The 115,343-nt window shown below is 54.3% G+C and carries 106 protein-coding genes and 1 tRNA gene (1 of these 107 only partly in view); 57 read left to right on the top strand and 50 right to left on the bottom strand.

Annotated features, from left to right (window positions below):
• Nucleotides 1-2,154: the 5' portion of a transglycosylase domain-containing protein gene (locus HS100_08330; protein MBE7433911.1), read on the bottom strand. The gene continues 378 nt to the left of window position 1, outside the view; the window shows 2,154 of its 2,532 coding nt (coding positions 1-2,154); the start codon lies at nucleotides 2,152-2,154; its stop codon lies off the left edge, out of view.
• Between the two features lie 234 nt (nucleotides 2,155-2,388).
• On the opposite strand from HS100_08330, the gene rbsK reads away from it, so the two are divergent.
• From rbsK to HS100_08295, 7 genes are all read left to right on the top strand, one after another.
• Nucleotides 2,389-3,306 (top strand): ribokinase, encoded by a 918-nt coding sequence (gene rbsK / locus HS100_08325; GenBank protein MBE7433910.1) that lies wholly within the window; start codon nucleotides 2,389-2,391, stop codon nucleotides 3,304-3,306.
• A gap of 72 nt (nucleotides 3,307-3,378) precedes the next feature.
• Nucleotides 3,379-4,347, top strand: a complete 969-nt coding sequence (locus HS100_08320; protein ID MBE7433909.1) for a nucleoside hydrolase — start codon at nucleotides 3,379-3,381, stop codon at nucleotides 4,345-4,347.
• 59 nt (nucleotides 4,348-4,406) lie between these two features.
• Complete coding sequence (locus HS100_08315) at nucleotides 4,407-5,354, top strand: nucleoside hydrolase (GenBank protein MBE7433908.1); 948 nt, start codon at nucleotides 4,407-4,409, stop codon at nucleotides 5,352-5,354.
• Nucleotides 5,355-5,420: 66 nt separating this feature from the next.
• On the top strand, nucleotides 5,421-6,110 hold the full coding sequence (locus tag HS100_08310) for an ECF transporter S component (GenBank protein MBE7433907.1): 690 nt from the start codon (nucleotides 5,421-5,423) through the stop codon (nucleotides 6,108-6,110).
• 330 nt (nucleotides 6,111-6,440) lie between these two features.
• Nucleotides 6,441-7,220 carry an energy-coupling factor transporter transmembrane protein EcfT gene (locus tag HS100_08305; GenBank protein ID MBE7433906.1) on the top strand — a complete coding sequence of 260 codons (780 nt, stop codon included), beginning with the start codon at nucleotides 6,441-6,443 and terminating at the stop codon, nucleotides 7,218-7,220.
• A complete protein-coding gene (locus tag HS100_08300; GenBank protein MBE7433905.1) occupies nucleotides 7,208-8,044 on the top strand; it encodes an ABC transporter ATP-binding protein in 837 nt (278 codons plus the stop codon). The genes HS100_08305 and HS100_08300 overlap by 13 nt, the downstream gene beginning before the upstream one ends.
• A gap of 73 nt (nucleotides 8,045-8,117) precedes the next feature.
• A complete protein-coding gene (locus HS100_08295) occupies nucleotides 8,118-8,918 on the top strand; it encodes an ABC transporter ATP-binding protein (GenBank protein MBE7433904.1) in 801 nt (266 codons plus the stop codon).
• A gap of 7 nt (nucleotides 8,919-8,925) precedes the next feature.
• On the opposite strand, the gene HS100_08290 is transcribed toward HS100_08295, so the two are convergent.
• From HS100_08290 to HS100_08260, 7 genes are all read right to left on the bottom strand, one after another.
• A complete protein-coding gene (locus tag HS100_08290; GenBank protein ID MBE7433903.1) occupies nucleotides 8,926-9,324 on the bottom strand; it encodes a DNA-binding protein in 399 nt (132 codons plus the stop codon).
• Between the two features lie 3 nt (nucleotides 9,325-9,327).
• Nucleotides 9,328-9,888 (bottom strand): phosphatase PAP2 family protein, encoded by a 561-nt coding sequence (locus HS100_08285; GenBank protein MBE7433902.1) that lies wholly within the window; start codon nucleotides 9,886-9,888, stop codon nucleotides 9,328-9,330.
• Nucleotides 9,885-10,769: an NTP transferase domain-containing protein gene (locus tag HS100_08280; protein MBE7433901.1), complete on the bottom strand. Its 885-nt coding sequence runs from the start codon at nucleotides 10,767-10,769 to the stop codon at nucleotides 9,885-9,887. Before HS100_08280 ends, HS100_08285 begins: the two co-directional genes overlap by 4 nt.
• A gap of 20 nt (nucleotides 10,770-10,789) precedes the next feature.
• Entirely contained in the window at nucleotides 10,790-11,737 is a 948-nt protein-coding gene (locus HS100_08275) for a quinate 5-dehydrogenase (protein MBE7433900.1), read from the bottom strand.
• Nucleotides 11,738-11,782: 45 nt separating this feature from the next.
• Nucleotides 11,783-14,749 carry a PAS domain S-box protein gene (locus HS100_08270; GenBank protein MBE7433899.1) on the bottom strand — a complete coding sequence of 989 codons (2,967 nt, stop codon included), beginning with the start codon at nucleotides 14,747-14,749 and terminating at the stop codon, nucleotides 11,783-11,785.
• Between the two features lie 223 nt (nucleotides 14,750-14,972).
• Nucleotides 14,973-15,599 (bottom strand): fumarate hydratase C-terminal domain-containing protein, encoded by a 627-nt coding sequence (locus HS100_08265; GenBank protein MBE7433898.1) that lies wholly within the window; start codon nucleotides 15,597-15,599, stop codon nucleotides 14,973-14,975.
• A 49-nt stretch (nucleotides 15,600-15,648) separates the two neighbouring features.
• A complete protein-coding gene (locus tag HS100_08260; GenBank protein ID MBE7433897.1) occupies nucleotides 15,649-16,521 on the bottom strand; it encodes a fumarate hydratase in 873 nt (290 codons plus the stop codon).
• A gap of 111 nt (nucleotides 16,522-16,632) precedes the next feature.
• On the opposite strand from HS100_08260, the gene HS100_08255 reads away from it, so the two are divergent.
• Together HS100_08255 and HS100_08250 are read left to right on the top strand one after the other, a co-directional pair.
• Complete coding sequence (locus HS100_08255) at nucleotides 16,633-18,168, top strand: aspartate ammonia-lyase (protein ID MBE7433896.1); 1,536 nt, start codon at nucleotides 16,633-16,635, stop codon at nucleotides 18,166-18,168.
• A gap of 262 nt (nucleotides 18,169-18,430) precedes the next feature.
• A complete protein-coding gene (locus HS100_08250) occupies nucleotides 18,431-19,063 on the top strand; it encodes a hypothetical protein (GenBank protein MBE7433895.1) in 633 nt (210 codons plus the stop codon).
• A 146-nt stretch (nucleotides 19,064-19,209) separates the two neighbouring features.
• Here the strand turns inward: HS100_08250 and HS100_08245 are convergent, their stop codons facing one another.
• Nucleotides 19,210-20,220 (bottom strand): GNAT family N-acetyltransferase, encoded by a 1,011-nt coding sequence (locus tag HS100_08245; protein ID MBE7433894.1) that lies wholly within the window; start codon nucleotides 20,218-20,220, stop codon nucleotides 19,210-19,212.
• A gap of 52 nt (nucleotides 20,221-20,272) precedes the next feature.
• On the opposite strand from HS100_08245, the gene HS100_08240 reads away from it, so the two are divergent.
• The 3 genes from HS100_08240 to HS100_08230 all read left to right on the top strand — a co-directional run bounded on the left by HS100_08240 (nucleotide 20,273) and on the right by HS100_08230 (nucleotide 26,895).
• The gene (locus HS100_08240; GenBank protein MBE7433893.1) at nucleotides 20,273-22,663 is read left to right on the top strand and encodes a hypothetical protein; all 2,391 of its coding nucleotides are present in this window, start codon (nucleotides 20,273-20,275) and stop codon (nucleotides 22,661-22,663) included.
• A 16-nt stretch (nucleotides 22,664-22,679) separates the two neighbouring features.
• Nucleotides 22,680-23,663, top strand: a complete 984-nt coding sequence (locus tag HS100_08235) for a hypothetical protein (GenBank protein MBE7433892.1) — start codon at nucleotides 22,680-22,682, stop codon at nucleotides 23,661-23,663.
• A gap of 127 nt (nucleotides 23,664-23,790) precedes the next feature.
• On the top strand, nucleotides 23,791-26,895 hold the full coding sequence (locus tag HS100_08230; protein ID MBE7433891.1) for a diguanylate cyclase: 3,105 nt from the start codon (nucleotides 23,791-23,793) through the stop codon (nucleotides 26,893-26,895).
• On the opposite strand, the gene HS100_08225 is transcribed toward HS100_08230, so the two are convergent.
• The gene (locus tag HS100_08225) at nucleotides 26,896-27,615 is read right to left on the bottom strand and encodes a class I SAM-dependent methyltransferase (GenBank protein ID MBE7433890.1); all 720 of its coding nucleotides are present in this window, start codon (nucleotides 27,613-27,615) and stop codon (nucleotides 26,896-26,898) included.
• Between the two features lie 48 nt (nucleotides 27,616-27,663).
• On the opposite strand from HS100_08225, the gene HS100_08220 reads away from it, so the two are divergent.
• Genes HS100_08220 through era form a run of 4 tightly spaced genes read left to right on the top strand, consistent with a single transcriptional unit; the run spans nucleotide 27,664 to nucleotide 31,957 of the window.
• Nucleotides 27,664-28,428, top strand: coding sequence for a phosphoadenylyl-sulfate reductase (locus HS100_08220; GenBank protein ID MBE7433889.1), 765 nt, complete (start codon nucleotides 27,664-27,666; stop codon nucleotides 28,426-28,428).
• A 41-nt stretch (nucleotides 28,429-28,469) separates the two neighbouring features.
• Nucleotides 28,470-30,131 (top strand): tRNA uridine(34) 5-carboxymethylaminomethyl modification radical SAM/GNAT enzyme Elp3, encoded by a 1,662-nt coding sequence (locus HS100_08215; protein ID MBE7433888.1) that lies wholly within the window; start codon nucleotides 28,470-28,472, stop codon nucleotides 30,129-30,131.
• Between the two features lie 51 nt (nucleotides 30,132-30,182).
• Nucleotides 30,183-31,061, top strand: a complete 879-nt coding sequence (locus HS100_08210; protein ID MBE7433887.1) for a DMT family transporter — start codon at nucleotides 30,183-30,185, stop codon at nucleotides 31,059-31,061.
• Complete coding sequence (era, locus tag HS100_08205; GenBank protein MBE7433886.1) at nucleotides 31,058-31,957, top strand: GTPase Era; 900 nt, start codon at nucleotides 31,058-31,060, stop codon at nucleotides 31,955-31,957. The genes HS100_08210 and era overlap by 4 nt, the downstream gene beginning before the upstream one ends.
• A gap of 59 nt (nucleotides 31,958-32,016) precedes the next feature.
• Here the strand turns inward: era and HS100_08200 are convergent, their stop codons facing one another.
• The 3 genes from HS100_08200 to HS100_08190 form a co-directional block, all read right to left on the bottom strand.
• Nucleotides 32,017-33,270: a hypothetical protein gene (locus tag HS100_08200; GenBank protein MBE7433885.1), complete on the bottom strand. Its 1,254-nt coding sequence runs from the start codon at nucleotides 33,268-33,270 to the stop codon at nucleotides 32,017-32,019.
• 43 nt (nucleotides 33,271-33,313) lie between these two features.
• The gene (panB, locus tag HS100_08195) at nucleotides 33,314-34,171 is read right to left on the bottom strand and encodes a 3-methyl-2-oxobutanoate hydroxymethyltransferase (GenBank protein MBE7433884.1); all 858 of its coding nucleotides are present in this window, start codon (nucleotides 34,169-34,171) and stop codon (nucleotides 33,314-33,316) included.
• 369 nt (nucleotides 34,172-34,540) lie between these two features.
• A complete protein-coding gene (locus tag HS100_08190; GenBank protein ID MBE7433883.1) occupies nucleotides 34,541-35,425 on the bottom strand; it encodes a YitT family protein in 885 nt (294 codons plus the stop codon).
• A 72-nt stretch (nucleotides 35,426-35,497) separates the two neighbouring features.
• Between HS100_08190 and HS100_08185 the strand changes: the two genes are divergently transcribed.
• The 10 genes from HS100_08185 to nrfD all read left to right on the top strand — a co-directional run bounded on the left by HS100_08185 (nucleotide 35,498) and on the right by nrfD (nucleotide 46,199).
• The gene (locus HS100_08185; protein MBE7433882.1) at nucleotides 35,498-36,499 is read left to right on the top strand and encodes a flippase-like domain-containing protein; all 1,002 of its coding nucleotides are present in this window, start codon (nucleotides 35,498-35,500) and stop codon (nucleotides 36,497-36,499) included.
• Nucleotides 36,500-36,551: 52 nt separating this feature from the next.
• Complete coding sequence (locus tag HS100_08180; GenBank protein ID MBE7433881.1) at nucleotides 36,552-37,169, top strand: response regulator transcription factor; 618 nt, start codon at nucleotides 36,552-36,554, stop codon at nucleotides 37,167-37,169.
• Between the two features lie 16 nt (nucleotides 37,170-37,185).
• Nucleotides 37,186-38,466, top strand: a complete 1,281-nt coding sequence (locus HS100_08175) for an NAD(P)/FAD-dependent oxidoreductase (GenBank protein MBE7433880.1) — start codon at nucleotides 37,186-37,188, stop codon at nucleotides 38,464-38,466.
• Nucleotides 38,467-38,618: 152 nt separating this feature from the next.
• Entirely contained in the window at nucleotides 38,619-40,412 is a 1,794-nt protein-coding gene (locus tag HS100_08170; GenBank protein MBE7433879.1) for a peptide ABC transporter substrate-binding protein, read from the top strand.
• Nucleotides 40,413-40,528: 116 nt separating this feature from the next.
• Nucleotides 40,529-41,488 carry an ABC transporter permease gene (locus HS100_08165; protein ID MBE7433878.1) on the top strand — a complete coding sequence of 320 codons (960 nt, stop codon included), beginning with the start codon at nucleotides 40,529-40,531 and terminating at the stop codon, nucleotides 41,486-41,488.
• 13 nt (nucleotides 41,489-41,501) lie between these two features.
• Nucleotides 41,502-42,461, top strand: coding sequence for an ABC transporter permease (locus HS100_08160; protein ID MBE7433877.1), 960 nt, complete (start codon nucleotides 41,502-41,504; stop codon nucleotides 42,459-42,461).
• Between the two features lie 373 nt (nucleotides 42,462-42,834).
• A complete protein-coding gene (locus HS100_08155) occupies nucleotides 42,835-43,179 on the top strand; it encodes a hypothetical protein (protein MBE7433876.1) in 345 nt (114 codons plus the stop codon).
• Between the two features lie 15 nt (nucleotides 43,180-43,194).
• Nucleotides 43,195-44,172 (top strand): ammonia-forming cytochrome c nitrite reductase subunit c552, encoded by a 978-nt coding sequence (locus HS100_08150; protein ID MBE7433875.1) that lies wholly within the window; start codon nucleotides 43,195-43,197, stop codon nucleotides 44,170-44,172.
• On the top strand, nucleotides 44,159-44,932 hold the full coding sequence (locus tag HS100_08145) for a 4Fe-4S dicluster domain-containing protein (protein ID MBE7433874.1): 774 nt from the start codon (nucleotides 44,159-44,161) through the stop codon (nucleotides 44,930-44,932). The genes HS100_08150 and HS100_08145 overlap by 14 nt, the downstream gene beginning before the upstream one ends.
• A gap of 1 nt (nucleotide 44,933) precedes the next feature.
• Nucleotides 44,934-46,199 carry a polysulfide reductase NrfD gene (gene nrfD / locus HS100_08140; GenBank protein ID MBE7433873.1) on the top strand — a complete coding sequence of 422 codons (1,266 nt, stop codon included), beginning with the start codon at nucleotides 44,934-44,936 and terminating at the stop codon, nucleotides 46,197-46,199.
• Between the two features lie 69 nt (nucleotides 46,200-46,268).
• On the opposite strand, the gene HS100_08135 is transcribed toward nrfD, so the two are convergent.
• The 5 genes from HS100_08135 to HS100_08115 form a co-directional block, all read right to left on the bottom strand.
• The gene (locus HS100_08135) at nucleotides 46,269-47,963 is read right to left on the bottom strand and encodes a NapC/NirT family cytochrome c (protein MBE7433872.1); all 1,695 of its coding nucleotides are present in this window, start codon (nucleotides 47,961-47,963) and stop codon (nucleotides 46,269-46,271) included.
• A gap of 81 nt (nucleotides 47,964-48,044) precedes the next feature.
• Nucleotides 48,045-48,896 carry a cytochrome b/b6 domain-containing protein gene (locus HS100_08130; GenBank protein MBE7433871.1) on the bottom strand — a complete coding sequence of 284 codons (852 nt, stop codon included), beginning with the start codon at nucleotides 48,894-48,896 and terminating at the stop codon, nucleotides 48,045-48,047.
• Complete coding sequence (locus HS100_08125) at nucleotides 48,893-50,065, bottom strand: cytochrome c3 family protein (GenBank protein MBE7433870.1); 1,173 nt, start codon at nucleotides 50,063-50,065, stop codon at nucleotides 48,893-48,895. The genes HS100_08130 and HS100_08125 overlap by 4 nt, the downstream gene beginning before the upstream one ends.
• 197 nt (nucleotides 50,066-50,262) lie before the next feature.
• A complete protein-coding gene (locus HS100_08120) occupies nucleotides 50,263-52,470 on the bottom strand; it encodes a hypothetical protein (GenBank protein MBE7433869.1) in 2,208 nt (735 codons plus the stop codon).
• 219 nt (nucleotides 52,471-52,689) lie between these two features.
• Nucleotides 52,690-53,070 carry a zinc ribbon domain-containing protein gene (locus HS100_08115; protein ID MBE7433868.1) on the bottom strand — a complete coding sequence of 127 codons (381 nt, stop codon included), beginning with the start codon at nucleotides 53,068-53,070 and terminating at the stop codon, nucleotides 52,690-52,692.
• A 93-nt stretch (nucleotides 53,071-53,163) separates the two neighbouring features.
• On the opposite strand from HS100_08115, the gene HS100_08110 reads away from it, so the two are divergent.
• On the top strand, nucleotides 53,164-53,778 hold the full coding sequence (locus HS100_08110) for a guanylate kinase (protein ID MBE7433867.1): 615 nt from the start codon (nucleotides 53,164-53,166) through the stop codon (nucleotides 53,776-53,778).
• A complete protein-coding gene (locus HS100_08105) occupies nucleotides 53,775-54,569 on the top strand; it encodes a rhomboid family intramembrane serine protease (GenBank protein ID MBE7433866.1) in 795 nt (264 codons plus the stop codon). Before HS100_08110 ends, HS100_08105 begins: the two co-directional genes overlap by 4 nt.
• 62 nt (nucleotides 54,570-54,631) lie before the next feature.
• On the opposite strand, the gene HS100_08100 is transcribed toward HS100_08105, so the two are convergent.
• The 5 genes from HS100_08100 to HS100_08080 form a co-directional block, all read right to left on the bottom strand.
• Complete coding sequence (locus tag HS100_08100) at nucleotides 54,632-55,282, bottom strand: response regulator transcription factor (protein MBE7433865.1); 651 nt, start codon at nucleotides 55,280-55,282, stop codon at nucleotides 54,632-54,634.
• Nucleotides 55,279-56,733, bottom strand: a complete 1,455-nt coding sequence (locus tag HS100_08095) for a sensor histidine kinase (protein ID MBE7433864.1) — start codon at nucleotides 56,731-56,733, stop codon at nucleotides 55,279-55,281. The genes HS100_08100 and HS100_08095 overlap by 4 nt, the downstream gene beginning before the upstream one ends.
• Before the next feature lie 49 nt (nucleotides 56,734-56,782).
• Entirely contained in the window at nucleotides 56,783-57,679 is an 897-nt protein-coding gene (locus tag HS100_08090; protein MBE7433863.1) for a zinc ribbon domain-containing protein, read from the bottom strand.
• Nucleotides 57,680-58,033: 354 nt separating this feature from the next.
• Entirely contained in the window at nucleotides 58,034-58,909 is an 876-nt protein-coding gene (locus HS100_08085; GenBank protein MBE7433862.1) for a DNA adenine methylase, read from the bottom strand.
• Nucleotides 58,909-60,036: a hypothetical protein gene (locus tag HS100_08080; protein MBE7433861.1), complete on the bottom strand. Its 1,128-nt coding sequence runs from the start codon at nucleotides 60,034-60,036 to the stop codon at nucleotides 58,909-58,911. The genes HS100_08085 and HS100_08080 overlap by 1 nt, the downstream gene beginning before the upstream one ends.
• A 137-nt stretch (nucleotides 60,037-60,173) precedes the next feature.
• On the opposite strand from HS100_08080, the gene HS100_08075 reads away from it, so the two are divergent.
• Together HS100_08075 and HS100_08070 are read left to right on the top strand one after the other, a co-directional pair.
• Complete coding sequence (locus HS100_08075) at nucleotides 60,174-61,028, top strand: EamA family transporter (GenBank protein MBE7433860.1); 855 nt, start codon at nucleotides 60,174-60,176, stop codon at nucleotides 61,026-61,028.
• Between the two features lie 311 nt (nucleotides 61,029-61,339).
• The gene (locus tag HS100_08070; GenBank protein ID MBE7433859.1) at nucleotides 61,340-62,575 is read left to right on the top strand and encodes a PLP-dependent aminotransferase family protein; all 1,236 of its coding nucleotides are present in this window, start codon (nucleotides 61,340-61,342) and stop codon (nucleotides 62,573-62,575) included.
• Between the two features lie 59 nt (nucleotides 62,576-62,634).
• Here HS100_08070 and HS100_08065 read toward each other — a convergent pair whose 3' ends face one another.
• Nucleotides 62,635-63,369 carry a PIG-L family deacetylase gene (locus HS100_08065; protein ID MBE7433858.1) on the bottom strand — a complete coding sequence of 245 codons (735 nt, stop codon included), beginning with the start codon at nucleotides 63,367-63,369 and terminating at the stop codon, nucleotides 62,635-62,637.
• A 59-nt stretch (nucleotides 63,370-63,428) separates the two neighbouring features.
• On the bottom strand, nucleotides 63,429-64,037 hold the full coding sequence (locus HS100_08060) for a GNAT family N-acetyltransferase (GenBank protein ID MBE7433857.1): 609 nt from the start codon (nucleotides 64,035-64,037) through the stop codon (nucleotides 63,429-63,431).
• A gap of 329 nt (nucleotides 64,038-64,366) precedes the next feature.
• Between HS100_08060 and HS100_08055 the strand changes: the two genes are divergently transcribed.
• From HS100_08055 to HS100_08045, 3 genes are all read left to right on the top strand, one after another.
• Complete coding sequence (locus HS100_08055; protein MBE7433856.1) at nucleotides 64,367-65,383, top strand: ABC transporter ATP-binding protein; 1,017 nt, start codon at nucleotides 64,367-64,369, stop codon at nucleotides 65,381-65,383.
• Nucleotides 65,367-66,215: an ABC transporter permease gene (locus HS100_08050; protein MBE7433855.1), complete on the top strand. Its 849-nt coding sequence runs from the start codon at nucleotides 65,367-65,369 to the stop codon at nucleotides 66,213-66,215. Before HS100_08055 ends, HS100_08050 begins: the two co-directional genes overlap by 17 nt.
• Before the next feature lie 88 nt (nucleotides 66,216-66,303).
• Complete coding sequence (locus HS100_08045; GenBank protein ID MBE7433854.1) at nucleotides 66,304-67,158, top strand: ABC transporter permease; 855 nt, start codon at nucleotides 66,304-66,306, stop codon at nucleotides 67,156-67,158.
• 72 nt (nucleotides 67,159-67,230) lie between these two features.
• Here the strand turns inward: HS100_08045 and HS100_08040 are convergent, their stop codons facing one another.
• Nucleotides 67,231-67,791, bottom strand: coding sequence for a hypothetical protein (locus HS100_08040; protein ID MBE7433853.1), 561 nt, complete (start codon nucleotides 67,789-67,791; stop codon nucleotides 67,231-67,233).
• A gap of 338 nt (nucleotides 67,792-68,129) precedes the next feature.
• Entirely contained in the window at nucleotides 68,130-68,687 is a 558-nt protein-coding gene (locus HS100_08035; GenBank protein ID MBE7433852.1) for a hypothetical protein, read from the bottom strand.
• A 229-nt stretch (nucleotides 68,688-68,916) separates the two neighbouring features.
• Between HS100_08035 and HS100_08030 the strand changes: the two genes are divergently transcribed.
• From HS100_08030 to HS100_07995, 8 genes are all read left to right on the top strand, one after another.
• Nucleotides 68,917-70,710 (top strand): PD40 domain-containing protein, encoded by a 1,794-nt coding sequence (locus HS100_08030; protein MBE7433851.1) that lies wholly within the window; start codon nucleotides 68,917-68,919, stop codon nucleotides 70,708-70,710.
• Between the two features lie 124 nt (nucleotides 70,711-70,834).
• A complete protein-coding gene (locus HS100_08025) occupies nucleotides 70,835-71,248 on the top strand; it encodes a cobalamin B12-binding domain-containing protein (GenBank protein MBE7433850.1) in 414 nt (137 codons plus the stop codon).
• A 54-nt stretch (nucleotides 71,249-71,302) separates the two neighbouring features.
• A complete protein-coding gene (gene meaB, locus HS100_08020) occupies nucleotides 71,303-72,307 on the top strand; it encodes a methylmalonyl Co-A mutase-associated GTPase MeaB (protein ID MBE7433849.1) in 1,005 nt (334 codons plus the stop codon).
• Complete coding sequence (locus HS100_08015; protein ID MBE7433848.1) at nucleotides 72,304-72,858, top strand: GNAT family N-acetyltransferase; 555 nt, start codon at nucleotides 72,304-72,306, stop codon at nucleotides 72,856-72,858. Before meaB ends, HS100_08015 begins: the two co-directional genes overlap by 4 nt.
• A gap of 5 nt (nucleotides 72,859-72,863) precedes the next feature.
• Nucleotides 72,864-73,853, top strand: a complete 990-nt coding sequence (locus HS100_08010) for a ribose-phosphate diphosphokinase (protein ID MBE7433847.1) — start codon at nucleotides 72,864-72,866, stop codon at nucleotides 73,851-73,853.
• 76 nt (nucleotides 73,854-73,929) lie between these two features.
• Nucleotides 73,930-74,751 carry a bifunctional DNA-formamidopyrimidine glycosylase/DNA-(apurinic or apyrimidinic site) lyase gene (gene mutM, locus HS100_08005; protein MBE7433846.1) on the top strand — a complete coding sequence of 274 codons (822 nt, stop codon included), beginning with the start codon at nucleotides 73,930-73,932 and terminating at the stop codon, nucleotides 74,749-74,751.
• Nucleotide 74,752: 1 nt separating this feature from the next.
• Nucleotides 74,753-75,529 carry a hypothetical protein gene (locus tag HS100_08000; GenBank protein ID MBE7433845.1) on the top strand — a complete coding sequence of 259 codons (777 nt, stop codon included), beginning with the start codon at nucleotides 74,753-74,755 and terminating at the stop codon, nucleotides 75,527-75,529.
• Nucleotides 75,530-75,862: 333 nt separating this feature from the next.
• Entirely contained in the window at nucleotides 75,863-76,531 is a 669-nt protein-coding gene (locus HS100_07995; protein ID MBE7433844.1) for a response regulator transcription factor, read from the top strand.
• Between the two features lie 10 nt (nucleotides 76,532-76,541).
• Here HS100_07995 and HS100_07990 read toward each other — a convergent pair whose 3' ends face one another.
• A complete protein-coding gene (locus HS100_07990) occupies nucleotides 76,542-76,820 on the bottom strand; it encodes a hypothetical protein (protein ID MBE7433843.1) in 279 nt (92 codons plus the stop codon).
• A 155-nt stretch (nucleotides 76,821-76,975) separates the two neighbouring features.
• Between HS100_07990 and HS100_07985 the strand changes: the two genes are divergently transcribed.
• Nucleotides 76,976-79,159 carry a hypothetical protein gene (locus HS100_07985; GenBank protein ID MBE7433842.1) on the top strand — a complete coding sequence of 728 codons (2,184 nt, stop codon included), beginning with the start codon at nucleotides 76,976-76,978 and terminating at the stop codon, nucleotides 79,157-79,159.
• Nucleotides 79,160-79,468: 309 nt separating this feature from the next.
• Here HS100_07985 and HS100_07980 read toward each other — a convergent pair whose 3' ends face one another.
• The 5 genes from HS100_07980 to HS100_07960 all read right to left on the bottom strand — a co-directional run bounded on the left by HS100_07980 (nucleotide 79,469) and on the right by HS100_07960 (nucleotide 84,871).
• The gene (locus HS100_07980; GenBank protein MBE7433841.1) at nucleotides 79,469-80,500 is read right to left on the bottom strand and encodes an HD-GYP domain-containing protein; all 1,032 of its coding nucleotides are present in this window, start codon (nucleotides 80,498-80,500) and stop codon (nucleotides 79,469-79,471) included.
• Between the two features lie 4 nt (nucleotides 80,501-80,504).
• Nucleotides 80,505-80,780, bottom strand: coding sequence for a hypothetical protein (locus HS100_07975; protein ID MBE7433840.1), 276 nt, complete (start codon nucleotides 80,778-80,780; stop codon nucleotides 80,505-80,507).
• Complete coding sequence (locus HS100_07970; GenBank protein MBE7433839.1) at nucleotides 80,777-81,361, bottom strand: DUF5317 domain-containing protein; 585 nt, start codon at nucleotides 81,359-81,361, stop codon at nucleotides 80,777-80,779. Before HS100_07970 ends, HS100_07975 begins: the two co-directional genes overlap by 4 nt.
• A complete protein-coding gene (locus HS100_07965) occupies nucleotides 81,361-81,504 on the bottom strand; it encodes a hypothetical protein (protein ID MBE7433838.1) in 144 nt (47 codons plus the stop codon). Before HS100_07965 ends, HS100_07970 begins: the two co-directional genes overlap by 1 nt.
• A gap of 148 nt (nucleotides 81,505-81,652) precedes the next feature.
• Entirely contained in the window at nucleotides 81,653-84,871 is a 3,219-nt protein-coding gene (locus HS100_07960; GenBank protein ID MBE7433837.1) for a tetratricopeptide repeat protein, read from the bottom strand.
• Nucleotides 84,872-84,986: 115 nt separating this feature from the next.
• Here HS100_07960 and HS100_07955 point away from each other — a divergent pair, with 115 nt between their 5' ends.
• The 3 genes from HS100_07955 to HS100_07945 all read left to right on the top strand — a co-directional run bounded on the left by HS100_07955 (nucleotide 84,987) and on the right by HS100_07945 (nucleotide 92,805).
• Entirely contained in the window at nucleotides 84,987-86,579 is a 1,593-nt protein-coding gene (locus HS100_07955) for a glycosyltransferase family 39 protein (protein MBE7433836.1), read from the top strand.
• 112 nt (nucleotides 86,580-86,691) lie between these two features.
• Nucleotides 86,692-90,711 (top strand): DNA polymerase III subunit alpha, encoded by a 4,020-nt coding sequence (locus HS100_07950; GenBank protein MBE7433835.1) that lies wholly within the window; start codon nucleotides 86,692-86,694, stop codon nucleotides 90,709-90,711.
• A gap of 117 nt (nucleotides 90,712-90,828) precedes the next feature.
• Nucleotides 90,829-92,805: a DUF2075 domain-containing protein gene (locus HS100_07945; protein ID MBE7433834.1), complete on the top strand. Its 1,977-nt coding sequence runs from the start codon at nucleotides 90,829-90,831 to the stop codon at nucleotides 92,803-92,805.
• A gap of 5 nt (nucleotides 92,806-92,810) precedes the next feature.
• Here HS100_07945 and HS100_07940 read toward each other — a convergent pair whose 3' ends face one another.
• Nucleotides 92,811-93,017, bottom strand: coding sequence for a hypothetical protein (locus HS100_07940; protein ID MBE7433833.1), 207 nt, complete (start codon nucleotides 93,015-93,017; stop codon nucleotides 92,811-92,813).
• A gap of 196 nt (nucleotides 93,018-93,213) precedes the next feature.
• Here HS100_07940 and HS100_07935 point away from each other — a divergent pair, with 196 nt between their 5' ends.
• The 3 genes from HS100_07935 to HS100_07925 all read left to right on the top strand — a co-directional run bounded on the left by HS100_07935 (nucleotide 93,214) and on the right by HS100_07925 (nucleotide 95,564).
• The gene (locus HS100_07935) at nucleotides 93,214-94,494 is read left to right on the top strand and encodes a 4Fe-4S dicluster domain-containing protein (protein MBE7433832.1); all 1,281 of its coding nucleotides are present in this window, start codon (nucleotides 93,214-93,216) and stop codon (nucleotides 94,492-94,494) included.
• A 121-nt stretch (nucleotides 94,495-94,615) separates the two neighbouring features.
• On the top strand, nucleotides 94,616-94,909 hold the full coding sequence (locus HS100_07930) for a hypothetical protein (GenBank protein MBE7433831.1): 294 nt from the start codon (nucleotides 94,616-94,618) through the stop codon (nucleotides 94,907-94,909).
• Complete coding sequence (locus HS100_07925) at nucleotides 94,902-95,564, top strand: nucleotidyl transferase AbiEii/AbiGii toxin family protein (protein MBE7433830.1); 663 nt, start codon at nucleotides 94,902-94,904, stop codon at nucleotides 95,562-95,564. Before HS100_07930 ends, HS100_07925 begins: the two co-directional genes overlap by 8 nt.
• A 14-nt stretch (nucleotides 95,565-95,578) precedes the next feature.
• On the opposite strand, the gene HS100_07920 is transcribed toward HS100_07925, so the two are convergent.
• Nucleotides 95,579-96,676 carry a site-specific DNA-methyltransferase gene (locus HS100_07920; GenBank protein MBE7433829.1) on the bottom strand — a complete coding sequence of 366 codons (1,098 nt, stop codon included), beginning with the start codon at nucleotides 96,674-96,676 and terminating at the stop codon, nucleotides 95,579-95,581.
• A 207-nt stretch (nucleotides 96,677-96,883) separates the two neighbouring features.
• Between HS100_07920 and HS100_07915 the strand changes: the two genes are divergently transcribed.
• Nucleotides 96,884-97,288: a DUF4332 domain-containing protein gene (locus tag HS100_07915; protein MBE7433828.1), complete on the top strand. Its 405-nt coding sequence runs from the start codon at nucleotides 96,884-96,886 to the stop codon at nucleotides 97,286-97,288.
• Nucleotides 97,289-97,341: 53 nt separating this feature from the next.
• Here the strand turns inward: HS100_07915 and HS100_07910 are convergent, their stop codons facing one another.
• The 6 genes from HS100_07910 to HS100_07885 all read right to left on the bottom strand — a co-directional run bounded on the left by HS100_07910 (nucleotide 97,342) and on the right by HS100_07885 (nucleotide 103,577).
• The gene (locus tag HS100_07910; protein MBE7433827.1) at nucleotides 97,342-98,163 is read right to left on the bottom strand and encodes a hypothetical protein; all 822 of its coding nucleotides are present in this window, start codon (nucleotides 98,161-98,163) and stop codon (nucleotides 97,342-97,344) included.
• A gap of 14 nt (nucleotides 98,164-98,177) precedes the next feature.
• Complete coding sequence (locus tag HS100_07905) at nucleotides 98,178-99,197, bottom strand: nitrogen fixation protein NifH (GenBank protein ID MBE7433826.1); 1,020 nt, start codon at nucleotides 99,195-99,197, stop codon at nucleotides 98,178-98,180.
• A gap of 117 nt (nucleotides 99,198-99,314) precedes the next feature.
• Entirely contained in the window at nucleotides 99,315-99,977 is a 663-nt protein-coding gene (locus tag HS100_07900; protein ID MBE7433825.1) for a cyclase family protein, read from the bottom strand.
• Nucleotides 99,974-100,165 (bottom strand): hypothetical protein, encoded by a 192-nt coding sequence (locus HS100_07895; protein MBE7433824.1) that lies wholly within the window; start codon nucleotides 100,163-100,165, stop codon nucleotides 99,974-99,976. Before HS100_07895 ends, HS100_07900 begins: the two co-directional genes overlap by 4 nt.
• A 121-nt stretch (nucleotides 100,166-100,286) precedes the next feature.
• The gene (locus HS100_07890; protein MBE7433823.1) at nucleotides 100,287-102,290 is read right to left on the bottom strand and encodes an ABC-F family ATP-binding cassette domain-containing protein; all 2,004 of its coding nucleotides are present in this window, start codon (nucleotides 102,288-102,290) and stop codon (nucleotides 100,287-100,289) included.
• A 267-nt stretch (nucleotides 102,291-102,557) separates the two neighbouring features.
• On the bottom strand, nucleotides 102,558-103,577 hold the full coding sequence (locus HS100_07885; protein MBE7433822.1) for a SpoIIE family protein phosphatase: 1,020 nt from the start codon (nucleotides 103,575-103,577) through the stop codon (nucleotides 102,558-102,560).
• Nucleotides 103,578-103,723: 146 nt separating this feature from the next.
• On the opposite strand from HS100_07885, the gene HS100_07880 reads away from it, so the two are divergent.
• The 6 genes from HS100_07880 to HS100_07855 all read left to right on the top strand — a co-directional run bounded on the left by HS100_07880 (nucleotide 103,724) and on the right by HS100_07855 (nucleotide 108,511).
• Complete coding sequence (locus tag HS100_07880; protein MBE7433821.1) at nucleotides 103,724-104,635, top strand: class D sortase; 912 nt, start codon at nucleotides 103,724-103,726, stop codon at nucleotides 104,633-104,635.
• Between the two features lie 10 nt (nucleotides 104,636-104,645).
• Nucleotides 104,646-104,819, top strand: coding sequence for a hypothetical protein (locus HS100_07875; GenBank protein MBE7433820.1), 174 nt, complete (start codon nucleotides 104,646-104,648; stop codon nucleotides 104,817-104,819).
• A 137-nt stretch (nucleotides 104,820-104,956) separates the two neighbouring features.
• Nucleotides 104,957-106,192 (top strand): class I SAM-dependent RNA methyltransferase, encoded by a 1,236-nt coding sequence (locus HS100_07870; GenBank protein ID MBE7433819.1) that lies wholly within the window; start codon nucleotides 104,957-104,959, stop codon nucleotides 106,190-106,192.
• A 1-nt stretch (nucleotide 106,193) separates the two neighbouring features.
• On the top strand, nucleotides 106,194-106,829 hold the full coding sequence (pxpB, locus tag HS100_07865) for a 5-oxoprolinase subunit PxpB (GenBank protein ID MBE7433818.1): 636 nt from the start codon (nucleotides 106,194-106,196) through the stop codon (nucleotides 106,827-106,829).
• Nucleotides 106,830-106,856: 27 nt separating this feature from the next.
• Entirely contained in the window at nucleotides 106,857-107,795 is a 939-nt protein-coding gene (locus HS100_07860; GenBank protein ID MBE7433817.1) for a biotin-dependent carboxyltransferase family protein, read from the top strand.
• An 11-nt stretch (nucleotides 107,796-107,806) separates the two neighbouring features.
• The gene (locus tag HS100_07855; protein ID MBE7433816.1) at nucleotides 107,807-108,511 is read left to right on the top strand and encodes a LamB/YcsF family protein; all 705 of its coding nucleotides are present in this window, start codon (nucleotides 107,807-107,809) and stop codon (nucleotides 108,509-108,511) included.
• 27 nt (nucleotides 108,512-108,538) lie between these two features.
• Here HS100_07855 and HS100_07850 read toward each other — a convergent pair whose 3' ends face one another.
• The 3 genes from HS100_07850 to HS100_07840 all read right to left on the bottom strand — a co-directional run bounded on the left by HS100_07850 (nucleotide 108,539) and on the right by HS100_07840 (nucleotide 111,209).
• Entirely contained in the window at nucleotides 108,539-109,774 is a 1,236-nt protein-coding gene (locus tag HS100_07850; protein MBE7433815.1) for a hypothetical protein, read from the bottom strand.
• Between the two features lie 83 nt (nucleotides 109,775-109,857).
• Complete coding sequence (folP, locus tag HS100_07845) at nucleotides 109,858-110,742, bottom strand: dihydropteroate synthase (protein ID MBE7433814.1); 885 nt, start codon at nucleotides 110,740-110,742, stop codon at nucleotides 109,858-109,860.
• Between the two features lie 44 nt (nucleotides 110,743-110,786).
• Complete coding sequence (locus HS100_07840) at nucleotides 110,787-111,209, bottom strand: hypothetical protein (GenBank protein ID MBE7433813.1); 423 nt, start codon at nucleotides 111,207-111,209, stop codon at nucleotides 110,787-110,789.
• 127 nt (nucleotides 111,210-111,336) lie between these two features.
• Here HS100_07840 and HS100_07835 point away from each other — a divergent pair.
• Nucleotides 111,337-111,410, top strand: a tRNA-Val gene (locus HS100_07835).
• A 146-nt stretch (nucleotides 111,411-111,556) separates the two neighbouring features.
• Here HS100_07835 and HS100_07830 read toward each other — a convergent pair.
• The 5 genes from HS100_07830 to HS100_07810 all read right to left on the bottom strand — a co-directional run bounded on the left by HS100_07830 (nucleotide 111,557) and on the right by HS100_07810 (nucleotide 113,664).
• Nucleotides 111,557-111,769 carry a DUF2283 domain-containing protein gene (locus HS100_07830; GenBank protein ID MBE7433812.1) on the bottom strand — a complete coding sequence of 71 codons (213 nt, stop codon included), beginning with the start codon at nucleotides 111,767-111,769 and terminating at the stop codon, nucleotides 111,557-111,559.
• On the bottom strand, nucleotides 111,766-112,152 hold the full coding sequence (locus tag HS100_07825; protein MBE7433811.1) for a HEPN domain-containing protein: 387 nt from the start codon (nucleotides 112,150-112,152) through the stop codon (nucleotides 111,766-111,768). The genes HS100_07830 and HS100_07825 overlap by 4 nt, the downstream gene beginning before the upstream one ends.
• Entirely contained in the window at nucleotides 112,149-112,487 is a 339-nt protein-coding gene (locus HS100_07820) for a nucleotidyltransferase domain-containing protein (GenBank protein MBE7433810.1), read from the bottom strand. Before HS100_07820 ends, HS100_07825 begins: the two co-directional genes overlap by 4 nt.
• A gap of 109 nt (nucleotides 112,488-112,596) precedes the next feature.
• The gene (locus HS100_07815; GenBank protein MBE7433809.1) at nucleotides 112,597-113,085 is read right to left on the bottom strand and encodes a hypothetical protein; all 489 of its coding nucleotides are present in this window, start codon (nucleotides 113,083-113,085) and stop codon (nucleotides 112,597-112,599) included.
• A gap of 99 nt (nucleotides 113,086-113,184) precedes the next feature.
• A complete protein-coding gene (locus HS100_07810) occupies nucleotides 113,185-113,664 on the bottom strand; it encodes a cupin domain-containing protein (GenBank protein ID MBE7433808.1) in 480 nt (159 codons plus the stop codon).
• A 72-nt stretch (nucleotides 113,665-113,736) separates the two neighbouring features.
• Here HS100_07810 and HS100_07805 point away from each other — a divergent pair, with 72 nt between their 5' ends.
• Nucleotides 113,737-114,228 (top strand): MarR family transcriptional regulator, encoded by a 492-nt coding sequence (locus HS100_07805; GenBank protein MBE7433807.1) that lies wholly within the window; start codon nucleotides 113,737-113,739, stop codon nucleotides 114,226-114,228.
• A gap of 48 nt (nucleotides 114,229-114,276) precedes the next feature.
• Here HS100_07805 and HS100_07800 read toward each other — a convergent pair whose 3' ends face one another.
• On the bottom strand, nucleotides 114,277-115,056 hold the full coding sequence (locus tag HS100_07800; protein MBE7433806.1) for a restriction endonuclease: 780 nt from the start codon (nucleotides 115,054-115,056) through the stop codon (nucleotides 114,277-114,279).
• Nucleotides 115,057-115,343: the final 287 nt, after the last annotated feature.

Below are 115,343 nucleotides of genomic sequence, written 5' to 3'. Positions count from 1 at the left end.
GATAATCATGTATACGCGTTTTTCGATCAACTCGGGCGGAGTGAACACTGTAGCAAGCAAACCCGTCTCGCGATTGATCGAAAACTCGCGGAACAATGTGTCGACTTGAGTCGGTTCGCTGCCGTTCAGGAAAACCTCAGTGACGAGGTTCGGACATTCACGAGTCGGCAGCATCCCCGATGGATCGCAAACGGTCATCGTTGAAATTCCCGGCGGCGGGCTCCAGCCGTCGTTCGGTTTGTTTTCAGAAGCGATCTGCATCAACACATTCCACAGCACAGCGGGGAATCGCGGCGTGATGATGTCATTCTCTCCGCGCACGCCTGTCCACACCGCGGCGGAAACATAAGGCGTGTACCCGATCATCCACGCATCTTTTCCGTCAATGGCCTGTCCCGGTTTCGCGCCAGCGGGGAAACCAAGCTCCAAAACATTCTGCCTGCCCCAGGTATTCAAACGCGCAGGCTCGTCGCTCAACACATCCGTCATCAAATACGCCATCGCGGGCGTCACCACGGTCTGCGCTTCAGGCAGAGACCAATCGAGCAGGACCCCACGATCCACGCCTTCCACGCGCAGAACCGTGACAGGTGAAAAATCATCGTTCACATATTGACCGAACTTAACGCCCTGAGTCCCAAACGCGCCGTACGCACTGGCAAGATCGAGCAGTGAAACTTCATTATTGATATCCAAACCGAAAGACGACGCGATATCCTCGACGTTCTCGATTCCCATTTGCGATTTCAACGCCTCGACTGGAACCTGATAATCGTTCGCCATTGCAATTCTCAATCGCATCGCGCCGTGATAAGCGCCGTCGAAATTCGGATTGATGTCTTCGGTTGGGATGTCCCACGTTAAAGAAGCTGGACTCAAGCCGCGGGTGAATCCCGTCAAATAGACAAACGCATCGAGTCCGGACCCTGGGTTGTGCGCGGCGATAAGGGGCGTTTCCTCGCCTTGAATTGTCTCTCCCACCATCGCCAATACCTGACCGGTCTTCGGATCAAGGATGACCGCGCTCGCGGATGAATCTGCAAACGTTGAATCCGGCGGCAGGGATGGGAGCAGTCGCGCTGCATCGCATTCCGCAGACGGCTCGGGCAAACCTGCAAGACGCGACGCATACAATTCCGTCACGCAAGCGGCATTTTTCTGCAAGTCGTAATCCAGCGTGGAGATGACGATCATGCCGCCGCGTTGAATCCGCTCGCGGGGAATCTGCGAATCGATTTGGGCGAGGAGAAGGTTCAAGAAGGCTGGGGCAATTCCGGGCGGAGTCTGACCCGTCCCCGAATGGGGGGGCGCGGGTTCGATGGCAGGCTTCTCCCCCAGCGCGGCAGAAGCCGATTCGGAGGAAATGAGTCCGAGGTCGCGCATCACATAAAGAATCTCCCGTCCGCGTTGGATCGCAACCAAAGGAGCGTCCTGCGGATTGAGCGCCGGGGTTTGGCTGGTCGCGGCAAGGATGGCCGACTCGGCGAGGGTGAGTTCATCGGCGGGTTTGCCAAAATAAAGTTGCGAAGCGGCGTCGATGCCGTAAGCGGTATTGCCGAAGTCTGCGCCGTTGAGATACCACTCCATGACCTGCGCGCGCCCGAAATGCGATGTGATCTGCACGGCAAGCAACCGCTCGCGGATTGCGCGTTTCAACGATGGCGGTTCATCGTAAAGCATGAGGTCGCTTACAAGTTTTTGCGCGATGGTCGGATGCAAATCGAAGTTATCGAGACCTTCGAGTGAATAGCCGGAGTGGGTTTCGAAACTTGGATCGGCGGCAACGATGATTGCATTGATTAAATCATTGGGGATGTGCTGCGCGTTTTGCTCGCTGACCGGGATATAACGGCGCGGGGATTCATTTGGAGAAAAGGTGGCGAGTAATTGCAAACCGGTTCGGTCGTAGATGCGCGTGGGTTGCAGGAGCAAACCGTCCGGCGGGTTGAGAAGGATCGGAAGAATTTGCGTGGAAGGCAGGTCGCGGGTCACGTCGGCATAGGCGAACGCGCCGAGGACGATAAATGAACCGAGCACCAACGAGAGGATGAGTCCAAAGCTTAGGATTGCCCCGCGCGAACGGTTTTCATCCCGTTTCTGTTTGCCGAGGCGACGGTCACGCCGCGCGCGCAGGATGGGCAGGGTGGAGCGCATGGGGGAAGTATAAAGGATTAAGGAGGAGGGATGAAAGTGGAAAGTGGAAAGAGAGGTTGGCGATGGAAAGTGGGCGGAGTAATTATGGAGATCAACGCAAAGACGCGGGGTCGACCAGCGTTTAACCTTTGCGTCATTGCGCCTTTGCGTTAAGGGTGTTGCCGATAACTTTTCGTAAAAACAAGCGAGGAAAGAGAAATTTGCAAACGAAACCTTTGATGTAAAATAGTCCGCATGGCAGTTTCGTCAAAGTTCGACGTCGTTGTAGTCGGCTCGTTGAACGCGGATCTTGTCGTCAAATCTCCGCGCTTTCCACAACCGGGCGAGACCATCAGCGGCGAAGATTTGCAGATCATCCCCGGCGGCAAGGGCGCGAATCAAGCCGTTGCGGCGGCAAGGCAGGGGATGGGTGTAAGCATGATCGGGCGGGTCGGAAGCGACAGTTTCGGTCCGTTCCTTGTCGAGAATCTCAAATCGAATCGGGTGGATACCTCCCATGTGCTTCCGGATGAATCCGCGACCGGCACAGCCATCATCGTTGTGGATGCGAATGGACAGAACAGCATCGTACTTTCGCCGGGAGCGAACGGCAAGGTCACTCCAGCGGATGTGGACTCCGCCTCTTTCTTAAACTCGAAACTGCTTCTGCTCCAGTTGGAGATTCCCACACCGACAGTTCTACACGCCGCACAAAAAGCCCGCGATTATGGCATGACCGTGATCCTGAACCCCGCGCCTGCCAAACCGCTTCCGGGCGAACTGCTAGCAAACGTGGATATTTTGATTCCCAACGAAAGCGAGTTATCCCTGCTGACAGGCAAACCTGTAAACGATGCTTCAACTGCCGAAACTGCCGCAAAAGAAATCTTGAAGCAGGGCGTGAAGACCGTCATCGTCACACTGGGAGATAAAGGCGCGTTATTGGTGACCGGTAAACAAGTGACACGAGTCGGCGCGTATCAAGTAAACGTCGTGGATACCACCGCCGCGGGCGATGCATTCATTGGAGGTTTCGCTTCTGCCGTGTTGGGCGGCAAATCGCTCGAAGAGTCCGTCCGTTACGGGTGCGCCTGCGGCGCATTGGCAACGACAAAATTCGGCGCTCAACCGTCATTACCCACCAAGGAAGAAGTCGAAAGGTTCATTTCGTAGGGGCGAGGTCTCCTCCCCCTGTCATTGATACTTCGCACATTGGGCGGGGAAACCCCGCCCCTACAGGAATTTATGACACCAAAGCGAATCATCCTCGATACCGACCCCGGCGCAGACGATGCGCTTGCAATCTTGCTGATGCTGGCCTCGCCGGAAATAAAACTCGAAGCCATCACCACCGTGCATGGAAACGTCGGTATCGAAAAGACCACGCGGAACGCATTGGCGATCCTGAAATTTTTGAATGCCGACATCCCGGTGGCGAAAGGCTGCTCCCTGCCGTTGAACAAGACCCCGCATTCTTGGGGCGGTCACGTGCATGGCGCGAGCGGATTGGGTCAGGCAAAATTGCCAGAACCGAAAACCAAGCCTGTCGATCCTCACGCCATCGATTACCTGATTCAGCGATTTCTCGCCGAGCCGAATGAATTGACTCTTTTTGCCGTCGGTCCGCTAACGAACGTTTCGCTGGCGATTCGCAAGGAGCCGAAGTTTGCCGAAGCGGTCAAGGAATTGGTCATCATGGGCGGGGCGATTCGCTCCGGCGGAAACGTCTCACCTTTGGCAGAGTTCAACATCCATGAAGACCCGCATGCAGCGCATATCGTTTTCAATTCAGGGATTCCGATCACGTTGATTCCGCTGGATGTGACGTATAAATGCCTGCTCACCCCGGCGGACATCGATCGGTTGCTGAAGATCGATTCTCCCATTCCGCGCTTCGTCCGCGATGTGATGGCGGATTACATGGCGTTCTATTCAAAGTATGAAGGATTCGCCGGTTGCGCGTTACACGATCCTTTGACCGTGGCGACGATCATTGCGCCGGAGTTGCTGTCCATCGAAGAGCTTTATGTGGACGTGGATATTTCGGGCGGAGTCTCGACCGGGAAAACATATGCGGACTTCATGAAGGTATTGAAAAAGCCCGCGAACATGAAGGTAGCTTTGGATGTGAGGGGAAGGGAGTTCGTGGATTTGTTCGTGGAAAGGATCATGTCATTGCGAGGAGGAGCGGAGCGACGACGAAGCAATCCCTAATCAAATGGGGAGATTGCTTCGAGCGGAAGATCACGCTCTCGCAATGACATATATAGAACATGCCCAAACACATCATCCTCGATACCGATCCCGGCATTGACGACTCTCTGGCGATATTGCTGGCGCTCGCTTCACCGGAGATCGTCCTGGACGGAGTCATCACCGTCCATGGAAATGTTTCCACGGAGCAGACGACGAAGAACGCTTTGTCCGTTTTGGAACTGGCGAAGGCGGGACATGTGCCGGTCTTTCGCGGTTGTGATTTGCCGCTGGTTAAGGAGTCCCTGCTCAGCCCGGAGACGCACGGGGACTCAGGTTTGGGCTACGCAAAACTCCCAGAACCGCCGACCAAGCCACAGGCGGGGCATGGAAGCGATTATCTCATCGAAGAGATCATGTCACAGCCGGGGAAAGTCACGTTGGTGTGCATCGGTCCATTGACCAATATCGCATTGGCAATAAGGCAGGAGCCGCGCATCGTGGAAAACGTCAAAGAAGTTTTCATCATGGGTGGGGCGATCCAACAACCGGGCAACACAACGGCGCAGGCGGAATTCAATACTTGCGTGGACCCTCACGCGGCGCACATCGTCTTCCATTCGGGGATGCCGATCACGCTGACGCCGCTGGATGTGACGTATCAGTGTATTTTCACGAGGGACGACCTGAACCGATTGTTGAAGATCGATTCGCCCATTACAAAATTCATCGCCGACTCGACGCGCTTTTACATGGAATTTCACGATGAGTATCAAGGCATCGCAGGCTGCGCCATCAACGATCCGCTGACGATGGCGCTGACGTTCATGCCCGAGATTTGCGATTACCAGAATCTGGTGGTGGACGTGGATATTTCAAGCGGAGTCGGGCTGGGCAACACCTTCGCGGATTTTTACAATTATGAGAAGAAAAAGCCCAACATGAAGGTTGCAATGGGCGTGCGTCCACGCGTATTCATGGAGTTGTTCCTGGAGCGCATGGAGAAACTGGCTCGGGAAATTTCGTGACATTCCGCCGCCGAAAGTGTTATGATGATTGTGTAATTCAATTCGACATTTCATTTGGAGGATGCCATGTTTGAAAAGATCAAAAACAATTTCAATACACAGACGTGGGTGCTGATCCCCATCGCCATCGCGATCAATATCGCGGTGGGGCAGATCGTCCTGGCGCTAAAGCTGCCCGTATACCTTGATTCGATCGGGACCGTTCTGGTTGCCGCCCTGTGCGGACCGTGGGCGGGCGCGCTCACCGGAGCGCTCTCGAACATCATCTGGGGCATCGCCATCGACCCGAACGCGCTCCCCTGGTGGCCCGTCGCTTTCATGATCGGCTACATGGCGGGACGCATGGCGCAGTGGGGTTTCTTCAAGAGCTGGTGGAAGGTCGTGGTCACCGGCTTTGTGGTGGCGATCACCGCCGCGCTCGTTTCGACCCCGATCGCCGTTTATCTCTATGGCGGTATCACTGCCAGCGGTTCTTCCTTCATCACCGCCTACCTGATGCAGACCGGCTCGGACATGATCAGCGCGGTCTTCAGCACCAACTTCCTCGTGGAGCCGGTGGATAAGATCACGACCGCCATGCTCGCCTTTGCCATCGTCCTCGGCATGCCCAAACGCATGATCGGCGGCTACCCCAAAGCCAGCCAGGTGGAAACCGAAGGCGCGCAAAGCACCACCCAGTTGTACATCGCCATCGGCGTGGTCGTGCTGTTGGTTCTGTTCGCGGCGTTCATGCTCAGGAATATTTTGGGCGGGTAATTGACCGCGTCACTCCCTCAATAAAAAGTACGCGATTGCATAAACATGACTCACCCCGAAATTAAGGTTTCGCGGGTGAGTTCGTTTTTAAGAACAAAATGGGACGCTGATAAACGCTGAAAACGCGGATTTTTAATCCCTTTTCCGCGTAAACCTGCGCTCGTCCGCGTCCCAAATTAAATTCGGGGTTAATTATGTTTGTCACCCCTTTCATTACCTAGGGAGATTCAACGCAAAGGCTCAAGGACGCAAAGAATCACTCTTGGCACCTTCGCATCTTTGCGTCGAGAAAATTAGGTTGAGGGAGCGTAAATAGGTATAATCCAATCCATGCACGAGCGGCTTTCCTTCCACATCAAACGGGATAGTTTCCTGCACCGCCTCAACCCGCTGACCAAGCTGGTGCTCACCCTTGCGCTCATCCTCCTCGCCTTTACTTTTCCCTGGTATTGGATGCCTCATCTGTTGGTCTTGATCGCCATCATCCCCTTGAGCTTGCTGGGAAAAGTCTTCCGCGAATTCTGGCTGACCGCCCTGCAGCTCATCCTTCCAGCCGCAGGTTTTCTCTTTCTGATGCAAGCCTTCTTCCAGCCCATTGGGACGGATATCATCTTCAAATTCTATTTCCTCGATATCACCACCGAAAGCCTGATGTTCGCCTTCAAGAACGCCATGCGCGTCTTTGTAATGGTCTCGGCGTTCACTCTGTTTCTGCTGACCACCCATCCCAGCGAGTTGATGTCCGACCTCACACGCCGCGGACTGCCCGGTCAGTTCGCCTACGTCATCATTTCCACGCTTCAGATCATCCCGCAGATGCAAGCCAAGGCGCAGACCATCATCGCCGCCCAACGCTCGCGCGGGCTGGATACCGAAAGCACCTTTTTCAAACGCGCCGGTTCCGTCCTGCCGTTGGTCGGTCCGCTAGTTTTCGGCTCGCTCGTGGAAGTCGAGGAACGCGCCATCGCCATCGAAGCGCGCGGCTTTACATCCAAACACATCAAAACATCTTTGCATGAAATCCCCGACCCTGAGTTCGATAAAATCCTGCGCTGGTTATTGTTCGCGCTGATCGTTTTTTCCATCGGTTTGAACTTATGGCTTTCGTAAATCTGCAAAACCTGACTTATAAATATCCGCTCACGAAGGAACCCGCCTTGCAAAACATCGACATGCAGGTTCGAGAAGGCGAGTTCGTGGCGGTCATCGGTCCGAACGGGGCGGGCAAATCCACGCTGTGTTATGCATTGGCAGGATTCGTGCCGCATTTTTTCAAAGGCGAGATCAGCGGCGAGATCGAAGTGGATGGGAAGAAATCCAGCGAGTCCACGCTGGATGAGTGGGTGCTCAATGTTGGGCTGGCGTTTCAAAATCCCTTCAATCAAATTTCCGGCGCGAAGTACACCGTCTTTGAAGAGCTCGCGTTTGGGCTTGAGAACATCGGCGTACCGCGTGATGAAATGAAAGCGCGGGTGGAGGATGCCATGTCCCTGACCGGAATCAGCGATTTGGCGGACCGCTCTCCCTATTCCCTCTCCGGCGGGCAGCAGCAACGCGTCGCGCTGACCTCGATCCTGGTCATGCGACCCAGGCTTTTGGTCCTCGACGAGCCGACTTCGCAAATGGATCCCATCGGCACGCGCGAAGTCTTCGGCGTGGTGCGCAGGATGGCGGAAGAAGGCATGACGGTGGTGATGGTGGAGCACAAAATGGAATGGATCGCCCACTTCGCAGACCGCGTCATTGCCCTGAAGGAAGGTCGAATTTTTCTCGAGGGAACCCCCGGCGATGTGTTGACCTCTGACGTATTGATCGAGAATGGCTTCGGTGTTTCGCGTTACACATCAGCAGCAAGAGAGGCGAAAAAACAAGGTTTATGGAAGAAAGAGAAATTGCCTGTCACGTTGGATGAGGCGGAGGAAGGATTTAAATGAAATTTGAGGGGTGAAACGCGGGAGAGGCGTCTTTATGCTCACGTTTCACTTTTCACTCTTCAAACAAAACATCATGAATATCACCATCAAAGACCTCCGCTTCGCCTACCCCACCGGCTTGGAAGCCTTGAAAGGAATTAATCTCGCCATCGACTCCGGCGAGCAGGTTGCGATCGTCGGGCAGAACGGCGCAGGGAAGACGACTCTCGTGCGCCACTTCAACGGGCTGCTCAAGCCGGCTTCCGGCTCGGTTTCCATTGGCGATTGGGATACGACAAAATATTCAGTAGCACAATTGGCTTCACGAGTCGGCTATGTTTTTCAGAACCCCGACGAGCAATTATTCTCAAGGGACGTGTTGACCGAGGTCTCGTTCGGTCCGCGCAATTTTGGGTATGCAAAAGAAAAAGTGGATGAACTCGTCAAACGCGCATTGGCTCTCACCGAACTGAGCGAAAAGACCGGGACCAATCCCTACGACCTCTCGCCCACCTGGCGCAAGATGGTCGCGCTGGCATCCATCATCGCGATGGATACTCCCATCGTCATCTTCGACGAACCGACCACCGGGCAGGATGCGATGAATGTCGCGCGCATCGCGAATGTCATCGCCGTTTTGAAACGCGAAGGCAAAACCATCATCACGATTACCCACGACATCGATTTCTGCGCCGAGAATTTCGAACGCGTTATCGCATTGGCAGACGGGAGGGTGTTGTTGGATGGTCCCGCGCGGGAGGTCTTGGGTGAAGAAGAGACTTTGGCTCAGACGTACGTCGAGCCGCCGCAATTGACACGCCTGGGGAAAAAATTAGGGTTGAAAGAAATCGTGACCACGCAGGAAGAATTTATAAAAGCGGTAGGGCAGGATTAATCCTGCACTACTTTTTATAGACCGCCAATTCGTCATACCCCGAATCGTTTTCGTACATTTCCCGCTTGTAAACGAAATCATCAAGTTCCAACAATACGATCTCAGCCGTCGTGTAGATTCTGCATCCGCTGACGAGGTGCCCGCCAACCGTCGCGCCGTCGCTGTCTGAAATTGCAACGTGAATGTGCGAACCATGCACGGAAACCGTTCCTGTTATCGAGACGATCTCGAAATGACCTTCGTAATCGTTGTACGTATCGCGATCCGCAAGACGCAGGACGGCATGGGTGAGGCTGCCGACACACGATAGAACGCATCCTGCTTCGATGCCCCGTTCCTTGACGAAAACTTCGATGGAATCGAACAGGTCCGCGCCGGGTTTGAGCCGGAAGGTATGAGAAGGCATCGTTTACCAGAAATGAAAACCGGTCAGCCCGGCAAACCAATCGATGAGAAATTGGTAGAACTGCAAGCCGAGCAAGGCAACGATCACTCCGAGAACGGCTCCGGCAATGATATCGGATAGGTAGTGAACACCCATTGCCACGCGCGCCGAAGCCACCAGCGGCGCCCAAACCCAAAGGATAGCGGCAAGCCAGGGCGGGACAAGAACCGTGGCAAGGGTTGCGATGAGAAAAGCGCGGGCGGCATGTCCCGACGGAAAGGAATGCGGGTCGGTGTTCCTGTAGATGTCGCCCCAATCGCCTTCAGGGCGTTTTCGTTTAACAAGGAGTTTCACCATGAAGACCACGCCTGCCAACCCAAGGATGCCGAAAAACTCGACGGTTTCCCATTTCCTCCAGGATGGGTCGCTAAAGAACCAGATGATGATGAGCGCGGGCGCCCAAATCCATGAGTCTCCGGAGTGCGCAAAGAAGATGGCAAGGTTCCGTAAAAGACCCGGCTTTTCAGCCACTCGCATTTGACTGGAAAGCCGGGCATCGAGTTCGAGGATGCGGCGATATGTCATTTCCGTTTGGCCTTCGACTTTGTTCGCGCTTTTTTCGCGACTGCTTTCTTTGTTGATTTCTTTGCCGTTCTGCGGATCGGGGCAGGTTTCTTCGACGATTTTCCTGCGGTTTTTTGTTTTTGAGCAAGATCGCGGCGCAGGAGTTCCAATTGATGCGGTTTGTCCACGTCCATGCACGGCTCGGCGTGATCCCAAATGATGGCGCGTCCCTTGATGCCGATCCGTTCGGACGCGCGCTCGACCAATCCTTGCAATGTGAATTGTCGAAAGGCGAACTGAATTAAAGTATCCAGGCCGATCACGCCAGCCTGTCTCAATGGGCTCTTGCGGTTGCCGATCAGCTGCTCCCAAGTATCGAGGTGCTCTGTGACCATGCGGACATGGGAAACGTTGATATCCGCCCCGCAGACTTCCATATCCTTGAGCCTGGTGTAAGTGCGGTTCGATTCAGGAAAACGGCTTTCCATCACTTCGCGCGGACAGACGCCGTAATACAGGTCGTCTTTCGTTTGCATGCAGGTTTTGACGAGCCAATCCACCATGTCGCTTTTGAGTGCGGGAATGTCTGCGGAGACGATCAGGACGTATTCGCCTCTCGGGTTGATCTCCAACGATTTGTTGACGCCGGCTGTGATGTTCGCCAGCATGCGCCCCTGGTTGGAAACATAATGGAGCGGCTTCTTGCAGGTCAATCCGCTTTTGGGGGAAAGACCGATCACAATGACATGATCCACTTTCTTCGCGTCGCCAAGGGCGTCGAGCACCCATTGCACCATGGGCTTGCCCGCCACATCGATCAGGGCTTTCGAATCGCCGTTGGAGTAGGCATATAACTTGTCGCTGGGCTGGGGAATCCCCCCGGCAGTTACGATTGCGTTCATTTGTCAATGCTCCTTGGATTCTAAACGTTGCTCATGGTCTTATGCCCATCCGTCCCGGAGGACCTTTCGAGGTCCTGCAACTGCGGTTGGAAGCCGAGTTTATCGATCATTTCGGAGAGTTCGGGCCAGGTCAGCGGACGTCCCTTGCCCGAAAGCGCCACAAGAGCGGCTTCCATCATATTTGTGCCAAAGGAACGACCATCGAGGACAGGAGTGGTGGTGACGAGATATTTCACGCCTGCCTTGCGGAATGCCTCCACATCTTCGGGCGTGGTGGTGTTGGTAACAATGACCTTGCCGGTCAGGTCATCAGGCATGAAGCGTTTGATGTAGTGACAATCACCGGCAATGACGGTTGCCCAATCATAATATTTGCCCCATTTCGGCGTGCGTTTTTCCTGCTTTTCGCCGGTTGGATAGATCCATTCGAATGGCAGGCGGCTGGCAATCGGCATCAGCAGGGAAGCGGCTGTTTTCAAGCCTTTCAATGAATGAATGGCGATGGGAAGGTCCAACCCAAACATCAGGTCGCCGTATACGGTTTCGTAGCCCAACTCCGAGAAGGCGCGCGCAAGACCCCAACGGTCCGCACCAAGAGTGACCAGCACTTTGCGCCCGTGTGATTTAATGTAGTCGCCGATATTCTGTTCCAAAAATGCGGGTGCTTTGTTTTCGAGGGTATTCTTCAATCCGCCGCCATCCACGAGCGGCGTCTTTTTTACGTATCGAACCATGGGCGTAACGGAATGCAGGGTGTACCATTTTCCATCGATGATGGCTCCCAAATCCGCGCCGCCGACGCCGAAGGCATCCACTTTGCCGTCAAGTTCCTTGTACTTGAGAGCGGCGGCTTCCATGTCGCCGTCGGTGCCGATGCGCTCGATGCGTATTGTTTCGCCCAGCAGATTGACCTCCACAGCCTTGTTCCGTTTGGATGAGCCAATGCTGATGCTGACTGCATGCTTCATGTTGATTGCTCCGCGAGTGAGATGATAATGCAGTTATATCACGATTCAGGACTCGGGTCCGGCGGGCGGCGCGGGCGGAAGAGTGAAGAAAAATGTGGATCCTTTTCCCGGTTCACTCTGGACCCAGATCCTGCCTTTGTGGACCTCGACGATCCGCTTTACAAGCGCGAGACCAATTCCCGTTCCCTCGGAACCCGTGTCGAGTTTGTTGAACAACCCAAAGATGCGCTCGTGATGGACGGGGTCGATACCGATGCCGTGATCGCGGACATAAAAGAGGGGTTGGGCGCCGTCCATGCCTTCCTGCCCGATCTCGATCAGCGAATTGCCGTCGCTGAATTTTGCGGCGTTATCGATCAGGTTTTGAACCGCCTCCACCATGCGCTGGCGGTCGACATAAACGGCCTGCATGTCCTGCTGGATGCGCACTTGATTATTGTTTTCCTGAAGCCGTCCCTGAACCAGCGCGACCGCTTCCTCCACGATCTGATTGAACGGTACCTGGCTGGGGGGATTCATCAGCCGTCCGACCCGTGAGAGGTCGAGCAATTCGTTGAGGAGAGTCTGCATTTTGTCCGTGGCGTCTGAAATGCGTTGAATATCATGCTTCAGGCGCGGCATATTTCCGCTCAACGCATCCTGTTCAAGGAAACCAAGAAAGCCGCGAATGGTGATGACAGGGGATTTGAGATCGTGCGAGACGGTGTATGTGAATCTTTCCAATTCGCTGTTCTTGTCCTCCAATTCCTCGATCAATTTCTCGCGCTCGGTCTCGACCCACTTGCGCTGGCTGATGTCTCGCACCATGATGATCGCAGAATCGGAAGTGACCGGCGCCACGCGTGCCTCGAAGAATTGAACCTCTTCGCCGGGCGGCATGCCATACTCAAAGGAATGGACCTGGCTGGTGGCGAGGGCGCGCTCGAGGGAAAACATGGTTTGTTCGGAGATATTCCGGGGGAACAGGTCTTTGATGTTTTTGCCGATGAACTCGCGCGGTTCCATGCGCGGGGTCAGGCTGGCAGATGCCATGAAGTCCAGAAATATGCCGTCCTTCGAAACCTCGAAGATCATATCCGGGATCGAATCGAGGATGGCACGCGTGCGGGCTTCCGCGTTTTGCAAAGCCTTCTGGGTCTGTTTTTGTTCGGTCAGGTCGTAGAACATCGAGAGGATGCAGGCTTGCTGATCGATCACGATCAATTCGTAGAAGGCGATGACATTCCGGCGTTCTTTCGTTCCGAAACTCAGGAACTCGTAATCTGGATTAACAAGGGAGCGCTTAAGCTTGATCACCTCGATGAAGGCGCTGCGGTCTTCCGATGAATTCCACATTTCCAACTCCGTCGAAAGCCTGCCGATGGACGATTGAGGGTCGTAACCGGTGAGTCTCCAATAGGCGTCGTTGGCGTCGAGCAGGCGGCCCTCCTCTAGCGTGGTGATGCAGATCGCCACAGGGCTGGCATGGAATACCTTGCGGAAACGCTCCTCGCTTTCCTTGAGGGCATGTTCCGTTTTGCGCTGTTCGGAGACATCATAGAACATGCACAGGATGCAAAGCTGGTTCCGGATGGTGATCAGTTCGTAATAGGCGAGCGAGGATTTATTCAGGGGAAAATCCACTTCCACGCTTTCGAGCGAGCCGTTCTCAAGCAGGTCTTCGACAAATTTTTTTCGATCATCAGGGTGCCGCCACATATTAAGTTCGACGGAGGAATGACCGAGAGCTTTTTCCGGCGCGAGCCCCGAGAGCCGCCAGAAGGCGTCGTTGGCTTCAAGAAAGGTGCCTTCTTCCAGCGTGACGATCGTGATGGCGATGTTGCTGTTGTTGAACACCTTTCGGAAGCGCTCTTCGCTCGCGCGCAGGTCCCGTTCTGCGGCTTTCCTTTCCACCAGGTCTCTCTGTGCCTCCTCATACAGGCGTGCGTTGTCTATTGCCAGCGAAGCGAGCGCTGCAAGTCGTTCAAGCAGGTCCATTTGTTCGACAGAGAAGGTGCGCGTGTCTTCGACTGTGGCAACGATCAGTGTTCCGAGGAATCGATCGCCTGATTTCAAAGGCGCACCGGCTACCGAATAAAATCCGATGCCGACCGCCCCGGGGTGGCTTAATTCCCATGAGTCATAATCTTCGACCAGAATGGTCTCGCTGCGTTCCCAAACCAGGCCGGTAAGACCCTCGCCATTTAATGTTAAATACCCGTTCCAATCCTTGAAGATGCCGTTGCCAAGTTCCTGTCGAAGCGCGGTTCCTTCGGGCGTGATCAGGTCGATGCCGACGTGAGGCGTTTCGAGCAGTTCGCTGACGCGTTCGAGAATCGACTCGAGCAGCGGTTTCAATTCGAGACGGTTAAGCAGGCCGAAGGTCGTTTCATGAAGCGCAGTCAGGTAACGGGCTTGCAGTTGGAGTTTTTCGTCCGTCCGAAGTCGCTCGCGCAGTTCTAGGCGCGCATCCGAAAGGGAACGATTTAGCCGGTAGATCAGAATATAGATCAGGACGCTGGATATGATGAAGACAGCCGTCAGGTCGCGGGCAAAATCATAGGGGAGATCGACAGAGTATGGGTGCGTTCCCCGCGCCTCCTGCGAAGCAAAAAACCACACAGCGGCGATACTAAAAAAACCGATGACCAAACCCCATCGCCAGCCGAGCAAAAGGGCGCAGAGCAAAATGACAACGGGATATGTGAGGACTGCCACATCGCGCAATCCGGAAGCTTGCGAAGCCTGAAGGGTCAATGCCAGCCAGATGGAGACGACAAGGAAAATCCCCGCAAACCGAACCCTCCCGAAACGGATCATGATCTGCGTGGTCAGGATGATCAAAAAGACGGCCGGGAAGAAAATCAGTGAAGAGCTGCTATTCCAATCCCCGGTGATAAGGCGCGAGATCGTAAGGAAAAGGACCGCCCCCGCGGCAACCCACCCGATCGAACTTAGGATTTGGGCTGCGCGGGTCTTCTCTTCATCTTCGAAGATGGACGGCGCAAACAGACGACGGAGCTTCTCGAGCATGAAAGTGATTATATATCAAGCCTGCCCCGCTACGCGCGTGTGTTGTCGGCGGAATGGGCTTCATGCAAGCGGGGGGATTATTACGAAATAGACTTATGCAAAAGTCGCAATTTTATCTTGCGCAAGGCGGCAGTCCCCGCCGCCAGGGGCTGCGGCGGTAGCACTTATGCAAGAGGTCCAATAAAAAAATTGGCGGATGTCTGTGCGACATCCGCCTGGAAGTTCAAAAGGGTTTTTTCAGCAAATCGTCCAATACCTTTTTCGAAGCGTCGTCGATGACCGCGTGTTGACTCCCGCCGTGCGAATCCATCGTGACGACGACAGGGAAATCCTTGACTTCGATCAGCCACATGGCTTCGGGGACGCCGAAATCAAGCTTGAATACGCCATGCACCTTCGTCACCGTTTGGGCGAGGAAGGAGGCGGCTCCGCCTATCGCGTGGAAATAGACTCCCGGCGTTTCTTCGCAGCCTTTCAGGGTTTTCGCCCCCATGCCGCCCTTGCCGATCACGCCCTTGATGTTGAAGTGTTTCATCACATCCGCCTGGTACGGCTCTTCGCGGATGGAGGTGGTTGGTCCGGCCGCGATGATCTTATATTCCCCCGTGTCCAATCCGGTGACGACCGGTCCGCAATGGTAGATGATGGAGCCGTTGAAAAATTTTTTCAATTCTTCGTACACATGCATGTCGTCGCCCTGCGGCGGACGGGTCTTCCTGATGAACGTTTCGATCATCCATTTATGAGCTGCGTCCCGCGCAGTGACCATCATGCCTGAAAGCGCCACCGAATCGCCGACCTTCAACTCGCGGATGGTCTCGTCACTGATGGGGGTGGTAATATGTTTCATCGTTCGCTCCTTACGAATTACGCATTACATGATACGGAATGCGTAAAGATCAATCGTAGATGGTTTCATTTCCCTTCACGGTCATCTTGCGGCGGCGGTATGCCCAGCACATGTAAGAAACTGAAACGAAGTATGAAGCGGGCAACCGGCTCAGGCCGGTGATCTTCGTATCCAGCACAGTGGTCTTGCCGCCGAATCCCATCGGACCGATCCCCATTTCGTTGGCTTCTTTTGTGAGGCGTTCTTCGAGTTCGGCAAGTTTTGGGTCTTCGTTCCGAGTTCCCATTTCGCTGAATAAGACTTCCTTGGACTTTATGTAGGAAGAACCGCGGTCGCCTCCAATGGACACGCCCAAAATGCCCGGCGCGCATCCCAGCCCCTGTGCTTTTTGGACCGCGTCCAACACCACTTTGCGGACTCCAGCCAGATCGCGGCCTGCGCCGAGGGAATTATCCGGCAGGGAATACTGACGGCCCACATTTTCGCATCCGCCGCCCTTGAGCATCAACTCGATGACGAGTTCGTCGCCTTCGGTCTCTTCAAAATGGATATAAGGGAAGTCGTCGCCTCCGAGATTGTTGCCTGAGTTTTTATCGTAAATGGCATCGACGGCATTCGGACGCATGAAGGATTTCCTCGTCGCCTCTTCCATCGCGGCGCGAATCTGTCTGCGGAGCTGGATCGTGGACCAGCCCACAGGGTAATGCACGTAAAAGATGGGCGTGCCGGTATCCTGGCAGATCGGCGTGGAATTGGTGCGGGAGAGTTCGATATTCTTCATGATGGTCTCCAACGCGCCTCGCGCCGCGGAACCGGGTGCTTCCTTCTCAATGGATTCCCGTAAACGTTTTTCGACATCCGGCGGCAGGGAACTGGATGTGCGCCGGATGAGTTCGACGATTTCTTTGGTTAACTCTCGCATGGGTGACTCCTCTTTGTAAAATGATGATACCCCGATTCATGCGCCCCTGATAAGTTCACTAGGTATGGAAATTCCGTGACGATTATAATGTTTTGAGCCAAAGGAAAAACCATGTCTCCAAAAGAGTTTAGGAAAGAAAAAGATTCGCTCGGAGAGTTAAACATCCCGACTTCTGCCTTGTACGGCGTGCAGACCCAGCGCGCGGTGGAAAACTTCCCCATCAGCGGATTACGTCCCTGGCGCGCCTTTGTCTGGTCGGTGGCGGCGGTCAAACGCGCGGCGGCCATCGTCAACTACGATCTCGGTTTATTCAACGACCGCGAAGTTGACGGAAACCCCGCTCGTAACATAGGAAAAATTCAAGGAAATGAGCGGGGCAGGAAATTCACCGCCAAAGAACTCTCAGATGCAATCGTGCAAGCCGCAACGGAAGTAATGGACGGCAAATGGGATTCGCAATTCGTAGTCGATCCCTTCCAGGCGGGCGCGGGGACGAGTCACAACATGAACGCGAACGAAGTCATCGCCAACCGCGCCACGCAACTCCTCGGCGGCGAACCCGGAGAGTATTACGTCCACCCGAACGACCACGTCAACATGGCGCAATCTACGAACGACGTGATTCCAACATCCATTCGGCTTGGCGCGTTGTGGAGGCTGGATGAACTGCTCGCTTCATTGAAGTCCCTCCAAAGCGCGCTCGAAACCAAAGCCAAAGAGTTCGATCCTGTCGTGAAATCGGGCCGCACGCATTTGCAGGACGCCGTTCCGGTGCGACTCGGTCAGGAGTTTGGCGCGTACGCCAAAGCCGTCGAACGCGATACGGAGCGCATCCGCAGATCGGCTGAGGGATTGCGCAGGCTCGGCATCGGTGGGACAGCCGTCGGGTCCGGTTTGAACGCGCATCCCAAATATCACAGCCACATGGTGGCGACTCTCTCCGGGATGACGGGGATCAAATTGCATACATCCGACAACCTTTTTGAATCGATGCAATCCATGGCGGATGTGGCGGACTTCTCCGCCTCGCTTCGGACTCTCGCGTTGACGTTGATCCGGGTCGCGAACGATTTTCGCCTCCTCTCGTCCGGACCGTCGACCGGGTTCGACGAAATCAGATTGCCCACCGTTCAGCCCGGTTCTTCGATCATGCCGGGAAAAGTGAATCCCGTTCTGGCGGAGATGCTCGATCAGGCGATGTTCCATGTCGTCGGCTGTGACACGACCGTGATGATGGCAGTGCAAGCCGGTCAACTGGAATTGAATGTGATGATGCCGGTCATCGCGCACAATCTCTTCGAGATGATGCAGGTGATGATCGGCTCGGTGACCGCATTCACCGAACGCGCGGTGAAGGGAGTGACAGCGAATGCCGAAAAAGCCGAAGGCTGGCTGGCAAAGAACGCCATCGTTGTGACGGCATTGAACCCAGTCATCGGGTACTCGCAGGGAGCGGCGCTCGTCAAGGAGGCGCTCGCGATGAATGCTTCGATTAAGGAGTTGGCGCTGGAAAAAGCGAAGGCGGGCGCGTTGAAGCACCGCGATGGAGACCGCCCGGTCAGGCCGGAAGAGATCGAAGCGGCATTGAGCGACCTGCGCAAACTGACCGACGGCGGAATCTTCGACGGGAGCATGGGCGGCGGGTAAATAAAATCCAAACTCATGTTGCGACTCTTTGTTCAGTCAAAAGGATAGATCGAGATTCTTAACGCGAGGGCGCAAAGACGCAAAGATTTTTCCCGGCGGCTTTGCGACTTCGCGTTAATGACCGACTTGCCTTACGCGAGGTGGCGACTTTGTTTAGTTCAACAGTTGCACGGGGCACAGACTCGAGCTTGCAAATCACAACGCGGAGGCGGATCGCGGGTTGTAGGTCTCATCGATAATAACTTTGAAGCCGGGAGGCGTTATGGATTTCGCAAAACTACTTAAATCGGTCGAGGACGCGGTCTACGAGGTGATGGTCTGGCTGCTGCTCCTGCCCAAGACGTTGATACGCGCCACGTTCCGCCCCAGATGGGCGATGAAATACATTGATGAAGAGTGGGAAAAGAAACCGGATGAACGTTTCGACGAATATCTCTCGCCTGTGATGCTGTGGCTGTTGTCCGCCGTCCTGCCCATGACGACCATCTTCATCCTCGCCAGCCCCGACATCTCGTCCGCCGACGATTTTCTAAAAGTGCTCTCCAACCGTATCTACCAAGTGACTTTCTACATGATGCTCATCCCCTTCATTTACATCGTTGGGGTCGAGTGGCTTAACAAGAACCCGGTCAAACGGTCATCGTTGAAGGTCTCGTTCTACAGGCACTGCTACGCGCTGGCGCCCGCCCAGATATTAACCTTTTTATCAGCCGGGCTTACGGCGATCAATCCGTTCCTGTTTTTCATTCCATTGCTCCTGATTCCGTTCTACGAAGCGTTTGTCTATCAGATCGAACTCAGGATCGGTTTTTTTCGGGCGTTCCTCTACGCCAGTGTCCCCCAGATCCTGGTGATCGGGGTGTTCTTTTGGTTTTTCACCATCGTTCCGGCTTAGCAATCCTGGCCTGAATTACGAAACGACATAGTATTCCTAAATCGGCCATGGATGGGCGTTCTTCTACGCGCTCATCCCCCAGGTCCTGTTGACCCTTGTGTTTCTCCTACTTGCAGGCACGTTTTTGCCCGCGGCACCTTAATGGACTACCTCTCCACCTTCGCCCGCATCACGAAGCGGTTCACCCCCCCGAAGCGATATTTGTACTCCTCGTCGCCGCGCATGAAATCGAATTCATGGCGTTTGTTTTCACAGCACCATTGAATCGTGTGGGCGAGCAAGACCCAGCCGGGAGAAAGTTCCATGTGGGCGCGGCTGACCCCGGAGTTGTAGCCCCATAATTTTCCGTTGTAATCGAAATTCAAAGAAGCGGCTGTCTTTACCCCGCCAATCTCCAGAAAACCGAGCCAAAGATAGCCATTTTCATGCGCGGCGCGGAGGACGGCCGTCATCTGTTCGCGCATGGCGGGATGCAAAAAGGTTGCTTTGTTGGGGTCATGCAGCATCAAGTCGAAGAAGGCGTTGAGTTCGGGTTCGATGTCGGCTGAATGATCCACAAGGATAAAACGCACGTTCAACTCAGACTCGGCGGCGCGCCGCATTTTGCGGCGGATCTCGTGTCGCTGTTTCTTTTCGATCCGCGAGAGATATTCGTCGAAATCGCCGTTCAAGGCGATGCGCGGCGTGGGACGATAGATTTCCTCATGATTGGTCCAGCCGCGCGTGGTTGACTCCGTTTTGAGGGCGGCGAGGGTCGGAGAGTCATCGGGGAGGTTATACCAATCGAGACGGGACCAGGGATCAATCCGGTTTGAGGCGAGAAAATCCAAAAGCCCGGAGAGGAATCGCGTGTGGTCATCCGGGCGAACGATCAAATCCAGATAATCCGATATCTCGATGCTTCCATTGAGCAGCAATGCAGGCTGGTTTTCGTATTCCGAGATGAAGAGCGGGGCGATGCCGATAAGCTTTTCGTTTTCGCGCGCAGTGACCAAAACCAATCGCGCGTCCTTCCATTCGCCGCCGCCGCGATGTTCCCACCACAAACGTTGATATTCATACCGGGAAAAAGGCGTATTGCTGATGGACTCTTTGAGAAGCCCGTTCCATTCATTCGCCTGTATTTGAGAGAAATCTTCTAGAAGGGTATAGTGCATGGGCGTCGAAATTTTACCAGTATAATGAAGGCGACTTAAGCGATAATCTTACATGCCCCTCGACATTAACCTCTCAGCACTATACCGCATTCAGGGCCAGGAGCCGGGCGAGATGCCCGGCGTGCTGGCGGTTCATCCGCCCAAGACGGCCGCGCGCGGGCGCGAACAGGATCGCCTGATCGTCTATCTTTTACTGGCAGGCAACGCCGCCATCAGCACAAGCGAATATCGCAAACTTGCCGAAGACGTCGCGGATGTCTTTTATCAAACGCCGCGCGCGGTGACGAGCGCCTTGCGCGCCGCCGCCGATTCCTTGAACAAGACCCTTCTCGACCGTAACATGTCCACCAGCGGGCGCGGACAATATACGCTGGCATGGATGGTCCTCGCCGTCCTGCGCGAATCGCAATGCATCTTTTCGATCAACGGACCCATGCATGCCTATTGGTTCGGCGCGGACGGTTCGCGTCACACCTTCGAGCCTTCGATCTCAGGCAAGGGTTTGGGTTCGAGCCAGGCGGTCAACATCCATTATGCGCAGGCAGACCTGGCTGCAAACGATCTCCTGCTTTTTTGCGGGCGCCTGCCCAATGCGTGGAGCACTCCGCTCGAAAGCACGCAATCTTCATCCTTCGAAGCCATGCGCCGCCGTTTGACGTCGCTCACCACCGAAGACTTGAACGCGGTATTGATCCAAATCGTTGCAGGCAACGGTTCGATCAATTTCTTCAAAACAGGGACGGATACCACGCCGCAAGTGGACGAACCGCCCGAGCCTCTTCCTGAATCCCAGCCTGCCCCAGACACAAACTCCGAGTTGCCAGCCATTCAAGAATCTGAATCCACGCCCGAAGCGCATCTACTTCAACCCTCGGCATACTCGATTCCCCCGCAAAAGGAAGAAGCGCTTCCCATTTCAAAACCAGCCGCAGATCCGCTTGCGCACCTTCCACATAAGACCGCACCGCGCGAATTTCCGGCTTCCATTCCGCGCGCGAAACCGCAACCGGCCGAGGAAGGAAATGCTGAGCGCGAAGTTCCCGCTCCGCCTGAGCCTGCGGTTGAGCAGATTCCAAAAATCGAGATTCCCCCCGAACCGCGCGAACCGTCGCCGCAGGCAAAACAAGCCGCCAAAGCCATTGTCAACGTCATGCAGGGAGTCCGGCACGGAAGCGCGACCCTCGGAGAACGAATTCGGAATTTCCTTCCGCGCCTTTTGCCCGCCTCTGAATCGCCGGATGCGCCTTCGGTTTCTCCCGGCGCATTGATGGGCTTCCTCGCCATCCTGATTCCATTGATCGTGGTGACCATCGCCGTGGTCGTCTATATGCGCTACGGACGCAACGAACAATACGATGTCTATTACAACCAGGCATTGCAGTTGAAAACGCAGGCGCTCGCCCTCACGAATCCGGTTGAGCAGCGCATCGCCTGGGAAAATGTATTGCTGAACGTCGAACGGGCCGAGGCGCACAACGTCACCAGCGATACCATCGCCCTGCGGGAAGAGGCGCAGGCAAATCACGACTCGCTGCTTGGGATCGTGCGCATGCAGTTCAATCCCGCCTTCGGCTCGAAACCGGGTATCGACATCAGCCGTATGGCCGCAACCGAGAACGACATTTACATGCTCAACGCCGCCAATGGCGAAATCCTGCGGGCTCTTCCATCCGGTAACGGGGGCTTCGAACTGGATAGGACTTTCGATTGCAAGCCCGGCGTCAATAACAATGCCGGTCCTTTGGTGGATATCCTTGCCCTGCCCATCACAAATATCTACGGCGCATCGGTCCTTGGGATCGACGCGGTCGGCAATTTAGTCTATTGCAGGCCCGGGGGAACGCCGCAGACCGGACTCCTGCCCGCGCCCGACACGAACTGGTCTCGCATCACGAGCTTCATTCTCGATGCTGGAAATCTTTATGTTCTGGATGCACCCGCCCGCGCCGTGTGGGTCTACCCCGGCAAGGAAGCCGCTTTCGTGGATCGGCCGTACTTCTTCTTCGGTCAACAAACCCCCACGCAGGATGTGATCGATTTCCTCGTCTCCGGCGATGAGATGTATCTCCTGCACGCCGACGGACGCATCTCCAGGTGCAATTTCAGCCGCGTGAATGCAAGCGCCTCGAAATGCGAAGACCCGCTCAATCGGATCAATCCCTTCCCCGCTTATGCGGATATGGATTTGTTCGCCGCCGCCCACTTTACCCAGATCATCTTCGCCGCCCCGCCCGATCCTTCCATTCTGTTGCTGGATTCAGAGGGGCAGAACGTCATGCGTTTCGCGCCGCGCACGCTCGAGCTGCAGAACCAGTTCCAACCGAAGGCGGGAAGCGGGAATCCCATTCCCCCAGCCCCGGCGGCCGCCGTAGCCGTCAGCCCCGATCATGTGTTGTATCTAGCAGTGGACGGCCAGGTTTATTTCGCCGTCAACATGCCTTGAAGCGAGGAGAACTCTCATGCCCGATCTCTTGACAACCCTCATCAACCTCTTCCGCCCCGCCCCCTACCCCAAAGACAGCACCACCGAGCCCGCCCAGATCACCCGGAGCAAGGTGCTGTTGATCGTCTATGATCCGGTCATGGATACGGCGACGAACGTAAAACTCTCCCAAAAGTTGAAGTGGAATAACACAACCGACCTTGTGACGGGTTTCATCGCGGACATTCTGGAAACAAGCAAGGGAATGGTGCGTTACGAGATCGCCCAGCGCGTGGATGTGAACGAATTTCCCGCCAAGACGGACGGCTTCCGGTACACATCGAAGACCATTTACGACGTACTGACCGGCGCATCCCAGCCGCACATGCCGCAGGAAGTCAACTATGCCGCCATCGTCAACAAATTCAACATCCTCCAGCGCGTGGCGCGCAACGAGGTCGACGAAGTATGGATCTTCGGCTTTCCCCATGCCGGGTTTTACGAATCCATCATGGCCGGTCCCGGCGCATTCTGGTGCAACGCGCCCCCGCTGGCGAATACGTCCGCGAGCAAACGCCGCTTTGTGATCATGGGATTCTCGTACGAGCGCGGTGTCGGCGAAATGCACGAGTCCTATGGCCATCGCGCCGAGGCCATCATGGAGAAGACGTTCGGCAAAACAACCGGCGACGCAAATCTTTGGAAGCGTTTCATCCGTTACGATAAGACATCCCGCGGCAAAGCTGCCTGCGGCAACATTCACTTCGCGCCGAACAGCCAGTCGGATTACGACTGGGGCAACAACACCCCGGTCCAAAGCGAATGTTACGATTGGCTGTTGAACTTCCCGAACTTCAAGGGCGATATCCGCACCGTGGACTCAAGCGAATGGGGCAGCGGCGAGATCCGTGCCCATCACAAATGGTGGTTCAACCACATCCCGCGCGCCGCCGGGCGAAGGAACGGCATCCACAACAACTGGTGGCAGTACATCGCCACGCCGCAGAAAGTGCTGATATAACCCCACCAGGAAAAATGCAAGGCTCACCGTACTATCGACGTTTACAAATTTGAGAGTTTGGATGCATTATGACAGAATTGCAATGAAATTGATCCTCGAACTGCATACAATTTATCAATAACAATGCATGTTCGCACGTCCTGATATTTATATCCCTCTCATCTACATTGTAGCAGCCGTCCCATATGCCTTGTTGGGGTTGTATGCATGGCGCAGAAGACCCGCGGTGGCAGTCACGCCATTCGCCTGGGCCATGGTCGGCATGTCTATCTGGGCGTTCGCGTACGGCCTTGAGATTATCTTCCCCTACGTTCCCATAAAACTGTTCTTCGTACAGATCGAATACATCGGCATCGTCATGGCTCCCGTGTACATGCTGTTCTTCGCGTTCGAATATACGGGCAACAATCACCTGCTTACGCGGCGAAACCGGATTCTGTTCTGGACGATCCCCATCCTGACGCTCATCCTCGTTTGGACAAGCGGCAATCACAGCCTGATGTGGAAAGTAAGGGGATTGGCGGAAAATCAAGGCCTGCTGCTGCTCTCGCTTCAATACGGACCGGTTTTTTGGGTTCACACGATCTATTCTTATACACTGGTAGTTGTGACCGCCGTCCTGTTAATCGTCGAACTGATCCAGCGACCGGGAATCTACCGCGCGCAGCTCAGTTTCGTTATCTTGAGCATTGCCAGCCCATTCATCGGGAGCGTGATCTATGTCGTTGGCATCGGACCCGTCCCCAACCTTGATCTTGCAACCCTGTTCTTCCTGCCGACCGCGCTGGGACTGTTCTGGGCAATCCGCAAATACCGCCTGCTTGAAGTCCTGCCGCCCGAACACATCAGCGTCATCAAGAACATGAAGGACGGCGTGATCGTACTGAACGCCCAGCAGCGCATCCTCTATCTCAACCCGACGGCGGAGAAATTGGTCAATCGCAACGAACATGAAGTTATCGGCCAGCCGTTCGCGCATGTCGCAAGGAAATTCCACGAAGGCCTGCTTCCGCACCTGGGAGCGGGCGAGCACCGGGCTGAGATCAAGGTCATGGATGGCGATCAGCTCAAAGTCTACGAAGCGACCGTTTCCCCCCTCCAAGCCTTGCAGACTTCCGGATCACAAAACGGCACGGACCAGATGGTCATCCTGCATGACGTCACACGTCGCAAGGAGGTGGAATTTGCGCTTTCCCGCCGCGAGTCGATCATGTCTGCCATCAGTTTTGCGGCGGAACGGTTTTTGAAGGCTTCCGCCTGGGAGCAGAACATTCCGGAGGTGTTGGAGAAGCTCGGTCAGGCTGCCGATGCGAGCCGCGTTTTTGTGGTGGTGAATTACACGGATGATGACAGGGTGATTCATTCAAGCCTGTGTTATGAATGGACCGCGCCCGGGACCGAGCCGCAGATTCGGAATCCCGCTTTGCAGCATGTCCCATTGCGGAAAGCCGGCTTTGGCAGGTGGGAAAAGTCCCTTTCCAATGGAGAGGTGATCCACGGTTTGGTAAGAAATTTTCCGGTTGAAGAGCGGCAATTTTTCAAGCCGTTGGGCAGTCTTTCTGTCGTTGCCATCCCGATTTTCGCGCAAACCCAATGGTGGGGATTCCTGATGTTCGATGAGAGCCGCGCGGAACGCGAATGGACGACCACTGAGCTGGAAGCCTTCCATGCTGCGGCCGGCATCTTCGGGTCCGCCGAGACGCGCGCTCGTGCCGAGCAAAAGGTCATCCGCCGCCAGCATACGTTGAGCCTGCTGCACAATATCGTGGAAGTTTCGCTTCAAGCCGAAGCGGTCAAAGACCTCGCGCAGGTCGTCGTGGACCGTCTTGGTAAACTGATCGACGCGGACGGCTGTTTTATGACTTTATGGGACGAGGAGAATAAAGTTCCGGTCCCGATCGCCGCGTATGGCCCGCCAAAGGATATATACGCAACCTATAAACCAAAGACCGGCGAAGTTACTTTTACCCAATCGGCTCTGGAACTTGACCGAACGCTGGTCGTGGAGGATACAGCGAACACATCGTACGCCGACCCGGAGATCATCCACCAATTTCCAGCCAAGTCCGTCCTTGTGCTGCCCCTGAAAGCGGCTAAAAAGAACCTGGGGGCGGTCATCCTTGCCTTCAACAAGCATCACGAATTCAAAAAGGAAGAGATCGGCATCAGCGAACAGGCGGCGGCATTGATCGCCCTCGCGCTGGAAAAATTCCAGGCGGTGGAAGAGGCGAAGCGCCGCGCCGAAACATCCGAGACCTTGCGCAAAGCGGGCCTTGCCATCGTCGAAAAACTTGAACTGGACCAGACCGTCTCACACATCCTCGAACACCTGAACCGGGTCATCACCTACGATAGCGCCTCGGTCCAGCTGCTGGAAGAGGATGGAAGTCAATTGAAGATCATCGGAGGAAGCGGTTTCCAAATGCTCAAGGAAGTGCTCGAGATGCGTTTCCCCATACCGGGCGATAATCCCAATTCCATTGTCATCCAGACTGGGAGACCGCACATCATCGGAGACGCGCCGTCGAAGTATCCGGCGTTCCGCGAAAAACAAAACGCCCATATTCGTTCATGGCTGGGCGTTCCGCTCATTGCTCAAAATAAAACCATCGGTTTGCTTGCCATAGACAGCAAGGAACCGGACAGGTTTACAGACAAGGATGCCGACCTGGCTGCCACCTATGCAAGCCAGGTGGCGATTGTTCTCGAAAACGCGCGCATCCATCAAGAGACGCAAACCCAGGCGATCACCGATCCATTGACCGGGTTGTACAACCGGCGCGGCTTATACCAACTGGGGGAATTCGAATTCCAGCGTTCGCGCCGCATCGACCGCCCGTTCAGCGCCATGATGCTCGACATCGACCGCTTTAAGAATGTCAACGACCGGTATGGGCACGCCACAGGCGACCAGGTCCTTCATCAACTGGCTCAGCATTGTCTCAAAAATTCCCGCACGACGGACCTGGTCGGAAGGTATGGCGGCGAAGAATTTGTCATACTCCTGACCGAGACAAACCTCGAAGCCGCCCGCATGATCGCCGAACGCCTTTGTCTGGGGATCGCGATAAAACCCTTCCAAACAGAAATTGGCGACTTATCCATCACTTCCAGCATCGGCGTAAGCGAGGCAAAACATTCCGATACTCTGAATACCCTCATCGAACGGGCAGATGCCGCACTTTATCAGGCGAAAAGCTCCGGGCGCAACCGCGTCTTCGTTTGCGAATAATCATTTGTGAATCCAGATTTGATACAACCCCAGCCGGCCGTTTTCTCCATCGGAATAAAACCCCGCCTCGACCTTCATTTGAACTTGATTCGCCAGCCCAAGCAGTTCCTCCGCTGAAAATTGATGCGCATACCGCAAGCCCCCTCCCCCGCCCCCGCGCCAATCAAGCAGATAATCGCCTGAATCCACATCTTCATCGGATAACCCCACCCGGCTCCACGGCTGGATTCTCGACTTCAACTTCTCGCTGTTCAAGAACTGCCAGTTCGAGAGGATGAATCTACCATCCGGTTTCAAAAGCGTTTTCACCGTGCGCAAAATATCCAGGCGGATTTCATTCGCCGGAATATGATGCAGGGTTGCGAACATCGTGATCACATCCCAACCGCCATCTACTGATAACTGATCAGTGGTTAATGATAGCTGCGCAAGATCGACGGCTTTGAACCCAACTCCCGGCGTGGATTCGGCTTCTCGAAGCAGGGGCAGGCTGAAGTCCGCGCCGAGAAGCGATGCTCGATGACCACGTTTGTGCAGTTCGCGCAGGAACAATCCGTTGCCGCATCCCAGGTCGAGAACGGAGTCATCCTCTCCAATCGAATCTAAGATCTTCCTTACGCCATGCTGCAATCGCTGACGTGTGGCGGAAAAGGATCCGGCAAACTGTTCGTAGAAGTCCCGGTTCAACTCGATCAACCGTTTTGTTGTGCGCGAATCCATGACAGGATTATAACGTTATGCCACCTCCGGGCTGGGTATAATCCGGTCATGCTTTCGGATCGTGAAATCACAATTCTCTCCAACGAGTTCGAGACGAAGACGCCGCAGGAGATCATCCGCTGGGCGGTGGATTCGTTTTCGCCTTTGGTCGCGATGAGTTCGTCGTTCCAAACCCAGTCCATGCCGCTCCTGCACATGGTTTCGAGAATCAAAAGCGACCTGCCGATCTTCTTCATCGATACCGGTTATCACTTTTGGGAAACACTGGAGTTCCGCGAGCAGATCGCGATGCAATGGAACCTCAATGTGATCGATCTGTACCGCGACACGCGCTGGGTTGCGTTCGCGCGTCAGCACATTCGCAAGCTTCCGCTCGAAGATCCGACGCTGTGTTGTTATCTTCACAAGGTGCAGCCCGTGCAGGAAGCCTTGAAAAGCATGAAGGCATGGATCACAGGCATCCGCCGCGACCAGACCGCTGTGCGCGCGCAGGCAAAAATATTGGAACTTCAGCCGGACGGCTTGTTGAAGGTCAACCCGCTCTTGAACTGGACCAGGACGGATGTGAAACGATATGCGGAAGAACATCATCTGCCCGTCCACCCTTTATATGAAAAAGGCTACCGCAGCATCGGCTGCGCTCCCTGCACCATCGCCATCGGCGTAGACGAGGACGACCGCGCGGGCCGCTGGGCCGGGCGCGGCAAGGTGGAATGCGGCTTGCATACGGACATGTTCAAAAAGAAGGATATCGGGGAAGTGAAGCAGGAATTTCGGATCGAAGTGCAAGAGGAGAAATCGGCTGGCGTATAATGGGGTTTCATTGCATGTAACTTTATGATTTTGCAGGTATCATGGAATACACCGAAAAACGACAACGCTGGAAGAAAATAAACGCGCTGACCCCGAAGAAATTGGAGTTGGCGCATTTTCTGCTCGAGAAAATCCGCGCGGGGGAAGATGTGATGACAATGCTCCGCCGCCATCCGCTCGAGGGCGGGGGATATTTGAACAAAGCCGCGCTGGTGGCTGCCTATAAACAAATGGTGGAATCGGGGGCGATCGAAGCGGATACGGCTTTACTGGAAAGAATCCGCATGAAGCCGATGCGGACTCTTTCCGGTGTGACAACTGTGACGGTTCTGACCAAGCCATATCCCTGCCCGGGGAAATGCATCTTCTGCCCCACCGATGTGCGCATGCCCAAAAGTTACCTGCCCGATGAACCCGGCGCGATGCGCGCACTCGAACACGAATTCGATCCGTTCACGCAGGTCGAATCGCGCATTCGGGCGTTGAAGCATCTCGGCCATCCTACCGACAAGATCGAATTGTTGATTCTGGGCGGGACCTGGTCGTCGTATAAACGCGATTATCAGGAATGGTTCGTGGCGCGTTGTTTCGATGCGATGAACGAGGCGATAGAAAACCCATCCGCAGATTTGGCGGATGTCACAGAAGAGAAAAACGAAAATCCGCCCGATCTGTGCGATCTGCGGATGGCGCATGAAATCAATGAGACCGCGCCGCACCGCAATGTGGGGTTGGTCATCGAAACACGACCGGATGAGATCGATCGGGATGAAGTCAAATGGCTGCGGCATCTCGGCGTGACCAAGGTGCAGCTTGGCGCGCAAAGTTTCGACGACCACATCCTTGAGATCAATAAACGCGGGCACGACGTGGAATGCACCAGAAAGGCGACGACCTTATTGAGAGCCGCGGGCTTCAAGATCGTCCTACATTGGATGCCGAATTTACTGGGCGCGACTCCCGAATCCGACCGCGAAGATTTTTCCCGCTTATGGGATGACTTCTGCCCGGATGAGATAAAAATCTATCCAAACCAATTGCTCGCCAATGCTGAATTGTACGGGTACTGGCAGCGGGGCGAATTCAAGCCCTACTCCACTGAAGAATTGATTCAACTCATCGCGGATATCAAACCGTCCATCCCCAGATATTGCCGCGTCAACCGCGTCATCCGGGATATTCCGGGCACTAACGTCGTCGAAGGCAATCGCCGAACGAGCCTGAGACAGGATGTCCACAACGAGATGAAGCGGCGCGGGACGAAGTGTCAATGCATTCGCTGCCGGGAGGTAAAAGGCAAGTCTGTCGAGATTTCGTCGTTGACGTTGAACGACCTTGTTTACCCGGCGGGAAAAGCGGAGGAGCATTTCATCTCGTTCAACACCTCTGATGATGGGCTGGCAGGCTTTATCCGCCTCTCACTTCCTTCAAAGGGATCGCCGGAAACAGGCATGCCAGACCTGACCGATGCAGCCTTGATCCGCGAAGTGCATGTGTATGGTCAGTCGCTTCCCGTCGGCGCGGAAAAATCCGGCGCGGCTCAACACACGGGACTGGGCACGCGCCTGCTTGAAGAAGCGGAAAAAACCACCCGCAGGAATGGTTTTTCCAGGCTGGCTGTAATATCGGCAGTGGGAACGCGTCAATACTACCTGGACCGCGGCTTCGAGCGCGGCGAGTTTTATCTGGTAAAGAACGTTTAGATGTCATTGAGGAGAGCAGCGCAATGACATGAAAATCTTAAAGGAGCACATTTGAAAGCAAAACATTGGATCGTATTCGTAACCCTCGGGTTGATTTGGAGTTCGTCCTTCCTGTGGATCAAGATCGGCGTGCAGGAGATCGGTCCCATGGCGCTGGTGGCTTTCCGCATGTTGTTCGGCGCATTGACAGCGGGCGTGATCGCCTTTTACCAACGCATCCCCTTCACCCGCGACCCAAAAGACTGGCTCATCTTTTCCATCCTCGGACCCGCCAGCCTCGCCATTCCCATCTTTTTGATCTCGTGGGGCGAGCAAACCATCGACTCGGCTGTCGCATCCATCCTCAATGCCACCGTTCCGCTCTTTACGCTCGTCATCGCGCACTTCTGGCTTCACGACGACAAGATCACCCCTCAAAAAACCATCGGGCTGCTGGTCGGTTTTTCAGGTGTACTAGTGTTGATGAGCGAAGACCTGCTCGCAAGTGAACACGGCTCGGTCATCGGTCAATTGGCTGTGATTCTCGCCTCCCTATTTTACGCGGGGAGCGCGGTGGGCATTCGTAAATATTCACAACACATGAACAACACGATGCGCGGCGTGGGCTTTCTGGTAACAGCCACCGTATTTATGTGGGTGATCGGTCCCATCGCCGAAAACCCGTTCGAATTCCCGAGCCTGCCCATCACCTGGGTCGCCGCGCTCTGGCTCGGGGTGCTCGGCTCGGGCTTCGCCATGATCATGTTGTATTATTTGATTCATGAGGTCGGTCCCACGCGCGCATCTCTGGTCACCTATCTCTTCCCGGTCGGCGGCGTCATCCTCGGCGTGATCTTCCTGAACGAACATCTCTCCTGGCAGTTGCTCGTCGGCACGATCTTGATCCTGGTCAGTCTGGTCGTCGTCAATTATAAAAAGAAAACTACATGAAGCATCGTTCCGGTTTTATCGCCGTCATTGGTCGCCCCAACGTAGGTAAATCCACACTGCTCAATGCCCTGCTTGGGCAGAAGATCGCTGCCGTATCGCCGCGTCCGCAGACCACGCGCAAAAAACAACTTGGCATACTAACGCTTGAGAACGCACAGCTTATTTTTGTCGACACCCCTGGCATTCACTCCGCAAAGCACAGACTTGGGGAGTTTCTAAATCAAGAAGCAAAAGAAGCCCTTGAAGGCGTGGATGTGATTCTCTGGATCGTGGATGTTTCGACTCCCCCGACCGAAGAGGACATCCTCATCTCTTCCCTCCTCGGGGAAGTTTCGCCTCGGTCCCGCCGAATGCTGGTCCTGAACAAAATGGACCTTGTCGACCCTGAAAATTTTTCCTCGCGCCAGGATGAGTATTCGAAATTGATGGTGAAAGCTTCCGTGATGCAGATTTCTGCGGCGAAACGGATCGGTCTTGACGAACTGACCGAAGCGCTGATCCAAGCCGTCCCTGAGAGAGAGGCGGAATATCCCGAAGACCAGATCACGGATTTGTATGAAAAAGAAATCGCGGGGGATTTGATCCGCGAAGCCTGCCTTTACAAACTGCGCGACGAAGTCCCCCACGGCATGGCAGTGCGCATCGACGAGTTCAAGGAACGCGAGAACGGCATGGCGTACATCGCCGCGACGATCTTTGTGGAACGCGAATCTCAAAAGGGAATCGTCATCGGCGATGGCGGCAAAATGTTGAAAGCGATTGGAAGCGCCGCAAGAAAAGAAATTGAAGAGATGGGCGGCAGAAAAGTTTTTCTGGAATTGCGCGTGAAGGTTTCGAAAGACTGGCGCAACGACCCAAATATGCTCAAGCAATTGGGGTATGGGAAGCGGAAGTAAAAGGTTGACAGTGACCAGTAACCGGTTTCCTGCAGGAAACCGGTTACTGGTTTAATTCACTACTTGTGCAAATTCCGCGCCGCTATAAAACTTAAACCCTTCTCCGTCAACGCCCAGGCGGTGCGGTTGCAGGCGGCAACCTTCTCGATGAAGTTTCGTTGCAGGTTCTCCCAATCACCGCTTTCGATGACTTCCTTCTTCTCGCGGAAGTAGTCGAGGATGTCGGAGGGATGCGCGAGGGTCTGCTCCACATCGGGATCGCCGCCTTCGTGCTTCGCGGCGATGTTCGCCACATGATCGGCGATCTCCACCAATTCGGCGCGGCGGTTGTAGGGCTGGACGACGATGCTCTTATACGTCTCGACGATGTGATGCTCGAAGCGCACAACCCTCTCGAACCCGAGCGCCTTGCGGAAGTCTGCGGTCAATTCCATTGTTTCATTATTGATCGAGTTCGACCAGTTGAAGCCGATCAATGGGGAAGTCCCATCTTCGCGGCTGAACAGCTTTGCCATCATCATGATCCAGAGCGCATGATAGGGATTGTCCGAGCCGAAGAAGACCGAAATCTTGAACTGAATATCCACGCCGAGTTTGTAGAGCATGAAGCCGAGCAGGATCGTACCCGCGTTGAAATTCAAGACATGCTGCACGCCGTAGTTGGTGTAGTAATACAAAAACTCGTCCAGCCACATCAAGGCATGTTCATTGGGCTGACCGATCCCGCCGAAATAACCCGTGATCGTCGCAGGTCCACCGAGGTGTGGGTTCGAGCCGTCGGTGCCTTTTGTGTCGAGCGTCTCCACGAACGACGCGCCGATGATATCCAATGCGGCGACGATGGCGGGCAAATCTCCGTCCGCTTCGGATTCCTTCATCTTGCGCACGGCGATGTAACGCCCGGGCATGAGCGTTTTATTTTCAATGGCTTGTTCCGCCATGACTCGAATCCACGGGAAGTATTGCAAGGCGGATACCTCGAGGGTGACGGCGTACTCGTCCTTGAATTTCATCTTTTTCGCCGCCTCACCCAGGACCTTATGCCTGTAGTCCGCAACCGGGATGAATGCGCCCCTGTCGCGTTGTTGAATCAGCCAGTTGAGGTCCTTGATATGGTCCGGCGCCCTGGCTTCCACCTGCTTGAAGAGATTCTCCATCTTGCGCGACTCGCGGTGCTTGCGGTTGATCTCTTCAGGCGTGCCGTATTTGGCGACCACATCGAAGAAGTTCTTCATCACGCGTGAGTTCGGGTCGAGCAGGACAGAATTGACAGAGCCGAGAAGGTCGGGATTGATTTTGAGGAGAGTTTGCATGTCAGTTTCCTTTTGAAGGGTTACGACCGCCGGATCCGCTCGCTTATCTGTGTACATAGGATCCCTCCTCCAATATCTTCAACAAGTCATCGTACTCTTCATCCGGCATCCCAAACCAATTCTCCTTGGCAGGGAAAGTCTTCTCGGTCACTTCCCTGACGTAGGCGTTAAGTCCCTCGCGGATGACTGCGCCCGCGTCGGCGAAGACCTTTGCCATGCGGGGCTTGAACTTGGGATACAAGGCAAACGCATCGTGGTAGATGAGCAATTGTCCGTGCGCGTGCGGTCCCGAGCCGAGAGACATGATGATGCAATTCTTCGCGCGTTCCGTAATGAGTTCGCACACCCGGTCCGGGACGAGTTCGAGCAGGATGCAGAATGCCCCAGCCTCCTCCAATGCCTTTGCATCGTCCACGATCTTCTTTGCCAGCGAAGCGGACTTTCCCTGCAACTTGAACCCGCCCAGGGCGGAGACAGATTGAGGCGTAAGTCCGAGGTGGCCGATGGTGGGGATTCCAGAGTCCACGATCCCTCTGACGCGATCCGCCATTGCGGCGCCGCCCTCGAGTTTGATCGAGTCGCAGCCCGTCTCAGCCATGAATCTTCCCGCGTTGCGGATGGCGGTTTCGACGCCCGGCTGGTAGCTCATATACGGCATGTCGCCCACCAGCCAGGCATTGGGCGCGCCGCGCCTTACCGCCGCCGTGTGACGAATCATGTCGTCCATCGTGACGGGCAGGGTCGAGTCATAGCCCAGCATGGTCATGCCGAGGCTGTCGCCGACGAGGATCATGTCCACGCCAGCCTGGTCTTGCATGTATGCGGTTGGATAGTCGTAACAGGTGAGCCAGGTGATGGGCAGTTTATCCGCCACTTTTTGATACAGACCCGGCAGGGTCATTTTCTTGCGCGGTTCAGTCATGAGATGCCTCCAAAAAACCATTCCTTGAATGGTTCCATTGATTTCACAAACGCAATGTTCCTTATTTGGTTTAGCATAAGATACTGACAAGTTCAACCATAATTCGTCACTATTTGAAATTACAAAATAAATCGTATCGTTTTTATCCGGATATTTCCCATTTGTCTTTGAATCAAAAACATGACTCACCCCGAAATTAAGGTTTCGTGGGTGAGTTCGTTTTTAAGAACAAATGGGACGCAGATCAACGCTGAAAACGCGGATTTTTATACCTATTCCGCGTAAATCTGCGCTCGTCCGCGTCCCAAATTAAATTCGGGGTTGATTATGTCTGAAATATTGGGAAGTTCATCTGCCTCTCAGCGGTTTGAATCCCTCACCCAGCGCCTCATGCGCCACGCCGACGACCATGAAAGCGTCGGGATCCTTTTCATGGACGATGGCTTTCAATGTGGCGATCTCCGCCCGGTTGACGACGCAATACAAAACAGGGCGGCTGTTACCCGTATAGGCGCCCCTGCCTTCAAGCCAGGTCACTCCGCGCTGGAGTTCGTCGATCACGCACGTCGAGACTTCTTCCGGCTTGCCCGTCACGATCATCGCCGTGCGGACGGTGCTGCCTCCTTCGAGCACCGTCTCCGCCACCAGGCCGCTGATGTATAGGGCGATCATGGCGTACAAGGCGGGCTTCCAACCGAAGACGAAACCAGCGGAAAGAATCACAAGCGTATCCACCATAAGATAACTTTGCGTCATGGGAATTCCGCGCCAATGGTTGAGAACCCGCGCCAGAATGTCCGAGCCGCCGCTCGAACCTCTTGCCCGATAGACAAGCCCGTACCCGATTCCGCTCACGATGGCTCCGTAAAGGGTGTTCAGAAAGATATCATCCTTAAGTTCAGATATGAGGACTTTCGAATACGATTCGAAGATCGGAATATTCACCAGCAAGTCAATAAAAAGCGAATAGGTCAGGATGGCGACGCCGGTGCGCATGGCGAACTTGAATCCGCCCAGGAGCCGCCAGCCGAGAACGAACAGAGGGATATTGCCGATCAATACCATCAACCCGATGGGCCAGCCGGTAAAGCTGTTGATGATCTGTGAAATTCCGCTCACGCCGCCCGAGGCGAGGTCCGCGGGAATGAAGAACAACTGCAGGCTGACCGCCTGGATCAAACTGGAAAAGATGATCAGGGAATAATCCAGGATCGTCGGAAAGTATTTTTTCATTCAAATTCCTTTCAAGGCTGGAATTATACGCGAGCAAGATGTTGGTTTGGTACAATCCCAGCCACTATGCAAATGAAGAAATGGCAGTTCTGGCTCGGGGTGCTGATCAGCATCCTTTTTTTGTGGCTTGCCCTGCGCGGTTTGAAATTGGGCGATTTTTGGGGCGCGATGCAAAAGGCAAATTACATCTGGCTCGCGCCGGGGATCATGGTTTATTTCGTCGGCGTTTGGGTGCGGGCGTGGAGATGGCACTACCTGCTGGGTCCGATCAAAAAGATTCCCACGAAGACCATGTTCCCCGTCACAACCATCGGTTACATGGGGAATAACATCTATCCCGCCCGCGCGGGAGAAGTATTGCGCGCGGTGGTTCTAAAACGCAAAGAAGGCGTTTCGGTCTCCGCATCGCTGGCGACCATCATCGTCGAACGCATCTTCGATGGAGTCGTGATGCTTGCCTTCGTCTTCGTCAACCTCACCGAACTGGCGAAGCTGACAGACGCATCCGGTTTCGTCGGCAATATCCAGCAGGTGGCGGTGATCGGAACCGGGGTTTTCCTCGGCGCGCTAATCGTTTTTCTTCTCGCGGCAATGTTCCCGCAAAAGACGATGAAGATCAGTCAATGGATGATGCGGATATTCGTCCCGCAGAGATATCATCTCCGCCTGACCAACATCATCAACAAATTCCTGGATGGACTTGCCTCGCTTCGCTCCCCTTTCAACGTGTTGATGGTCTTCCTGACATCTGTCTTCATCTGGTTGTTGGAGACCGGCAAATACTGGTTCGTGATGCATGCCTTCGATTTCAACGTCTCGTTCTTCGCGCTGATGTTGATGAACGGCATCGTGAATTTGGCAACCACGATTCCCTCTGCGCCCGGCTACATCGGCACCTTCGACGCCCCCGGCATTGCCGTCCTTACCGCCTACGGGGTGGATCATGCAACCGCGGCCGGATACACCCTCGTCCTGCATGTGGCGCTGTGGGTCCCCATCACAGCCCTCGGCGCTTATTACCTTGCCCGGGAAGGCATTAAATGGAACGAGTCCCTGCGCGCAGAGGCTGAGTAAACCCGCCTCGGTTATACTAGGCTCGAAATGGTTTTCGATAAGGCAGTAAGCCATGCAACCCCAGCCCAGAAAAAAACGAGTCCTGATCGCAGATACCACCCAGGAAACCCGGCGGAATACGCGGGTAATGCTTTCATCCGTCAAAGGCGTGGAGGTGGTCGCCATCGCGCTCGACGGCACGCAAGCCATCGAAATGGCGCGCCTGCACAAACCCGACATCGTCCTCCTGGATATCAACATGTCCAAGGTCGACGGGCTCGCGGCGTATGGGCAAATATTAAAGGAAAACCCGCGCACAGCCTGCATCCTCGTCTCGGCGGAACACCATCCCGAAACCCTTGAAGCGGCAAAAACGCTGGGCATCCAGCATTTTCTCATCAAACCCTTCACCGAACACGAACTGGATAACGCCATGTACGACGTCATTCAACGGCTGGATAAAATGCCCGCGCCTGAGGAGAACAGGGAGACCCGTCTCCGCCGCCTGGCGGAGGAATATATCCGCATCCAACGCACGGATGATGAGGCGGTCAAAGTTCTCGAAGAGGCGATCCAACTGCCCAAGCCTGAACTGCGCTGGATGCAAACCCTGGCAATGATCTACGTCGTCCGTCAAAAGTGGGGCAAATTAAAGGCGCTTGCGGAACAACTCGAAAAAATCAAGAAATAGAACTCGGAGAACTCTTTTGAAAATCGCAATTCTCGGTGCAGGGTTTGGCGGCATGGCGGCCGCCTGGGATCTAAAAAAAACGGGGCACAACGTCACCATTTTTGAAGCAGCAACATATGCCGGCGGACTCGCCAGCGGTTTCAAGGAGCCGCATTGGGATTGGTCGGTGGAAAAGTTCTATCACCATTGGTTCCAATCGGACAAATCCATGCTGGATTTGATCCGCGAACTCGGGCTGGAGGACAAAGTCATCTTTCCGCGGCCGTACACGGTAATGCTTTACAACCACAAATGGTATCCCTTCGATTCGATCCCCCACGCGCTTCTCTTTCCCGGACTTGGATTTGGGTTGAACAAAATCAGGTTCGGTTTCGTCGGACTCTTTCTCCGACTCACAAAGAACTGGCAGGCGCTGGAAAAAGTCACCGCGCATGAGTGGATGATGAAATGGGCGGGTAAAAAAGTCTATGAGCAGATGTGGGAGCCTCTGCTCATCGGGAAATTCGCTTCCTACTATAAAGATGTCAACATGGCGTGGATGTGGGCGCGCATCAAGGCGCGGACGACGCGGCTCGGCACCTTTGAAGGCGGCTTTCAGAAGTTTGCCGATCTCTTCGCCGAGAAACTGCGCCAGCAGGGTGTGGAGATACGGCTTGGAACAAGTATCGAGTCCATTAAGAAGAATCAAGACAAATTGGAAGTGAGAAGCGGGGCGGGCGTCGAATCCTTCGACAAGGTCTTGGTCACCACATCCCCGAATCAAATGGCGAAGTTATGCCCGCAATTGCCCGAATCCTATTTGAAGGGATTGCTCGAATTGAAATCCATGGGCGCGGTGGTGATGACGCTCTCCCTGAAGCATCCGCTTTCACAAGAAGGCTATTACTGGTTCAATGTGCCGAAGGAGGAAGGCTATCCCTTCCTTGCGCTGGTGGAGCATACGAACTTTGTTTCGAAGGATCATTTTGGCGGCGATCATATTGTTTATGCGGGCGATTACCTCGAATTGGGTCACGAGTATTTTTCGTTGAGCGATGAAGAGTTGCTGAAAAAATTCATCCCGGCGTTCGAGAAGTTCAACCCCGAATTCAAACGCGATTGGGTGAAAAAGGTGTGGGTCCATAAAACGAACTATGCCCAGCCTGTCCCGCTCGTGGGGCACTCCAGAAATATCCCGTCGATCCAAACTCCCATTGAAGGTTTATACTTCGCCTCGATGAGCCAGGTCTATCCCTGGGATCGGGGCACGAATTTCGCGGTGGAGATCGGGCGGCGCGCGGCCGGGTTGATGAAATAAGCCGCACGCGAAGATTCCCCAATTTTTAAAAACCCTACTGGAGGGGGGTCTGCTGGATTTGGCTTTCCGGTAAATTTGTATTCGGTGTATAATCGCCAATCATTTTGCGCGGCAAAATGAAAAATCCATTTTCTCTCATGGAGGAGAACCGTATGAAACGAAATCTGTTCGCTTTGCTTTCGTTGCTGGTGCTTGCGAGCATGGTGCTCGCCGCCTGCGGTGGCGCGCCAGAAGCCACCGAAGCCCCCGCCACCGAAGCAGCCCCCGCCACCGAAGCAGCCGCTACTGAAGAAGCCGCTGCTTGTGAACCTGGGGGCACCGAGCCCATCGCGTTCCCGGATGGCGGAAAATCCGTCACCGCCGCCTTCGATCAGGAACCTGATGCCATCGTTCCCTACTTCACCCAGATGTCCTTTGCTGTGTGGGTCACCCAGTTGACCCTGGTCGGCTTGGGCGAGTGGGATGACAAAGGCACCTTCGTGCCCGAATTGGCTGCCGAAGTTCCCACCGCCGAAAATGGCGGCGTTTCCGCCGATGGTCTGACCATCACCTGGAAACTCAAGGACTGCCTCTTCTGGTCCGATGGCGAGCCCATCACTTCAGAAGATGTCAAATTCACCTGGGAACTGGTTGTCGACCCGGCTAACGCTGTTACGACCCGAACCGGCTACGACGTGATCGAAAGCATCGAAACCCCTGATGACACGACCGTGGTCATCAAGTTCGCCGAGCTTTACCCGCCCTGGCCCACCCTGTTCACCCAGGGTCCGAACAATGCGGGATCGATCCTTCCCAAACACATTCTTGAAGGCATCACCGCTGCTGAGACCGATCCGTTCATCCGCATGCCCACTGTGGCTTCCGGTCCGTTCGTCATTACCGAATGGATTCCGGGCGACTACATGACCCTGCTCCCCAACCCGAACTTCTACAAGGGTCGCGCCAATCTCGACCGCGTCCAGATCCGCTTCGTGGCTGACTCTGAAGCCGCCAAAGCCGCCCTTCAAACCGGCGACGTGGATTGGTACCCGAACTTCTCCGAAGGCGACATCGAAGCCCTCGAAGCTCTCGCCCCGGCTGTGGTCCTCACCGTGGTTCCTGGCGTGGACTTCGAACACTACTTCTTCAACATGGGCCGCGTTGACGGTGTTGACGGCCGCGGCGCAGCCGAGAACGAAGGCTTCTGCCCGTTCAAGGACGTCCGCGTTCGCAAGGCGATCACACTCGGCATCAACCGCCAAGCTATTGTGGATACCCTGCTCTTCGGCAAGACGACCGTGCCTGTGAGCCAGTGGCCCAACAGCGCCTGGACGAACACCGACCTCGTTGCTGATGCCTACGATCCTGATGCCGCCGCCGCGCTGCTCGATGAGGCTGGCTACACCGTCGGACCCGATGGCATTCGCGTTGGCGACTGCAACGGCACGCAGACAAAACTGTCCTTCAACTTCGAAACCACCACCGCCCCGATCCGCATCGCCATCGCCACCGTTGCCCAGGCTGACCTCGCCAAGATCGGCGTCGAGTTCACCCCGATCCACACCCCCGCCGGTACCTTCTTCGGCCAGTATGTGGACGGCGGTCCTCTGACCACCGGTAACTACGACATGGGTGGGTACACGACCGGCTTCTACCCCGATCCGTACACTGATAACTACAAGTGTGAGAACATCCCGACCGCGGCGAACCCCACGGGCACCAACTGGTATCACCTGTGCGATCCCGCGCTCTCCGACCTGATGGACACCGCGCTCGACACGGTTGATCCCGCCGCCCGCAAGGCGATCCTCGACGAAGCCCAGGCTTACATTGCCGAGAACTACTATGTTCTCATGATGTACGCCCGCGGCAACGTCTACGGCTCCACCCCGCGCTTCCAATTCGGACCTGTCGGTCCTGAGTCCGATCTCAATTGGAACGCCGAAGATTGGGATGTGACCGAGTAGCAAGAAAAAGTAATATCCATGCACGAAACGAGAGGCAGGGGTTTCCCCTGCCTCTCGCCTAGTAAGCAATCCCCAGGTCAGCAGGCCCAGATGAAGTTTATTGATGGAGGCTCCCTATGTGGACTTATTTATTAAGGCGTTTATTCCAGGCGTTGTTCACGCTTTTGATCATCACTGTGCTTTGTTTTCTGCTCACCCGGTTTTCGGGAGACCCTCTCGCGCAATACGCCGCCAACCCACGCATGAGCGCCGAGGACAGGGCGGCTCTTGTCGAACGTCTTGGGCTGAATGACCCATTGTATGTGCAGTATCTGAAATGGCTGGGGCTTGCGATTCAGGGCGATCTCGGAAATTCCTTCTTCGCCCGCCAGCCTGTCAGCGAGATGATCGCGCAGCGCCTGCCGAATACATTGATCCTTATGATGACGGCGGAGATCGTCACCGTATCCTTTGCTTTGTTCCTGGGGATCATTTCAGCGGTCAAGCAATATTCCTTTTGGGATAACGCCATTACAACGTTTTCCTTCGTTGGATTCTCGATCCCCATCTTTTTCAGCGCCCTCGGACTGATGTTGATCTTTGCAGTCCAGTTCAAGGAGTGGGGCTTGCCCTATCTTCCCACCGGCGCCTCGGTTTGGGATAAATCCGACCCGGTGGAATACATCAGGAACATGATCCTGCCCGTTACCGCACTGGCATTCGTGAATTCAGCGGGATACTCGCGCTTTGTGCGCACCAGCATCCTCGAAGTGCTCGGGTTGGATTACATCCGCACCGCCCGCGCCAAAGGCTTGACAGGCCGCGCCGTGCTCTTCAAACACGCGCTTCGCAACGCCGCCCTGCCTTTGGTCACCATTGTCGGGTTGGATATCCCCTTCCTATTGGGCGGCGCCATCGTGACCGAATCTGTGTTCTCGTGGCCCGGCATGGGACGCTTGTTCTGGGAATATTCCCAACGGAGCGATTACCCGGTCGTGCTCGGGATTTTATTGATCATTTCCCTGGCGGTCGTGATCCTGACCATCGTCACCGACATCGTCTACACCTTTGTGGATCCCCGCATCCGCCTGAGTTGATTTGGAGTTGGATATGGCAACTGATATCGCTTCCTTTGAGTCACAATCCATAGCCCGTGAAGGGGTAACCGGGAAAGTCCTCACTCCCAGTCAACTTATCTGGAGAAGGTTTCGAAGACACCGCATGGCGGTCCTGGGCATGATCAGCTTCAGCCTGCTGGTGCTTTTCGTCGTTATTGGCTCCATTTACGTCAGCGAGGAACAAGCCAATGCAGTCGACCTGCAAGCCCGGCTGACCGCCCCCAATGACCAATACATTATGGGAACAGACACCACCGGGCGGGATAATTTTGCCCGCATCATTCACGGCGGGCAGATATCGCTGATCGTAGGCCTTACAGCCGTCACTATCTCGGTCGTATTGGGCACGCTTATCGGTGGCCTGGCAGGGTTTTTCGGCGGCTGGGTGGATAGCATCCTGATGCGTTTCACCGAAGCCATGCTTTCCATCCCGCAACTGTTCCTGCTGATTGTGCTGGGCAAATTCATCGGCAGGGATATCGATACGATCACGCTCATGGGAAAAACCTTCAGCGGTAGCGTCCTGATCGTCATCGTTGTGATCGGCACGACCTCGTGGATGGGGCTTTCCCGCATCGTGCGCGCGAACGTGCTTTCGCTCAAGGAAATGGATTATGTGTCGGTTTCCAAATCCCTTGGCTCGAGCCAGCTCCGCACTTTTTTCAAACACCTTATCCCGAATACGATGGGGGTGATCATCGTAGCCTCCACCCTGGGACTCGCGGGCGCCATCCTCTCCGAAGCCTATGTTTCATTCCTGGGGCTTGGCATCCAACCGCCGACCGCGTCATGGGGCAATATGCTCACCTCAGCGCAGGCTTTTGTGCAGCAAGGCTCGTGGTGGATGTGGGTCTTCCCCAGCCTCTTTATCATCCTCACCATTCTGTCCGTCAACCTGATCGGCGACGGTTTGCGCGACGCCTTCGACCCGCGCAGCGCCCGGCATTTGTAATATCCCGCCAAGTGGACAAGTCATCATCACCCGCCCCGAATTCAAGTTTCGCGGGCGGGTTTTGTATTTAATCGCATCGCATGGGGCGAATCCCCCACAGGATGTGAAATGCCTGGGGTGTTCGCCTCAGGCATGAGGTCCAAAAAGATGCGGGGAGCGTCCATGTCGAAATGGGGATAGGCACGAATTTACTTTCCTTTAATCAAGGGCTATCCTAAGGGCGAAAGATCAGGAAAGGAGTTTGCCATGAACGGTACTGAATTTTTCATCGTGTACTTTGCGGCTCGTCTCGTCATTCCATTCGGCGTTTTGCTTTTGCTGGGCGAGTGGCTCCGGCGTAAAGAATCACACTACTGGCTGAAATGAGGCTGATATGGACACCAACTCGATTTTCGCCCTATTGCTCGGTTTGTTCGTCAGGCTTGTCCTACCTTTGCTGGTGACCGCCCTGCTGGTATACGGACTGCGAAGGCTCGATTTGCGCTGGCAAAGGCAAGCGGAGGAAGAACGCAGCCTTTTGATCCGCGATGAAGAGCCGTGCTGGATGGAGCAGGGCCTGCCCATCGAAGAGGTCAAAACCCGCGTTGCTGCCAGCGGCAAGCCATGCTGGCAGATCCACCGCCTTCCGAACGGATATCTGCGTGAAGCCTGCCTCGACTGCGAGGTGTTCCTCGATGCGCCCGCCCCGGCGCTCAAACAATCGAAGGCTCACGTATAACAAGGAGATGCAACAATGTTTTCACGTTTCGAAAAGATCATCATTGCCCTCATGACCGCCCTGCTGTTGGCGGGGATTTCGATCCTCGCCGCATCCGCACAGGACGTGACGCCTCCGCCTTCGGATGAGGAGGAGACCTGCGCCGACTGCCATGAGGAATTCGAAATGAGATGGTTGAACGGTCCGCACGGCAAGGCGACGGAGGATCCGATCTTCGTCAATGCCTGGACGGACCAGGGCAAGCCCGGCGCCTGTCTTTCCTGTCATGTGACCGGTTACGATGAAGCTACGGGCACCTGGCTCGAGGACGGCGTTTCCTGCATCGCCTGCCATGTGGATGAAGGCGGCGACCATCCCAAGACGGCCATGAGCGTGGACGTGACCGGCGGGACCTGCGGGACCTGCCATACCGACGCGCGTTTTGGCCAGGAGCAATGGGAGGAAAGCACCCATTACGCAACCGGCATGGACTGCACGACCTGCCATGACCCTCACAACGCTTCGCTGAAGTTGACGGTGAACATAAAGGAGCAATCTGTACAGGACGCTTCGCAATTGTGCATCAGTTGTCACGAAGAGGCGAGCATGAACTTCCCGTATTCCGTGCATAGCAAACAGGGCGTCACCTGCATCGATTGCCACCTTGAACATGTGGAAAGGGATGCGGCTGTGCATATGGTAGCGGATCACTCCTTCAAAGCCAGCATTCAGTCCTGCGCTTCCTGCCATGCCGAGCAAATGCATGCCGACGGTGAAGCAGCGTCCACACAGGATGCCGCCATTGCCGCAGTACCCACTTCCACCCAGGAAGCGGCTGCGTCCGTCGACCAGGCTCCCGTCATGCCGGAACCGGCGCCTGTTTCTCCGCTCGGGTATGCAGGCATCACTGCCCTGATCGGCATCGCCGCAGGTATGTTGTTGTCTCCCTGGCTGGAACGCGGATACCGCCTTGTCTTGAAGAGATCGGCTGAGGTGCGCCATGACTCAAAATAAATTCAACCGACGCGATTTCATCAAACTTTCCGCGGTCGGGCTGGCTGCCGCCGCCGGAGCGAGACTCATCGAGGAAGTGCAAGCCTCGGGAGGCGAAAAAGGGAAGCACCAGTGGGTAATGGTCATCGACCAGTCCAAATGCACCGGATGCGAACAATGCAGCCTGGCATGCAACGCCAATAACGACATCAACCCGGCGATGAGATGGAACAAGGTTCTGAAAGACGGCACTGTGAAGGGGAACCAGGTGTATGTGCCACGCCCCTGTATGCAGTGCGAAAACGCGCCCTGCGTCGAAGTCTGCCCGGTGGGAGCGAGTTACTACCGCGACGACGGCATCGTGATGATGGATTACGAAAAATGCATCGGCTGCCGTTACTGCCAGGTGGCCTGCCCGTACGATGCGCGCGTCTTCAACTGGGAATCCTTCGAGGGCGAGAATCCCTATGTGCCGGAATGGGGCGACCCTGAAGTGGAACGCCGCCCGCGCGGTGTGCCGGAGAAATGCTCCTTCTGCTACCAGCGCATCGACCGCGGACTTGAATTGGGACTCGTGCCCGGTGAAGATCCCGCCGCAACCCCTGCGTGTGTGGTCATCTGTCCGACCGGCGCGCGCATCTTCGGGGATCTAAACGACCCGAACTCGAAGGTCAGCCAGGCTCTGCGCGAGAATCCGTCCTACCGCCTGCGCGAAAACCTTGGGACCAAACCGCGTGTGTATTACCTGCCCGTGAAAGATAACGTCATTACGGAAGGCTGACATGAAGACCATCATCAAAACCATCCGCGAAAACATCTTTACCCCCTGGGGATTATGGCTCGCCATTTTGGGACTGTTCCTGTTCTCGGCGCTCATTGCCGGAATCGCAGTCTTTTGGAAAGGGCTGGTCATCACCAACCTGACCGACCTCGTCCCGTGGGGCTTGTGGATCACGATCGACCTCTCCGCCATCGCGTTGGCGGCGGGTGCCTTCAGCCTGTGCGCGATCGTGTATCTCTTCGGGTTGAAGCGCTATGAGCCGCTCGCCCGCACCGCAACCTTCATCGGCTTCACCGGCTACAGCATGGCGATGATGGCTCTGCTCCTCGACATCGGACGCCCCGACCGGTTCTGGAAATCCTTCGTCTTTTGGAACACACATTCCCTGCTCTGGGAAGTGACCATGTGCGTCCTCCTGTACTTTACCGTCCTGCTGTTGGAGGTCATGCCCATCTTCGCATCCTTCGACTGGCTGCGCAACAAGTATCCAAAACTTGCCGCAAAGATGGAACATATGCATCATTATGCTCCCGTGCTGGCGATCTTCGGTCTGGCGCTCTCGAGCCTGCATCAATCTTCGCTGGGCGCGGTGTATGGCGTCATCAAAGCCCGCCCGATCTGGTACCGCCCTGAAATGTCGGTGCTGTTCATGTTCACCGCCATCCTCGGCGGGGTTTCGCTCACCCTGCTGGCTTCCATGCTTGCGGCGCGACTGACCTCCAAAGCCCGCATCAACGACATGCTCATCGAACGCGCCTCCCAGGTCCTTGGCTACATGATGATCGGCTACCTGTACTGGCGCTTCTGGGACTGGCTCGCCCAAACCTACACCTACGAACCGGGACGTACCGAAGCCTTTGAGATCCTCACCAAGGGACAACTCTCGTTCAACTTCTGGTTCGGGGAGATGCTCTTCGGCGCGCTTCTACCGACCATCATCCTGCTCTACAAACCCCTGCGTCAGGCTCCGCTGTGGCGGATGCTCGCCTTCGCCATGATCGTGGGCGGCGTGGTTGCCTTTCGTTTCGACACGAACATCGTCGGCTTCCTTGCAGTCATCCCATACATCCCCGGTGATATGGCCGTGCAGTACACCACCTATACGCCATCCCTTGTGGAATGGGCGGCTGGGCTGGGCATCATCGCCTTCGGCTTGCTCGCATTCTCCGTCGGCGTGAAGTACCTTCGTATTGTGGATCACCGATTGGTCAGCGAGGAGCATGAACCTGTGATGGTTAAAGCAGGCGAGGTTGTGGCTGGGGATTAGTAAAGGTAATCGGTAATTGAAAAGAGTCGCCCGTTTGGGCGACTCTTTTTTTCGTTTTGCGTTTGCGGTTTAATTCTCCGGTGTCCCGTTATTGATCCATTGAATCACGTTCTCCAATTCTTCCGCCGTGAAGTTTGTGAAGTGGTCCTCCGACTGCACCTGGATCAACAGACTGTTCTCAGCATTTCCCGACAGGATGACGGGTCCGGTATCGCTGCCGCGCATTGCAGCGGAGTAGGTGGAGAGGTCGAGCCCTTCGGGAGCCGCATCGCCTTCCGTGTGGCAGCCTGTGCATTTCACTGCGAACAAAATGCCGATGTAATTGTCGAAGGTCGGATCGCCCACCAATGTCGGCACTTCCAACTCCGGTTCCGGCGGCGGGAGTTGATTCTTGATGATCTCCCTCAAAGCGGGCGCATCGAAACCGGCAAATGTGAAGACATTCCCGTGACAGGCGCTGTTGGAACAGAACGATGTGTTGCTCACGCCCCCGGGATCTTTCATGCTGTGGCAGTTCGCGCAGGATGGACCGATCGCCTGGTTGTGCATCGCGATCCAATTCGGGTTAAAGTGAGACTCGGGCTCGGGTCCATTGCTGATCTCGATGTTGGTCACGAAATCGTCCGCCCCAGCCACCACCGGGATGGCGTGACAGATATTGCACTCGAGGCGGACCGCCTCTTGATTCTCGTTCAAATGTTTCCCGTCATGACAGCGAAAACAACCCGGCGCATCGAAATGACCGAGGTTGTTCGGGTAGGTTGTCCAATCGATCTCCTGGTCGTGGAAGACGGTACGGTCATAGATCGCTTGTATCTCTGCGACTGCGGCTTTGACCTTACTCCCATTTTGGCTGTAATAATCGAACAGGTTTCGTTTGTAATCCTCTTCGATGTCCGCAATGGCTCTCATCGCCTCGTCACGCGAGGCATATTTGGCGGAAAGGACCTGCACCGCCTTGGCGTGAATCAGCGGAATGGCGGGATCGATCAAGCCACCTGCTATGGATTCATCCACCGACTTTACCGGGGATTGGAAATCATGAGTCACACGGTTGTGACAGGTCACACAGTCCATCTGCTTGAGCTGGCTTTCATCGATGCCTGCAGAGTCAAAACCGGATTCCACGTCGGTATATTCCGTGTAGGTCCCGTCCTGGTTATAGACGCGGACATAGGGAATTGTCTGGCTCAATTCATCATCCGAATAATATAAAACCTTGCTGGCGATATGCCAGTGAATGCCACGGGCGTTTCCCGTGCGCGCATCCCCTCCGCCGGTTTTCATGATGAGATAGATGCTCGAGGCGGTGTTCTCGCGATCGTCGGCAAATTGGAATATCCGGCGCAGGCTGTCATCGGCAAACGTCTCAGGACGGTGACATTTCTCGCAGGTTTCCAGCGCGGGGCGCAGGGCTTTGGCGCGGATGGGATATTCATAGAGTTTGAAGATCTGGTAATAGGTCTCTTTGAGTCCCTGGGTCTTTCGCGATGCCTGGTCCCAGAAGGACGCGCGCCCGATATGGCATTCTTCACAGGTTACATTCGAATGCGGCGATTCCTTGTAGACGGTATCCTGCGGCGGCATGGTATGACAGGCTGTTCCGCAAAACGTGGGTGAATTCGTATATTCCCAGGTATGGATGCCCCCAAAAACAGCCGCCAGCACGAAAACAAAGATCGTGACATACGGGAGCAGTAAAATCCACAATTTCGAGTCCGGGGCGGGAAAGAAAAACTTACGGAGTCGTTCACGCAATTTCATGATGGCCTCCAACATTGGGAATGGTCTGGAATAAAAAGACCGGATTTACCTTGTTTCTTCGGCGCATCCGGTCTCGATGAATCAGGGTGTTGTCGTGCCTTCTGGTGTTGAAGTCTCTGCGATCGGCGGGATGGTGGTCAATGCTGTCTGTTCGGCATTGATGAACCCGTAAATGCCACCCAGCATGGCGATCGTCAATACCGCCGCAATCGGGTAATAGATCATCTGGCGTTTGCGGATGGTCTTCGCATCGGGACGGCGGTCGGCGATGCCTGCTTTGATATCCGCGAGCTCGAGCGGATGCTCGTGGAGCATATCCGCCTCGTGGATCTGACCGTTGAACATGGCTTTGTTGAAACGTTTGATATGCACACCGTACATGTGCCAGATAATGATCGCCAGCACAGCCAGAACCGCTTCGTTCCCGTGCGCGGCTTTTGCGGCCGGGACAAATTCACCGGGCAGGTATTGGGTTGCCGTAATGGGATTCCACATCATAAAACCCGTCAAGCCCATGACAATCGCGCCCCACACGAATGCCCAATATTCCATCTTTTCTTCGAAGGTATAGCGCCCCATCTGTGGGTAGGTCTTGGCAAAGCCAAGGTTGTAGAGCAATGCCTGCAAGCCGTCTTTGGCATCCTGCAAAGTGGGCAGCATCGACATCTTATCCCGCAAAACGAAGACGCTGTAGCCCATGACGAGGATGTGCCAGGCGGTGCCGAACATCATGACGATGGCGGCGGCATGATGAATGGTTCGCAGGGATTCGATGCCGCCGAATAAGTTGAGGATGGCTTTCGAAAGTCCTGCATCGGGAAAGCGCTGTGCAAGCCCGGTCATGCCGAGAATGGTGAACGAAAGCATCATGACCCAATGTTCGATGCGGCGCGCGAGCGGGAAGCGCAGGTAGGTTTGGGTGACCTTGTTCATGCGTGCTTGACTCCTTTCACGCGGTTGACGATGCGGCGGTAAATATCGGTCAGGATGAAGAGGATCATGCCGCCCAGCACCGCCGGGATGAAGAATTTATAAAAGAGGTTGACGTAATAGACGATGGGATAATTCTCGGGGCTGGGTTCGTAGTGGCTCATCCAGGAGGCGGGGAAATTGGCCGTGGCATCGGGATGGCAGCGCTGGCATTTGACGAGCAGGTTTTCCTGCATGGCAATGCCGGTCTCGGGGTTATCCACCTTCGAAATATCATGCAAGCCGTGGCAGTCGGTGCAGACCGGTTTATTGGTGGGCTGGTCGGGGAATTGTTCCTCGAAGAGTTTTACCGTTGCGCCATGAAAATCCGATACGTACGAGTTGAGCACATTCGTTGAAATGCCGTACTTCGACATGATGGCTGGGTCGGTGTGGCATTTGGCGCACAGGAAGGGCGTGCTGTTGCGGAAAGTGACGGTTTCGGGCGATTGGATGTCATGCACGCCATGGCAGTCGATGCATGTCGGAACGTCGGTGTTGTTTTCCTCTGTAAGCGCCTTTCCATGCACGCTTGTCTTATAGATATCGTAAACATCGGCATGGCATTGTGCGCAGATCGCAGGGATCTCCAGGCGCGCAGACGGGGTGAGTTCGCCGCTCGTCTTGCCTGTCAGGCGCCTCTGCGTGTGCGGGTTGTGACAATCCATGCAGACGGCAGCGTTCTTATTGCCTTCATCGAAAGCGGTTTGATGCACGCTGTTGTGAGTCTTGTCGTATTGTTCCTCGTGACATTCCTTGCAGGTTTCAAGATAGTTCAAGGTGTAGTCGCGGGTGTTTTTTACATTTACACCGGGATGGGGATAGTCGCTGATATTGGTATGGCAGTCCACACAGCCAATGCCCTCTTCGCTGTGAACGGAGAAGCCGAATTCGGTGGGGTTGATGGTGACCGGAAGCGATTCATTGCCGAAGGTTTTATCAAGTCCCTCCTCCTGGTGGCAGGCGAGACAAAAATCGTTCCCGGGTTTATCCTCCTGTAAGGCAGGCTGGGAAGCGGGAGATGCCAGGGCGGGCGAAGCGAACAGTGCCACGGCGAAAGCAAGAAAACCGAAGCCGAGAATCAGGCTTAGGGCCTGGATGTGAGGCGTGCGAAGCCGTATCCGATGAAGCATCACTTTCTCCTTGTTTATAAAATTGGACAATTTCAATATTATATTCCCAATTTCTGTCATGGGGGAATTGCCCCAATTCTACGAGGGGATGTCAGACACATGAAGTAATAAATATCACTGTTTTTGTATGATTAATAAGGCGTTAAAGAGAATGGCGGGCGCATTACTGCGTCCGCCATTTTTCTTGCGGGGTTGGTTTATTGAGCGGGAACTTCCGGTCGGGTGTACTTGCTCACATCACCACCCAAGTCTTCGATCGAGTCGATCAGGATCTGGATGACGTATTTCGGATTGTGAACGAAAGCGCCGGGGTCCTTCTGGCTGTATTGATAGTTGAAGGCCGCTTTGACTAGGCGGGGTGTCCAAGTGGCGTATTGCTTGCCATCCGCGCCGAAGAAGTACGGGTAGGCCTGACTATCGTACGTGATCGCCCCGCCGTTGGCTTCTGCGTAGGACTGCATCTGGGCAAAGAGGGCTTCGGCGAGGGTATCGAGTTCACCCTTGATGCCTTCGGTCACATCGCCGTCACCGTCATAATCCACCTCAGTTTCGCGGATCTCTTCGGGATTGGTGGTGCCGTGGCAGGTTTCGCAGGATTCAACCTTCGGCTCGAGCGCATGGACATCGTGACAGTCGGTGCATTTGTTGGCTTTGCCAGCCGGATCGGCATGCATGTTCTGACCCACATAGGTCTTGCCTTCGTATTGATAAGCGCCGAGGGTGTCGCCGCCGAAGAGAGTAGCGCCAGCCGCGAAGTAGTGGATGTTCTTGAAGCGAACACCCGGGTCAACCGCATCAGCATCCTTGCCGCGCAGGGCATTGTTCATGCTGGTGGTGGATTCGCGTCCCATGTGGCATAGGATACAAAGGTTGGCGTCATCTGCGATGAACTTACCATCGGCATCCTTGCCCCCGAGGCTGACCGTCTTGCCGGAGGGGAATGTAACAGAGGCGACCGAGTAGCGTTCGGGCCAGGCTTCTTCGTTATGGCAGGTGGAGCACAGGAAGCCGTTGCTGGAAGGCATGTTGGTTAAACCAGTGGTCACGGTGGTGCCGGTGCCGGTCACAACCACTGAACCGCCCGCTTTGAGGAAGGTGGGGATGCCTTCAGCGGTGTGGCATTTCACACAGCCAAACGGAACGATGTAGTTGGGTTCGCCATCTTCGGTCAGGTCCCAATCGCGGAAGGGCATGGTGTCGCCAGCAAAGTGGCCGGCATCGGTGCGGGCAAGAGTGCTCACATCACCGCCAAGATCCTCGATTGAGTCGAAGAGCAATTGGACGATGTACTTGTTGCCATGCGCAAATGCGCCGGGATCCTTGAGGGAAACCTGATAGTTGTATGCGGCTTTCAGCAAGCGCGGCGTCCAGGTGGAGTAGGCGTTCGGGAAGGCAACTTCACCTTCATCCGCAGTGCCGTTTCCATTGGTATCTGTGAACCAATAGGGGTAGGAAGCCGAATCGTACAGAATCGCGGTGCCAACTTTATCGGCGGCATACTTTTGTATCTCGGCAAACAAGTTCGCCTGCAAACCCTCGATCTCAAAATACATGCCTTCTTCATTGTCGCCGTCGCCATCGTAATCAGGGTTGGAGGAGACCATGCGGATGTTCTTTAGATCGTCCACAGTAGCGACGTCTTCGTGACAGAAAGCGCACTGCTCCACCTTGACTTCAAGGGTATGCGGATCGTGACAGCCGGTGCAGGAGGCGAAACCTTCGACATGGGTGTTCTTCGCATCGTAGGTTTTGCCGTCGTATTCGTACCCGCCGTGAGTCATACCACCGTAGAGCGTGGCGGCCGCAGCATAGTAGTGAACGTTTCTAAAGCCAAAGAAAACGTCATTGCCTTGATCATCCTTGATCGGAGCGACCGTGGCATCTGCATCGGTGGCAGCGAATTTTTCGATCTGCGCGTCCACACTGACCTTGGACTCGCGTCCCTGGTGACATTCCATACAGCGGACATCGTCACCAGCGGTGATCTCTACTCCGGATGGAAACACAACGGTGGTCTTCGAGATGGTCCCGGCATTGTGGCAAGCCACGCACTGCACGCCTTGAGCATCGGCGGCAGGAACGTTCGCATCCACTTTACCGGCTTCGGAGCCGTCCAAACCGAGGAAGTCCTGATACCCGGCAGTGCTGTGGCACTTGGCGCAGAAAGTGGGGACTCCATCAGGATTTTCGGCCGCATCATCCCAGTGACGGAAAGGTTCGCTCGCCACATCAGCGTGACCGGAGCCCTGCCATTCAGCCAGGTATGGGGTATCGGGAACCGGAACTACGGCGGCTTCCTCCGTCGCTTCGGCTGTTGCTTCGGTCGGGGTGCCGCCACAAGCGGCTAATACTGCGCCGACGACCACCAAAACACCGAGCAATATAAGAAATTTCTTTAGATTCATTATCATTCTCCTTGGGTCAAACTTGATGGAAGCTAAATGACAGTTAGTCGGATAACGCCTCCTTATAAGGGAAAGATGACTGCTTTGGCATTTTTCAGCAGATATGGGGAATTCTAATTAAGCACAGGATTAATGACTAGTTAATTTGCGCCAACCCTGAAGTGACAAAAGTCACAACAATTTGGATGAATTTAGTGAAATTATACGGCGGGAACAGTTTTATTCCCCAGAATCGTCCCCTGAGCCGAGGTCCGGCATGGCTGATTCGATCTCCCCGGGGCTTTGCCCGGATTCGAGCCGGTTCACCACCTCGTCGAACTCGGCCGGCAGGTCTTCGCCCATTTCCCTTCCCATTTTCTTCATCATGCGTCCCAAAGCCCTGGGGTCATCCTCCAAACCTTCGATGCCGGAAAAATCGTCCGCCATCGATTCGAGCCGCCCCTCCTCCGTTTTGGCAATGCGGACCTTCGTCATGCGGCGGCGTACATCCGTGCTGTTGCAGTGGGCGCAATGGACGGGCGTTTTGCCGTATTCGGCAAAAGTTAGGAAGACATCAAAACGTTTCTGGCAGGAATTGCAGACAAAGTCATAAGTTGGCATGCGGTTATTTTAACCGAATCATATGGAGACCTGACAGGTTTCAAAAACCTGTCAGGTCTTTTTCGATTATTCCTGTTTGGTACAATTGCCCGCATGTCTGAATTCGATCTCCGCAAGCCCAATCCATTGCTGATCGTCATTTCCGGACCCTCCGGGGTCGGGAAGGATTCCATCGTTCAACGCATGAAGGAACGCGAATTTCCCTTTCATTTCGTTGTCACCGCCACCACCCGCGAGCGGCGCGAGAACGAGGTCAATGGCCTGGATTATTTCTTCGTCACCAAGGAGGAATTCGCCCGGATGATCGAAGCGAACGAATTGATCGAATACGCCATCGTCTATGGCGATTACAAAGGCATTCCAAAGGATCAGGTGCGAAGCGCCTTTGCGAGCGGCAAGGATGTCGTCATGCGCGTCGATGTGCAGGGCGCCGAAACCGTCCGCAAACTCGCGCCCGAAGCGCTGTTGATCTTCATCACCTGCGAAAGCGAAGAGGAACTCGAACGCCGCCTGCGCGAACGCAAGACCGAATCGGCCGACGCGCTCGCCCTGCGCATTGCCACCGCCCGCAAGGAACTTCTGCGGCTCGACGCCTTCGATTACGTGATCATCAACCATGATTTTCACCTCGACGACACGGTGGAAAAAGTCCGCGCCGTGATCGCAGCCGAACATTTGAAGGTGCACCATCGCAAGGTGACCTTGTGAGCCGCCTGCCCGCCTCTTTTCCGGACCCGGAACCCGATCCCGTTCCCGAGCCGACCCCAACCCGGGGACCTGCATACGTGCGCATGCCGTCTCTGCCGCCGACGGCCACATACATCCTGATCGGGTTCACTGTTTTCGTTTACGTTCTGCAAATGCTCAGCGCAGCGTTGATGGGCGACACAAGTTACGGCACCGATATCGTCACCCTTCTTGGCGCGCGCATCAGCGAAGCCATAGACTCAGGGCAGGTTTGGCGCCTGATCACACCCGTCTTTTTGCATGGCTCGCTCATGCATATCTTCTTCAACATGTATGCCCTGTTCTCCATTGGCAATCTTCTTGAGCGGCAATTCGGGCACGGACGGTTTCTTCTGTTGTATTTTCTGGGGGCGTTTTCGGGCAACGTGCTTTCCTATCTCTTCACGCAGGGATGGTCCGTGGGCGCATCCACAGCCGTTTTCGGCTTGATCGCCGCCGAAGCCATCTTCTTTTACCAGAACCGGGAGTTGTTCGGCTCGCATGCGCGCGCGGCGATCAGCAATGCCGTCTTCATCATCGCCATAAATCTATTCCTGGGGCTGGCGCCCAACATCGACACATGGGGGCATATCGGCGGCCTGTTCGGCGGCGCGATCTTCGCCTGGTTTGCCGGGCCGAAATGGATCCTGATGGGAATCCCGCCTGAATTTTCCCTGCACGACGAACGCGAATCCCGCGAGGTGATGACCGGCGTTTTGCTGGTCCTGATCATCTTCGGCGGGCTTGCTGCGTGGAGATGGTTGTATGCGTAGGGCACGTTCTCTAACGTCCCCTAACCTCCCCGTCGGCGTAAGAGAACGCCGATTACGCTTACCTACGCTTTAATAATCCCCTTGCGAATGGCATAACGGACGAGTTCGGAGCGCGAGTGCAGGTTCAACTTGCGCATGATGTTCTCGCGGTGGCGTTCCACCGTCTTGGGGCTGATGACGAGGGACTCGGCGATCTCCTGGTTGCTCGCGCCTTCCGCCAGCATCGTGAAAACTTCGTGTTCGCGCTCGGTCAAGCCGCCGAGATCGATCTTTTCCTCCGAGGGGCGGTCGGCATTGAGGTAATCGCGCACCAACAGTTTCGCCAGCGAGGGATACAGGTACACTTCCCCGTTCGCCGCCGCGCGGATGGCTGTGATCAACTCTTCAGGCGCGGCGCGTTTCGGCACATAACCTGAAGCCCCGGCATTCAACATCTGGAAGAAATATTCCTCGTCCTCGTGGATGGTCAACGCCACGATGTTCACATTTAGGAATTTGGCTTTGATCTCGCGCGTGGCTTCGATGCCGGTTTTGTCCGGTAAGCCGATGTCCATCAGGATGACGCCGGGCTGGACGCGTTCAGTTTCCGCCAGGGCTTCTGCCGCGGAGCCCGCCTCGCCGACGATCTCCACATCCTCCTGCCCGCTCAATAACATTTTCAAGCCGGTGCGCACCACAGCGTGATCGTCCACCAGCAATAAACGGATCGTCATACAGCCTCACTTTTTATAACGGGTACCACCGCCTCGACCTCTGTCCCGTAACCGGGGCGCGATGAGACAGTGACGCCGCCGCCGAGCAATGCGGCGCGTTCCTCCATGCCGGCCAGCCCCAGTGAGACGCGGCCGATGCGGCTTTGCACGGCTTTCATATCGAAGCCGACTCCGTTATCGAAGACGTGGATGCGGACCTCGGCGGACAAATAATGGATCTTGACGTTGATGACGGTCGCCCCGGCATGTTTGATGACGTTGTTCAACGCCTCCTGCACGATGCGGAAGATGGTGATCTTGACGGCGTCATCGAGCGCGGGTTCGTCGCCTTCGATATCGACCCGAACGTGGATGGACGTCAACTCGTGGATGCGCGAAGCGTACCACCTCAACGTGGCAGACAAGCCCAGGTCGTCGAGGTGCGCGGGCCTGAGGTCCGAGATGATGCGCTGCAATTCTCGGATGGAGTCCGAGGTCAGGGATTGGAGCTGGGTCAGGGTCGAGTTCCGCTTTTTCGAGTCAGTCTCCACCGAAAGGCTTTTTAACCCCATGCCGACGGCTGTCAGCGATTGACCGGTCTCGTCGTGCAGGTCGCGGGCGATGCGCTGGCGTTCCGCCTCCTGCGCGCCCACGACGCGGCGAAAAAGTTCGGCGCGCAGTTGTTCGCGCTGTTGGGATTCGTGCAGCCGGGCCGCCTGCAGTTCGGCGATCTTGCTGTCGCTCTCGACCTGGAAGGCGCGCAGAAAACGGATGACGAAGATGGAAGCAAAGACCGCCGCCACCGCGCGGAGCAGTTGAATCGAGAAACCGAAAGTTGCCCCGAAGAGTTCCGAATTTAAGAATGTAGAGGGAGGGAGCGGGCTTGGCGCAGTGAAAAGCTGGCCCACAAGGCTGTACCATACGAACGCCACCGAAGCCCACAGACTGTCGCGCCCAAAACTGACCAGACCGGCGCGCCGAAACGCGCGCTGTTGGACGATCAGCCCCGCTGCCGCAAGCAAACCCGCCGGGATGGCGATCGCGTAACGCGTCCAGACATCGGCGACGGTGTAGATCACATCCGAGCCGTACCTGCTTTTGAAGACCAGCAGACCATAGACCCAGACCGCCTCCAACCCCAAGGGGATGATGAGACTGACCCGCCAGGTGGATTCACTGCCGAGGACGAGATAGGCGCCGAAGGCAGCCAGGGACAGGAACGAGAACGCAAGGATGGAGAGCGCGAACAGCGGATAAATATCTTCGAGAAGCGGGCTGAAATGCCCCATGAGTTTGAACATCTCGAGCCATTCGTGCGCCGCGTGGACGAGGCCGAATCCCGCCAGTGGACGCAGAGCCATGCGCAGGCGCGCATCGGTGGAACGCCCGCCTTCCATTGCCACGAGCAGGCCCATGCTGAAGAAGGCAAGCCCGTAGAAGAAGTAGATGACGACAAGCGGCGTAGTGTCCATGATTCCAAGAATAGACCCCAAAGGTTTCATAACCCTTTGGGGTCCTGGTTCATTCCTCGCGGCGGAGACGGGTCCCGCAGGTACGGCAGAAACGGTCGTTGGGTTTGGCGCGCGTCCCGCATTGCGGACAGTACACACCGGTGGAGTCTTCGCCCGCTTCGGTTTGCGAATGGCGGCGGCGCGGTTTCGACCTCGAACTGCGCCCCCATTGGAAGTAGTACATCAGCCCGCCCAAGATCATGATGACTCCCAGCCCGCCGATGATGTAAGGCAGGCTGTTCGCCAGCGACATGCGCCCGGGTGTATTTTCATTGACCGGTTCGGCGATCTGCACACTTTGCGCCTGTGAGACAAGGGTATCGGTCGTCTTTTGGTATTTCACGGTCAGGACGAATTGCTCGTCCGAGGTAAGTTGAATTGGAGCGCCTTCGTAGTAGTTCAATCCCTGGCTTGTGATCACGGATGCATGTTTGGGGTCGAGCTCGACCCTGGTCGCATCCAGCGGCTCGAGGAGGAAATACTGGAATGATCCCACCGCGTAGCCGTTATCCCACAGGTAGGAAAAGAGGCGCTCGTCCCCATTAAAGGAAAGGGGCTGGTAATACTCAAAGCGGTACGGCATGTTCTGTTCAACGAGCATGCTGAAGGTTTGATATTCACCCTCCGCGGCCGGACCGGCAAAGGGAAAGTCCATGAAGCGCCCGCCCCCCGCGTCGGAAGCGACTGCGATCAGGTTCGCGTCGGCGGGGATGCGGAAGTCGAGCGTAACGGGCAGGGACGTCTCCGCCGCGGGTTGGAAGTCCACGATCACGAGCATGCTGGGCTGGTCGTATTCGGGCCATAATTGCACGTTGACGACGGAGAGCGCCGCCTCACCCTGCGCGGACGCGGAAATTGGGAGCGCCAAAAACGCTCCCATCAAAAGCAGCGGAATCAGTTTGCGCATGAACGCCTCCTAACAATAAGTTGTTTACATCTTACCATGCGCCATTTTAAGGGGACAGAAATGAAGTCACCTTCTATTATGGATAAATGTCACCGGTTTTGTGGGGAGGGGTATTGCTTTCCGTTTACCAAGAGTTCGGCAAAAGTATCTTTCTTGAAATTTAGACCGTGATGTCACCCCGAGGGAGCGTTCGTTGCGACCGAATGGTCTCGCAGCAGGTTCAGAAATCTTTTTCGAGGATCCAAATATACAAGGTTTTTCATCAAAGGGAAACGCGGCAAGCCTGAAATATTTTCTAGAAAACTCTCTCTTCCAATAGGTCGCCCCAAAATTCAATACAGATACCACATAACCTCATAAGAGAGATAGTTGTTTTATTTTATCATCGCTCCTTGGCGTCTTGGTATTTGACTTTATAGGAAGAGAATAATTGGAAATAAATAATTCATTCCCTTTATCTGCTTTCCCCTGCTTGTAATTGTTCATCCCATATTGTAATTCCCATTCGTAGATATTGGCAAATTCAAAATTCTTCCTGATTTCTGGAGAATCATCATATGTAATAAGCCATGAATGCTGGCAAGATTCCATTGCACCAGCAAATTCATCATGGTTGAATCCAGTATGAAGGACACCGTTCTTTCCATACAATTTAGATTTTGTCGCTTTGAAATAGGGTGGATCCAGGAAAGTAAATACCGTTTTTGAGCCGCCTACAAGAACTTCGCGATAATCCAAGTTGGTGATTTTCACCCCATCCATGATTTTTCCCAAGTTTGCTAATCTTTCGATAGAGGTATCAGTAAACCTGCCCACAAAAGCAAGTTCGGAATAGCCACCAGCTTCAACGACACCGGAAAAGGTTATCCTGTTTAGCACAAAAAAACGAACGCCACGTTCTAGTTCTGTTATACGGTTGACATCTACATTTACTAACTCGTCAAACAATTCCTGCCCTTTGATTCTTTCACTTTTTATTTTCGCGACCTCTTTTGCCAGTTTCTCTGAATCAATTTGAACCGCTTTCCAAAAATAATACAACTCTGCATTTAGATCATTGATCCAGAATTTTACTTTCGGAAATTTCTGTTTTAGATAAACAAAGAAAGATGCTCCGCCGACAAACGGTTCGCGATACTCCTCAAAATCCTTCGGGATGAGGTATTTCATTTTCTCGATAGCACGAGATTTGCCGCCAGGGTAGCGAAGTGGACTTTTTATTAAGCTCATTATTTGTTGGAAGAAATAAGAATTTCAAGTTTTTGGTTGTTTGAAGATTCTTGATTCATCCTTCTTATAATCTCAATTTCTCTATCTGTACATCCCCCTATATTAAGAGCCAAAAAATCCTCAATTTCGTTTACAGTGCATGGCATTGATAATATTCCTTTTACCTTTTTTCCTGTTAATTTAAGACGGGAACGAAACTTCACAGGGACAGACTCTAGTTCTAAGGAGTGCAAGTTTGAATATAAAATCAATTTGAATAATCCATCCTTTATATCCGAAAGTCCGGGTAAAAAACCTCTTGTCGAATTTTTTGATTCTTGAATTACGAAAACATCACCTTCTTGTACAACTTCGTCAGCGGTCAAATAGTAAGTCCCGCCAAGGTAATTTTCTATTTTAAACGTAGCTTTTATTCCATCCGACAAATACTCTAAACCGTGAGAAGTTTGAGTTTCCCGGAGCGATGCTCCCTTGGAGCCACGGAGCGATCTATCTCTAAAATTCAGGAAATCCCTCATAACAGTTGCGAGATATTGTTCCTGAACGCCTCGATCATGCATTCGAACACCTATCATTTTAGATATCTTTTCGTAACTATCAAGAGCTGTTTTGTAAATATCTACAAAGCTATCTTCAATCAATGTTCGATTCCAGTGAAGGGCGCTTTGTTTGTATTTACTTAGTTTTATTATCTGATCATTTACTGTTCTGACATTAAATTCCTGATTGGTAATCTTGTTCTTTTTAATTTGCAAAGGTCTGTTATTCTTTACCGCGCGATCATAATAAGCCAAAACTATGTAGACATTCAGCAAATTCATCCATGACACAGTGGAATATTGGATTCTATCCAAATCGCCATCCAGACCCTCATCTTTGAGAATTGGAATGACTGTGAGTCTCATGGGTGAATTGTAAGTGTTGTAAAGTCTCTCAAATGGATAACTTCGTGTTCTTTTTGGCGAAACCCACTTTGAAAAAGCAAATTCGCCATGTGGAAGTATCACTTTTCCGGAAGTTTCAACGGCATTAATATCAAAGTTCTTAAAGTTATACTCTGGCAATTCTTCAGTCAGGTAGGCTCTATACTGTACATCTTTTATAAACCCTTCAAAATTTAGAGTCATAGATTCATCCTCTCCGAGAAAACGAGGAAAGAGTTTTGCTATCAAGTTTGTAAAAAATCGAGGTAATAACTCCAATATCACACCTAAACGGTTAAAGTATATCAGCAACTTTGGGATTTTCCGTTATACTCGCGCGCATGCCCACCCTAGCACTGCTCCTGCTTTTTTTGTCCGCCACCATGCACGCGATATGGAACTTCCTGCTCAAAAGCGCGGAGGAGAAATACGCCGCGATGGGATGGCAGACCATCCTGAGCGGGATCCTCGCATTGGGGGTGATGTTCTACTCCGGTCTGCCTCCGCGCGAGATGTGGCTCTTTGCCGTCATCAGCATGCTGCTGGAAGCCGTCTATTTCATCCTGCTTTGCATTGCCTACAGCGACCACGATTTTTCCCTGGTGTATCCCATCGCGCGCGGAGCAGCTCCCGCCCTGCTGGTGGTGTGGACAGCGGTCTTTTTACAGGAAAGATTGACCGTCGCCGGATACATCGGGCTGGCGATGATCACGATCGGGATGATGGTCATCGGCGCGACGGCGTTACTGCAAAGCAAAGGGGAGAAGATCCACCTGAAAGGAGTCCTGACCGCGCTGACGGTGGCGCTGGTCATTTCGCTTTATACCTTCATCGACGGCAAAGCCGTCAAAAGCGGACCGGCTCTGCCGTACGGGCTCTCCATGTTCGTCATGGTCCCGTTCGTGACGACGCCCTACATTGCCTACCACTACGGCTGGGACTCATTCACGCGTGTTTGGAAGCGGAACAGAAATTATCTGTTCGTGGGCGGCGTCCTCGGGCTGGTCGCTTATATGCTGGCGTTGTTCGCTTATACCTTCGCTCCGCTCGGGTATTCGGGCGCGATTCGCGAGGTCAGCGCGGTGATCGGGGCGTTCCTCGGCTGGCAGTTATTGAAGGAACAAATGGGCGAATTGAGAGTGATCGGCTCGGTGATCGTGTTTGCGGGGGTGATGGTCATTGCAGTGTTGGGATAAGCCTGAAGCGCTGGATCAGCGCCGGGTCCGGGGAGGAGGCGGGCGTCGATCTTCGGGTTATCAATCCAATTACAACGGACGAAAGTCAGTTGCATCCTTCGCGAAAAGTGGGTAAGATAGGTATGCCATGAATGGATTCCTGGCAATACGACGCATCGGCATGCTCATGCCTTGAATCAGCCGACCTGATGGGTACCCGCGTACCTGTCAGGTTTTTTTTATCTCTCCACCAAAAAGCGTAGTCGGCGTCCCCATACGCCGGCAGGCGCACAAGAGTATGCGCCTTACACAAATAAATTCAAGGAGAAAGAATGCAGACACCCTGGGAATATCGCTTCGCCCACCGTATGCAAAAAATGGGAAGTTCGGTCATCCGCGAGTTGCTGAAACTGACCGAACAGCCCGATATCATTTCGTTCGGCGGCGGACTGCCCGCGCCGGAGGTTTTTCCGGTGAAGGAATTTCAGGAAGCGTGCAACCGCGTGCTGACGGAACACGGCGCGCAGGCTTTGCAATACAGCACCACCGAGGGCTACCGCCCGCTGCGAGAGATGATCGCCCGGCATACCGAACGCTACAAGGTTTCGGTGAACCCGGATAACATCCTGATCACTTCCGGTTCCCAGCAGGCGCTCGATTTTCTCGGCAGGTTATTCATCAACCGCGGCGATTTCATCGTGGTGGAATCGCCGACATATCTGGGAGCTTTGCAGGCATGGAACGCGTACGGGGCGCAATATATCTCCGTCCCGGCGGATAAGGACGGGATGATCGTGGATGATTTGGAAGCCGCGCTTCGGGTCGGACCGAAATTCATCTACGTGCTCCCGAATTTTCAGAATCCCTCCGGCTCGACTCTCAGCCTCGAACGCCGCAGGCGCTTGGTCGCGCTGGCAGACCAGTACGGCGTGCCGATCATCGAGGACGACCCGTACGGTCAATTAAGATACGACGGCGAACACCTTCCCTCCGTCGTTTACCTGGATGCGCAGTATCGCAACGACGGCGATCATGAATATACAGGCAACGTCATCTACCTGAGCACCTTCTCGAAACTTCTCGCGCCGGGTTTGCGGCTTGCCTGGGTGGTGGCTCCGCAGAAGGTGATTCAGAAACTGGTTATGACCAAGCAAGCCGCCGACCTGCACACTTCCAGTTTCAATCAGCAGGTCGCTTATGAAGTGGGCAAGGGCGGATTCCTGGACGAACATGTCAAGGTCATCCGCGCCACATACAAGGAACGCCGCGATGTGATGCTCGAAATGATGGATGAGATGTTCCCCTCCGAAATGCGCTGGACCAAACCGCAGGGCGGCATGTTCCTGTGGGGCATCATGCCCGAAGGCGTGGATGCAGCCGAGGTCTTGAAGATCGCAATCGAGCGCAAGGTGGCGTTCGTGCCGGGCACGGCCTTCCACCCGAACGGCGGCGGAAACAACACGATGCGCATCAACTTCTCGTATTCCTCGCCAGACCTGATCCGCGAGGGAATCACCAGATTGGGCGCGACCTTGAAAGAAGTGTTAAAAAAGAACGGCTACCACTAACCAAAAAAGCAAAGGCGCAAGACTGTTGAGTCTTGCGCCTTCATCTTTCAAAACAAAAACTACTGTTCCGACTCTTCCTCCGAGAATTTCATCACCCGGTACGACTCGGCGTATTCAAAATCCTTGTCCTTCGCGTCTTCCTTCGCCCAGTCGCGCATCCATTTATCCACCTCATCCACGGGCACCTGGCTGGCGTGTTTTTGCAAAGCCGCCACCTTGACGGCGATGGTTTCGGAGATGTCCACCCAGGTATCGGGTTTCTCCGTTCCATGGATGTACAACTTTTTGACGTTGTGCGGTTCATATCCCGCCTCGAGCAGGTCGGTGAAAATGAGCCTTGTCCCCGCCGATGGAAAAACCGCTTCACAGGCGGCTTGTGCCGCGGCGCGATGATCGGGATGGTTGACGTATTCATTGCCGTAGAACCAGGCTTCGGGATTCCCGATCAAGGCCACATCCGGTTTGTATTTGCGGATGATGCGCGTGAGTTCCTTGCGAAGTTGAATCGTCGGCTCGAGTTCGCCGTCGGGATATCGTAAAAAAACCGTCTCCTTCACGCCGAGAACTTTGTTTGCCTCGAGCTGCTCCTCTTCGCGCAGGCGCGCCAATTCCTGTTTGTATTCGCCGCCCTTCGTCGGGTCGTTCGATCCCGAATCCCCGCTGGTGATGACGACAGAAATAATGTCACAGCCCGCCTTCGCCCATTTGGCAAGCGTCCCGCCAATGGAAAATTCCTGGTCGTCAGGGTGGGCATGGATGCTGATCGCGCTTTTTGGGATGTACTCTTCACTCATAAAGTCATTTGCTCCTTAGAAATGGGGTGACTGTCACTTTGAAAGTGAGAGCCATTAGGTTATGGTAAAGCCTTCTTCAATGCATGGACGGTGATTCCCGTGCCTGCGATGAATTTTTCATCCACCAACTGGAATCCGAAATGCCCGTAATACGGCACGTTGGATTTTGTCACCGTGTCGGTATAAGCGGCGACCTTTTGCTCCTCAGCCATCTTCAAGAACGGGCGGATCAACTGCGATGAAAGCCCCTTTCCACGCGACTCGGGGAGCACGCCCAGATTATCGAGATAATAATGCGGATCGGGAGCGTTCTGCGCGTGGAATTCGTCGATATGCGCAATGACCCTGCGGGCGCGGAAATATCCGATTGGATACATGGTGAACAACAACGGCAATAGTTTTCCAATCGATTTCACGCTGATCGAGATCGAATCCTGTCCGGGAGATTTCCAAAACGCAACACCTTGAAGCGGATCTCCCACGCCAAACCCGCGCCCGGCTTTGATATTGATCTCGGCGTAGACCCGGAAGAATTTAAGCAGGGAACTTAACCGTGTTCTTTTGAAAGGCAGCATGAACGAGGTCAAAGGATCGTCCATGAACGAGCGGGCGATGACTTGTGCCGCGGGCTCCGCGTCTGAAAGGGTGAGCAGTCTGTGTTCGGCCATGGGCTGGATTTTACATCACAACCCGAATCGTAGTAAAATAGAACTGATTTTCTAGTTTTCTCCCCCAAACATTTTGTGTGTCGCTCACGCCTGCCTGCTGCGCTGCATCTTCGCGCAGCGAACGGCGGTGCAGGCAGAATGGCATGAACGAGGTAACCCATTAAAGTGCGAGAGCCAGGGTCGCCTTACCCTGGCTCTCTTACAAAGGAGGAGAAGAGATTTGTTACGCCCGCAAATGTAACACGCATCGTCCATGGGCGCTTGACGGATGCCCTACGCACAGCCCACGCAAACACAACGAACCAGATTACAGATTTTTAAGGAGAACCATGTCCTCTTTACCTGCCATCGAAACAAAAGACCTCGGCCGCATCTACAAACTGCGCGGCAACAAGAAGGAACCGCGCAAGGAACTTGTCGCCTTGCAGGATGTGACTTTAACGGTGAAACGCGGCGAACTGTTCGGACTCCTCGGACCGAACGGCGCAGGCAAGACGACCCTGATCAAAGTCCTCACCACGCTTCTCTCCCCGACCTCGGGCTGGGCGCGCGTTGCAGGAGCAGACGTCTCCGCCGATCCCGATGCGGTGCGTCCGAAGATCAACATGGTCTCGGGTGGCGAGTCTTCGGGTTACGGACTTTTGACCGTGCGCGAAAATCTGTGGATGTTTTCGCAGTTCTACGGCGTGCCTTCGAAGGAAGCCAACGAACGGATCGTCGCTCTGCTCGAAATGGTCGGGTTGAAAGACAGGATGAATACGAAATCATCGGAGCTCTCGACCGGCCTGCGACAGAAGATGAACATCGTGCGCGGATTCCTGACCGACCCCGAAGTGCTCTTCCTCGATGAACCCACCCTGGGACTGGATGTGGGCGCGATGCGCGATGTGCGCAGGTTCATTCTCGACTGGTTGAAAGCGGATCAGGAACGCACCCTCCTTTTAACAACGCACTACATGGCGGAAGCCGAAGAGTTATGCGACCGCGTCGCCATCATCAACAAGGGAAAGGTGCTGGCTTGCGACAAACCGTCCGTGTTGAAGCAGAAGCTTCAGAAAGACGCGCTGTTCGAGATCGACACGAGTCCGCTCAACGGGTTGAACCAGCAAATGTTGGTGGACCAGCCCGAGGTCACGAAAGCGGCGATCCTCGAGACGGAGACCGGCGCAAAGTTGAGTCTGAGTCTGGTGGAAGAATCCGCCCTGGCGAGAGTCATCAACCTGTTCACTTTAAAGGACGTGAAAGTGATGAGCCTGAGCAAGCGCGAGCCCACGCTCGAAGATGTCTTTGTGGATCTCGTGGGCCGCAGCATGGCGGAGGAGGAATCGAATGAACGCAGTGAGTAGCAAATACACTCACAAGGACACTGGCTGGCGGTTGTTCCTGAAAACGATCATCGCACGCGCGTATCCGCGGCTCATCGGTCAGCAGCGCGAGGTCTCGTGGATGCTGTTCGAAGTGGTGATGCCGATGCTGGCGGTGATCGCATATGTGTTCGTTTATCGCGCCATGAACGCGCCGGAGGAATACATCGGTTTCGTGGTGATGGGCGGCGCGATGACGGCGTTCTGGATGAATGTGCTGTGGAGCATGTCCAGCCAGTTGTATTGGGAGAAGGAGCAGGGAAATCTTGCCTTGTACATCATCGCGCCGAATTCGATGATGGCGATCCTGCTCGGGATGGCGCTGGGCGGGATGCTGGCAACCTGCCTGCGCGCCGTGGCCGTGACCCTGCTCGGAATCTGGATGTTCGATATCACGTTCAGCGTGGTGAGTTATCTCCAGTTGTTCCTTGTTTTCATGCTGGCGATGGTGGCGTTGTACGGCATGGGCATGATGATGGCTTCGGCGTTCCTGTTGTTCGGACGCGAAGCCTGGCATGTGGCGAACCTGGCGCAGGAACCGATCTTTCTCGCTTCGGGGTTTTACTTCCCGATCAAGTCGCTGCCGTTCTGGGTGGCGGCGGGAGCCTCGGTCATTCCGCTCACGCTCGGCATGGATGCGATGCGTCAACTGGTCTTCCCCACAGGGTTTCAGTTCGGCTTTATGACCGTGCAGATGGAGATATTGATCCTTGCGGTGCTTTCGGTGGCGTTCCTTGTGACGGCAAAGGCACTTCTGGCGCATATCGAGAGGATAGCGGTGCGCGAGGGGAGACTCACGGAGAGCCGGAGATAATTTTTAACCACAAAGGAGACGAAGGGTCACAAAGGAATTTAAATCTTTGTGTGCCTTTGTGACCCTTCGTGGTGGAAAAAGAGGTTTTATGCAAACATCAACTTCATGGCGTTCGTTCCGCATGGCGGCCTGGCTGGGATGGCTGATCGAGTCCAACTGGACCGACCCCTTTCTTTTCGCAGTGTATTCCATTGTCAAGCCGATCTCGGGCGCGGCGATCCTGGTCATCATGTACGGGATCATCTCGCAGGGAAATTACGACAGTGCGTTGTTTCCATATATCTATCTGGGGAATGCCTTTTACATCTACGTCGGCGCGGTGATGACGGGAGTCTCGTGGGCGGTGGTGGATGACCGCGAACATTACCGCACGTTGAAATACATGTACATCGCGCCGATCCACATCCCCATTTACCTGCTCGGGCGCGGTGTGGCGCGCTTCATCACCGGCTCGATCGCGGTATTCATCACCCTTCTGGCAGGGATTTTGTTCCTGAACGTGAGAATCAACTTTGCGGAGGTGGATTGGCTGTTGTTCTTCACAACCCTGATCGTCGGCGTGGTGATGCTCGCCATGCTTGGATTGCTTCTGGCGGGAGTTACGCTCACCCTTGCCCGCCACGAAGGGTTCATCGGTGAGGCAACGGCGGGAGCCTTGTACATCTTCAGCGGCGCCGTCTTCCCGCTCGATATCCTCCCCGAGTGGATGCGTCCCATCGGCTACTTCATGCCGACGACGTACTGGCTCGAACTCCTGCGCCGTTCATTGGTAGGGAATGTCGCGCAAGCCTTTCCCACCCTGGCGAATTTCAACAACCTGCAAATACTTGGCATTCTGGCAGGATTGAGCCTGTTATTCGGAACGGTCAGCGTGTTCGTCTTCCACTGGTGCGACTCCATCGCCCGCGAAAAGGGACTGATCGATAGGACTACGAATTATTAGCATATTGTTTGAAGTAAAAACAACAGCCCCGCTGTTTGGCGAGGCCGTCTTTTTCACATGAAAGATTTATTGTTAATAGGGATAGAAACCAGGCCCGGGATCTATCGTATCAAGGAAAGCACCCGGTGCGTTATCGTAGTAATAATATGTCCAATCTGGCGCCATAACATATGGATTGTAAGTCACATAAGTGGTGGATGGGTTTGCGGGGGATTCCTGGCAGGCTGTTTCAAATTGAACCCATAAATTAACGGTGTCAGGAAGGCCAAGCCAATCATAAACCGGGTAACAGAATGATCTTCCAGGTCCAGGCTCCGGCACATAGGTCCAAAAGCGCGCGCCGCCGAAGCCGACCACCACGTCATGCCCGCCCACTTTCTTGGAGGCGTGACAAACAACTTCCGTTGGCGAGGTCTGCGAGCAGTAAAGCGGGAAGTCGTCCCCGCCCTGCACCTGCACGAAGCCGGTGAGCTCGCTATTCGAGAACTCACCCGTCACGCGGAAGACGAAGGTCGGTCCGCCTTGGTTGTTCCCGACCGACCGCAGTTCCAGCGCGGAACCGGCGAAGGCTGTCCCTGCGGTCATTGCCAGCAGGGCGGTGAGCACCAGGGCTGTAAAAAATAACCGTTTCATATCACTCTCCTTTGCTAAAATGGGTTTACAAATGCCTTTCTCTATTATAGCCAGTTTATGAGATTTTCAACAAAGGATTAATTGCAGAACCGACTTAACCGGCAGGATGGAACGTCATGATTGACCCATATCCCCCTCCAAATGGACTGGGGGCGGGTTTTCTGCTGGTGTGACTCTATTGCCCGCGAAAAGGGACAGATCGACCGGACGACGAATTATTAGCATACTGTCTCCAAATAAAGCAAAAAAGGACAGTCCTTGCGAGACTGTCCTTTTTGTTGGCTTTCCGCTCTTCGATAGTCCAGCCTCAACCAGCGGGGCGGGACACTCTTCAATCATTACGGATAGTAATAACCCGGACCAGCCGGGGTCCAGGTTGCACCCCCGAAGCCCTCTGTGGATCCACCGGGGTAATACGTGTACGGTGTAAAACCAAAATTAGGGGAGAGGAAGCCGATACTATCACCGGCAGAGGGAGCCTCTTCAGAGCAGTTAGTCCCCTGGAATTCCCATTGCGTGAAAGGAGGCGGGAAATTCCAATCATAGACCGAGAGGCAATATGATCTAGGCGTGAATTCCTTTACATAAGTCCAGAAGCGTGCGCCGCCGAAGCCGACCACCACGTCATGCCCGCCCACTTTCTTGGAGGCGTGACAAACGACCTCAGTTGGCGAGGTCTGCGAGCAGTAAAGCGGGAAGTCGTCCCCGCCCTGCACCTGCACGAAGCCGGTGAGCTCGCTATCCGAGAACTCACCCGTCACGCGGAAGACGAAGGTCGGTCCGCCTTGGTTGTTCCCGACCGACCGCAGTTCCAGCGCGGAACCGGCGAAGGCCGTCCCGGCGGTTACTGCCAACAGGGCTGCGAGGACCAGAGTGGCATAGAATAACTTTTTCATAATGATTCTCCTTTTTTCTTTCCAAGTTAGGTGATTACTTCAAGCACTATCATTATAGGACTTTCAGGGGAAAATATAATTACCAAAAAGATGGTTTGTAAGGAAAATGAAATGTACCAAGTAAAGTGGATATGATTCATCTGAATAGCATCCTAGTCGCAAGCCGCCAGCAGAAATCACCGCGGTAGTATAATGCCCGAAAACTTTGAAATAACGGGAGAAACAGGAAATGACAGAAAAACGGCTCGGGTATTTCGTTCTAGTAGTCTCTGCATTGATTCTTGCTTCCTGCAACCTTGGCAGTCAGCCCGCGGCCGCACCGATCCCCACTGAAGTTCCCGCCGAAGCTGCTCCCGCTCCCGCCGCGACCATAATCGTCGTCGAACCACCCGAACTGCAACCAACCCCCGCGGCAAGCCCCAACGGAGCGGTCATATACGACGATGGAGAAAATATCCTCTCCATCGACCCGGATACTGGCGAGTCAAAAGTGCTCGTCAGCCGGAAGGAATTACAGCTCCTGCTCACCGAGGACAGATCGGCAGAGTCCTACACCTATGGTTATGCCAGACCGATTCCCATAGAATTCACACGCGATTTTACGAAGGCGCTCGTGACCATCTGCGCCGGTCTCGACAATCGTTTCCGCTGCGCCTTCGAGCATTACGTTTATTTTCTGGAGAGCAAGACCGCCATCCGCCTGCCAATCCCATCGGATACGTACGGAGTGTACTGGAAATGGTCGCCAGACGGCTCGAAACTCGCCGGAGCAGCCTGGGGCTACGACAAGGCATTCTACAAGCTGACGAATTTCTACGCGGTCGGAGCAGACGGCGATGTGCTCATCCCGCTGGACTCCATCGCTAACGAGCATTGGCAGATCGCCTGGAATCCCGGGGGGAAGGCATTCCATCCGCTGACCTTCGTAACAAATTTCCGTTCGATCTTTGCCGACGACTCGGGAGATGAGGATATTCCAATTTCAGGCATGGAATTCAACGACAAGGTGGAATGCCTGGCATTTTCGCCGGATGGTAACAGGGCCGCGTTCGTCGCCCGGCGCGATGTGCAAAAGGATCACGATATCGTTTATGTGGCGCGCTCCAATTTTACAGACGTCACCCAATTGACCGAATACGACATGGACTCGAAGTATCTATGCAATGTAGGCTGGTCACCCGATGGACGCTTCATCGATATAAAATATATTTCCGATCCCCGCGCCGAGGCGGGAACCGACCCCGGGGAAAAAGTAACCAAGCCGGATAGATTGGTCAATGTCGAAACATCAACGCTCACCGAGATTCGCGGCGGCGGCCGCGTCTGCGGCTGGACCCCGGATAATAAACTGATCCTCGCGCTCGAAGGCATCGCCGGAAACGAAGGCGGCATCGAAGTGATCGATCCATCGAGTTCCCAGCCGGTGGAACTGCCCCCGGGACTTCAATCGTCAGTCAAACACTGCCCGGTTCAATGGCTGGAAGCAGAACTGGCGTTTGATGTTCCCCTCGGGCTTTCCGTTCCAAACGCCTGCAACCCCGGCGGGACCTTCCCGGATGAAGAGGATGAAACTCCCGTCCCCGAACTGTACGATTTTATCGAAGCATCCGCATCGCTTAACGGTGAGACCCTCACAATAATCATGACCATGAAATCAGTGAACCCGGACCTGACCGCCTACCTGACCTCCGATGTGACCAATTTCGTCAACGGATTCGATGTCCTCGTGGATGTGGACAACAACGCCTTGAGCGGGGATAAATTCGGCATGGAGTACGCATTGTCAGTCGGAATCCTTCCCGGCGCCGCTCCAAAATCCGAAGGCGTGGTGGGCAAATTCGACTCAGCCGCGCAAACGTTCGCCAAAGGCGAAAAATTCTCGCCATCCTTCGACTCCGGCGCGAAGACCCTGACGATTTCCGCCGACATCCCCGGCATCACCGCGGATTCGCGGCTGGTCTTCCTATCCCGCCGGGTGAACGATGCAAAGACTGCAGTGATCGGAGACCGCCTGTGCGATTGAAACGGATTTGATAAACAACAAAAGACGCGCCTCATGCGCGTCTTTTCCTTTAAGACACTGCGCGTGATTTATCGTTTGTGATGCATAGTATAATCGCCGTGAGGTACCTTGAATCGGAGGATGAATGACCGAAAAGAAAACCGGCGAACGAAAGGTTCGCGTGTTGGTGGCCAAACCCGGCCTCGATGGGCATGACCGCGGCGCAAAGGTGATCGCGCGCGCCCTGCGCGATGCAGGGATGGAGGTCATCTACACCGGGCTGCGGCAGACTCCAGAAATGATCGCCGAGGCGGCTCTGCAGGAGGATGTGGATGTGGTGGGACTCTCGGTGCTTTCTGGCGCGCACATGGCATTGACCCCGCGCGTGATGGAACTCCTGCGTTCCAATGGGCAATCTCACGTCAAAGTCTTTTTGGGCGGAATAATTCCCGATGAAGACCTGCACCGCCTGAAAGAATTGGGCGTTGCGGGTGTATACGGACCCGGCGCATCCACCGAAGACATCATCCGCGATATAAAACAGGCTGTGACGGGTTAGCCTGAATACTTCCACACAGAGCCCCTGCTCTGTGTTTTGTTCTTAAGGAAACGAATGAACTTAGCCCAAGCCATTCTTAACGGTGACCGCCTTGCGCTTGCGCGTCTCTTGACCCAGGTTGAAAACGACACGCCCGATGGGCGCGCAGCCTTGAAGGAATTATTTCCGCACACCGGCAAAGCGCATCTCATCGGTGTGACCGGCGCGCCGGGCACAGGCAAATCCTCGCTGGTGAATCAACTGGCTTTGCACTACCGCAGGACGGAGGAGAAGCGCATCGCGATCATTGCCGTCGATCCGTCCAGCCCATTCACGGGCGGAGCGGTGCTTGGGGATAGGGTCCGCATGCGCGACCTTTCCGGCGACCCGAATGTTTTCATCCGTTCGATGGCTTCGCGCGGCTCGCTGGGCGGACTGGCGCAGGCGACCGCGAACCTTGTCCAGGTCTTCGATGCGGCCGGGTTCGACATCATCATTGTCGAAACCGTCGGCGCGGGTCAAAGCGAAGTGGATATCGCCGGTCTCGCTCACACGACCCTCGTCGTGGAAGCGCCCGGGCTTGGCGATGACATACAAGCCATCAAGGCTGGTATATTGGAGATCGCCGACATCCTGGTCATCAACAAAGCGGACCGTCCCGGCGTCGAGAATACAGAGAAGGCGCTGAAGACCATGCTTGAACTGGCACATCCGACCGAAAGGGTTTTCAAACATCATGGCGCGTATATGCGAGTCACAGCGCCGAAAAAGAACGAAAACACAAAGATGTGGATCCCCCCGATCCTGCGGACGATCTCGACCGAAGGCACGGGTATCCCTGAACTGGCGGACGCGGTTGCGCGGCATGTGAGTCACTTAAGGACCAGCGGAGAATGGGATTCCCGCGAGCGGACCCGGTTCGAGGTCGAGTTGGAAGCGCTGGTCCGCGACGGGTTGATGAGCCGCTTCAAAGAGGATGTCCCTGCACCGGCGTATGAAAAGGCGCTTGAGTCGGTCATCCAAAGAAAAATGTCGCCGTGGGAAGCGGCAGCTTCCTTGATGAATGGAAGGCAGTCATGAGCATCATTTATGGGAAACGAATCCGCCTGCGCGCGATCGAGCGTGAAGACGTGGCGAAATTTCACAAGTGGGTGAACGACCCCGAAGTGACGCGCGGACTGGCGATGTATCTGCCGCTTTCGATGCAGGATGAAGAAAATTGGTTCGACAGGATGTCGAAGAGCGACCCGGATGAAAAACCGCTCGCCATCGAGGTCCGCAAGGGAAGGAACTGGAAATTGATCGGCAACTGCGGCGTGTTCGGCATTTCGCTGGCAAATCGCAGCGCCGAATTGGGAATCATCATCGGCGAGAAAAGCGAATGGGACAAAGGCTACGGGGCGGAAGCGATGATCCTGCTGCTTCAACACGGTTTCGAGACGTTGAACCTGAACCGCATCTTTTTGCGGGTCTATGAAGATAACGTGCGCGCGGTGCGTTCCTACGAAAAAGCCGGGTTCGTTCTGGAGGGGCGGCAGCGTCAGGCTGTCTACAAACACGGAAAATACGAGGATGTCCTGTTCATGAGCGTCCTGCGTTCGGAATGGGACACTCGCAAGAAGGAGAAGTAAGGGTCATGCATCACGTTCATCACGATCTGAAGGTGTACGGCGGCATAAAACTGTTCGGCGGCACAGGGTCGCCGGAGCTGGCGAAAAAGATCGCAGAGTACCTCGACATGCCCCTGAGCGGGCGCGAAGTGATCGAGTTCCCGAACGAAAATCTTTTCATCAAACTGAGCGGGAGCGTGCGCGGACAGGATGTGTACGTCATCCAGACCACGTCCTCGCCGGTGCATCGCAACCTGATGGAACTGCTCATCATGATCCAGACCTTGAAACTGGATTCGGCGGCGCGCATCACGGCCGTGGTGCCCTATCTGTGTTACGGACGCTCCGATAAGAAAGACCAGCCGCGCGTTCCCATCACCGCACGCCTTGTGGCGGACATGATCGAAGTCGCCGGCGCGGATCGTTACATGACCCTCGACCCGCACGCCGGGCAGATCCAGGGATTCTTCTCGATCCCCGGCGATGTGTTGACCGCTTCGCACATGTTGATTCATCACATCAACCAGAACCTGCGCGCCAGCATGAAAGATCCCGTTGTCGTATCCGTCGATCTCGGTTTCGCCAAAAAGGGGCGCAATTATGCGGCCGACATGGACATGCCGATCGCCTTCATCGAAAAGCGCAGGCAGGGCAACGAAGCAAAAGCCGAAGCGCTGACCCTGATCGGCGAAGTGAAAGACCGCGACGTCATCATCGTGGACGACGAAGTGGATACCGGCGGCTCGATTGCGCAGGCGGTGGATGTGGTGAAAAAGAACGGCGCGCGGGATGTATATCTGATCTTCGTGCATGCCATCCTTTCCGCGAACGGCGCGGAACGCCTCGCCTCCCTGCCCATCAAGCGCATCATCACCACCGACACGGCTCCGATCTCCCCCGAGAAAATAAAAATGCTCGAAGGCAAACTGACCGTCCTCTCGGTGGCTTCGTTGTTGGGCGAGGTCATCAAGCGCGCGCATGAAGGGCGCTCGGTTGGGGAGATGTTCAACGAATAAATCCGGTTGGCAGGTTGAAGGTTGAAAGGTTTCAGGTTGAACCTTCAACTTGAAACCTGAAGCTTGAAACCTAGCCATGCCCGAACTCCCCGAAGTCGAAACCATTGCCCGTTCCATCGAGCCGCTCGTCGCCGGGCGGACCATCATTTCTGCCGACGTGCGCTGGGCGCGGACGATCGCCTTCCCTTCCGCGAAAAAATTCAAAGATCAGGTGAAAGGCCAGCGAATTTTTGGGGTCACGCGCCGGGCAAAATACCTCATCCTTAGGCTGGAAACTTACAGTATCCTGATACATTTGCGCATGAGCGGGGATATTGTGATAAGAAAAGGTAAAATCAAACCGGAAAAACACGACCGCCTCATCCTCACCCTGAGCGGAAAACGCGGAGAAGAGAGTCACCTCGCCTTCAACGATACGCGCAAGTTTGGGCGCGTCTGGCTGACAGACAAACCCGAATCCGTGCTTGGCAAACTCGGACCCGAGCCGCTCGGCAAGGAATTCACACCGCAGTGGTTGTTTGAAAACTTGCGCAAGCGAAACCGCCAGTTGAAACCGCTCCTGCTCGACCAGACTTTCCTTGCCGGAGTCGGCAACATCTATGCGGACGAGTCCCTGCATTTGGCGAAGCTGCATCCACTCAGGTCGTCCAACTCCGTGACGCTGAAACAGGCTCAGGCGCTGCATGAGGCGATCCGATCCGTGTTAAAGGAAGGCATCCGCAGGAATGGCGCGAGCATCGACTGGGTCTATCGCGGCGGCGAGTACCAGAACCATTTCCGCGTCTACGACCGCGAAGGCGAGCCCTGTTTTACTTGCGGAGCGAAGATTCAGAAATTAACGGTCGGTCAGCGCGGCACGCATATCTGCCCGAACTGCCAGCCGCTCGAAAGGAAATGACATGCAGATCAATTTTGCCACCGTGACCGTTCCCACCCTTTTTCTCTGGGGAATGGGCTTGCTTGTGTTTCTCGTCGGCGGACTGCTCGGCTATTTCAACATGGCGATCGATGCGCGCAAAAAAGCCGAGTCGGCGGACTTGAAAGTGGAGAATGCGCGCGAGGAAGCCCGCAAAAAATTCGCGGAAGCCGAGCAGCTATTAAAAGAAGCGAAAGCCCTGGGCGCGAATGTCCCTCACTCAGGGGATGACAAGGCGCTCTTGAGAGTCATGGAAGCGGAAAATTTACGTGTGCAGATCGAGATGGACGGCAAACCCCTCTCCGCGCCTCTCACCCCCGAACGCAAAAGACGTCTGCTCGAACTCGTCAATCACTTTCGACCCTGGCTCGAGAGCGGAGCGATGCCCGCGCAGGCTTCAAGCCCGCAGCCCGACCTCGCCTCATTCGCGCCGCAAGTTTCGATTCCCGCCGAGCCTTCGGTCAAGCCGGTCTCTGTCACATTCCCCATGGCGCAGCCGAAACCCAAGACCGACCCCGAAACCGAATTTAAATTACTAAGCATGGTCAAACAGATCGACGTCGTCCTGCAAAAACGAATCGCCGGGACCCCGCTCGCACAGTTCGATATTCACCTGCAAGACGCGTCCTCCGGCGGGCTCGAAGTCGTCATCGGCGAAAAGAAATACGAGACCATCGACGATGTGCCCGATGCGAACATCAAATCCGCCATCCGCGCCGCGATCGCGGAATGGGAGCAGAAGTACGTGCCGGGAGCGTGAGGATCAAACAGAAATGCGACTGTCATTTTCGTTGACAGTCGCATTTTTTATTAAGATTATCTCCCCTTCGGCGCGCCCAGCCTCCTCCGCCAGTCCACTGGCATTCGAGCCGCCCAGAGGCTGGGTGAGCGCCCTGTTCCCCTCCCCCTGTCATTCCTTGCAGAGATGGGACGAATCACCCATTTCCGCTTCACCAAGTATCGGTTATGAATATATTGTATTGACTCCGGTTACACGGTCAATGGATGGGGGTCTAGGCATTTGTACTGTATCAGTTGAAACGGGCTATATTTTCTGCTACCCTGAATGAAAGTCGATGTGGGAGTGTGCTTTATGGAAACAAAGATACGCGTCGCGATCCTGGACGATCACCCGATGACCGTGGAAGGATATTTATCCAAACTGGGCAAAGACCCGCAGATCGAGATCGCCGCAACGATGGGATTTGCTGATTTAATGGAACCGGTCCTACAAAAAGGGGAAGTGGATGTGTTGATACTGGACATCACCGTGCCGACCTCGGCGGAGAACCGCAATTCCTACCCGATTCTGCATGTCATCCCGAAATTGCTGGAAGAGCATCCCAACTTGAACATTCTGGTCATCAGCATGCACGCCGAACGCGGACTGATCCGCGAGGTGATGGCGGCGGGCGCGAACGGATATGTCCTCAAGGACGACCGCGAAGCCAACGACAACCTGCCAGATATCATCAAATCTGTGGCGGAGGGCGGCGTTTATTTAAGCAAGGAAGCGGGCGCTTTATACGACAAGCATTTGTCGAGCGACAGCGGGAAACAGTTGAGTCCGCGTCAGCTCGAGGCGCTATCGTTGTGCGCCTCGTTACCCGGCGAGAAAAGCGTCGTCCTTGCCAAAAAGATGAGTATCACTCATTCGGCATTTCGCACCCTGCTTTCGGGCGCATACCTCAAACTCAACGCAAGGACGCGGGCAGACGCCATCGCGAAGGCGAGGAAATTGGGGTTGATCACTCCGGAGTGAAGCGGGGGCATCAGAGCGACGACTCCGCTTCTTCGAGCAGGCGAAAGGCAGGCCGGCTAACATCCTCAAAGACCTTTTCGAGCACATGGCGTCGTTCGATTTTAAGAGCGGACATCAATCTCTGCGCCTGATCGTATCTTTCCAACAATTCATGGACGCAAAAACTGACCGCACCGCATTCGATGAGGATTTTCTGCGCCTCCTCCAATGCCGAGGCTTGTTTGCAGACATGCGGACGGAGTTCCTCGAACCGCGAACGTAAAAACCCTGCATGTTTTTCATGACACATTTCTCCTTTTGTTTGATTTGGGCGAAAGACATTTCGATCTCGAAAACCCAGTTTCCTATACTATAATCGGACCACCTCCTTTCAATTTTCGTATACTTGCCGCCCATAATTCTTTGATCGAGATGGATAAGAGCTTTCGGAATATCGGACAAGCCATGGAACGATCCGCCTCTTTGGCGGTATTGTTGATCCTGACAGCGTACACAATCGGGATCCTTTTTGTTGCGCCCTATCCGGGAATGTATATCGACCCCTCGACCGGCCGCATATCGGCTTTGTTTATAGATACCGATTTGCTTCATGAAGGAGATCGAATTCTCCAGGTTGGTTCCGTCACATGGGAAGATTACAAATCAGATAGAAGGGTTGTCCTTTTTGCAGGGCTGGAGCGGGGAGACAAGACCGAAATCCGTGCGGAACGGAACGCCGAATCTGTGTCCGTCCTATGGCAATATCCGGGTTTCAGCTCCGCGGAATTCAAGAGCAGGATATTTAATGTTTGGCCTTTGGCGTTTGTCTTCTGGCTGGCCGGATTGGCCGCCCATTTATCGATTCGACCGCGCGATACGCGCCGCACGCTGTTCATCGCCGCAAATTACCTCACTGCCTTATGGCTGGCATCCGGCAGCCTTTCTTCCTCGCACCTTTGGGAAAGTTCAACCCTGCTTCATGCATCGTCGTGGCTTATGATGCCCGTCTACCTGCACCTGCATTGGATATTCCCATATCCGTTTAGAAGCTCGGGAAAAGCGTGGAGCGTCCTGTACGTCATTGCGCTGTTTGGCGCAGCCGGTGAATTTTTTCATATCATCCCGCGTGGTCTTTTCCAGATGGCATTTCTGATCGCAATTGGGGGCAGTTTCCTCCTGCTCATCGCCCATTACATATTCCAGCCCCAGGAACGCAGAACCATCCGGCTTCTTTCTTTGTCATTCGCCCTCGCTTTCCTGCCCGCGATCTTTCTGACCATATTCTTCGCCTCCGGCTTGGCGGTTCGAGAAGGACTGATATCCTTCCTGTTCCTTCCCTTCATGCCGCTGGCATATTTTTATATAATCCATCGCCGCCAATTGGGCGGGATGGAAACCCGCGTAAACCGCATTGTCTCCACGTATGCTTTCCTGATTTTGCTCGGCTTGATTGTTATTATCGCCATCCTGATCGCCGTCCAATTTGAACCCTCCCCGGAAACATGGGCGATTCTCGCCGCAGGTATCTCCATCCTTGCCATCATTTTGACTGCAGCGTATCTGACCCGTTTCCAGACATTCGTAAACCAGCGTTTTTTTGGCATCACACTCCCCTATCAAAATCTGCCAGAGACCTACTCAAGCCGTATTGCGGTCAGCGACAACCTTCCCAGTCTGCTTACCCTGCTCGAAAACGAAGTCTTTCCCAGTCTCCTCGTCCGTCAATACGCATTCCTCCAGGCACAGGATAAAACCCTGGACGTCCTCCTCGCCAAAGAGGTCCCGATCGAATCGTTCGACGTCGACGTTCTGACTCAAAAAGCCGGGCGTTACATCCCAAACCTTCCTCCGGATGAGGGCTGGCTGCGCCTCATCCTTCCGCTCAAAGTGGGTGACAAGACCCTCGGCTTTTGGCTGCTCGGCAGGCGCGACCCGGACGACCTCTACCCCCAGGTCGAAATTCCCATCCTGCAATCCCTCGCGGACCAGACCGCCATCGCCCTGAGCAATATCCTTCAGGAAGAACAATTGCGCAGCCTGTATCAAACCGACATCGAACGCACCGAACGCGAACGCAAAAGTCTCGCGCGTGACCTGCACGACAGCATATTGAATCTGCTTGCAGATATGTACAAGCGGCTGGATGCAAACACCCTTCCGCCCGAATTTCTCTCCGACTACGAAAGACTCAAGCTGCGCCTGCGCGAGATCATCGGCAACCTTCGCCCGCCGCTGCTCGACCAGGGTCTGCCGTTTGCCTTGACCGAACTCGTCGAAGACATCAGGGATAAGAATGAGAACCTCGATATCGCCCTGAACGTGCAAGCCGGCGAAGAAAAATCCCCGGAAAACATAGAGACGCATATATTCTTCATCGTCCGGGAAGCTTGCCAAAACGTCCTGCGCCACGCCCATGCCAAAACACTTTCCATCTCAGGGGTCGTTTCGCCCCGGCGCGTGGACTTGACCATCAAGGACGATGGCATTGGCCTTCCCTTCGGGAGCAATCCCGATTTTCATGCCCTGCTGTCCGGGCGTCACTTCGGGCTGGCAGGCATGATGGAACGCGCCAACCTGATCGGAGCGAAGTTGGAGATCTCATCCAAACCCGGCTCTGGGACGATCATTCGTATTTCCTGGCAGGAGTAATGGGATAAAAAAAGCGCGCCAGTGAATTCACTGGCGCGCGCCCCAATAATCCCCAAGTCGCATCTGGTTCCCCTCGAGCGGCGGATGCGCTGGTCTTAAGACAAGTTCGCTTTTAGATTGTAAACATTCTGTGCGCGATTATCAATGATTTCGGCATAGGCATTTGTACTGCCCCCGCAGGCGGGATGCCGCTTGATCTTCCAGCCCGGACCGGACAATAAATCCACGAGATATTGACAGCCTGAAAAAAGGATCCATAATGACAAAAGCGCCGGGTTCCCCTCCATCTCGGCGCGTTGTAAGACAACGTTATGAGCCGTGCAGCATTTGAATAAAATCGTGCGCCAGGCGCGGGTCGAAATGCCTGCCCGATTCCTTCTGAATGTATTCCAGGGCAAACTCCTTCGACCAGGCGCGCCGGTAGGGACGATCCGAGGTCAGGGCATCGAATACATCCGCAAAGGCAAAGATGCGCGCAGCAAGCGGAATTTCCTCCCCGGCAAGATGATCGGGGTAGCCGGAGCCATCCCATTTCTCATGATGATAACGCGGGATGAAGAGCGCCGGTTCGATATCCGGAATCGACTTGAGAAATTCCACGGCGAGCATGGGATGACGCCGCATCAAATCCCATTCCCCTTTCGTGAGTTCCCCGGTTTTCAATAAGATCGCATCCGGAATGGCGATCTTCCCGATGTCGTGGACTTGCGCGCCGCGCCGGATGTTCGCCATTTCCGTTTCCGGCAGACCGAGCCGCCTGGCAAGCTTCAGGGTCATTTCGGTTACGCGCTTGGTGTGATCCTCGGTTTCAAAGTCGCGCAGGTAGAGTGAACGCGACCAGCCTTCGAGCGTTTTTTCTGTGGAGACCGGCAGATTCGGAACCGTCCGGGATGCATCCCGGTAGCCTTTTACGTTCCAGACGAACAACACGACCTGATTTTCGAGGGCGGGAATGAGGCGGAATTCATACCAATTAATCCCGCTGGGCGGAAGGGTGAGCATGCTTTCGAAAAGCGTAAAACGCTTCGATTGGTTGAATTGTTCTGTGGCGATTTCAAGTTTTCGCTTGATGGTATCGGGAAGGATGTCGCGAATGAATAACCCCTTCCGAACATGGAAGTTGTGCAGGATCGAACCCGCGCGCGCCTTGCAATTGACGATCCGCCCGGTTTCGTCGAGGACGAACAGGAGATCGTCAGCCATTTGGAGCAGGTCTTTTAATCCCTCCTCGGGTGCGGTCAAATGGACGGGCAGAACCGAGACATGGAAACCCGCCTTCATGGTGGTTTCCAAATTTTCAAAATCGGTCATGTGCGGGAGCGAATCAATGCCAGCCTGCATCAATTCAATCGCCGATGGACATTGAACCACATACCTGTTTTGCGAGGTCGGAGAGGGAATCCGCCCGGATCGAGGCGATCAGGTCGCTTTCTTCAGGGGTGAGGGAAAAGGTCTCGCCGAGATAACCTTTTACCAACGCCTCTCGCGGATTTTCAAGGAGCAGGTTGCGGAATTGGTTGTTAACCACGGCGGCTGCGAATACACGACTGAGTCCCTTTGAAGCGGTCATGGGCGCGACTTTAATTTGTAACTGGGGTTTATATGCAAACGAAGTGATCATGTCAAAATCCTTTCCGGTAAAGTGTCTTTTCCCGGCACACGGGCAAGCAGCCAGAACACGCCGGCTGCCAGAAATACGTCACCCAGGCTGAAAGCCACCTGATATGTGGACCAGGCCGGGGACAGGAAACGATCCGCTAGAATCTCGAAGCGGGTGTCTTGCGGTTCGAGGAGGATGTCTTTTATCCCGATCCGCTCCCCGAGCGAAATTTCGTTCAATTCTTCCCGGGTAAAAATACGGCTGGCTGTCTGTGGGCTTATTGGCATGAAACCGCCGTTCGCCGTCATGACCGCGAAGTTGAGCGCCGCCCCAATGAGCAGGATCAACATCCCGGGCAATTTTCGGTTGAGCCAGGCGAACCCCAGCAGGAGGAACTGCGATGCCGTTAGAAGGATGGCAGCCCACAGATCCGAAACCTGCTGGCGGATTCCCGGGATATATATGATGGCGAATTGCGGCAGGTAGGCGAGGAATACCAGCCAAAGGTATTGAAGATCGGGAGGACGATAGGACTGGCGACGTGCCCACATCACGACCATTCCGGTTGTAAAGCCAGCCAGAACGGCAATGAGCAGGATCACTATCGGCTGGTTCCGCCGCCGTCTTCCGGTGCGCCCAAACCGAGAACGAGCATGGCGAGGGATACGAGGACAAAGACCATCTGAATGTGCTGGCGGTTGATCTTGGAAGCGGACAAAACGAGGTGGTTAAGTGTGTTTTTCATGATATTTTCCTTTTTTTGAATTTGATTGTGGCGAATATACCCTCTGACAGGCTTCAAAACAGGCTTCAAAACATGTTTTAGAAAGATAATAAAAACAGCCCGTCCGGGCTGTTTTTAAAGGTGTGGGTTGTGGGGCGTGATTGTGCAGTCACCGCATGGATCGCCGGTAGATTTCTTCCGTCTCTTTGGATGGGGATAACTGAAAAAGCCGCTTCATTGCCGCGCTGTAATCCTGATAGACGCGCGTCATCCCAGCCCGATCGCCCAGACGGCTGCAGGCTTGTATCCAAAGCTGATACGCGGTCTCATTGCCGGGGTCTGCTTCAATGACGCGTTGACAGGTCATGACCGCAACTTGGGCTTGAGCCTGGGCGATCTGCAGGTCTGCCAGATTTATTAGCGCTTCGATATACGCCTGTCGCAGGCGTTCGCGGTCCGGAGCCACCCATTCTGCATAATTTTCATTTAGATAAGGTCCCTGCACCAACCCAACCGCCCTGCGGTAAAAACCCATTTTTTCGACAGGGTCGCTCGATGATTTTGCGCGCGCAACAAAGGATTCGAACGCCTCGACATCGTATTCATAATCAAGTCCGCGATTGAATACATAGTGATTATCCACGAATTGAATCACATCCTGCCCAACGGCGCGGCGCAGGCGGTAGAGATCGTTCTTGAAGCGGAGTTTCAATTTGGCGGGCTCATCTTCATCCCGCCAAAGCACTTCGATAACCTGTTCCTTGGTTAGTGGTTTGGTTTCCGATAAGAAGTAAAAAAACAAATCCCGGACCGATTGGGTTTGCCAGTCAGACAGGGTCAGGGGTTTACCATTGATGCTGACGGAAACCCTGCCAAACGCCTCGATCACGAGGCGGGAGGTTGGTACTGAGATCGCCCGCACCTGTCGCCGCAATTGTCGACGGGTGGAGGGGATGGTCTTTCCAAGCCGATCTGCCTGGGCAAACAAGTCACGCAAATTGCGCCCGCTGACCAGGTTGGGCGGCAGGTCCTTCAGCCAGTCTTTTGCCTGATGAGCGGCAACCAGGGCGGGGTGAGGGATTTTCCCGCGATTTGCAGAGATCATACTCAAGGTTTGTAGCGCAGATTCAGCCGCGCCTTCCTGATGATAAGCGGCAGCAAGCCAGATGCGGGATATCGCCTCTTCAGCGACCCTGCCTTCATCCTGAAAACGTTTCCCGGCGTTGGAAAACTCCCTCTCAGATTGGGTTGCATCTTTGGTCAGCAAATGGAATCGTCCGTAAACTAAATCCAGCAGCGCATTCTCAAAATTGGAATTGCCCGAGCGGATCGAGTCGGCTATCTCTTCGATGGCTCGCCTGGTAAGCGCAGCATCCCGCTGCATGAATGCCAGATGAGCTCGGGAAAGTCCTAGGAAGTGAATCAAGAATCGGTTATCCATGCCATTAAGGATCAAAGCCGCATTCTCATAATTCAGATTGGCAATTTCAAAATCCTCCAACTCAGCGTAGAGATCCCCAAAACCGATTGAAATCAGGGCGGTAAGACGGTCATCCCGAATGCGTTGGGCGCATAGTAGTCCTTCTTCATAGGCAGAAGCCGCTTTTTCATACTCGCCCTGGTATTGGTAAAAAAAGCCGAGGTTGTTCAACAAACTGGCTTGCTGGTACACCTTTCCTTCCCTGCGCCAGATCTGCAAGGCTTGTTCATAGGCGTTTAATGCATCGGTAAGATTCCCGATGGCGCGATACGCCATGCCGGTTTCCAAGTATAAGAGCGGCACATTGGCTTTATCATACAAGCGGCATAATTCCAGGGCGCGCTCAAGGATTGAAACAGCCTGATCAGCCTTGCCCAGGCGATAATACGCCAATCCCTTCAGCCGCAGGGCATCGGCATGGAGCATCTGCCATTCGTCCTTCGCTTCGGTCAGGGTGATCACTTCCTCCGCATCGCGCAGGGAAGCTTCGTAATCCCCCAGAAAGCGATACGCCGAGCCGCGCCGAATCAACGCCACAATCAATCCATGCGATTCCCCTTGTTCGCGGAATAACCTTTCCGATTGTAAAAGCAGGTCCAGGCCTTCCTGCAAATCTCCCTTTGTGTATGCGATCGCCCCACGAATGGAAAGCAAGCCCGGTCTTTTCCGCAGCAGAGAGGGCGGCAGTTCGCTCAGCCAGGATTCCAATGTCAGGTGGGCGCTTTGCAGCATGGACAGACTCGCCCGTTCGATCATCCCAGCCAAGGCGTCAAGGTCATTTTTTCGGCGGCAGATTTGATGCGCCCTGCTCCACTCGCCCATGGCTTCATACGCCAGTTGAAGATGCGATAAAATCGCGGGGACTTCCTCCGGGCGTTCGCGTTCGAATTGTTCGCAGATGAATTCGCGGAACAAATGATGGTAGCGCAGCCACCGTCCATCTTCACCGACGGGCAGGACGAACAGGTTATTCTGTGATACGGTCTTGATCCAGAACTGCCAATCCTGCGGTTCAGGATAGAGCGGTGAAAGAACCCTGTCGCACAGGGCGGCGTCGAATTCCTCCATCAATGAGGTGCGCAGGACGAACAGCCGCAGTTCGGGAGTCTGACGATCCAGGACCTGATGTCCAAAATATTCAAACAGGTTTGCCTTGCTCCCGAATGGAGAGGGCTTCGAACCGCTGCGCAGAACATCCGAATCGGAGAACTGAAGACCCGTGATCCAGCCCTCTGATTCTTCGATCAGGCGTGTGGCTTCCTCGTCGGTCATTTGCGCGCCGCTGTTCTGAAGCGCCAATGCCTGAAGTTCCTCCGGCTTGAAAACAAGGTCAGAGAAACTCAAACCGCTCACCTGATCGCGCGCAACGAAATGAGGCATGTCTTCAAGCGTCGCCAGCCTGCGCGACGAAATCACGAGATGACAGTTATCATCCACCAGCTGGATGAAACGATTGACGAACTCATTGATGGAGGAGACGTCGTCCAAAAGATGGAAATCGTCAAGGATGAAAACAAAATGTTCCTTGACCTGTTCGTAAAGTTCGTTGACCAGGGTGACGAGCAGGCGTTCCATTTCCTGCTCGAAGGAGTTCATGGACTCCAGCACGCTTTTCGACTGGCTGCCAAATGCTGGGAAACGCTCCGACAGGGCGGCGATGAAATACGACCCGAACTGCTGCGGATCGCGGTCCAGGTCATCCAAAGCCAGCCAGCAGCAGGGCAGGTCGCTCTGGTGGGCAAAGTCCACAAGCAGCGATGTTTTCCCATACCCGGCAGGCGCGGATAAAAGGGTCAGTTTCTTATCCAGCGCGTCAAACAATAAGTCCAGAAGCCTCTTGCGGCTGAGCAGTTCAGCGCGCCGGCGCGGGAGGATGATCTTGGTCTTGCTGATGGGGATGGAAGACATGTCGTGCAATTCCTATCCTACGAGGGCGGAACCTTTTCGTAAATTATTTTATCGCGTAAATGTCCAATTCAAGATTGCGGTCGCATTAAACCCGAATGTTATAATCTCCGAACTCATGAACCCGTTTTCCCCCAAGAGAACCAGACAACCATGGGATTTTATCCTGCTGATCGCCCTTTTCACCATACTTGCCCTGACCGTCCTCGCTCAAGCCAACCCCGGCACCGAATATCCGGGCCGCGACAGCGGCGCCTTCATCTACATCGGCAAACAGATCGTAAAAGGACACCTGCCCTACCACGACCTTTGGGACAGCAAACCACCGGGCATTTTCTATCTTAACGCCCTCGCCCTGCGCCTCGGCCGCGGGATGCGCTGGGGCATCTGGCTTGTCGAGTTCGGGTTTCTTTTCTCCGCCATCGCCGCCTCTTATCATTTGTTGAAGAACCTTTGGGGAACCGGATCCGCAATCTTCGGCATCTTCACCTGGCTCTGGGGTTTGAACTTCGTCCTGGAGGGGGGCAATTTCACGGAAGAATACCCAATGGTACTCCACTTCCTCGCGCTGATCCTCTTCCTTCAATTGATTCAATATCCCGGGCGCCGCCTCTTTTACTTCGCCCTGGGTTTGTTCTCATCCATCAGCTTTCTCTTCCGCCCGAACAACGCCGTCGTCGAGGCCTTGGTCATTCTCTTCCTTGGCGCTTCATTATTGGTCAAGCGTGAGTGGAAAACCTTCTCGTCCGCCGTGTTGTGGGTCACGCTGGGGATTCTCCTCCCGCTTGCCATCTCATTCGCATATTTTGCGCATTTGGGAGTCCTCCAGGAGATGATCGAAGCATCCTTCATCTACAACCTGACCTATGGCGCGACGAAATTCTCCTCCTACTCTCCCTTGCAGGTCGGGTTCGATTATCTCAATCTTGCCGCCTGGATCGGGCTGGTCGGCTACGTCCTCCTCCTCTTGCAAATCGGGAAAATCTTCAAAAGCCCGCACTTCCTTCTCTTCATGGTCATGATCATCGGGACGCCAATCGCCATTTTCGTCAGCGACCTCGCCAGACGCAGTTATGGTCATTACTTCATTAATTGGCTGCCGTTCATCGCCCTGCTCAGCGCATTTGCCTTCCTCACCGTTCAGGAAAAATTCCCTCCCCCCAAAAAAAACCAGCCTGCCCAGCCATCCTTCTTTCCTCTTCTTTCTTCCATCTTTGTTGCTCTCGCCCTCTTTGCACTTTCCGGAAGCGCCTCCAAATACGCCAAAGCCCTCGACCGGTTTTTCAACTCACCCGATAGGGAGTTACGCTCCCCCATTTCCATTTACGTGGAAAACCACACCAATCCCGGCGAGACCGTTCTATTTTGGGCGACCCATCCTGGTGAAAACTTCATGGCACGCAGGGATGCGCCCATGTCCAACCTGTTCTACCCCATCCTCGTGGATTCGGAGATCTCAGACCGGCTCAATGACGATTTCCTCGAAGATTTGAAGAACAATACGCCCGTCCTCGTCGTGGACATGCAGCGGCTCACGATTCCCTCACTCGACCCGGCGCGGCGCGAAGAACAAAAGATCGGCGGCATCTACCCGGCCAACCCGCCCCATAACCTGGACGAAGTGCTGCAATTCATTGAAGAGAACTATTACCTTGAGGCGATCATCAAGGACAAACCGGTCTATCGTTTGCACGGCACAGCGGGACCCTGAAATTCAATTTACCACCTGCATATCCTGATTCTTTAAGACGCATTCCGGGTCATAACCTGAACATGCGTGCTATAATGACCCCGCCGCTGAAAATTGATCACTGGTAATTGAAATGTCCTTTGCCCACCTCCACGTCCATACCGAATATTCCCTGCTCGACGGCTTCTCGAACATCGAGAAGCTGGTCCAGCGCGTGAAGGAAATGGACATGCCCGCCGTCGCCATCACGGACCACGGCACGATGTTCGGCGTGATCGATTTTTACAAGGCAGCGAACGAAACGGGGGTCAAGCCCATCATCGGGTTGGAAGCATACATGGCGGCGCGCGGCATGAGGGACAAGGATTCCAAACTCGACCGTCAATCCTTTCATTTGCTCCTGCTTGCCGAGAACGAAACCGGTTATCGCAACCTATTGAAGATCGCCTCCGCCTCCCAGCTGGACGGCTTCTATTATTATCCGCGCATCGACCACGACTTCCTCGCCGCACACTCCGAAGGCCTGATCTGCACTTCGGGATGCATGTCCGCTGAAATTCCACGCGCGCTGTTGAACGAAAAACCCGAAGAAGCGGTCAAAAAATGGAACTGGTATTACGACGTCTTCGGTCCCGACCGCTTCTTCGTCGAACTGCAACAACACAACATCCCCGAAATCCTCGACCTGAACAAGAAACTGCTGGAGCTCGGGGCGCGCTATTCCGCCCGTTATGTCGCCACCAACGACGTGCATTACATCAACCAAAGCGACTCGAGACTCCAGGACATTCTGCTCGCCATGCAAACGCAGACGGTGCTGAGCGACCCCGAACGCATGAAGATGACCGACGACTCCTACTTCCTGCGCTCGCCCGCCGAGATGAGCCGACTCTTCGCCGAAGTCCCCGAATCGTTATCCAATACTTTATTGATCGCAGAACGCTGTAACGTGGACCTCGGCTTCAAAGGATATCACCTGCCTGATTTTCCCGTCCCGGAAGGATACACGCCGGAAACGTACTTGCGTTCGTTGTGCGAGGCTGGGGCGAAGAAACGCTACGGGGACGACGCGACCAGCTCAAGCGTCCGCACGAGGCTGGACTATGAGTTAAGCGTCGTCAACAGCATGGGATTCAACGCCTACTTCCTCATCGTCTGGGACTTGTGCCGTTTCGCCCGCGAGAATGGGATCTGGTACAACGCGCGCGGTTCGGCAGCCGGGTCGATCATCGCGTATACGCTCGAGATCACGCTGGTGGACCCGCTTCAGCATACGCTGATCTTCGAACGTTTCCTGAACCCGGGGCGCATCTCGATGCCCGACATCGACCTCGACTTCCGCGATGACCGGCGGCACGAAGTGCTCGAATATTGCGCGCGCAAATACGGCGACGATAAAGTGGCGCAGATCATCACCTTCGGCACGATGGGAGCGAAAGCCGCCATCCGCGATGTGGCGCGTGTGATGGAGATCCCCCTGCCCGAAGTGGACCGCGTTGCAAAACTCGTCCCGTTCGCGGCCGGCGGTTCGACCATGGACGATGCGTTCGAAGTCCGCGAGTTCAAACAAATTTACGACAGCGACCCGAAGATGCACGAAGTGATCGACATCGCCGCAAGAATGGAAGGGACGGTCCGCAATGCAGGCACTCACGCGGCGGGCGTGGTCATTTCCGACAAGCCGATCCTGGAATACCTGCCGCTTCACAGACCTACCTCCAACTCGGAAGAGACGCCGATCAAATCCGTCACGCAGTTCGAAATGGGCGTGCTCGATTCGCTCGGCATGCTGAAAGTGGATTTCCTCGGTCTCATCACGCTCACCGTCATGGCGCGCGCCTGCGACTTGATCTACAAACGTCACGGCATCAAATACGACCTCAACAACATCCCGCTCGACGATCCAAAGTCATTCGAATTGATGGGCAGCGGGCAGACGGCAGGCTTGTTCCAGATCGAGGGTGGCGGCATGACCCGCTACCTCGTGCAGATGAAGCCGAAGACGCTCGAGAACATCATCGCAATGGTCGCGCTCTACCGCCCGGGACCGATGGCCTTCATCCCCGATTACATCGCGCGCATGCATGGGCAGGCTGAAGTGAAGTATCGCCATCCTGCCATGGAGCCGATCTTCAGCGATACCTACGGCATCCCCGTCTATCAGGAACAACTGATGCGCGCCGCCGTCGAACTCGCAGGGTACACGCCCTCTGAATCGGATGAACTTCGCAAAGCGATCTCGAAGAAGAAAAAGGAAGACATCGACAAACACCGCGCCAAGTTCGTGAAAGGCGCCATCGAAAAAGGCATGGACCAATCCACTGCCAACGCGATCTACACGGATTGGGAGGAATTCGCGCGTTACGGATTCAACAAATCTCACGCCGCCGATTACGGCGTGATCGCCGTCCAGACCGCGTTTCTCAAATCGCATTACCCCGCCGAATACATGACCGCGCTCATGTCCGCCTCGGCAGGGCAGGTGGAGAAGGTCGCCTTCTACGTCGCCGATGCGCGCACGATGGGCGTGCCCGTCCTGCGCCCCGATATCAACTCGTCGATGTGGGATTTCGATATCGAAGATATAGACTCTGCTCCCGGCGGCGAGGACTCAACGGGCAACGCTTTCGCCGGGGACGGCGAAAAGAGCAGCAGCAAAAAACCCCACATCCGCTTCGGTTTGGGCGCGATCAAGAACGTCGGGCAGAATGCCATCCAACCCATCATCGACGAACGCATCGCGAACGGAAAATTCAAAGACCTCAACGACTTCGCCCGCCGCGTGGACCTGCGCACCGTGGGCAAACGCGCGCTCGAATGTCTCATCAAAGTCGGCGCGCTCGACGCCTTCGGCAACCGCGCCTCACTGCTTGCATCGCTCGACCGCATCGTCGCCATCTCCGGCAATCACTTCCGCGCCGCTGACGCCGGACAGTTGAGTCTCTTCGGTGCGGACTCCGGCGTTGTGGATGAGATCCACCTCCCCGAAGTGAGAGACGTGGACAAACGCGAAATGCTCAACTGGGAGCGCGAACTGATCGGGCTGTACATCTCCGACCACCCGCTCAACGAATACCAGGCAGCGCTCGCGCAGATCGTCAGTTATTTCTCCGGTCAACTCTCCGAAGCGCAACACGAAGAAAAGGTCCGCGTTGCCGGTCTCATCACCAACATCCGCCCGTATACGACCAAAGCGGGCAAACCCATGGGCTTCGTCACCATCGAGGACATCCAGGGCAGCATCGAACTCCTGCTCTTCACCCGCACCTGGGAGCAATACCACGCGCAGCTTTCCTCCGGGCAGATCATCATCGTCGAAGGCAAAGTGGACCAGACCAACACGCCGCCCAAGATTCTGGTCGATACGATCAAGACCGAGATCAAAGTGACGACAGCGGCGGACGAATCAACCCCCAAAGCGGATTCGACTCCCAAGCCCCTCCTCGCGCGGAGCGAATCGCAATCTCCCCGCCGCCCGGATCGTTCCGCGCCCAAGCCCTTCGACAACGCTCAGGGCAAGCCTGCTACAACGCCCAAACAGAATTCAACCCCGAACACAGGTCACGCTTTCCCCAAAGGGGACGCTGCAAGCGTGACCTACAATGTTGCCGAAGAATCCTCTTCTTACGAAATCCCCGATGATTCCCCGCCCCCGCCCGATAACTTCCCCCCCGGCTGGGACGTGGAATGGCAGCCGTCGTTCGATGATGCCGCAATTGCCGCCAAGCCCGCGCCGAATTTCAAGAAGGATGAAGAGGTGACTCCTCCGCTTGCGACTCGCGCGGCTGAGGCGATGAGTCAACTCGAAGCGTTGAGTCAGACTGAAGACCGCGACGAGCCGGTCATTCCATCGCTGTACATCCCGCTTGCCAAAGAGAACAAGGACAAGGAACATCCGCCCCGGCAGATCACCGTCCTGCTGCGCCCCACCGGCGACAGGGAGCGCGACAAACGCCGCATCAAGACACTGTACGGCACGCTGATCTCGTATCACGGGCGCGACAAGTTCACCTTCCAGATCTTCGAGAACGGCAAGGGACACCTGATCGATTTCCCCAACGACACCACGCGCATCTGCCCCGAACTGCTCGAGCGCTTGAAGAAGCTGATGGGCGAAGAGAACTGGCGCGTGGAGGAGATCACGTTTCAATAAATGCAAAGTGACTGTCACCTCGGAGGTGACAGTCACGTTTAATATTGATCTTGCTCAACGTCTAGTTTCGCTGTATCCTTATCTCACTCGAAAATATTCTCTCAATGAGAGGGATAAATGAGAAGATCATATTATTCCGACAAAATTTCTGATTTTCGAAAAAGATCCGACGTTGAAATCCTTGGCAAACTTGCACAAGGCAACGAATTCTCTTTAGAGCAAACTCAGCGTGATGCTTGGTTAGAAGAAATTCGAATTCTTAAGAAGGTTTTAGAGCCTCATGAAGGCTCAGTTTACTTTGAATACTCTATTCCAAGAATGGGGAAAAGAATTGACGTAGTTCTTATAATAGACCACGTAATTTTTGTTCTCGAATTTAAAGTCGGGGAAAAAGATTTTCCTGCTTACGCAATTGATCAAGTTTGGGATTACGCTCTTGATTTAAAGAATTTCCATGAGACAAGCCATGATTGTCACATTGCGCCAGTTTTAGTAGCTACCAATGCAGATGTAAATGCAGTTGTCATTGCAACTACCGCTCATAATGATAGACTTCTTGTCCCTATAAAATGTGGTAAAGAATTACTTTCCCAAGTACTAAAAGATGTTTTGGGGTTTCTAGATGGTGACAGAATTAATTTAACACATTGGGAAAAGGGAAGATACCAGCCTACTCCAACCATTATTGAAGCGGCCACAGCCTTATACAGCGGACATTCTGTAGAAGATATCTCCCGAAGCAGTGCAGATGAAATAAACCTCAGCAAAACATCTGATGCGATTTCGGAAATAATTCGAATTTCCAAAGAAAAATCTGCAAAATCTATATGTTTTGTGACTGGTGTGCCTGGTGCAGGTAAGACCTTAGTCGGCTTAAATATCGCAACCAAGCATTTTGATAAAGACAACGATCTTTATAGCGTTTTTCTTTCAGGTAACGGTCCTCTTGTAGAGATTTTACGAGAAGCATTAACGCGAAATAAAGTTCAAAGAGAAAAAGAGCGTGGATTTAAAGTGAAAAAAGGGGAAGTGATGAGCGAAGTTAAGATGTTTATTCAAAACGTTCATAACTTTCGTGATGAGGGCTTGATTGACCTGCAAAAACCACCAATTGAACATGTTGCACTATTCGACGAGGCTCAAAGAGCTTGGGATTTGAAACAGACAGCCAATTTCATGCAGCGAAAACGTGGGTATTCAAACTTCCATGCGTCAGAACCAGAATTCTTAATTTCATGCCTTGACCGTCATCCTGATTGGGCAGTTGTGGTTTGCCTTGTAGGGGGTGGGCAAGAAATTAATACCGGAGAAGCAGGTATCGGCGAATGGATTGAAGCTTTGGAACGTTCCTTTCCAAGGTGGCATATTTACATATCGCCAAAACTGACCGATAGCGAATACAGTGCCGGAAAAGTTTTGGACAAGATCAAACCTCGACAAAATGTCTTTTATAAAGACGAGCTACACCTTTCAACTTCAATGCGATCTTTCCGCGCTGAAAACATTTCACTTCTAGTCAAACAAATCTTGGATTTGCAACCAAACGAAGCACGCAAGACTTTAGAAAAAGTAAAGGAAAAATATCCAATTGTTATTACACGCGATCTTGCAAAAGCAAAACAATGGCTAAAGGCACAAGCTCGTGGTTCGGAGCGTTATGGGATTGTGGTCTCCTCACAAGCAGAACGGTTAAAACCGCATGCAATTGATGTGAAATCCCCAGTCGACCCAATCCATTGGTTTCTTGATGGGAAAGAGGATGTTCGCTCCTCTTATTACCTTGAAGATGTAGTCACAGAATTTCAGGTACAGGGACTCGAGTTGGATTGGACTTGTGTGACTTGGGATGCAGATTTCCGTTATTCAAGACACGGTTGGGAAAATTATTCTTTTGTCGGTGACAGATGGAACAAGATAAGAAAAGCCGAGCGACAAATCTATTTAAAGAATGCTTATCGTGTCCTCTTAACCCGTGCACGGCAAGGCATGGTTATAGTAGTTCCGGCAGGTGACTTAGAAGATAACACCCGCAGAAAAGATTTTTATGACCCCACCTTTGAATATTTATTGGAAATTGGCATCGCGGTTATTTAAGTTTTTTACAAATCCCTCTCCCGCTTCTTCTCCTCCAGAAACGCCTTCATCACGCCTCTACCTTTCAAAGAGCCTCTTAATCTTGTAAGTTGTTCTTCGACTAGGAGCTCTTTTGCGCGTTTTTTCTCAAATTCCTCGAACCACTTGCGGAATCGAGCCAATTCTTCTGGTGATAGCTCCGAAACAGCCTGCTTAATTTCTTCGACGTTCATATTTTGCTCCTCACAATAAGCGACAAAATATTTTACCGTCTTTTGCTCAATCTGATTAATGATTGCAATCTCCCATACCCACCCACTCCCTCCTCCAACCCGCCACGCCGCAAAATTCCATGCCCTTCTTCCGTGACAAATGACAGATGAATCAGGGTGAGAATCTCCGTATAGTAGGCACAAAGGAGATGCGGACATGTCACATATCACCTTGAAGTCCGGGTACACGGAGCTGGTCGAGCGCTTGAACCGTTTTCCTCAGGGCGCGCCGCCATCGGAAACATTGTACAAAATTTTGAGCATCCTGTTCAGCGAGCGGGAAGCCGGGCTGGTGGCGCTCCTGCCGATCAAGCCCTTCACCGCCGAGAAAGCCAGCCGGGTCTGGGGCATGGGTCTGACCGAGACCCGCAAGGTGCTCGATGAACTTGCCAGCCGCGCGATCCTGGTGGATGTGGAATGGGAGGGGAAAACCACCTACACCCTGCCGCCGCCCATGGCGGGCTTCTTTGAATTCTCGATGATGCGCCTGCGGGGGGATGTCGACCAGAAGGTGCTCGGCGAACTCTTTTACCAATATTTGAACGTGGAGGAGGAATTCATCCGCAATCTCTTCGTGCAGGGTGAGACCCAATTGGGGCGGGTCTTCGTGCATGAGCCGGTGCTTTCAGAAGAGAATGCCCTGCACGTCCTGGATTATGAACGCGCCACCGAAGTCATTCACACCGCGTCCCATCGCGGCATCGGCGTCTGCTACTGCCGCCACAAGATGATGCACGTCGGTCGGAATTGCGATGCGCCGATGGATATCTGCATGACCTTCAACGGCACGGCGCAATCGCTCACGCGTCACGGATATGCCCGGCTCGTGGATGTGAGTGAAGGCATGGACCTGCTCCAGCAGGCGTACGAACGCAACCTGGTGCAGTTCGGCGAGAACGTCCGCGAACGCGTGAACTTCATCTGTAACTGCTGCGGCTGCTGCTGTGAAGCGATGATCGCCGCCCGTAAATTCGGCATCCTCAACCCGGTGCATACCTCGAACTTTTTGCCGGGCGTGGACCAAGCCAAATGCAATGGCTGCGGGAAATGCGTCACTGCCTGCCCGGTGGAGGCCATGACACTGGTCTCCAGCAACGAAGCGCATCACCCCAAAATGAAAAAAGCCAAGGTGGATGAAGACCTATGCCTCGGATGCGGCGTCTGTGTGCGGACCTGTTCGCATGAGGGGCTCTCGCTTCACCCGCGGGCGGAACGGGTCATCACGCCGCTCAACTCGGTCCACCGCACGGTCATGATGGCGATCGAACGCGGCGACCTGCAGAATCTGATATTCGACAACCGTGTCTTGTGGAACCACCGCGCACTTGCAGCGGTGTTCGGGGTCATCCTGCACCTCCCGCCCATCAAGCAGTTCTTGGCAAGCCAGCAGGTCAAATCGCGCTATTTGGAATATTTGATCACGCACATCAAGGCATAGATGTTCTTATTCATATTCCAATCTCCCTATGATTCCCATGCCCTCGCGAACGGATACCCCGTCATCGATGGGAATCGCGTCGCCTTCGTGTGGAAAGGCGCGTAGTGGGTATAATCAAAGCATGCAAGCAGCACACAAACTTCCCTACGTTTGGGATTATGACATCGACCAAACCCAATTTCTAGCCATCCTGGAAGGGCACGAAAGCAAAGGACGGTTGAATCAGGATTGGGCGGCTTGTCGTTTGCTCGAATACGCCTCTTACGAAGAAATCATTCGGTTGATCGGTTTTCGCAGGCTGGTTGAGAACTGGTCACGCTGGCGCGGGCGCATCCGCTCGCAAAGCCGGGTGCGCGGCTTTGATTTTGTCGTCAAATGGATTCCTGAGAAACACCCCGAGCTGCTGCATGGCTAACCCATCTTCGTTTTACTTCGATGCTTTATATCCATTTCAAGACCGCATTATCAAGGTCATCAACCAGGCGGATACGGGGTTTTATCTAACCGGCGGAACCGCGGCTTCCCGCGGCTACCTTCAGCACCGCTTCTCCGATGATCTCGATTACTTTGTCAATGATGATGAGCGTTTCGGGCTTTGGACGGAACGCGTTATTCAGGCACTGAGCCGGGAATGGCATTGCGAAGTCCTCACGAAAGAAGAGCGGTTCGCGCGGTTGAACCTTGTACAAGGGGATGTCATGCTAAAGATCGAAATGATCAACGATGTCCCGGCAAGGACAGGGAATGTCACAAATCATCCAGTCTTGGGGCGGTTGGATAGTGCGGAAAATATTCTTGCCAACAAGGTAACGGCGCTTCTGGGGCGCGAAGAACCGAAGGACCTGGCAGATGTATGGGGATTTTGCTGTCAGAAAAGCTTGTCGCTTCAAGAGGCGATAACCGGCGCTCAGGGAAAAGCAGCGGGTATTTTTCCCGCCGATCTGGCACGCGTCCTGTGTTCCGTGCGAAAAGAGGATTGGGAGGCGATCCGTTGGATTAATGCGCCGCCAATGGAAACCTTCATCTCACAACTCACGAAACTTGGCGATAATTTGCTGCTTGCGAAGTAAGGCTAATATCAACTTCATTCATACAGCCCCATCTTCACCCTGTACTTCTCCCGCAACTCATCCAAACTGACCAGCCTGCCCCGTATCACGAGATACCAATGCTCCCAGCCGTTGCAGGGAGCGTTTTTCATGTAATGACTCCCCGCCTTGTGGATGCTGCCGGTGAAACCGTCCGCGGTGCGCAGGCGGGCATCGGGCTTGATGATCGCGGTCCGTTTTTTATCTTTTGCGAAGAAAAGTTTTTGCCCCGCTTTCACCAGTCCGTTCTCGAGCAGAGTCCCAAACCCAACTCTCGGCGCGGATTTCTTCCTGCCTTTGACATCGAAGGTTTGGGGATCGAACGCTTCGGGTCTGACGGCGTCGATCCGCTTCTGCGCCGCCTTTATGTATTTTTCCTCGCGCTCCAAGCCGATCCAGTTGCGATGCAGGAGTTTCGCCATCGCCCCCGTCGTGCCGCTCCCAAAGAAGGGATCGAGAACCACGCCGCCGGGTTCCGTCGAAGAAAGGATGACGCGATAGATAAGCGATTCCGGTTTTTGCGTGGAATGAGCCTTGTTACCGTTGTTATCTTTCACCCGTTCCGATCCCCTTGCCAGGGGGACGAGCCACCAGTCCGAGCGCATCTGCTTCTCGTCGTTGAGTCCCTTCATGGCGTGATGGTTGAAGGTGTACTTTGCGCCCCTGCCTGTGCTTGCCCAGATCAAGGTCTCATGCGCGTTGGTGAATCTCACCCCGCGAAAGTTGGGCATCGGGTTGGTCTTCACCCAGATCACGTCGTTCAGGATCCAAAATCCCAGGTCCTGCATGATCGTCCCGACGCGGAAGATATTGTGATACGAGCCGATGACCCAGATCGAACCGGTCGGTTTCAGGACGCGCTTGCAGGCGGTCAGCCAGGCGCGGGTGAATTTGTCGTAGGCTTCGAACGAATCGAATCGATCCCAGTGATCAACCACCGCGTCCACTTTGGTCATGTTCGGGCGGTGCAGGTCGTTCTGTAATTGCAGGTTATAGGGGGGGTCGGCAAAGACCAGGTCAATGGACTTTTCGGGAAGCGCATCGAGGCTCTCGACACAGTCGCCTTGCAGGATTTTGTTGAGGGGCAGGTCCATGGATCGGTTTCCGATGGCCCGATTATAGCCGATGGGATTCATGCATTTGCGTCGTTTCCCCGCCGCCCGTCAACGGCTCCGTCCGGCGAAATGGTCTTCCCTCCGTGCTTGAAGTAATGTTTGGAAGATGAGGAAGGTAATTATTTTTGTGAATGATATTGATATTAATAAGCAAATCGCTATACTGTATCCATAAAGGAGATAAAAATGCCCACACTTGTTCAAATCGAGGGGATCGGTCCCGTCCGCGCTGCGAAACTTCAAAAGGCGGGCGTCCGCGGCACGAACGGACTCTTGAAAAAAGGCGCCACCCGCAAGGGACGCCAGGAACTCGCCCAAGCCACCGGCTTCGACGCCAAAACCATTCTCGAATGGGTCAACCGGGCGGATCTGTTCCGCGTGAAGGGCGTTGGCACGCAATACTCGGATCTACTGGAAGCCGCCGGGGTGGATACGGCAGTGGAACTCGCCAACCGCAAACCCGAAGCCCTGCTCGAAGCGATGACCAGGGCAAATCTGAAACTCAACAAGGTCAACCAGATGCCCGGTTTGAGCAACGTCAAAGCCTGGGTCAGGAACGCAAAGAAGCTCAAGAGAGCTGTCGAGTACTAACCCTAAAAAAACTTCCGATGTCTGTCCATCGGAAGTTTTTATATATTCGATTTTCAAAGGATCCTGGCTGTCTCCTCGACCACACCCAGAACGTACCCGCTTAGATTGTCCTCCAGGAAAGTTTTGTATTCCTTTTTGGTTTCACCGGATCTCGGTCCCCGGAAGGTCTTCTGCTGGCTGTCCGCCGCTTTGAGCGTGGCCGTCCATTCGCTCTCCTTTCGCCACCCGCCGGGCGTCCCGACACAACGATATCTGATGAACCTGGCTGAAGCCTCCCCTCCTTCAAAGTGAGCCTCAAGGGAAAAGTCCTTCTTTCCGGTATTTGCCGCTTTCTGCCAGGACAGCACCAGCGGCGCCAGGTCTTTTCCAATCGCCGCCGCCTGCTTTTTTATCTCGCCGGGTTTGCCTGCCAATCTCCTGGTCCGGGCGGATTGATTTACCCGGTTGACGAACGTGGCTGGAGCGGTATAAGCCGCCGGTTTCTGCGAGGAGGGATCGATCGCGATGTTGAGCGCGGTCAGCTTCCAAAGCCCGGCTTTGATGGTCACCTTCTCCCGGTGGACATAATACGTCCCCTCCCGGCAGGTGGAAGGCGGCTTTTTGTCGCTTGCCTGGCTCTGCCATTGAACATTCCCGCCGCTACCCAGCCAGGACCATATTATCAGGAGGACGGCGACTCCCCCCACAATTTTCACGCCCAAGGGAATCCCTTCATCATCCCTTGTGGGCGCAGTAGTCTCCTCCACTGGCGGCAGACTCTCGGCAGGTTCAAAGGTTCCGGCTGCGGGCGTTGCAGGTACGGGACCGCCACATGCGGCAACCGCCAACCCCGCACCCAGGATGACCGATAGGATGAATAACAATTTCCGATTCATCTCCTGTTCTCCTTTCAAACGGCTTTCTTCATCACGCGCAAGGCCCGCAGAGTAACCCATTTGTTGGGAGTTTTCGGCTTGCCGAATTTCAGCCAGGTCTTGCCGGTGTAATCGTATTCGAGCAGCCAGCGTCCCTGTTCATCCTGTTTGTCGCGGATGAGTTTCATCGTGTTGGATAGTCGTTTATCTTTTGCCAATCCAAGACCGGTCAGCGCTTCGGCGATCTGCAAAATATCGGTGATGTAGAAAACGGGGAAGCCGAACTTCCACCAATTTCCGCTCGGCTTTGCCGCCCAGCCGTTCGGGTAATTCGCTGTGGCCGGATCGACCGTAAAAAAGAAGTCCGTGCCCTGTTGGATGGCTCGTTTGACGAGAGGCGTCCTTTCCTTTGCCGGGAGATTCCCGAAAGCCATCATCACCTTGCAACCGCCCCACGCACATGGGAGTTTGTTATTCGCGCCGCAGGCGAAGCCCGGTCCGCACTTGCCCGCATAATAACGGATGGGAGCGTCTTTATCTTTCATTGGCGCAATACCCTCGCCAGTCGTTGTGCGCGCCATCCACTCGTAAGCGGATCCCAAACGCGGATGGTCATACCCCAGCTCCATCAGCGACCAGCACAAATTCCCTTGCAGGCAATCCACCGTCCCGGAGGGAGCGCCGGAACTCATCGCAGTGAATTGACCGCCCTCCGCCAGGGCGTGGTCGATCAAATACCTGCATGCCCTTTCGATCCGTTTATCTTTCGCAGCCTTTGCCCCCAGTTGCGCGAGCAGGACGATCGCCCAAACCGTCCCCTTGTACTTCGGACCATACCCCGGACCCGCCTTGACCCAATATCCCTCCTCCCGCATGTGGGACAAAACCGCCGCGATCGGACCTTCACGATGTGCCCGCCTCCGCGCGGACCTCAATTCTGAGTCTTGGTCCGATAGCCCGACCACATCCCGAAGCGCCAGGTACCGGGTTCCCGGATCGTCCTCTTCCAACAGCCATGGAACCGGGTCGCCGCGCAATTGACTTTGCCAGGACATATTTTCCTCCTGCCAGGGTGAATCGCCTTGGCAACATCACTATAGCACGCCGAAGGAAGGATTGCTACCCGATGGATAAAAAAAACTTCCAACGAGATGAACGTTGGAAGTTATCGTCTATTTCAACTTCGCGAACGCGCGGACGGGAAACGTCCCCGCGCCTTTGAACTTTGGCGGGACGGCTGTAAACGTAAAACCTTCATCTGGAACATTTTCCAGGTTACACAAATGCTCGGCAATGAGAATTTCCTCACGCAAAAGCGTCGAGTGGACGGGCCTGGTATTTCCGCTCGTGTTGTCGATGTTATGCGAATCGATTCCCACAAGCTTCGCTCCTTGATCGCGCAGATAAACCGCCGCGTCTTCCGTCAGAAAAGGATGATTCTCGAAATACGCATCCGTCGCCCAATGCTCCGCCCAGCCTGTGTGGACGAGGACCGCCCGCCCGCGCACATCCTTCCCTCTGAACGCCTCGGCTGTGACCGCCAGCCCCTTGCGATGATCCGCGCGGATGACGATGCCTTCGATATCCACGAACCGCTCCAACTCCACTTCGGATAGATCCCTGCCGTCCGCGTAACGGTGAAAGGGGCAATCCACGTACGTACCGGTGTTCGTCACCATTTCGATCTTGCCGATCTGGAACTCCGTGCCCGGCGCGTACCGCGAACGCGACTCCTCGCGGCTGAGGAAGTCGCAGACGATGGCGGCGGGCAGTCCCTTGTAGGTGACCAGTCCGTCGTGGACGGTGTGGCTGAGGTCGATGTAGGGCGTCTTCATTGGACCTTCTTCGGTGGCGCATTCAGTTCAATATGACCGCATTTGGGACAATGATAGGCAACCAGTTTGATTCGGTTTTCGCCGGCATCTTCCCATGTAAATGGGGACTCTCCAAATTTACCAGATAATTGCAAAGTCCCTTTTTCCATGACGGTATTGCATTTTGGACATGCATTTTCACTGCTCATCCCAGACTCCTTTTAAATTTAATCAAATGACTTCCTGCAAAAATTACAATTTTATCTTGCTCAAGGCGGCGTCCCCGCCGCCGAGGACTGCGGCGGGAGCACTCATGCTGGTTGTGTAATATCAATTTTGCATCCGTTCCCATTCCGCGAGTTTTGCGTCCATATCCTTCTGGACACGCTCGTATTCCCTGCCGATCTTCGCCACCTCATCCGGCTTGACCATGGGACTTTCCAACTGCGCACCCAAATTTGCAAGGGTGGACTCCAACTCAGCGATTCTGTTCTCCAATTCCTGCAACTGCGCGACCCTTCTTCTTTCTTCCTTCGCATCAGCTTTTGATTTTCGACTTTCGACTTTCAACTTTTGACCTTCAACTTTCGACCGATTCGCCTTCATAAACGCCTCGTACTCCCTCTGCTCACGCTCGGCTCGCAGTTGCGAATACGTACCTTTGAAGGCGGTCAATTCCCTTTCGTCCGGGTCGATCTCCCAGACCTGGGTCGCCAGAGCATCGACGAGATAACGGTCGTGCGAGATGAGCAGGATCGTGCCGGTGTAATCCTCCAGCACCGATTCCAAAACCTCCTGCGATGGAATATCAAGATGATTCGTCGGTTCGTCCAATAGCAGGAGGTTCGTGTCCTGCAAGGCAAGTTTTGCCAATGCCAGGCGTCCGCGCTCGCCGCCGGAGAGCATGGAGATTTTCTTATACACGTCATCGCCGCTGAAAAGATACTTGCCGAGATAATCGCGGATCTGACCCGGCAGCCAGTTCGGCATGACCGAGTCGATCTCCTGCAAAAGCGTTTTCTCGGGGTCGAGTCCTTCATGCGCCTGCGCGAAGTAACCGATGTGCAGACTCGCGCCAAGGATCACTTCGCCCGACAACGGCTCCAATTGACCCAATATCGTCTTCAAGAACGTGGATTTGCCCGCCCCGTTCGGTCCGATCAACGCGGCACAGTCCTGGCGGCGCAATTCGATATCAGGTGACTTGAATAAGAATTTATCCGGAAAGCCGACTTGCAGATCTTTCGTGCGAATCACCAGATCGCCGGAACGTTTTTCGGAACCAAGTCGCAGGTGTAAATGCGGCAGGGTCCGCACAGGGGATCTCAACGCCCGCACCCGCCTCTCGGCTTCTTCCACGCCGAAATACGAAGTTGTCACTGTTACTTCTTCCGCGGTCTCGCTCCATTTTTGATTCAGCGCCGCTTCGAAGCCGATCTGTTCCACCGCCTGCACGATACGCGAGAGCCGCTTCAGTTTCCCTTTTGCCTGCAGTGTGTTCTGCCCCGATATATTCTTCTTGATGTACTCGACTTCCTTGAGAAGTTTTTCCTTCTCGCCTTCGAACACTTCCTGCCTGCGGGCAATCCGTTCTTCGCGCTGTTTCAAATAGGCGGTGTAATTTCCATGATACGTCTCATATGCGCCGGGCAGCATTTCCAGGATCACATTGCTGACCTTGTCCAAAAAATAACGGTCATGCGAAACAATCACCGCCGCGCCTTCCCACTGGTTCAAATATCCTTCGAGCCATTCCACGGCGCGGATGTCGAGATGATTGGTCGGCTCGTCGAGCAGGAGCACGTCCGGGTCCGAGAGCAGGAGGCGGGCGAGAAAAGCGCGGGTGCGCTGTCCGCCTGAGAGATGATCCAAAGACAGGTCGTAGTCCGAGGCGTCGAATCCCAGCCCGGTCAACACCTGCTTGATGCGAGTCTCGAACGTGTATCCGCCGCGCCGTTCGAAATCCTCCTGCAGCTTGCCGTATTGTTCGATCACATCCGAATTCGTTGCCATCAATTCTTCAAGGCGGTGCAGTTCATTTTGTCCCTTGATCAAATCCCCGAAAACGGAATGACACGCCTCCCAAAGTGTGCCTTCCATTTTGAAATCCGCCTCTTGCGGAAGGTATCCGCTTCGGACTCCACGTGAGCGGGTTACTGTTCCCGTCGAGGCTTCGTCTTCGCCCGCAAGGATTCGCAGCAGCGTCGTTTTCCCGACACCGTTCGGACCGACAATGCCCAAACGCGACCCCTTTGCGATCGAAAGGGTCAGATTGGTGAAGATATCGGTCGCGCCGTAGGATTTGGTGAGATTGGATGTGCTGATGAGTGACATGGTGCAAGCCGCCGTGAAAATGCCCCCGAATTATACCCAGCGCACTCACAAAGTGCATCTTTTTGTAAAACCTGTGGCGGATCGCCCGCTGCCTTCACAGGTATCCGCCGCCGGAAATTTCTCGCGCAGATTATGTCACCTGTGCCTGCGCCAGTGCCGCAGGCACAGGTGAGCGGCCTGTAGGGAGCGAAGAATCTCGAACCTACATGATAATTTCACTTTAAATGAGATTCTTCGTCGCTTCGCTCCTCAGAATGACGAGCCTGTCTAACTCACTTTGGCGATCAGGAGCGTCACATCATCTGCCTGAGAAGCGCCCTGGGTGTACACACCCAACTCTTTCAAGACAGCTTGGATCATCTGCTCCGCCGAGGCCTCTGCGTTTTGACGGATGATATTCGCCAATTGTTCTTCGCCCCACAACATGCCGTCCGGGCTTGCCGCTTCGGTGATTCCATCCGTGTATAAAATGAAGACATCGCCCGGCTGTAACTTTATCTCTTCTTTGTGAACAGAGAATCGCTCCACCAAACCGATGGCGGGACCGGTCGGCTTCAGCCAGATTTCCTCTTGAGTTTTACTGCGGTAAAGATACGCCGAACTGTGACCCGCGTTTGCATAGGTCAGGATTTGAGACTTGGGATCGAATTTTCCGAGAAAGACTGTGACAAAGGTCGTGAAGTTGATGTTGTGGATGTAGAGGCGGTTGATGCGTTCGAGCGCCGTCAGGGGCGAATCGGATTCGGGGATCAGCGTATGGAACGCCGTTTGCAGGCTGCTCATGAACATCCCAGCGGAAACGCCGTGCCCGCTCACATCAGCGATCGCGATCCCATGCGTGCCGTCCTTGAAATCGACGAAGTCGAAATAATCGCCGCCGACGATCTGCGCCGGTCGGCTGAACGCGGAAATGTTCAACCCGGAAATGTCCGGGATTCTCTTCGGCAGCAGACCCCGTTGGATGACCTGCGACATCTGAAGTTCGCTCTCCAACTGGCGGAGTTCCTCTTCTGTAAAGTGACCGAGGCAGACGGCAGAGGTGTAATCCATTTGGAGTAACTGGGTCTCGATGGCTTCATGGCAGATCTTGCAAACCCCGAACGTGCCTTCCTGGATGCTTTCCAGAGTGCTGTCGATCACATGCAAATGCTCTTCCACACAGGCGGGGTCCTCGGGACCCAGACACGACTTCCGCTTTTCTTCAGGAGCGGTCTCGAGCCATTGCGTCAGGTTGACCTGCGCCTGCTTGAGACGAATATTCGCTTCATCGTATAGTTGATTTTTCATGGAATACCTTTCGACCTGCTGATAAGAACGAATGTTCTATATTGTATCACAAAGAAAAACCGATCTCACACCCGGCATGGATTAGACAAGACATGCCCCACGCCCCTTACATTCCGCTATTCTCCTTGCGGTATAATCGCCCCGCCATGGCACGCAGGAAAGCACCCGAAGAATTATCCGTTGAAGAACTGCGGCGATTGCTCGTCGAAAAACGGCGGGGTGCGCGCAAGGATCGGCTGGAACATTTCCGCCGCACAGGACGGGTCGTTTCACTTGCGCCCGATCTTGCGGATGCGAACCCGCTTCCTTCCACGCCTGAGATCGATACGGCCGAATCAGCCGTCCCTGCGCCTGAGCCGGGTCCCGTCAACCCGAAGCGGAAATTGCTCGATAGAATCCTGCTCGGAGTCGAAGTCCTTGCGGTGATTGGACTCGCCGCGGTCATCATCAATGGAGTCGGGCTGCTTCAAACGCTCAACACCGAAGTCGTCCAGGCGCTCAACCCCGAAACCGCCGTGCCGACTCCGCTTGTAATGGCTGTTGTGCTTCCATCCGGTCACACGCCGCCCGACGCGCAGGGAAACACGCGGCCGAATGAAGCGGAGATCCCCGAGCATTTGCTCCCGATGGTGCAGTCGTTGGCGAATATTCCTGTGCCAACCGCCGCGCCAGACCAGGCTGTGCGGATTCAGATCCCCGCCATCAATGTGGATGCGCCGGTTGTGCAGGGCGATGGTTGGGAGCAATTGAAGAAGGGTGTTGGGCAATATGTCGGCTCATCCGCGCCGGGGCGCGATGGCAACCTCGTGCTTTCGGCACATAATGATGTATACGGCGAACTCTTCCGCTATTTGGATAGACTCGTCCCCGGCGATCAGGTCATCATCTACACCCAACAGCGGCAATTTACCTACGTTGTCGACCGCACCGTACTCGTCGAGCCGACCGCCGTGGAAGTGATGGCGCCGACCGCCTCGCCTACGGTAACGCTCATTTCATGTTACCCATATCTTGTCAACGATCAGCGCATTGTGGTCTTTGCGCGATTACAAAATTAGGAGAGATAAAATGGCTAAGAAAAACAAACGACCCGTCCCGACTGTTGCGGTATCCAACCAGCCTCCCCAGAAGTTCGAGTTCAACCCCGATTACAGCATGGTCAAGAAGGATCTCACCCGCATTGGCATCCTCGCCGGGGTCTTCATTGCGATCCTGGTGGCGCTTTCATTCATTTTGAAATAAGAATAGAAAGTAGAAAGTGGGGAGTAGGGAAGAAAGAAAAAAGAGGAAAGATCATTAAACGGTCTTTCCTCTTTTTTATTGACGTATAATCACTTTGCTCTCCCTTTGTGCTCCTTTGTGACACTTCGTGGTAAAAAATGACACAACACGACATCACCCTTGAAAAACTCACCTACGGCGGCGAAGCGATGGGACGCCTCCCAGATGGTCGCGCCGTCTTCGTTCCCTTTGGCTTACCCGGCGAAACTGTCCGCATTCAACTGACGCAAGAAAAACAAAACTTCGCACGAGGCGATATCCTCGAGATTCTTAAACCCTCTCCAGACCGCATCACCGCCAAATGCAAGCACTTCACCCAATGCGGCGGATGTCACTACCAGCACCTACCCTACGAAAAACAACTGCTCGCCAAAGCGGACATTCTGCGTGACCAACTCCAGCGCATCGGCAAAATTGAAAATCCGCCTGTGCAAGCCACTGTCGCATCGCCGAATCAGTGGAATTATCGCAACCACGTCCAATTCCATCTCACCGATGATGGAAAAATTGGCTTCATCAATGCCAGAGGCAATGCAACTTTACCCATCGAAGAATGTCACCTGCCCGAAGCAAGCATTGACGCTTTCCGCAATGACCTGCAATTTGAATCGCGCATGAACCTCGAGCGCGTCTCTCTCCGCTGCGGCGCAGACGATGACCTCATGCTCATCCTCGAATCCGAAACCGCAGAGACTCCCGAACTCGAGATCGAAGCCGACATCTCCATCGTCCACATTTATGAAGACCACCCCGTCGTCATCGCCGGAAGCAACGCACTCACCATCAAAGTCCTTGGCAAAGACTTCCACGTCTCCGCACCATCCTTCTTCCAAGTCAACACCCCGATGGCAGAAAAAATGGGGCAACACCTTCAAGCCCAACTCCCGATTCCCGATTCCCAATGCACCCTCATTGACCTCTACTGCGGCGTCGGCTTATTCAGCAAATTCTTCGCCGACAAATACGCCAAAGTCATCGGCATCGAATCGTCGCCATCCGCTTGCGAAGACTTCGCCATCAACCTCGACGAGTTCGACAACGTTGAACTCTACGAAGGCGCCGCCGAAGAAATTTTGCCCGCTCTCGCACGGCAACTCACCCAACCCACCCACATGATTGTTGACCCACCCCGCGCCGGGCTCGACAAGCACGCCCTCGACGCGATTCTCCAAATCAACCCGCAAGTCATCGCCTACGTCTCCTGCGACCCATCCACCCTTGCGCGTGACGCGGCGCGACTTCTCAAAGGCGGCTACACCCTGCAACACGCCACACCCTTCGACCTCTTCCCGCAGACCTATCACATCGAGTCCATCTCCATTTTCACCCGCTGACATGCTCAAGCCGCTCGGCGACTCCGCAATCCTCATCCAACTCGGCGACACCATCGACCCCGCACTCAACGCACGCGTCCACGCCCTCGATACGATTCTGCAAACCATCCCCGCAATCACCGAAACCGTCCCCGCCTACTGCACCGTCCTCGTCCACTACAACCCGCTTGCCACAACCTACAACCAGATCAAAAACCTGATCGAGGAAAAAATCTCCCTGCTGGATGATTCGACTCACAGACCTTCTCGCCACTTAGAGATTCCCGTCCTCTATGGCGGCGCTTCGGGACCTGACCTCGAACCTTTTGCCACAACTCTAGCCTTATCTCCCTCTGAGTTGATTCGCCTGCACAGCGAGCGCGAATACACCGTTTACATGATGGGATTCACGCCCGGTTTTCCCTACCTCGGCATCCTCAACGAAAAACTGACCTTGCCCCGCATGTCCACTCCGCGCACTCGCGTGCCCGCTGGCTCTGTCGCCATCGCCGGTTCCCAAACTGGAATCTACCCCGTCGACTCGCCCGGCGGCTGGCACATTCTCGGGCACACTCCGCTCAAACTCTTTGACCCAACCAGCGACAATCCATTTTTATTTTCCCCCGGCGACACCGTAAAATTCATCCCCACCAACTAACTACTTTCCACTTTCTACTCACCACCCATGCTTGCAATCGTTGAAATTACAGGTCTCGCCACCCTCCAAGACTCCGGCAGGCGCGGATTCAATAAATTCGGCGTACCCACTTCCGGTGTAATGGACTGGTACGCCTATCAAGCCGCAAATTCTCTACTCAACAATCCACAAAACTCAGCAACCATCGAACTCGGACTCGGCGAAATTACGTTTCACGCATTACGAAATACAGTTCTCTCCGTCACCGGCGCAGGCTACGAAGTGGAAAACTACATCTGGACTTTCCCGCTTTGGACAAGTTTCTACGTCCGCGCTGGGTGGACGGTGCGCGTGAAGAAGACGGGCGGCGGCAACTGGGCGTATATCACCATCGCTGGCGGATTCGATTCACCCATCATCATGAATTCCCGTTCCACATATCTGCGTGGCGGAATTGGCTCGGCGCTCAAAGTTGGAGATATTTTGCAATCCTTCGCTCCCACCACCGACTTACTCAAACTCGCCGCCCGCGGCCATACGCCACTCATACCCTACAGCCAAACCCCGATCCTTGATGTCATCCCCGCCCCCCAAACGGACTGGTTCACTCCCGAAGGCATTCGGGCATTTTACGAAAGTGAATACACCCTCAGCCCCTCTTTTGACCGCATGGGCTATCGTTTACAGGGTTCACCCATTGAAAAAGCCACCACCCAAGAACTCATCTCCGAAGGCATGACCATGGGCAGCATCCAAATCCCAGCCGATGGTCAGCCCATCGTCATGATGGCAGATGCTCCCACCGCAGGCGGCTATCCCAAGATCGCCAATGTGACTCGCGCAAGTCTGCCTCTGTTGGCGCAATGTGAAGCGGGCGTGAGCAAAATCCGCTTTCGAGAGACCACGGTGAAAGAAGCACAGGACACATTACGAAAGACCTCCGAGGTTTCCCCCATACGGGGACACGTAAAAACCTCGGAGGTCTGATTGGAGATGTCATGAAAATCGATCTCAACTGTGACCTCGGCGAAGGCATCGGCAGCGACGAAGCCATCATGCCGTATATCACCTCAGCCAACATCGCCTGCGGATTCCATGCGGGTGATGAACACACCATGCGCGAGACTCTTCGGCTCGCAAAACGCTTTGGCGTGAATGCAGGCGCGCATCCAAGTTGGAATGATAGAGAAAATTTTGGGCGCAAAGAAATGGACGTTTCCCCTGCTGAAGCAGAGAAGCTGGTCTTTGAGCAAATTCAAATTCTGGCGGCGATTGCAAAAGAGGAAGGCGTGACGTTGACCCATGTCAAACCGCATGGGGCGTTGTACAACCAGTCTGCAAAGGATGTTGAATTGGCAAGCGCGATTGCGCGGGCGGTAAAAGCCCACAGTGTAGATTTAATTTTGGTTGGGCTGGCAGGCTCAAGGTCGATGGAGGCGGGGCGGGAGATGGGGCTGAGAGTTGCGGCGGAGGGTTTCCCCGATAGAGGCTACAATGCTGACGGGTCGTTAATGTCCCGCCTTCTTCCGGGTGCGATCATTGAGTCGCCGGAGGAAGTGGCGAGACATGCCATTGAGTTGGTGAAAACCGGGCGAATGGATACACTCTGCCTGCATGGCGATCATCCGCGTGCGGCAGAGAATGCGAAGATGTTGAGGGTGGTTTTGGAGAAGAATGGGATTGAGTTTCGGCTATTAAAGTAGGGGCGACTTGTGAGTCGCCCCTGCAGGTTAATCATTCAACAAATCTGCCAGGAAATCGAACAAGCCGCCGTGCTCTTCATCTTTTTCGGGCAGGTCGCTTTTGACCGCGCCGCTTTGACCGTTGATGAGAATGATATGCTCACGCCCTTCGAAGGGAAGTTCGGTCATCCACACGGGCAGGAGTGCGAGTTTGAACGACTCGACCAGCATCCCCGCCGATGAGGCGCGGACGAGGTTGATGTTATTCAGCAAATATGGCAATCGTTCCCTCCGGTCTTTGAAGGCAATGCTGCGCGCATCGAGCGAGGCATCTGCCATTGGGATGTCGTAAACCTCGGCGAGCCAACCGACCAGATAACGCGGGTCGTACGGCTTGAGCGCCGAAAGGTCGAAACCTGGAATCAGTTTCATGAAGACAGCAGAAAGTTTCCGGGAGGCGGGAAGCGCGATGTCGTTCACCAATACGGGGAATTTATCGTCGATCCGGAACACCCTGCGTTCGCTTTCGTTGTTGAAACCGTTCTCCTTGTATTCGACAACCTCGGCTGTGTAATCGATGGAACCGCCGATGTTGAACGTCCACATGGGAAGATAAATACCACGCGGCAGGTCGACCTTCTTTTCCGGTTTGATGTGATTGCCTTCCACCCAATCGATCAAAAGGCGCACGGCTTTTTTCTGGTCGAATGCAAACGGCAGGATCGAATTCGGCGCGATCAAGTCCTTCGTTTTTTCCAGGCTGACCACGTGGGGCGAATCGCAATAGGCACAATTGGCGGATATCTGCTTTGGCGGCAGGATGAACTCCGCTCCGCAACCGTTGCAGTGAAAGACCTGCTCCTGCAACGGTTTGCTGTGCCCTTTCATGGTCGCCATGGCTACGATGAAATCTTTATCGTTTTCCGTTCCCCTGCCCGCGCCGGGTTGGTTTTTACTCGAGCAATAATCACAGATGAGGGTCGCGCCATCCGGCGAGAAAGACATGCGCCCGCCGCATTTGGGGCACATGAATCGATCTGCCTGAACTGCGCGCAATCCCTCCGGCGCGGAGGGGAGTCTGTCCGGATCGATGATCTCGTCGCTCTTTATCCTGCCGTCGAGAACTGCCAACGAACGCCGCGCGCGTGTATGATGCAAATCATGCGAAAGGCAGTTTTCGTAAGCCATGCGTTTTTCGACCGGGTCATCCATCACTTCGCCCATCCAGAACCAGGCTTCGGCAAGCACGTCGTGTGTGCCCGCCATATAAATGGCTCGGTCCAAATACCGCCTGGCAGAATCCTTGTCACCCGTCTTTGCGTCTATGATTCCCGAACGGAGAAGGTCTCGTGCGTAATCTGCAGAGCTCAACTCGCCCTCACGATCGCGTCCGTCATCTTTGCCACGCGCACCATCTCTTTCACATCATGCACGCGGATCAGGTCCGCGCCGCGTGTGATTCCAACTGCCACAGTTGCAGCCGTTCCTTCAACGCGCTGGTCAGGCGGCAGGTCCAGCGTGAAGCCGATAAAGGATTTTCGAGATGTACCCAGCAGGATGGGATACCCCAGCGAGCGGATCTCTCCGAGTCGGTTGATCAGCTCGAGGTTATGCTCCCGCGTCTTTCCAAAGCCGATGCCTGGGTCGAGGATAATGAGCCTTTCCTCCACCCCGGCTTTGACCGCGATCTCCGCGCTGGCGAGCAATTCCCGTTTCACATCTTCGAGCAGGTCATCATATTCCGCGCCGAGATACGTCCCCCCCAATTTCTCGCGGACTTCCACACTGGCGGGGTTGCTGCGATTGTGCATGAGGATCACCGGCACTTTATATTTCGCTGCCACGGGCGCAATTTCAAAATCCGCGCGGAAGCCCCACACATCGTTGATGATGTTCGCACCCGCCAGAATCGCTGCATCGGCTACTTTGGCTTTATAAGTATCAATTGAAATCAAAACTTGCGGGAAATTCTTTCGCAATTCCTCAATGACGGGAATCACGCGTTCCATTTCTTCCTCGGCATCGACAGGCTCCGAGCCGGGTCGCGTCGATTCGCCGCCCACATCGAGAATATCCGCGCCATAGAGAATAAATTCCCGCGCCTGCTCCACTGCCAGCTTGACGGCATCCCCTTTGGCGATGATGCCGTCCCCTGAAAAGGAATCGGGAGTCACATTCAAGATTCCCATCACATAGGTGCGGGAACCCCAATCGAATGTAAAACTCCCAACTTGAAGCGTTTTTGATTTCATAAACTCGGAAATTGCTTCGGGTTGTCGCCCTCGCAATGACAGGCTTACGCGATCTGGTCCAATGGGCGCGCCAGCCAGGCTTCAGCTTCGTTGATGTCGGTGAATATCTTCATCGCCGCCGCAGATTCGGTCTCTGCCAGCGCCGCCACTTTGCGGATGGCGTCCGCAACGGCTTCGCCTGCCACCACCACCGCCACGCGGATGTTCCGCGCCGAGGGATCGCTGTTGGCTTCCACTGCCATGCGGATGGCTTTCTCGGGAATGTCGGCCACAGCGCGCAGGTCGTAGAGGTTTCGTGTGCGGCGATCCGCGCCGAGTAGGTGTTCGAGCGCGAAGTTTTGCCAGTGTGCAATCGTCGCGTCCGAGAGATCGGTGAAGGTCAGGGTCATGCCCCCGTCGCCGCGCCGGATGACAGAATAGCCAATGCCTGGGGTGGGCGTCCAGTTGAGAGGTTTCGGGTCGCTCATGGAAATTCTCCTGTTTTATTAAAGCATTATACCCAGCGCGGGCGCAAATTGCGCCTTTGGTTATTGAAAATCGAAGGCGGATTTAATTCCCCGGGTTTTTGAAATCACATGCTATAATGCGCCTGTTGGGCGCTTAGCTCAGTTGGTTAGAGCGTCTCGTTTACACCGAGAAGGTCAGGGGTTCGAGTCCCTTAGCGCCCACAAAAATCCCGTGAAGACGGGATTTTATTTTCATAGGGAGGTTAGGCGTTGCCAAACAGGGACAGGCTGCGAAGATAAGTCCAGCTTAATAAATAGAACACTGGGACATTCATCCCAGTGTTCTCGTGTTCTGCTACATTTTTGTTTTATACAGCAACCGTTTCAAATGCAACCTTTATTGCATCTCCCGTTTTCCCTGTGAAGTTCAGTTTCTCAAACCCAATGACCTTCCCCTCACGGTCTTTCATCAACACAATCTCTTCGCCTGTTTCTTCAGCGATATACTCATCGGCGGGATTGCCGAACCAAACCGTAAGCGTATTGCCTTCACGGTCATAATAGACTTTTATGTCTATCATTCCTTCTCTTTCAAATACTTCTGCGCCGCCAACATGAACTCTCTTGCTTGATTTATCATCGTGGCTACGATCTCATCCTCAATGCCCGTATCTACGCCATAATCGCCTGTAATTCTCTTGTCGAAGCCGTCACGCATCCAGCGGTGGAATTTTGGGTCAAGTACATTCGTCTTGGCGAAGTTCTTTCCATATGCCGCAATGACCTGACCATGCTGGCTGAATTTCAAATCGAATTCGTTATATAGCAACGCCTCGGCAACATAGAACATCGCATAATAGGCACGACCTGCGGCAAACTCTGCTTTGTTGATGTTCAGCAGGGCTTCGGCAGCTTCGATCGCGTCCAATGCTTTACTGAATAGTTTGCTGGAGTAATCTTTCATGCAGGTACACCCTCTTTGCGGATGTTATAAATGAGCGGTCTTTCATTGCTGGTGGTTTCCCATTGGATTTCTTTGACGAAGATACAACTTACAGTCACTTCATACTCCAAAGAGATGTCGCTCGCCAACTGGCTGATCTTGCTTTGCTCTTTCCAATAATTCCTGTAATTTTTCAGCAAAATCATCACATCCACATCCGAGCCCTCGCGATAATCTCCGCGCGCGTAGGAACCGTACAAATAGAGAGCTTTGAGCTTATCCCCATAAATGCGGACAAGCCCTTCCTTGAACTCTTTCATGAGTCTGCGTATCTTGGCTGGGACTTTTGCTTTCATGTCTCTATTTTACCCGTTTTCATATCTGTTCCTTCCCATTTTTCAACCACAAAGGGACACGAAGTGTCACAAAGTTTTTTCCTTCGTGCCCCTTTGTGACACTTCGTGGTCAACCGCTCTTCAACCTCACCCTGTATTGACCTCGCCCCACGAAATCCAAAACCCCTTTATCCCGCAAAAACTGCAACTGCTGACGTATCTTCGCCCTCACATTGTTATTTGACGGATGTTTGGCTTTCAGCGCTCCTTCAAAAGCATAGACATCCTCCAGCGAAAACGCATCGCGCTTAATTTTCTCGACACACATCAACACATCCAACAACCAGCCTTTTGATTCAATATTCTGAGTTGCTTTGACAAAATCGGTCTTGCTCCACTTTTCAAGCACTTCATCTTTGCTTTTGACCACGCCGTTTTGGACAAAGAATATCTTCCCCAACTCAGGGATATTGCTCACATCAATATTGCAGCCAACCCAGCCCGCCCGTCTCGCGGTGGGACTCAGCGCATTTCGCTTCTCAATAATCGAAGGGACAAAAAAGTATTTCGGGATGGTCAGGAAATTTCTAATCTCAAAAGTGGACTTGTCGTAAGTCAAAAAGAAAAATTAGGATTGTTGTCCGCTTGCAGACCTCACCCACACGAATCAAAACACTGGGACATTCATCCCAGTGTTCTCGCGTTATCTTCTTCCAGCCTAATCGGCAGACAGAGGTTTGCCTAACAAGGTCATTCCATATTTTTCGAATAGGGGTCCCAACACTTTTGGGTCAGGCGGACCGCTGCGGCTGATCGGACCAAATTCCTCGTAGAACTTGTGCCCGCCGCCCGGGGTGTAGACGACGATAATTTCTCCTGGCTCATCGGTCAGGTTCAGGAAGGCATGCGGCACTTTCGACGGCAGGTAGGCAAAACCGCCCGGCTCGCAAGTGAAGGTTTCATCGCCGATCTGGACCTTGTAACGACCCTTCAATACGTGGATGGTCTCTTCCTGGAGGTGATGCACATGGAGAGGGGGACCACCATGCGGCGCGACCTGGACAATAAAATAATCGAACGCACCATTGGTATCTTCGCCCGTGACCTTGAAGATCAGATCGCGACCGGGTCCTGATTGAAGCCGTAAACCCTCTCCTTCAGCCAGTACTACATAATTTGTTGCCATCGTAGTTGCCATGTCTATCTCCTTTTCTGATATAATGCTTATTATAAGGATACTAACTACTTTTGTCAAGAGGCTAATTATTAGATGGCTAATCAAAACTTCATTCAACTACCCCCCGATTTCAAGAAGCGATACCCTGGCGCGAGTTCAAAAGCCACAGAGACGGCAATGAATCTCGTTCGCACGTCTGACCTATTGGTCAAGCGCATCGCGGACTTAGTTCAACCCTTTGACCTCACCCCTTCATCGGGTTTGGTTCTGGGAATCCTGGCGGATCTTGGTGAGCCGCAGCCACCAAACAAGATCGCGGAGCGACTCATTATCAGCCGGGCTTCGATGACGAGTCTGCTCGACTCACTGGAACGCCGCGGATATGTGCGGCGAGCGCCTCATTCCACCGACCGGCGGATGCTGCTCATCGAACTGACCGACTCTGGTCGTCAGGTGGCGCATGATTTCCGTTTGCTTGTCCATCAAAATCAAAAAACATGGATGGCAGTGCTCACCGAACAGGAACAATCCCAGCTCATCGATCAGCTTCATCGCCTTCAAAACGCACTAAACGACGCTCCTTGAGCCATCATGAATCAAAAACACTGGGATATTTATCCCAGTGTTTTCTTGTTACTTGCCTTTCAACCTCACCCTGTATTGACCTCGCCCCACGAAATCCAAAACGCCTCTATCCCGCAAAAACTGCAACTGCTGGCGGATTTTCGCCTTCACATTGTGATTCGACGGATGTTTGGCTTTCAAAACTCCTTCAAAGGTGTAAACATCTTCCAACGAGAACTCTTGCTTTTTGATTTTCTCAACACACATCAAAACATCCAACAACCAGCCTTTTGATTCAATGTTCTGAGTTGCTTTGACAAAATCTGTCTTGCTCCACTTTTCGAGCACTTCGTCTTTGCTCTTGACCACACCGTTTTGGACAAAGAATATCTTCCCCAACTCAGGGATATTGCTTACATCAATATTGCAACCAACCCAGCCCGCCCGTCTCGCGGTGGGACTCAGCGCCTTTCTCTTTTCAATAATCGAAGGGACAAAAAAGTATTTCGGGATGCTCAGGAAATTTCTAATTTCAAAAGTGGACTTGTCGTAAGTCAAAAAGAAAAAATTAGGATTGTTATCCGACTTCAAGCGTTCTATCATCGTGGAATATGCGCCATCCACGATTTTCTTGCCCATCGCCCCATTCTTTGACTTTAGTTCATATTCTTCTGCACATTTCTTGCAGTAAAAATCGGCAACAGGCGAATTATTTTCAAAGCGGTTTAGTGGGCTTCCGCAATTGGGGCAGAAAATTGACTTACCTACCCAACTTTCCGTCAAAACGCGGATTTGTTGAGAAGCACTTGAATAATTACTTGCTATTTCAGAAGTTAATCTCAACTGCATATCTTTCAGCCCTTTCTGCCAAATGAATTAGAGTACATTTTCCCCCATTCATCTAGTGATGTCAAATATTCCTGTCCTAAAATGCGGACATCATGCCAGCAGTTATCACATAATTCCAGTAAATCCGTCGAGCCTTCTTCCCAACAAACCTTTTTATAGCAACGTTCACACTCCCAAAGTTCACCTTTACAGGTATTGTGATTTTTGCTTTGACAACCAATAATTCTTTTACCTCTCCATTTGGCGCTCATGATATAGCAATTATAAAGGATCGAAAAAAAGAGGTT

Source organism: Anaerolineales bacterium, from assembly GCA_015075725.1.
In the GTDB taxonomy this organism is placed as follows: Bacteria; Chloroflexota; Anaerolineae; order Anaerolineales; family Villigracilaceae; genus Villigracilis.
The sequence above is the reverse complement of the archived record's forward strand: the minus strand, read 5'-3'. Positions and strand labels throughout refer to the sequence as shown.

Excerpts from the sequence above, each read along its gene's own strand:
- rbsK (MBE7433910.1), top strand. The coding sequence starts at position 2,389 with ATGGCAGTTTCGTCAAAGTTCGACGTCGTTGTAGTCGGCTCGTTGAAC.
- HS100_08320 (MBE7433909.1), top strand. The coding sequence starts at position 3,379 with ATGACACCAAAGCGAATCATCCTCGATACCGACCCCGGCGCAGACGAT.
- HS100_08315 (MBE7433908.1), top strand. The coding sequence starts at position 4,407 with ATGCCCAAACACATCATCCTCGATACCGATCCCGGCATTGACGACTCT.
- HS100_08310 (MBE7433907.1), top strand. The coding sequence starts at position 5,421 with ATGTTTGAAAAGATCAAAAACAATTTCAATACACAGACGTGGGTGCTG.
- HS100_08305 (MBE7433906.1), top strand. The coding sequence starts at position 6,441 with ATGCACGAGCGGCTTTCCTTCCACATCAAACGGGATAGTTTCCTGCAC.
- HS100_08300 (MBE7433905.1), top strand. The coding sequence starts at position 7,208 with ATGGCTTTCGTAAATCTGCAAAACCTGACTTATAAATATCCGCTCACG.
- HS100_08295 (MBE7433904.1), top strand. The coding sequence starts at position 8,118 with ATGAATATCACCATCAAAGACCTCCGCTTCGCCTACCCCACCGGCTTG.
- HS100_08290 (MBE7433903.1), bottom strand. The coding sequence starts at position 9,324 with ATGCCTTCTCATACCTTCCGGCTCAAACCCGGCGCGGACCTGTTCGAT.
- HS100_08285 (MBE7433902.1), bottom strand. The coding sequence starts at position 9,888 with ATGACATATCGCCGCATCCTCGAACTCGATGCCCGGCTTTCCAGTCAA.
- HS100_08280 (MBE7433901.1), bottom strand. The coding sequence starts at position 10,769 with ATGAACGCAATCGTAACTGCCGGGGGGATTCCCCAGCCCAGCGACAAG.
- HS100_08275 (MBE7433900.1), bottom strand. The coding sequence starts at position 11,737 with ATGAAGCATGCAGTCAGCATCAGCATTGGCTCATCCAAACGGAACAAG.
- HS100_08270 (MBE7433899.1), bottom strand. The coding sequence starts at position 14,749 with ATGCTCGAGAAGCTCCGTCGTCTGTTTGCGCCGTCCATCTTCGAAGAT.
- HS100_08265 (MBE7433898.1), bottom strand. The coding sequence starts at position 15,599 with ATGAAACATATTACCACCCCCATCAGTGACGAGACCATCCGCGAGTTG.
- HS100_08260 (MBE7433897.1), bottom strand. The coding sequence starts at position 16,521 with ATGCGAGAGTTAACCAAAGAAATCGTCGAACTCATCCGGCGCACATCC.
- HS100_08255 (MBE7433896.1), top strand. The coding sequence starts at position 16,633 with ATGTCTCCAAAAGAGTTTAGGAAAGAAAAAGATTCGCTCGGAGAGTTA.
- HS100_08250 (MBE7433895.1), top strand. The coding sequence starts at position 18,431 with ATGGATTTCGCAAAACTACTTAAATCGGTCGAGGACGCGGTCTACGAG.
- HS100_08245 (MBE7433894.1), bottom strand. The coding sequence starts at position 20,220 with ATGCACTATACCCTTCTAGAAGATTTCTCTCAAATACAGGCGAATGAA.
- HS100_08240 (MBE7433893.1), top strand. The coding sequence starts at position 20,273 with ATGCCCCTCGACATTAACCTCTCAGCACTATACCGCATTCAGGGCCAG.
- HS100_08235 (MBE7433892.1), top strand. The coding sequence starts at position 22,680 with ATGCCCGATCTCTTGACAACCCTCATCAACCTCTTCCGCCCCGCCCCC.
- HS100_08230 (MBE7433891.1), top strand. The coding sequence starts at position 23,791 with ATGTTCGCACGTCCTGATATTTATATCCCTCTCATCTACATTGTAGCA.
- HS100_08225 (MBE7433890.1), bottom strand. The coding sequence starts at position 27,615 with ATGGATTCGCGCACAACAAAACGGTTGATCGAGTTGAACCGGGACTTC.
- HS100_08220 (MBE7433889.1), top strand. The coding sequence starts at position 27,664 with ATGCTTTCGGATCGTGAAATCACAATTCTCTCCAACGAGTTCGAGACG.
- HS100_08215 (MBE7433888.1), top strand. The coding sequence starts at position 28,470 with ATGGAATACACCGAAAAACGACAACGCTGGAAGAAAATAAACGCGCTG.
- era (MBE7433886.1), top strand. The coding sequence starts at position 31,058 with ATGAAGCATCGTTCCGGTTTTATCGCCGTCATTGGTCGCCCCAACGTA.
- HS100_08200 (MBE7433885.1), bottom strand. The coding sequence starts at position 33,270 with ATGCAAACTCTCCTCAAAATCAATCCCGACCTTCTCGGCTCTGTCAAT.
- panB (MBE7433884.1), bottom strand. The coding sequence starts at position 34,171 with ATGACCCTGCCGGGTCTGTATCAAAAAGTGGCGGATAAACTGCCCATC.
- HS100_08190 (MBE7433883.1), bottom strand. The coding sequence starts at position 35,425 with ATGAAAAAATACTTTCCGACGATCCTGGATTATTCCCTGATCATCTTT.
- HS100_08185 (MBE7433882.1), top strand. The coding sequence starts at position 35,498 with ATGAAGAAATGGCAGTTCTGGCTCGGGGTGCTGATCAGCATCCTTTTT.
- HS100_08180 (MBE7433881.1), top strand. The coding sequence starts at position 36,552 with ATGCAACCCCAGCCCAGAAAAAAACGAGTCCTGATCGCAGATACCACC.
- HS100_08170 (MBE7433879.1), top strand. The coding sequence starts at position 38,619 with ATGAAACGAAATCTGTTCGCTTTGCTTTCGTTGCTGGTGCTTGCGAGC.
- HS100_08165 (MBE7433878.1), top strand. The coding sequence starts at position 40,529 with ATGTGGACTTATTTATTAAGGCGTTTATTCCAGGCGTTGTTCACGCTT.
- HS100_08160 (MBE7433877.1), top strand. The coding sequence starts at position 41,502 with ATGGCAACTGATATCGCTTCCTTTGAGTCACAATCCATAGCCCGTGAA.
- HS100_08155 (MBE7433876.1), top strand. The coding sequence starts at position 42,835 with ATGGACACCAACTCGATTTTCGCCCTATTGCTCGGTTTGTTCGTCAGG.
- HS100_08150 (MBE7433875.1), top strand. The coding sequence starts at position 43,195 with ATGTTTTCACGTTTCGAAAAGATCATCATTGCCCTCATGACCGCCCTG.
- HS100_08145 (MBE7433874.1), top strand. The coding sequence starts at position 44,159 with ATGACTCAAAATAAATTCAACCGACGCGATTTCATCAAACTTTCCGCG.
- nrfD (MBE7433873.1), top strand. The coding sequence starts at position 44,934 with ATGAAGACCATCATCAAAACCATCCGCGAAAACATCTTTACCCCCTGG.
- HS100_08135 (MBE7433872.1), bottom strand. The coding sequence starts at position 47,963 with ATGAAATTGCGTGAACGACTCCGTAAGTTTTTCTTTCCCGCCCCGGAC.
- HS100_08130 (MBE7433871.1), bottom strand. The coding sequence starts at position 48,896 with ATGAACAAGGTCACCCAAACCTACCTGCGCTTCCCGCTCGCGCGCCGC.
- HS100_08125 (MBE7433870.1), bottom strand. The coding sequence starts at position 50,065 with ATGCTTCATCGGATACGGCTTCGCACGCCTCACATCCAGGCCCTAAGC.
- HS100_08120 (MBE7433869.1), bottom strand. The coding sequence starts at position 52,470 with ATGAATCTAAAGAAATTTCTTATATTGCTCGGTGTTTTGGTGGTCGTC.
- HS100_08115 (MBE7433868.1), bottom strand. The coding sequence starts at position 53,070 with ATGCCAACTTATGACTTTGTCTGCAATTCCTGCCAGAAACGTTTTGAT.
- HS100_08110 (MBE7433867.1), top strand. The coding sequence starts at position 53,164 with ATGTCTGAATTCGATCTCCGCAAGCCCAATCCATTGCTGATCGTCATT.
- HS100_08100 (MBE7433865.1), bottom strand. The coding sequence starts at position 55,282 with ATGACGATCCGTTTATTGCTGGTGGACGATCACGCTGTGGTGCGCACC.
- HS100_08095 (MBE7433864.1), bottom strand. The coding sequence starts at position 56,733 with ATGGACACTACGCCGCTTGTCGTCATCTACTTCTTCTACGGGCTTGCC.
- HS100_08090 (MBE7433863.1), bottom strand. The coding sequence starts at position 57,679 with ATGCGCAAACTGATTCCGCTGCTTTTGATGGGAGCGTTTTTGGCGCTC.
- HS100_08085 (MBE7433862.1), bottom strand. The coding sequence starts at position 58,909 with ATGAGCTTAATAAAAAGTCCACTTCGCTACCCTGGCGGCAAATCTCGT.
- HS100_08080 (MBE7433861.1), bottom strand. The coding sequence starts at position 60,036 with ATGACTCTAAATTTTGAAGGGTTTATAAAAGATGTACAGTATAGAGCC.
- HS100_08075 (MBE7433860.1), top strand. The coding sequence starts at position 60,174 with ATGCCCACCCTAGCACTGCTCCTGCTTTTTTTGTCCGCCACCATGCAC.
- HS100_08070 (MBE7433859.1), top strand. The coding sequence starts at position 61,340 with ATGCAGACACCCTGGGAATATCGCTTCGCCCACCGTATGCAAAAAATG.
- HS100_08065 (MBE7433858.1), bottom strand. The coding sequence starts at position 63,369 with ATGAGTGAAGAGTACATCCCAAAAAGCGCGATCAGCATCCATGCCCAC.
- HS100_08060 (MBE7433857.1), bottom strand. The coding sequence starts at position 64,037 with ATGGCCGAACACAGACTGCTCACCCTTTCAGACGCGGAGCCCGCGGCA.
- HS100_08055 (MBE7433856.1), top strand. The coding sequence starts at position 64,367 with ATGTCCTCTTTACCTGCCATCGAAACAAAAGACCTCGGCCGCATCTAC.
- HS100_08050 (MBE7433855.1), top strand. The coding sequence starts at position 65,367 with ATGAACGCAGTGAGTAGCAAATACACTCACAAGGACACTGGCTGGCGG.
- HS100_08045 (MBE7433854.1), top strand. The coding sequence starts at position 66,304 with ATGCAAACATCAACTTCATGGCGTTCGTTCCGCATGGCGGCCTGGCTG.
- HS100_08040 (MBE7433853.1), bottom strand. The coding sequence starts at position 67,791 with ATGAAACGGTTATTTTTTACAGCCCTGGTGCTCACCGCCCTGCTGGCA.
- HS100_08035 (MBE7433852.1), bottom strand. The coding sequence starts at position 68,687 with ATGAAAAAGTTATTCTATGCCACTCTGGTCCTCGCAGCCCTGTTGGCA.
- HS100_08030 (MBE7433851.1), top strand. The coding sequence starts at position 68,917 with ATGACAGAAAAACGGCTCGGGTATTTCGTTCTAGTAGTCTCTGCATTG.
- HS100_08025 (MBE7433850.1), top strand. The coding sequence starts at position 70,835 with ATGACCGAAAAGAAAACCGGCGAACGAAAGGTTCGCGTGTTGGTGGCC.
- meaB (MBE7433849.1), top strand. The coding sequence starts at position 71,303 with ATGAACTTAGCCCAAGCCATTCTTAACGGTGACCGCCTTGCGCTTGCG.
- HS100_08015 (MBE7433848.1), top strand. The coding sequence starts at position 72,304 with ATGAGCATCATTTATGGGAAACGAATCCGCCTGCGCGCGATCGAGCGT.
- HS100_08010 (MBE7433847.1), top strand. The coding sequence starts at position 72,864 with ATGCATCACGTTCATCACGATCTGAAGGTGTACGGCGGCATAAAACTG.
- mutM (MBE7433846.1), top strand. The coding sequence starts at position 73,930 with ATGCCCGAACTCCCCGAAGTCGAAACCATTGCCCGTTCCATCGAGCCG.
- HS100_08000 (MBE7433845.1), top strand. The coding sequence starts at position 74,753 with ATGCAGATCAATTTTGCCACCGTGACCGTTCCCACCCTTTTTCTCTGG.
- HS100_07995 (MBE7433844.1), top strand. The coding sequence starts at position 75,863 with ATGGAAACAAAGATACGCGTCGCGATCCTGGACGATCACCCGATGACC.
- HS100_07990 (MBE7433843.1), bottom strand. The coding sequence starts at position 76,820 with ATGTGTCATGAAAAACATGCAGGGTTTTTACGTTCGCGGTTCGAGGAA.
- HS100_07985 (MBE7433842.1), top strand. The coding sequence starts at position 76,976 with ATGGAACGATCCGCCTCTTTGGCGGTATTGTTGATCCTGACAGCGTAC.
- HS100_07980 (MBE7433841.1), bottom strand. The coding sequence starts at position 80,500 with ATGCAGGCTGGCATTGATTCGCTCCCGCACATGACCGATTTTGAAAAT.
- HS100_07975 (MBE7433840.1), bottom strand. The coding sequence starts at position 80,780 with ATGATCACTTCGTTTGCATATAAACCCCAGTTACAAATTAAAGTCGCG.
- HS100_07965 (MBE7433838.1), bottom strand. The coding sequence starts at position 81,504 with ATGAAAAACACACTTAACCACCTCGTTTTGTCCGCTTCCAAGATCAAC.
- HS100_07960 (MBE7433837.1), bottom strand. The coding sequence starts at position 84,871 with ATGTCTTCCATCCCCATCAGCAAGACCAAGATCATCCTCCCGCGCCGG.
- HS100_07955 (MBE7433836.1), top strand. The coding sequence starts at position 84,987 with ATGAACCCGTTTTCCCCCAAGAGAACCAGACAACCATGGGATTTTATC.
- HS100_07950 (MBE7433835.1), top strand. The coding sequence starts at position 86,692 with ATGTCCTTTGCCCACCTCCACGTCCATACCGAATATTCCCTGCTCGAC.
- HS100_07945 (MBE7433834.1), top strand. The coding sequence starts at position 90,829 with ATGAGAAGATCATATTATTCCGACAAAATTTCTGATTTTCGAAAAAGA.
- HS100_07940 (MBE7433833.1), bottom strand. The coding sequence starts at position 93,017 with ATGAACGTCGAAGAAATTAAGCAGGCTGTTTCGGAGCTATCACCAGAA.
- HS100_07935 (MBE7433832.1), top strand. The coding sequence starts at position 93,214 with ATGTCACATATCACCTTGAAGTCCGGGTACACGGAGCTGGTCGAGCGC.
- HS100_07930 (MBE7433831.1), top strand. The coding sequence starts at position 94,616 with ATGCAAGCAGCACACAAACTTCCCTACGTTTGGGATTATGACATCGAC.
- HS100_07925 (MBE7433830.1), top strand. The coding sequence starts at position 94,902 with ATGGCTAACCCATCTTCGTTTTACTTCGATGCTTTATATCCATTTCAA.
- HS100_07920 (MBE7433829.1), bottom strand. The coding sequence starts at position 96,676 with ATGGACCTGCCCCTCAACAAAATCCTGCAAGGCGACTGTGTCGAGAGC.
- HS100_07915 (MBE7433828.1), top strand. The coding sequence starts at position 96,884 with ATGCCCACACTTGTTCAAATCGAGGGGATCGGTCCCGTCCGCGCTGCG.
- HS100_07910 (MBE7433827.1), bottom strand. The coding sequence starts at position 98,163 with ATGAATCGGAAATTGTTATTCATCCTATCGGTCATCCTGGGTGCGGGG.
- HS100_07905 (MBE7433826.1), bottom strand. The coding sequence starts at position 99,197 with ATGTCCTGGCAAAGTCAATTGCGCGGCGACCCGGTTCCATGGCTGTTG.
- HS100_07900 (MBE7433825.1), bottom strand. The coding sequence starts at position 99,977 with ATGAAGACGCCCTACATCGACCTCAGCCACACCGTCCACGACGGACTG.
- HS100_07895 (MBE7433824.1), bottom strand. The coding sequence starts at position 100,165 with ATGAGCAGTGAAAATGCATGTCCAAAATGCAATACCGTCATGGAAAAA.
- HS100_07890 (MBE7433823.1), bottom strand. The coding sequence starts at position 102,290 with ATGTCACTCATCAGCACATCCAATCTCACCAAATCCTACGGCGCGACC.
- HS100_07885 (MBE7433822.1), bottom strand. The coding sequence starts at position 103,577 with ATGAAAAATCAACTATACGATGAAGCGAATATTCGTCTCAAGCAGGCG.
- HS100_07880 (MBE7433821.1), top strand. The coding sequence starts at position 103,724 with ATGGCACGCAGGAAAGCACCCGAAGAATTATCCGTTGAAGAACTGCGG.
- HS100_07875 (MBE7433820.1), top strand. The coding sequence starts at position 104,646 with ATGGCTAAGAAAAACAAACGACCCGTCCCGACTGTTGCGGTATCCAAC.
- HS100_07870 (MBE7433819.1), top strand. The coding sequence starts at position 104,957 with ATGACACAACACGACATCACCCTTGAAAAACTCACCTACGGCGGCGAA.
- pxpB (MBE7433818.1), top strand. The coding sequence starts at position 106,194 with ATGCTCAAGCCGCTCGGCGACTCCGCAATCCTCATCCAACTCGGCGAC.
- HS100_07860 (MBE7433817.1), top strand. The coding sequence starts at position 106,857 with ATGCTTGCAATCGTTGAAATTACAGGTCTCGCCACCCTCCAAGACTCC.
- HS100_07855 (MBE7433816.1), top strand. The coding sequence starts at position 107,807 with ATGAAAATCGATCTCAACTGTGACCTCGGCGAAGGCATCGGCAGCGAC.
- folP (MBE7433814.1), bottom strand. The coding sequence starts at position 110,742 with ATGAAATCAAAAACGCTTCAAGTTGGGAGTTTTACATTCGATTGGGGT.
- HS100_07840 (MBE7433813.1), bottom strand. The coding sequence starts at position 111,209 with ATGAGCGACCCGAAACCTCTCAACTGGACGCCCACCCCAGGCATTGGC.
- HS100_07830 (MBE7433812.1), bottom strand. The coding sequence starts at position 111,769 with ATGATAGACATAAAAGTCTATTATGACCGTGAAGGCAATACGCTTACG.
- HS100_07825 (MBE7433811.1), bottom strand. The coding sequence starts at position 112,152 with ATGAAAGATTACTCCAGCAAACTATTCAGTAAAGCATTGGACGCGATC.
- HS100_07820 (MBE7433810.1), bottom strand. The coding sequence starts at position 112,487 with ATGAAAGCAAAAGTCCCAGCCAAGATACGCAGACTCATGAAAGAGTTC.
- HS100_07810 (MBE7433808.1), bottom strand. The coding sequence starts at position 113,664 with ATGGCAACTACGATGGCAACAAATTATGTAGTACTGGCTGAAGGAGAG.
- HS100_07805 (MBE7433807.1), top strand. The coding sequence starts at position 113,737 with ATGGCTAATCAAAACTTCATTCAACTACCCCCCGATTTCAAGAAGCGA.
- HS100_07800 (MBE7433806.1), bottom strand. The coding sequence starts at position 115,056 with ATGCAGTTGAGATTAACTTCTGAAATAGCAAGTAATTATTCAAGTGCT.